At 46.9% G+C, this 115,343-nt stretch carries 79 protein-coding genes and 2 pseudogenes (2 of these 81 cut by a window edge); 43 read left to right on the forward strand and 38 right to left on the reverse strand.

Annotated elements, in window-relative coordinates; genetic code table 11:
- Positions 1–245, forward strand: partial view of a B12-binding domain-containing radical SAM protein gene (locus H6F56_RS07155; RefSeq protein ID WP_190666265.1) — the end only. The gene continues 1,339 nt to the left of window position 1, outside the view; 245 of the gene's 1,584 nt are visible here — the last part of the coding sequence; the start codon falls outside the window, past its left edge; its stop codon occupies positions 243–245.
- A gap of 320 nt (positions 246–565) precedes the next feature.
- Here the strand turns inward: H6F56_RS07155 and H6F56_RS07160 are convergent, their stop codons facing one another.
- From H6F56_RS07160 to H6F56_RS07170, 3 genes are all read right to left on the reverse strand, one after another.
- On the reverse strand, positions 566–1,102 hold the full coding sequence (locus H6F56_RS07160; protein ID WP_190666267.1) for a hypothetical protein: 537 nt from the start codon (positions 1,100–1,102) through the stop codon (positions 566–568).
- Between the two features lie 105 nt (positions 1,103–1,207).
- Positions 1,208–1,546: a DUF4870 domain-containing protein gene (locus H6F56_RS07165; protein WP_190666268.1), complete on the reverse strand. Its 339-nt coding sequence runs from the start codon at positions 1,544–1,546 to the stop codon at positions 1,208–1,210.
- 216 nt (positions 1,547–1,762) lie between these two features.
- Positions 1,763–2,098, reverse strand: coding sequence for a DUF4870 domain-containing protein (locus H6F56_RS07170; protein ID WP_190666270.1), 336 nt, complete (start codon positions 2,096–2,098; stop codon positions 1,763–1,765).
- Between the two features lie 232 nt (positions 2,099–2,330).
- Between H6F56_RS07170 and prfC the strand changes: the two genes are divergently transcribed.
- Positions 2,331–3,959: a peptide chain release factor 3 gene (gene prfC, locus H6F56_RS07175; RefSeq protein ID WP_190666272.1), complete on the forward strand. Its 1,629-nt coding sequence runs from the start codon at positions 2,331–2,333 to the stop codon at positions 3,957–3,959.
- Positions 3,960–4,028: 69 nt separating this feature from the next.
- Here prfC and H6F56_RS07180 read toward each other — a convergent pair whose 3' ends face one another.
- Positions 4,029–6,023, reverse strand: coding sequence for a sensor histidine kinase (locus H6F56_RS07180; protein ID WP_190666274.1), 1,995 nt, complete (start codon positions 6,021–6,023; stop codon positions 4,029–4,031).
- 374 nt (positions 6,024–6,397) lie between these two features.
- Positions 6,398–7,216 (reverse strand): alpha/beta fold hydrolase, encoded by an 819-nt coding sequence (locus tag H6F56_RS07185; protein WP_190666277.1) that lies wholly within the window; start codon positions 7,214–7,216, stop codon positions 6,398–6,400.
- Positions 7,217–7,683: 467 nt separating this feature from the next.
- On the opposite strand from H6F56_RS07185, the gene H6F56_RS07190 reads away from it, so the two are divergent.
- Positions 7,684–10,209 (forward strand): zinc metalloprotease HtpX, encoded by a 2,526-nt coding sequence (locus H6F56_RS07190; protein ID WP_190666278.1) that lies wholly within the window; start codon positions 7,684–7,686, stop codon positions 10,207–10,209.
- Between the two features lie 1,028 nt (positions 10,210–11,237).
- Entirely contained in the window at positions 11,238–11,771 is a 534-nt protein-coding gene (locus H6F56_RS07195) for an RNA recognition motif domain-containing protein (RefSeq protein WP_190666280.1), read from the forward strand.
- Between the two features lie 223 nt (positions 11,772–11,994).
- On the opposite strand, the gene H6F56_RS07200 is transcribed toward H6F56_RS07195, so the two are convergent.
- The 4 genes from H6F56_RS07200 to pds form a co-directional block, all read right to left on the reverse strand.
- Positions 11,995–12,408 carry a hypothetical protein gene (locus H6F56_RS07200; protein ID WP_190666282.1) on the reverse strand — a complete coding sequence of 138 codons (414 nt, stop codon included), beginning with the start codon at positions 12,406–12,408 and terminating at the stop codon, positions 11,995–11,997.
- A gap of 161 nt (positions 12,409–12,569) precedes the next feature.
- A complete protein-coding gene (locus H6F56_RS07205) occupies positions 12,570–13,655 on the reverse strand; it encodes an EAL domain-containing protein (protein ID WP_199312625.1) in 1,086 nt (361 codons plus the stop codon).
- Between the two features lie 559 nt (positions 13,656–14,214).
- The gene (gene crtB / locus H6F56_RS07210; protein ID WP_190666286.1) at positions 14,215–15,144 is read right to left on the reverse strand and encodes a 15-cis-phytoene synthase CrtB; all 930 of its coding nucleotides are present in this window, start codon (positions 15,142–15,144) and stop codon (positions 14,215–14,217) included.
- Positions 15,145–15,221: 77 nt separating this feature from the next.
- Positions 15,222–16,676, reverse strand: a complete 1,455-nt coding sequence (gene pds, locus H6F56_RS07215; protein WP_190666288.1) for a 15-cis-phytoene desaturase — start codon at positions 16,674–16,676, stop codon at positions 15,222–15,224.
- 520 nt (positions 16,677–17,196) lie between these two features.
- Here pds and H6F56_RS07220 point away from each other — a divergent pair.
- Positions 17,197–17,565, forward strand: coding sequence for a response regulator (locus H6F56_RS07220; protein WP_190666290.1), 369 nt, complete (start codon positions 17,197–17,199; stop codon positions 17,563–17,565).
- Positions 17,566–17,973: 408 nt separating this feature from the next.
- On the opposite strand, the gene H6F56_RS07225 is transcribed toward H6F56_RS07220, so the two are convergent.
- Complete coding sequence (locus tag H6F56_RS07225; protein WP_190666292.1) at positions 17,974–18,273, reverse strand: putative quinol monooxygenase; 300 nt, start codon at positions 18,271–18,273, stop codon at positions 17,974–17,976.
- Between the two features lie 314 nt (positions 18,274–18,587).
- Between H6F56_RS07225 and dnaK the strand changes: the two genes are divergently transcribed.
- The 12 genes from dnaK to H6F56_RS07290 all read left to right on the forward strand — a co-directional run bounded on the left by dnaK (position 18,588) and on the right by H6F56_RS07290 (position 39,271).
- A complete protein-coding gene (gene dnaK / locus H6F56_RS07230; RefSeq protein WP_190666293.1) occupies positions 18,588–20,573 on the forward strand; it encodes a molecular chaperone DnaK in 1,986 nt (661 codons plus the stop codon).
- A gap of 107 nt (positions 20,574–20,680) precedes the next feature.
- Positions 20,681–21,688: a DnaJ C-terminal domain-containing protein gene (locus H6F56_RS07235; RefSeq protein ID WP_190666295.1), complete on the forward strand. Its 1,008-nt coding sequence runs from the start codon at positions 20,681–20,683 to the stop codon at positions 21,686–21,688.
- A gap of 793 nt (positions 21,689–22,481) precedes the next feature.
- Positions 22,482–26,708 (forward strand): ammonium transporter, encoded by a 4,227-nt coding sequence (gene amt, locus H6F56_RS26200; RefSeq protein WP_242031901.1) that lies wholly within the window; start codon positions 22,482–22,484, stop codon positions 26,706–26,708.
- Between the two features lie 253 nt (positions 26,709–26,961).
- Entirely contained in the window at positions 26,962–30,198 is a 3,237-nt protein-coding gene (locus H6F56_RS07250) for a PAS domain S-box protein (protein WP_190666297.1), read from the forward strand.
- 98 nt (positions 30,199–30,296) lie between these two features.
- Positions 30,297–30,674: a response regulator gene (locus tag H6F56_RS07255; RefSeq protein WP_190666299.1), complete on the forward strand. Its 378-nt coding sequence runs from the start codon at positions 30,297–30,299 to the stop codon at positions 30,672–30,674.
- Between the two features lie 797 nt (positions 30,675–31,471).
- Complete coding sequence (locus H6F56_RS07260) at positions 31,472–31,630, forward strand: hypothetical protein (RefSeq protein ID WP_190666301.1); 159 nt, start codon at positions 31,472–31,474, stop codon at positions 31,628–31,630.
- Positions 31,627–32,685: an adenylate/guanylate cyclase domain-containing protein gene (locus H6F56_RS07265; protein WP_190666304.1), complete on the forward strand. Its 1,059-nt coding sequence runs from the start codon at positions 31,627–31,629 to the stop codon at positions 32,683–32,685. The genes H6F56_RS07260 and H6F56_RS07265 overlap by 4 nt, the downstream gene beginning before the upstream one ends.
- A gap of 178 nt (positions 32,686–32,863) precedes the next feature.
- Positions 32,864–35,587, forward strand: a complete 2,724-nt coding sequence (locus H6F56_RS07270) for a PAS domain S-box protein (RefSeq protein WP_190666306.1) — start codon at positions 32,864–32,866, stop codon at positions 35,585–35,587.
- A 437-nt stretch (positions 35,588–36,024) separates the two neighbouring features.
- On the forward strand, positions 36,025–36,846 hold the full coding sequence (gene surE, locus H6F56_RS07275; RefSeq protein ID WP_190666308.1) for a 5'/3'-nucleotidase SurE: 822 nt from the start codon (positions 36,025–36,027) through the stop codon (positions 36,844–36,846).
- A gap of 408 nt (positions 36,847–37,254) precedes the next feature.
- Positions 37,255–37,647, forward strand: a complete 393-nt coding sequence (locus H6F56_RS07280; protein ID WP_190666310.1) for a hypothetical protein — start codon at positions 37,255–37,257, stop codon at positions 37,645–37,647.
- A gap of 207 nt (positions 37,648–37,854) precedes the next feature.
- A complete protein-coding gene (gene dtd, locus H6F56_RS07285; RefSeq protein WP_190666312.1) occupies positions 37,855–38,313 on the forward strand; it encodes a D-aminoacyl-tRNA deacylase in 459 nt (152 codons plus the stop codon).
- Positions 38,314–38,479: 166 nt separating this feature from the next.
- A complete protein-coding gene (locus H6F56_RS07290) occupies positions 38,480–39,271 on the forward strand; it encodes an HAD family hydrolase (protein ID WP_190666314.1) in 792 nt (263 codons plus the stop codon).
- A gap of 70 nt (positions 39,272–39,341) precedes the next feature.
- On the opposite strand, the gene mreD is transcribed toward H6F56_RS07290, so the two are convergent.
- The 3 genes from mreD to H6F56_RS07305 all read right to left on the reverse strand — a co-directional run bounded on the left by mreD (position 39,342) and on the right by H6F56_RS07305 (position 41,831).
- Positions 39,342–39,905 carry a rod shape-determining protein MreD gene (gene mreD, locus H6F56_RS07295; protein ID WP_190666316.1) on the reverse strand — a complete coding sequence of 188 codons (564 nt, stop codon included), beginning with the start codon at positions 39,903–39,905 and terminating at the stop codon, positions 39,342–39,344.
- Entirely contained in the window at positions 39,895–40,725 is an 831-nt protein-coding gene (gene mreC, locus H6F56_RS07300; protein ID WP_190666318.1) for a rod shape-determining protein MreC, read from the reverse strand. Before mreC ends, mreD begins: the two co-directional genes overlap by 11 nt.
- A 98-nt stretch (positions 40,726–40,823) precedes the next feature.
- Positions 40,824–41,831, reverse strand: coding sequence for a rod shape-determining protein (locus H6F56_RS07305; RefSeq protein ID WP_190666320.1), 1,008 nt, complete (start codon positions 41,829–41,831; stop codon positions 40,824–40,826).
- 440 nt (positions 41,832–42,271) lie between these two features.
- On the opposite strand from H6F56_RS07305, the gene H6F56_RS07310 reads away from it, so the two are divergent.
- Positions 42,272–42,652, forward strand: a complete 381-nt coding sequence (locus H6F56_RS07310) for a single-stranded DNA-binding protein (protein WP_190666321.1) — start codon at positions 42,272–42,274, stop codon at positions 42,650–42,652.
- A gap of 54 nt (positions 42,653–42,706) precedes the next feature.
- On the opposite strand, the gene H6F56_RS07315 is transcribed toward H6F56_RS07310, so the two are convergent.
- Entirely contained in the window at positions 42,707–43,447 is a 741-nt protein-coding gene (locus H6F56_RS07315; RefSeq protein WP_190666322.1) for an SIMPL domain-containing protein, read from the reverse strand.
- A 251-nt stretch (positions 43,448–43,698) separates the two neighbouring features.
- On the opposite strand from H6F56_RS07315, the gene H6F56_RS07320 reads away from it, so the two are divergent.
- Positions 43,699–44,106, forward strand: coding sequence for an EVE domain-containing protein (locus H6F56_RS07320; protein WP_190666323.1), 408 nt, complete (start codon positions 43,699–43,701; stop codon positions 44,104–44,106).
- Positions 44,107–44,403: 297 nt separating this feature from the next.
- A complete protein-coding gene (locus H6F56_RS07325) occupies positions 44,404–45,015 on the forward strand; it encodes an SRPBCC family protein (RefSeq protein WP_242031902.1) in 612 nt (203 codons plus the stop codon).
- Positions 45,016–45,024: 9 nt separating this feature from the next.
- Here the strand turns inward: H6F56_RS07325 and H6F56_RS07330 are convergent, their stop codons facing one another.
- The gene (locus H6F56_RS07330) at positions 45,025–46,083 is read right to left on the reverse strand and encodes an aromatic ring-hydroxylating oxygenase subunit alpha (RefSeq protein WP_190666325.1); all 1,059 of its coding nucleotides are present in this window, start codon (positions 46,081–46,083) and stop codon (positions 45,025–45,027) included.
- A 132-nt stretch (positions 46,084–46,215) separates the two neighbouring features.
- A complete protein-coding gene (locus H6F56_RS07335) occupies positions 46,216–48,165 on the reverse strand; it encodes an FAD-dependent oxidoreductase (RefSeq protein ID WP_190666326.1) in 1,950 nt (649 codons plus the stop codon).
- A gap of 23 nt (positions 48,166–48,188) precedes the next feature.
- On the opposite strand from H6F56_RS07335, the gene H6F56_RS07340 reads away from it, so the two are divergent.
- Positions 48,189–48,962 carry an ABC transporter permease gene (locus tag H6F56_RS07340; protein WP_190666328.1) on the forward strand — a complete coding sequence of 258 codons (774 nt, stop codon included), beginning with the start codon at positions 48,189–48,191 and terminating at the stop codon, positions 48,960–48,962.
- A gap of 57 nt (positions 48,963–49,019) precedes the next feature.
- Positions 49,020–49,913, forward strand: a complete 894-nt coding sequence (locus H6F56_RS07345; RefSeq protein ID WP_190666330.1) for an ABC transporter ATP-binding protein — start codon at positions 49,020–49,022, stop codon at positions 49,911–49,913.
- Between the two features lie 119 nt (positions 49,914–50,032).
- Here H6F56_RS07345 and H6F56_RS07350 read toward each other — a convergent pair whose 3' ends face one another.
- The 4 genes from H6F56_RS07350 to H6F56_RS07365 form a co-directional block, all read right to left on the reverse strand.
- Positions 50,033–55,990, reverse strand: a complete 5,958-nt coding sequence (locus H6F56_RS07350; protein ID WP_190666332.1) for an AAA family ATPase — start codon at positions 55,988–55,990, stop codon at positions 50,033–50,035.
- A gap of 323 nt (positions 55,991–56,313) precedes the next feature.
- Positions 56,314–57,393, reverse strand: coding sequence for a class II fructose-bisphosphate aldolase (gene fba / locus H6F56_RS07355; RefSeq protein ID WP_190666334.1), 1,080 nt, complete (start codon positions 57,391–57,393; stop codon positions 56,314–56,316).
- Positions 57,394–57,850: 457 nt separating this feature from the next.
- Positions 57,851–58,375, reverse strand: a complete 525-nt coding sequence (locus tag H6F56_RS07360) for a heme-binding protein (RefSeq protein ID WP_190666335.1) — start codon at positions 58,373–58,375, stop codon at positions 57,851–57,853.
- Positions 58,376–58,534: 159 nt separating this feature from the next.
- Entirely contained in the window at positions 58,535–59,788 is a 1,254-nt protein-coding gene (locus H6F56_RS07365; RefSeq protein ID WP_190666337.1) for a glycosyltransferase family 61 protein, read from the reverse strand.
- Between the two features lie 603 nt (positions 59,789–60,391).
- On the opposite strand from H6F56_RS07365, the gene H6F56_RS07370 reads away from it, so the two are divergent.
- Positions 60,392–62,092 carry an alpha/beta hydrolase gene (locus H6F56_RS07370; RefSeq protein ID WP_190666339.1) on the forward strand — a complete coding sequence of 567 codons (1,701 nt, stop codon included), beginning with the start codon at positions 60,392–60,394 and terminating at the stop codon, positions 62,090–62,092.
- A gap of 201 nt (positions 62,093–62,293) precedes the next feature.
- Here the strand turns inward: H6F56_RS07370 and H6F56_RS07375 are convergent, their stop codons facing one another.
- Complete coding sequence (locus H6F56_RS07375; protein WP_190666340.1) at positions 62,294–62,821, reverse strand: orange carotenoid protein N-terminal domain-containing protein; 528 nt, start codon at positions 62,819–62,821, stop codon at positions 62,294–62,296.
- A gap of 439 nt (positions 62,822–63,260) precedes the next feature.
- The gene (locus tag H6F56_RS07380; protein ID WP_190666341.1) at positions 63,261–70,730 is read right to left on the reverse strand and encodes a PAS domain S-box protein; all 7,470 of its coding nucleotides are present in this window, start codon (positions 70,728–70,730) and stop codon (positions 63,261–63,263) included.
- Positions 70,731–71,003: 273 nt separating this feature from the next.
- On the opposite strand from H6F56_RS07380, the gene H6F56_RS07385 reads away from it, so the two are divergent.
- Positions 71,004–71,843: an SPFH domain-containing protein gene (locus tag H6F56_RS07385; protein WP_190666342.1), complete on the forward strand. Its 840-nt coding sequence runs from the start codon at positions 71,004–71,006 to the stop codon at positions 71,841–71,843.
- Here H6F56_RS07385 and H6F56_RS26205 read toward each other — a convergent pair.
- The 3 genes and pseudogenes from H6F56_RS26205 to rppA all read right to left on the reverse strand — a co-directional run.
- A pseudogene (locus H6F56_RS26205) lies at positions 71,840–72,095 on the reverse strand (transposase); the annotation flags it as partial. The gene H6F56_RS07385 and the pseudogene H6F56_RS26205 overlap by 4 nt on opposite strands.
- 89 nt (positions 72,096–72,184) lie before the next feature.
- A complete protein-coding gene (locus H6F56_RS07395; RefSeq protein ID WP_190666344.1) occupies positions 72,185–73,465 on the reverse strand; it encodes a sensor histidine kinase in 1,281 nt (426 codons plus the stop codon).
- 9 nt (positions 73,466–73,474) lie between these two features.
- Positions 73,475–74,161, reverse strand: a complete 687-nt coding sequence (rppA, locus tag H6F56_RS07400) for a two-component system response regulator RppA (protein ID WP_190666345.1) — start codon at positions 74,159–74,161, stop codon at positions 73,475–73,477.
- A gap of 132 nt (positions 74,162–74,293) precedes the next feature.
- On the opposite strand from rppA, the gene H6F56_RS07405 reads away from it, so the two are divergent.
- The 3 genes and pseudogenes from H6F56_RS07405 to H6F56_RS07415 all read left to right on the forward strand — a co-directional run bounded on the left by H6F56_RS07405 (position 74,294) and on the right by H6F56_RS07415 (position 78,288).
- Entirely contained in the window at positions 74,294–74,695 is a 402-nt protein-coding gene (locus H6F56_RS07405; RefSeq protein WP_190666348.1) for a hypothetical protein, read from the forward strand.
- A 260-nt stretch (positions 74,696–74,955) separates the two neighbouring features.
- A pseudogene (locus tag H6F56_RS07410) lies at positions 74,956–77,670 on the forward strand (cation-translocating P-type ATPase).
- Positions 77,671–77,745: 75 nt separating this feature from the next.
- Positions 77,746–78,288: a general stress protein gene (locus H6F56_RS07415; RefSeq protein WP_190666350.1), complete on the forward strand. Its 543-nt coding sequence runs from the start codon at positions 77,746–77,748 to the stop codon at positions 78,286–78,288.
- A 361-nt stretch (positions 78,289–78,649) separates the two neighbouring features.
- Here the strand turns inward: H6F56_RS07415 and folP are convergent, their stop codons facing one another.
- A complete protein-coding gene (gene folP / locus H6F56_RS07420; RefSeq protein ID WP_190666352.1) occupies positions 78,650–79,510 on the reverse strand; it encodes a dihydropteroate synthase in 861 nt (286 codons plus the stop codon).
- A 17-nt stretch (positions 79,511–79,527) separates the two neighbouring features.
- Positions 79,528–80,253, reverse strand: a complete 726-nt coding sequence (gene tpiA / locus H6F56_RS07425) for a triose-phosphate isomerase (protein ID WP_190666354.1) — start codon at positions 80,251–80,253, stop codon at positions 79,528–79,530.
- Between the two features lie 246 nt (positions 80,254–80,499).
- Here tpiA and H6F56_RS07430 point away from each other — a divergent pair, with 246 nt between their 5' ends.
- Positions 80,500–81,063, forward strand: a complete 564-nt coding sequence (locus H6F56_RS07430) for a hypothetical protein (protein ID WP_190666356.1) — start codon at positions 80,500–80,502, stop codon at positions 81,061–81,063.
- Positions 81,064–81,122: 59 nt separating this feature from the next.
- On the opposite strand, the gene H6F56_RS07435 is transcribed toward H6F56_RS07430, so the two are convergent.
- On the reverse strand, positions 81,123–83,279 hold the full coding sequence (locus H6F56_RS07435; RefSeq protein WP_190666358.1) for a polyribonucleotide nucleotidyltransferase: 2,157 nt from the start codon (positions 83,277–83,279) through the stop codon (positions 81,123–81,125).
- 96 nt (positions 83,280–83,375) lie between these two features.
- Positions 83,376–83,513 carry a hypothetical protein gene (locus tag H6F56_RS07440; RefSeq protein ID WP_190666360.1) on the reverse strand — a complete coding sequence of 46 codons (138 nt, stop codon included), beginning with the start codon at positions 83,511–83,513 and terminating at the stop codon, positions 83,376–83,378.
- Between the two features lie 430 nt (positions 83,514–83,943).
- Between H6F56_RS07440 and H6F56_RS07445 the strand changes: the two genes are divergently transcribed.
- Positions 83,944–87,297 carry a DEAD/DEAH box helicase gene (locus H6F56_RS07445; RefSeq protein ID WP_190666362.1) on the forward strand — a complete coding sequence of 1,118 codons (3,354 nt, stop codon included), beginning with the start codon at positions 83,944–83,946 and terminating at the stop codon, positions 87,295–87,297.
- Positions 87,298–87,574: 277 nt separating this feature from the next.
- A complete protein-coding gene (locus tag H6F56_RS07450; protein ID WP_190666364.1) occupies positions 87,575–88,417 on the forward strand; it encodes an SWIM zinc finger family protein in 843 nt (280 codons plus the stop codon).
- A 127-nt stretch (positions 88,418–88,544) separates the two neighbouring features.
- Here the strand turns inward: H6F56_RS07450 and H6F56_RS07455 are convergent, their stop codons facing one another.
- Together H6F56_RS07455 and H6F56_RS07460 are read right to left on the reverse strand one after the other, a co-directional pair.
- A complete protein-coding gene (locus H6F56_RS07455; protein ID WP_190666366.1) occupies positions 88,545–90,446 on the reverse strand; it encodes an AAA-like domain-containing protein in 1,902 nt (633 codons plus the stop codon).
- Between the two features lie 28 nt (positions 90,447–90,474).
- The gene (locus H6F56_RS07460) at positions 90,475–91,782 is read right to left on the reverse strand and encodes an AAA-like domain-containing protein (protein ID WP_190666368.1); all 1,308 of its coding nucleotides are present in this window, start codon (positions 91,780–91,782) and stop codon (positions 90,475–90,477) included.
- A 341-nt stretch (positions 91,783–92,123) separates the two neighbouring features.
- Between H6F56_RS07460 and H6F56_RS07465 the strand changes: the two genes are divergently transcribed.
- The 3 genes from H6F56_RS07465 (at position 92,124) to H6F56_RS26210 (ending at position 95,407) form a co-directional block, all read left to right on the forward strand.
- Positions 92,124–92,549: a hypothetical protein gene (locus H6F56_RS07465; RefSeq protein ID WP_190666370.1), complete on the forward strand. Its 426-nt coding sequence runs from the start codon at positions 92,124–92,126 to the stop codon at positions 92,547–92,549.
- Positions 92,530–92,979: a hypothetical protein gene (locus tag H6F56_RS07470; RefSeq protein WP_190666619.1), complete on the forward strand. Its 450-nt coding sequence runs from the start codon at positions 92,530–92,532 to the stop codon at positions 92,977–92,979. Before H6F56_RS07465 ends, H6F56_RS07470 begins: the two co-directional genes overlap by 20 nt.
- Before the next feature lie 217 nt (positions 92,980–93,196).
- Positions 93,197–95,407 (forward strand): D-alanyl-D-alanine carboxypeptidase family protein, encoded by a 2,211-nt coding sequence (locus tag H6F56_RS26210; RefSeq protein ID WP_242031903.1) that lies wholly within the window; start codon positions 93,197–93,199, stop codon positions 95,405–95,407.
- Positions 95,408–95,435: 28 nt separating this feature from the next.
- Here the strand turns inward: H6F56_RS26210 and H6F56_RS07480 are convergent, their stop codons facing one another.
- Positions 95,436–95,906 (reverse strand): VOC family protein, encoded by a 471-nt coding sequence (locus tag H6F56_RS07480; RefSeq protein WP_190666372.1) that lies wholly within the window; start codon positions 95,904–95,906, stop codon positions 95,436–95,438.
- A gap of 81 nt (positions 95,907–95,987) precedes the next feature.
- Between H6F56_RS07480 and H6F56_RS07485 the strand changes: the two genes are divergently transcribed.
- Entirely contained in the window at positions 95,988–96,470 is a 483-nt protein-coding gene (locus H6F56_RS07485; protein WP_190666374.1) for a DUF4385 domain-containing protein, read from the forward strand.
- 95 nt (positions 96,471–96,565) lie between these two features.
- On the opposite strand, the gene H6F56_RS25760 is transcribed toward H6F56_RS07485, so the two are convergent.
- Positions 96,566–98,365, reverse strand: coding sequence for a WG repeat-containing protein (locus H6F56_RS25760; protein WP_199312627.1), 1,800 nt, complete (start codon positions 98,363–98,365; stop codon positions 96,566–96,568).
- A 466-nt stretch (positions 98,366–98,831) separates the two neighbouring features.
- Between H6F56_RS25760 and H6F56_RS07515 the strand changes: the two genes are divergently transcribed.
- On the forward strand, positions 98,832–101,105 hold the full coding sequence (locus H6F56_RS07515) for a Tex family protein (RefSeq protein ID WP_190666376.1): 2,274 nt from the start codon (positions 98,832–98,834) through the stop codon (positions 101,103–101,105).
- Positions 101,106–101,150: 45 nt separating this feature from the next.
- Here the strand turns inward: H6F56_RS07515 and H6F56_RS07520 are convergent, their stop codons facing one another.
- Positions 101,151–101,921 (reverse strand): class I SAM-dependent methyltransferase, encoded by a 771-nt coding sequence (locus H6F56_RS07520; RefSeq protein ID WP_190666378.1) that lies wholly within the window; start codon positions 101,919–101,921, stop codon positions 101,151–101,153.
- A gap of 257 nt (positions 101,922–102,178) precedes the next feature.
- Between H6F56_RS07520 and H6F56_RS07525 the strand changes: the two genes are divergently transcribed.
- Positions 102,179–102,844, forward strand: coding sequence for a YqiA/YcfP family alpha/beta fold hydrolase (locus tag H6F56_RS07525; RefSeq protein ID WP_190666380.1), 666 nt, complete (start codon positions 102,179–102,181; stop codon positions 102,842–102,844).
- A gap of 152 nt (positions 102,845–102,996) precedes the next feature.
- On the opposite strand, the gene H6F56_RS07530 is transcribed toward H6F56_RS07525, so the two are convergent.
- Positions 102,997–103,206, reverse strand: coding sequence for a hypothetical protein (locus H6F56_RS07530; RefSeq protein WP_190666382.1), 210 nt, complete (start codon positions 103,204–103,206; stop codon positions 102,997–102,999).
- Between the two features lie 91 nt (positions 103,207–103,297).
- Here H6F56_RS07530 and H6F56_RS07535 point away from each other — a divergent pair, with 91 nt between their 5' ends.
- Entirely contained in the window at positions 103,298–104,329 is a 1,032-nt protein-coding gene (locus H6F56_RS07535; RefSeq protein WP_190666384.1) for an N-acetylglucosamine kinase, read from the forward strand.
- 689 nt (positions 104,330–105,018) lie between these two features.
- On the forward strand, positions 105,019–106,644 hold the full coding sequence (locus H6F56_RS07540) for a putative bifunctional diguanylate cyclase/phosphodiesterase (protein WP_242031904.1): 1,626 nt from the start codon (positions 105,019–105,021) through the stop codon (positions 106,642–106,644).
- A gap of 102 nt (positions 106,645–106,746) precedes the next feature.
- Here the strand turns inward: H6F56_RS07540 and H6F56_RS07545 are convergent, their stop codons facing one another.
- A complete protein-coding gene (locus H6F56_RS07545) occupies positions 106,747–107,061 on the reverse strand; it encodes a WGxxGxxG family protein (RefSeq protein ID WP_190666388.1) in 315 nt (104 codons plus the stop codon).
- Between the two features lie 206 nt (positions 107,062–107,267).
- Between H6F56_RS07545 and hisB the strand changes: the two genes are divergently transcribed.
- Positions 107,268–107,912: an imidazoleglycerol-phosphate dehydratase HisB gene (gene hisB / locus H6F56_RS07550; RefSeq protein ID WP_190666390.1), complete on the forward strand. Its 645-nt coding sequence runs from the start codon at positions 107,268–107,270 to the stop codon at positions 107,910–107,912.
- A 28-nt stretch (positions 107,913–107,940) separates the two neighbouring features.
- Positions 107,941–109,071, forward strand: a complete 1,131-nt coding sequence (locus H6F56_RS07555) for a histidinol-phosphate transaminase (protein WP_190666624.1) — start codon at positions 107,941–107,943, stop codon at positions 109,069–109,071.
- An 88-nt stretch (positions 109,072–109,159) separates the two neighbouring features.
- On the opposite strand, the gene H6F56_RS07560 is transcribed toward H6F56_RS07555, so the two are convergent.
- Both H6F56_RS07560 and H6F56_RS07565 read right to left on the reverse strand, forming a co-directional pair.
- Positions 109,160–109,618 (reverse strand): hypothetical protein, encoded by a 459-nt coding sequence (locus H6F56_RS07560; protein WP_190666392.1) that lies wholly within the window; start codon positions 109,616–109,618, stop codon positions 109,160–109,162.
- Between the two features lie 387 nt (positions 109,619–110,005).
- Positions 110,006–110,629 (reverse strand): GNAT family N-acetyltransferase, encoded by a 624-nt coding sequence (locus H6F56_RS07565; RefSeq protein WP_190666394.1) that lies wholly within the window; start codon positions 110,627–110,629, stop codon positions 110,006–110,008.
- 853 nt (positions 110,630–111,482) lie between these two features.
- Between H6F56_RS07565 and H6F56_RS07570 the strand changes: the two genes are divergently transcribed.
- From H6F56_RS07570 to H6F56_RS07580, 3 genes are all read left to right on the forward strand, one after another.
- Positions 111,483–113,957: a GAF domain-containing protein gene (locus tag H6F56_RS07570; RefSeq protein ID WP_190666396.1), complete on the forward strand. Its 2,475-nt coding sequence runs from the start codon at positions 111,483–111,485 to the stop codon at positions 113,955–113,957.
- Between the two features lie 789 nt (positions 113,958–114,746).
- Positions 114,747–115,028: a hypothetical protein gene (locus tag H6F56_RS07575; RefSeq protein WP_190666399.1), complete on the forward strand. Its 282-nt coding sequence runs from the start codon at positions 114,747–114,749 to the stop codon at positions 115,026–115,028.
- Positions 115,029–115,155: 127 nt separating this feature from the next.
- On the forward strand, positions 115,156–115,343 hold the 5' portion of the coding sequence (locus H6F56_RS07580; protein WP_190666626.1) for a response regulator. The gene runs 3,427 nt beyond the window's last position; the window shows 188 of its 3,615 coding nt (coding positions 1–188); the start codon lies at positions 115,156–115,158; its stop codon lies beyond the right edge, outside the window.

The following is a 115,343-nucleotide window of genomic DNA, read 5'->3' on the forward strand; positions in this document are numbered from 1 at the left end:
GCTGGCGGCAGGGTTTTGTTCGCCATACTCGCTGGCAGTTTTGGCGTAATTTGTTTGGTATCATCCGGCACAATCCTCGTGTCTGGGATGGCTACTTAGCGATTTGCGCCCACAGCGAACACTTTATAGAATATCGCGAAATTGTGCGTGAACAAATTGAAGCTCAACTGGCTGAATATTTGGCTTCTGAAGCTGGTGCTAAAACGAAGATTCATCAAGAGGCGAGAGAATCAGCAGCAGCTTAATTGATGCAACGATTTTTTAACTCACATCCTGCAACCCGCCCCAAAATTAATTTCGGGGCGGGTTCTTTTAAGTCGAATAAATCTAAATCCAATATTTTTCCGGTCGGATTTATCCGGTTTTAGCTATTAGCCGGAGGTTTAAACCTCCGGCTAATTTTATCTATGAATTGGCTGTTTAAACCCAGACAGGCTATCAGGCAAGCGTGGCGATATCAAGAAATGTCAAAAATCAAAACGTAAGCAGGATAAATATAATCTACCCTTTACATTTCTCTAGGTTGAAAACACAATTTTTGATCAGAAATTAACGTGTTTTTATCCTATTGGAAATCAATCCGTTGTGCCTTACTTACAGGCGTAAAGCGCTGAACAAAGCTTTGAAATTTAGGAATTTTATCTCCATTTAGATTCAAAACCGGCAGATATCTTTCTTCCGTAGCTGAATCATCCCCATAACCGTAGCGAATCACAGTTCGTTCAGGACGTCCTGTTCCATAAGCAATGTGGATATCACGCACCAAGTTACAACTCATGACAAATCGCCCCATATTGATGTCACCATCACCGGCAAAGTAATGCCACTCAACACTGTTCCAATTTCCACTAGAACAATAGACATTTGCCACTTCAAGCATTTTAGAGATGTGGACATCATAACGACTCAGCTTGCCGCCATAAGCTGAGCGAGTTGTGTCTCCATCCGGTACAATAAAAACGCCTCTTGCTTGTCCGCCTTGCTGAGCACCCACGAAGCGAATGGAACTGATAGGAACTTCGGTGTTGGCAACTGCCGGTTGCGTGATTGCGCCGACACCTAATAAAGCACAAGCAGCGATGGATAAAAATTGTGTACGCATAAAAGTAGGCTGTCACGTGTAATGGTGATCTAGCCATCACTACACGCCGGCAGCCGGTGATTCCTAAAACTGCTTTTTTATATCTAAGCTCAACTGTTTAGGCACTTATGAGATCAAGCGATAAATAAATGGGTAGCGATAAGGCCGGTCGGGATTGCCCAGAACTTCGATAATAGCCATAATCGGGAGGACAAAACTGGCAATACCTAACAGAATTAACAGTGGAATCCCAATCAGGACAATACTCAGCAGCCCAAAGATAGCTGCATAAATATAAAGGTTAATGTGAAAATTTAAGGATTCCTTAGCATTATCTTTTACTACCGGATCGTCCGATACAAACAAAATCGCAATCGGTACGCCAATAGAGACTAGTGCAGCGCTAAAAAAGATCGCTCCATGACATAGCGCAGAGAAGAGCTTCCGCTTGTCTAAGTCATTCATACCAGCACGCTCCCATTGATTGCACGATATGTTTAATCATACCGACCTAAAACCGGCATCACTTTAATTACTCGCTTTTATTTAAGATTAGAGCGTTCGTCTATCCTTTAAAAGCGGATGGATAATTGGCAATGCTCTGCCCTTTCTAATTACCAATTATCCATGACCCGAAATATTCCGCAAGCGCAATCACGAGCATTTGCTACACCGGCAGCCTTAGAGAATGCGGAAAATAAACGGGTAGCGATAAGGCTGGTCAGAATTTCCAAATACTTGTAAGAGTGCTAGAACCGTTAGCCCCCAGTGAATAAGGTATCCGATAGGCGCTAAAATCAAGCCCAGTAACCCAAAAGTCAGGAAAGTCAACGCTGCAATAATGGCTCCATAGAACCAGACGTTAATATGGAAGTTGATCGATTCTTTGGCATTTTCTCGCACAACCGAGTCATCCGATACAAACCAAACTGCAATGGGTATCCCAACAGACACAATCGTAGTGCTGAAAAATATCGCCCCATGAGACAGTGCTGATAAAAGCTTTCGTTTGTCCATTTAACCGACCCTCTCACCCATTTCGGGCTTTGCTATTGTTGCCAGCGGCTGATCCGCTTCATCTGTAATGTATTGTAACTTTGACAGCCAACATTTATGCTGGGTGGGATCTGGGGGGAGTTTCCGCACACGACGGCCAAGCAGTTCGTGCTAAGGGTAAAACTTGAATCCTTAGCTAGCTTTGCTACACTCAAACTTAAAGCTCCGTAACCTCGTCCCGCCAAATTTCAGCATGACCACAGAACTGCAAACCGAACTTCTAGCAGCGGTTGATCAGCGCCGCAACTTTGCCATTATTTCCCACCCCGATGCCGGTAAAACCACGCTTACAGAAAAGCTGCTGCTGTACGGGGGTGCAATTCACGAAGCCGGTGCTGTAAAGGCACGCAGAGCGCAGCGTCATGCGACTTCAGACTGGATGGCAATGGAGCAACAGCGGGGCATTTCCATCACTTCCACAGTATTGCAGTTTGAATATCGAGGCCGGCAGATTAACCTGCTAGACACCCCCGGACACCAAGACTTCAGCGAAGACACCTATCGCACCCTCGCCGCCGCAGACAACGCCGTGATGTTGGAAGACGCCGCCAAAGGGCTAGAACCACAAACACGCAAACTGTTTGAAGTGTGCCGGATGCGTTCCATTCCCATCTTCACCTTTTTTAACAAACTTGACCGGCCCGGACGTGAACCGTTAGAACTGCTAGACGAAATTGAGAAAGAACTGGGTCTAGCAACCTATGCAGTAAACTGGCCGATTGGGATGGGCGACCGCTTCAAAGGCGTCTACGACCGGCGCACCCAGCAAATTCACCTGTTTGAGCGCAGCGCCCACGGCAGCCGTGAAGCGCTCGATACAGCCATCGCTCTAGGCGATCCTCGCCTCGAAGAATTGTTAGAAAAAGACCTTTATTATCAATTCAAAGATGAGTTAGAGCTGCTGGATGGAGTGGGTTCAGAATTAGATTTAGAACAGGTTCATGCCGGCAAAATGACCCCAGTTTTCTTCGGCAGCGCCATGACCAATTTTGGCGTGCAGTTATTCCTCGACTCGTTCTTAGACTACGCTCTCAAACCCGGTTCACACAAAACTTCTGTCGGTGACCTTCCCCCGACTCATCCAGAATTTTCTGGCTTTGTGTTTAAATTGCAAGCGAATATGGACCCGAAACACCGAGATCGGGTCGCATTTGTGCGCGTCTGCACCGGCAAGTTTGAAAAAGACATGACGGTGAATCATGCCAGAACCGGCAAAAACGTGCGCCTCTCCCGCCCGCAAAAACTTTTCGCCCAAGATCGCGAATCCATTGAAGAAGCCTATCCGGGAGATGTGATCGGGTTAAATAATCCAGGCGTTTTTGCAATTGGCGACACAATTTATACCGGCCAAAAACTTGAATATGAAGGCATTCCCTGCTTTTCTCCGGAACTCTTTGCTTACCTGAAAAATCCCAACCCTTCTAAATTCAAGCAATTCCGCAAAGGCGTTGCCGAGTTGCGCGAAGAAGGTGCGGTGCAAATTATGTATTCCGCAGATGAAGCAAAGCGCGATCCAATTCTCGCCGCCGTAGGCCAGTTGCAATTTGAAGTCGTGCAGTTTCGGATGCAAAACGAATACGGGGTAGAAACCTTGCTGGAAATGCTGCCCTTCTCCGTGGCCCGTTGGGCGACCGGCGGCTGGGAAGCATTACAAAAAGTCGGGCGGCTGTTTAACACAGTCACCGTCAAAGATAGCTGGGGAAGGCCGGTTTTACTGTTTAAAAATGAGTGGAATTTGCATCAAGTAGAAGCAGATCACCCAGGGTTAAAACTGAAAGCCACAGCGCCGGTGGTTGCCGGCCAGGAACCGGAATCTTTGTAACAACAAAGCCAGTAGAAGCGTGAATTAGGGGCGGCTTTTCTTCAAAGATGTTCTCAACCCGCCCCTAATCTAAAGTGTGAAATAGAAGGTGGCACCTTTCTCCACCTCAGCTTCCGCCCAAATTCGGCCCCCGTGCCGGTGAATGATGCGCTGCACCGTTGCCAACCCAACGCCGGTGCCTTCAAACTCACTGGCGCGGTGGAGACGCTGGAAGGTTCCAAAAAGCTTATCCGCATAACTCATATCAAAACCGGCCCCATCATCACGCACAAAGTAAATCGAACCGGAAGATGGAATGCCGGTTTGACCAGCCGGTTGCGGCAATACTCCAAATTCAATTCGAGCGTTCTGGTGTTTAGAGGTATATTTCCAAGCATTACCTAGCAGATTTTCTAACACAATCTGCAGCAGCCGGCCATCAACCTTAGCCACCACACCAGCCGTGATCACCCATTCTACCTGACGTGCCGGTTGTGTCTTCTTCAAATTATTAGCGACTGCCTGGGCTAAGCCACTGACATCAATCATTTCACGCCTCATTTCCGTACGTGCCACCCGCGCCAACTGTAGCAAATCATCAATAAGTTGCCGCATTCGCGCCGTTGCAATCCGAATACTCTGAAGATCGTCCACACCCTCCTCATCAAGCTTTTGAGCATAGTCTCTCAGCAAAAGCAGGCTAAAGGCGTCAATCGAAGCCAACGGTGCTCGCAAGTCGTGAGCGACTGAGTGAGAAAATGCTTCTAGCTCTTGGTTAACAATTTCTAGTTGCTGGGTGCGCTCCACCAGCGCTAAGCGGCTGAAATAACGATCAGTCACATTATCCAGCAACCAGAGGCGACCAGGCACATCGCGCACGCGAGTCGGAGTGCTGGAAAGACTCAACACCGTTCGCCCTTCAGGGACAGGTGCAGCGTTGGCGTCATTATTTTCTGCCGGCCAAGTAGAATCTTGGGGCGGGCTTTCATTTGCACAAACCCATAACCAATCCCGAATCTCCGCCTGAGGTTGGGAGAAAAACTTAACTGCCTGCTGCGCGATCGCCTCGTGATTTTCAGCAGTGGTGCGTAATTTTGCCATCGCCTGAGAGATTACCACCGGCTCTACAGATCCCGGCATCAAATTCAGTTGCTTAGCCGCAGCCTGATTCAGCCAACTTTGCTCCCCACTTTCATCCACAAACACCACACCTTGAGGAATCGTCTCTAGAATCGCACTGTAGCGTGCCTGTAGCTTTTCAAAGTGAAACGTTGTGTCTTGGAAGCGCAGGAGGGTACGCACACCCGCTAATAGCGACTCCATCAGTTTTCTTAAGCGCCAAGAAATCTCAGTGCGGCGATACCACAGCAACAATATTGCCCCGCGCCGGTTGCCGGCATCTTGCAACGGCAGCACAGCCAGAGACTGAGTGCCTTGGCCAACCAAAACAGGCGCAGCGCCGGCACTACTGGGATAATCAGAATAGTAAAGGCAGCGATTCTGAGCGAGCGCCTCAGCAAAAAGTTTAGGGGTCGTGAGTTTATCCGGCAATGCTGTCAGGGGAAGACATACGAGCGCCTCCGCTGTGACTTCGTCGAGTTGATGCAGGGCAATTGCCGCATCGGCACGGGCTAATTCGCGCAGGGAAGAAAGTGCTTGAGTCAGGAGAACTTCGGGAGTTGCAGTCGCGTCTGCCTCCAGTAGGGATGCGAGCAGGTTGCGGGAAGCAAACTGCCACTCAATACCGAGTAAAAATCTGCGTGTCAAGACACCCAGAACGGTCGCACTCCCCACTGCTATGCTGTAACGTGTCAGCAATACGTTGTCATCGCCTAGCAGGGCGCTACTGTGGCTATACAGTGTCAGCAACCCACTCTGCCCCAGCATCAGCGCCACCAGCATTGGTGACAGTGGCAGCATCAAGGCAGCCGCAAACAGGATCGGTGCGACGATCAACACCGGCATCACTCCAGCTAGGACGCTAAAACCCACCAGAGCCAGGATTAGCCCCACGATAGCGCCCCTAAAAGTCGGTAGCCGGTCAGGATGATTATGCGGCAAATTTAACCACCGATAATTTTGCATTACTCAACATAATATTTTCTAAAAATAAAGACCGCTATCCTTCTGTTCTATCAAATCTTTTCCTAATTTCCTGAGACCCTTTTATTTGTTTTTTTATTTTTGGGAGCCACGATCCTTTCTTTATCAAAAATTTTTATCGTTCAAAAGCAAAGATCGTTTATCCTAATAAAATTAACAAAGCTCTTTGTGTCTCTTTCTCAAAAATTAAAACTTTTATTGAAATTTTAGATTTTATAAAGTTTTATTGATTTTTGTATGCAGACGGCCGCTACTAATCCTGATTTCCTCAATCAAAAACAGTTTTCAGAGCAGCTAAACAAATGCGTTTCAGCTTGAAGCAGCTTTCGTCCCATTTGTTTAGAATGCCCAATTCCTTATAATTTGACACATCTATCAAGATGCACTTTGATCGCATTAATCACCATGTCGGGCGCACTTAGGTGAGGTAGGTGTCCACGGGCAGCGATCTGCAGTAGCTTACTGTTAGGGATATGCGCTGCCATATAGGAGCCAACCTCAGACGGCACAGCAATATCTCCGCTTGATTGCAGGATCAGTGTCGGCACTTTCAAGCGCGGTAACTCAATCCGGTGATCTGACTGGAAAATCACCCGTGCTACAGCTTGAGCGATATCCGGGCGGATGCCACTGAGGGTATTGGCAAACTCTAGGGCAAGTTCAGGTTTTTCAGGATTCCCCATTGCCAGAGGTGCAAAACCACTGGCCCAAGCGTAGTAATTGGACGACATGGCTGCATAAAGGGTGTCAAGATCGGACTGCTCAAACCCCCCGATGTAGTTAACATCGTTGAGATAACGTGGCGACGCACTGATAAATATTAGTTGACGAAATACCTCTGGCTGGACTAATGCGGCTAGTAAACTGACCATACCACTAGCCGAGTGACCCACTAGGATGCAGTCTTTAATTTTTAATTCGGAACACAGTTCCAGCAAGTCTTCGGCATAACTGTAAAGACTGCTATAGCGGCGGGGACTGTAGGCAGAAAAATCTGACTTGCCGGCTCCGACATGATCGAAAAGGACAAGGCGATAGTCGGAAGCAAATGCTGCTACCTGATGCCGCCAAGCCGTTTGGTCGGAGCCGAACCCGTGAGCAAAGATAATCGTTTGAGAACCATTGCCCAGTATTTGTACATGATTACGCTTAAGAAGGCTTGTCGTTCCAACCATAAAAGTTTTCAGCTTAGGTGTATTTTTCTATTTCTATGCTAGTGTTTGTCGTTAAAAATTTTGGACGGCCAGTTGAGCTTTGCTAATCTCACCCTGTTTGTTTACATCATAAAAATCCACCTTTTTTTATAAGGAGATATTCTTGACGATTCCCTGAGTTTTGATTAACAGCATTTGCTCTAACTATTAGAACAAATCGGGCATAACTTTGTTGAGAGTGATAGCACGATGAATGATTCGATAATTTAATTTTTCCTCTCTCTTATCGGTAGCCCCTCTCCCCCTCATGTGTTCGTTCGGTGCGAAGGCAGTAAGTACCGGCCTGCTTATCCATATCGACTACTCATTACTATTTTCGCGGGAATTGGGTTCGCTTTCACGCCCAGTTTCGCAAAGATTCTATGAAGCTATCAGGTTGGGTGAAACGCTTGTGGGTTATGGTTGGGAAGTAAGCCAAAGGAGGAGTTATGACCTCGATTCCCGAACCCCCTCCCTCTAGTGCCGGCGCTTCTGGGGTAACTCCTTCCCTAGAGACTGGTTTAGCCGCACTAAAGCAGGGAGATTATTCAGCGGCGATTGCTCACCTAGAAGGCATCTGTGAGATTGAACTCCATGAACCTTCACTCTTGCGTGCTCAGATGGGGTTAGTTGTCGCCTACGAGCGCATCGGCAAAGCCGAAAAGGCCATTGCCCTCTGTCAAACCCTCAGCAAAAGCGAGAAAAGCCAGGTTAAGCAATGGGCGACTCGCACACTCACCGATTTGCAAGCGCGTTTCTCCCAAAAAAAATCCGTTCCCACTCAACTGCTACAGCCGTCTAACCCGACTGTTTTTCAAAGTTCACCGGCACCAAACTCCTCAGAAGCCGCCGTCAATCCCACCGGCTTTGTCCCCCTCGATAATCTGCCGCCAGCCTCAGAAGCAGCTGCCAGTCCCACCGGCTTTGTCCCCATCGATAACCTGCCGGTAAAACCTAGGCAGAGTGTACCTAAAGCGGTTCCGCCCCCACCACCGCCCCCGTCTCGGCGTTCTACCAAACCGCCGGCTCTCCCAAATCAGGAGGCTCAGCCATCTGTCGGTGAGGGGAGCAAGGGAGAGAAGGAGCAAGGGGGAGTGGGGGAAAGTGAACCTTTGTCAACCCCTCAGCCCCAAATTCAGAACTATCAACCGAGTTGGCGTAATGCCGGTCGCGCCCAAAATTGGAAGCCCCTGCGAGCTCCCAAGCAATGGCGTTTGTGGTTACTTCAGGGGGCAACTGTCTTCCTGATGCTGGTGGTTATTCGCGCTGTTGTTCACTTCGCGATGTCTAGCATCAACGACATCTTAGTGAAACTGCCCTTTATGTCACCTGTTCAAGCTTTTTACTATGACCAAACTCAGTCTATTTTGATGATTTTGCTGGCGCTGCTAATATTGTCGCCCTGGTTACTCGATGGACTGCTAGAGCTGTTTTATGGTCAAAAGCCGTTGTCGGTGAAGACGCTAGAAAGCCACAGTCCAGAAGCGGCGAAGATGCTGAAACGCGTTTGCTGGAAGAAAAAATGGCCTTTGCCTACTTTGAAAGTGTTGCCGATTAATGCGCCGGTGGCGCTTAGTTATGGCAACCTGCCCCGTACTGCCCGGATTGTGGTGAGTCAGGGTTTGCTAGATCAATTGGCAGATGACGAAATTGCCGCAATTTATGCCGGCGAACTGGGGCACATTGCCAACTGGGATTTGGCTTTGATGTCTGTGGCGGTTCTAGTTGTCCAGATTCCTTATCTGATCTACTGGCAAGCTGCTGACTGGGAAGAACGCGGGCAACGTCTAATCCAATCCCCCTTTCTCTCGTCAGTTTTCGGCGGGACAATGGCGGTGATTTCTTCCCTCGCTTATGGGATTTTCTGGGTATTCCGCTGGCCGGCTTTTTGGCTGTCGCGGCAGCGGCTTTACTATAGTGATCGGGTGGCGACACAAACAACCGGCAATCCCAATGGCTTGACTCGCGCTTTACTAAAAATAGCGATTGGGATTGCCAATGATGTCGGGAAACAGCGCTCAACCAGCTATTTCCTCGAAGGCTTTGATCTACTGATTCCGGTGGGATGCCGGCAGGCGATCACGCTGGGCAGTTGTTATCCGTTAACACCCATTGAACCCTTGCTGGAATGGGATCGCAGTAACCCTTACCGGCAGTGGCTGACCATTAACAATGCCCATCCTCCTCTGGGTGATCGGTTGAATATTTTGGCTCTGTGTGCCCGCTTTTGGAAGTTAGAAACCGAGTTGGATTTGCTGCTGCCTGAGCCGGCAGCGAAGAAAAGCAAGAAAAAGCCGGTTTCTCCTGCGATTCAAAACTCACCACTAAAAACTCAGGACTTGTTGCGACAAGGTGCCCCCTATTTTGGGGTGCTGATAGGTTTAATCTTTGGCGCTGTGTTCTGGCTGATCGGGTGGGTAGGTGTCCAGATGCGTATTCCAGAAATCAGTTGGGTGTTGCGTGATCATCAATGGCTGCTTACCGGCTTTGTGCTGACTGGATTTTGCTTGGGGACGGTTATGCGGATCAATTCCTTTTTCCCAGATATCAAACCGGCTAATTTGTCAAATGAATCAAGCTTGCCGGCTTTGCTGGCAAATCCTGCTGCCTTGCCGGTGGATAGCCAGCCGATTCGTTTAGAAGGTAAGCTTTTGGGACGTAAAGGAATTGGCAACTGGCTGGGACAGGATTTAATTTTGCAAACGTCAGCCGGCTTCGTGAAATTGCACTACCTTTCAAAATTTGGCCCAATCGGCAATCTTTGGCCTCATTCCCCTCGTCCTAGCGATTTTGTTAATAAGCAGGTGATTGCAACCGGGTGGTTTCGCCGGGGTGCGACTCCGTGGCTCGATCTTGAAACGCTTTCGACGACTGCCGGTCAAACCAGCCACAGTGGCCACCCCATTTGGTCTACGATTCTAGCCGGTGTGGCAGCCCTCTGGGGAGCCTATCTGATTTCTCGCGGTGGACTTTAAAAGGTTAGGTAGCAGACAACAATGAAGTAGAACTTCCCAATTCCCAATTCCCAATTCCCCATGCCCCATTCCCAATTCCCTGATATGTAAAGAAATGTTGCAAACTTTTTTCCATTAATGTTACAGTTATTTACAGAAAGCACATGGTTCCAGACGTGTCCAAGCCTTCAATCTCTGTTATTGCAGTCGCTCAGCCGTCTTGGTATCAGGTTTTCCTTCTCCCAACACAGCAATTTCAGCCAGCCGCAGCCATCGGCTGGTTTTTTGCGTAAGCTGTCAGGCATTTAACTTTTACTGCTTGCCAGCATGGGAAATGTAGGTAACGATATCTGTGGAAATTCGTTTTTCTTTCTCTGCTTCTAGCCATTTATTGCTGCTATCGGGCAACTTGAAAAATGCAAGTTAGATGCACACCTAACTGAGTGCCTTTTAAGTAATGGCATTGTTATAGATAAAAAAGACGGATTTCCGCCCTTGTAGCTAGCTCCATACCCAAGGCTGTGATACCTTTATTAAGGGTTTAAAATCTTATATCCTCAAAGCAAGGGGATTTGTGGGTCGCTCACTGAATTGCGAGTTACCAAGACAGCATTTTGGGCAAAGCGTGTCTAGGCTATGCTATCGGCTCCTAAGCGCGTCAGTTCCTGCATACCCGACGGGACAAATCGGGACGTTAGCATCCCTATTGCTTGAAATCCCAGGCTACCACCAGTGGTATTTACGGCGGTTTTTCTCAAGATTGTGTAACAACAGTATTCTTAAAACACCATTGAGCCTCCATTCCCTAGTGATGACCAAAAGCTTACGCAGCGACCGTATAGCTAAATTTCAAGCGCGTCGGGTGCAATGTAGTGGCAGAAGCCTATTGAATAATTTTGCAATTAGAGGTGAACTGCCTTGTTGAGGTTTGCCAGAGAGGCACACAGCTTGGCTAGTTTTGCTGCTTGGTGTCAACCCTTGTCTCTTGATGACCGTTATCAAGTTAAGATTTGTAAATTTGTTGGAACCCAACTTTGGAGGACTTGTCCATGTCAATTCGTCTTTATGTAGGGAATCTGCCCAAAGAAATAGATCGTAAAGAGCTGCAAGATATTTTTGCGGAAGCCGGCGATTCTGTTTCTACGAAAGTGATCACTGATCGCAAAACCGGCAAATGTCGGGGATTTGGTTTTGTCACCGTCAAAACTGATGAAGAAGCTGATCAAATCATCGAGAAGTACAACGGTTTTGTGTTTAAAGAAAACCCAATCAAAATAGAGAAGGCATTGCCTCGCTCTAAGGGTAAAGGAGATGAGGAATCAGCCCCACAGCCGGCTGCTCCTGTTACCAAAGCCGCTGGCGCTCCTAGTGTCGGTGGTGGTGGTGGCGGCGGCGGCGGTGGCGAACGCCGTGGTGGCGAGCGTCGTGGCGGCGGGAATAAGTCTCGTCGCGGTTCTACCAGTACTGGCGGCGGTGGCACCTCGACTTCTACACAGCAAGAAGCCTCCCAGCCAGATCCACGCTGGGCACAAGAGTTGGAAAAGCTCAAGCAAATGCTAGCGGCTCAAGCAAGCAACCCGTAAATGTAGCTTTTGCGCTTAAGACAGTTAAAAACGGGCGACTTGAACACTTGTGCCGGTGAATTAGCCGGAGGAATTTTTAAAATCCACGTGTAGCAAGCGCCCGCTGATTGTCTTTGAAATTGTTAAGTTTGAGTGGGGAATCGTCAAAAAGGTTGAAGGTTAAAAAAAAGCTTTAACCTTTTATCGGTCTATCTTTTAGTGTTAGTTAAATAACAGAACAAATTCAGGCAACCCAATTAGAAGTTTCTTCTAATAATGGCACTTGCAGCCAATCTTGGAGGTGGGTACGCAGATGTTGAGAAAATTCTTGTCGGCGGTTAAATAATTCAGTCCGCACTGCTTTACGAGATTCGTCAAGTGTCCAGCCATAATCACTGCTCAGGCGCAGTTTTCCTTGCCAGTCAGCGACAGAAACCATGACCTGGGGGGAAGGGCTGTTATCGTAGTCTTGGACGCGAAACACATAGTTAAAAGTATTCTGGCTAGCAGCGGCTACGGTGGAGGGTTGTCCGCATTCGAGTTCCAAGCGCGATCGCACCTGCTCGGCTAAACCGGGTTTTGTTAAATCTTCTAGTGTGCGAACTGCCAAGGTGAGGGCAAAATAAAACTCTTCTACTGGAACAAATTCTAGCTGCATGGATAGTAGTTATGGAATTGCCGGTGTGAGATGCGAAATTAAAGCAAGCTGAGGTTTGCTTTCGCCAAAACATAACCCATCATACAGATTTTTTCCCACTTGCCACACCGCTCGCGAAAATACGTTAATTCCCAAATTAGTCAAATCAGCCGGCATCCGCACTAAGAAGCTTTAGACATCGAAAAATCTCTAAAGGTTGAAGATTGCTGTTGCAACGTCAATTCGGGACGCCCCAATCCAAATCCCTGTCCGTAGTCCATCCCTAAATCGCGGCAGCACTCGATATCCTTACGGTGTTCCAGTCCCTCCGCGACAACCAGAATTCCCTCTTCGTGGGCAGAATGCAATAGACTTTTGATTAAAGTTTGCTTCAGAGGATGTTTGCTGCAACCATCTATCAAGCGCCGGTCGAGTTTAACAAAATCCGGGCGAACCTCCATCACATAATGATCGATGGAAACACAACCACATAAATCATCAACCGCAATTCCAAAACCCCATTTTCTCAGCCGGTTGATCAGCTGGGGCAAATTTGGGCAGTGGGAGAGGATTTCAACTTCAGTTAATTCAAACACAATTTGGTGCGGTTGTAATCCCAGCGCCAAGACTTTTTCTAGATTCTGTTCTAGAGACTTAAAATTATCGATAATCGCATTCGGTAAAACATTAATGAAAAAAGTTTGATTCGTGTTTAATGCGGCAATTGAATCCAAACAAATTTCTCTGGCTAATTCATCAAACTCGCGCGTTAGTTTTGTTGAAAGGGCGGCATCAATTAATTGTTGCCCGCTCAGATACTGACCCTGTTCGCTGAGGGCGCGAGCCAGACATTCATGAGCGATGATCTGACCCGAAGCTAAATCAAAAATAGGTTGATACTTGAATAATAAACACTGCTTTAAGAGTAAATGGAAAAACCAGGCATTTCTCACACAGTTCGTAATTACGCTCAGGGGCTGAGCCTGAAGAAATTCTAACAGTAGACTGTTATCCTCCAGGGGTAAGCGTGTCAACAAAAAACGCGATGCGGCTTGACTGGCGTCTGTTAGGGTTCGGGTGAGCTGCCTAAAAACGGCAGCTAGCTGAGGTTCTGTGACTTCTTGATAAACGAGTTGAGGAATGGCCGGAATTTGCTGAAATCCCAGTTCGCCAAGCTCGTTAATTGTATCTAAATCTAAGGGTTGTATTATGAATTTCAGTTGGTTCGTTAATGAATCGATAGGAGGCATTAGGGATAGATTGCTCATTGTTACGACATATTAAGCTCATTTACCTAATAATATACGACAGGATGGACGCTTAATACTGTGCTAAAAATCACACCGCTTAATTTCCCTGGCATCCCCTTTAAGAAATATATATAAATTATCTAAAGATAGATAAAAAACGCTTGTCTTGAAGCTTTAGTTAAATTTTTGCTTGCTGGATATGTAAATAAGTTATCAGGAGATTAAAAAACTCTTCTCAGCCATTCTCTGGTGAAACCGTCTTTAGGCAGAGATGGAAATAAGCGAGCGGGACATTAAAAAAGATTTCACAATTGAGGTTTTTTGTAAATCCACCCCAAGAAAGACATGAAAAATACCTCTAGGCAGATATTTAAAAAGATTCCATGAGTAAGCTTTTGGCGCATCTACCCAAAGGAATATATTTAGAAATCTGATTATGAAATTTCTAACCGGCTCCCATTAGTGTAGCTGGGTTGACTTGGATGCGGCCTTCATCTTGCTGGATTGGCACAAGTAAACAGCGGCGCTCACACAAGCCAGCGCCACCCATCATACCTTAGCCGGTTGCCAGTAACTTTTAGAGCACTTGCGCCCTCAGCCAAGCCACAGGTAAATACAACAGCTTGCGAGAGCGACCAACATAAGCTCGCTGCCGAAACACATCGTAGTGGTTGCTCTCAATCACATCCAGAATTTGCCGGTAGAGCATCAGCGCCGACCAAACCGGCCAGCGTGCATCTAAACTCAACTGGCTAACGCCTTTTTCAGCCATCGTAAAAAACTTGCGCGCTCGCCCGATTTGGAAGCGCATCAACTCGCGCCATCGTTCATCCACTACACCATTAAATAAATCCTCTTCGGTGTAGTTAAACAGCGCCAACTCTTGCAAAGGCAGGTAAATGCGACCTCGGTTCGCATCTTCCCCAACATCTCGGAGGATGTTTGTGAGCTGGTTAGCAATTCCCAGTGCCACCGCCTGTTCAATCGGAAGTTCCGCTGGTACATTTCGATTCCAAGGAGCCTTGCGGGGCGATGGTTCCACCCCCATGATCGGCATCGACATCAAACCAACTGTACCGGCGACTCGGTAACAGTAGAGGTAAAGCTCCTCAAACGTCTCGTACCGGCTACAGCACAAATCCATCCGCTGGCCGGCAATCATATCCCGAAATGGCTGAATGCTTAGGGAGAAGCGTTGCAGCGTATCCGCTAGCGCCACATCGGGATCTTCTTGAGGATGACCCCCAAAGATGGATTCCAGTTGGTGTTCCCACTGGTCGAGGGTTTCAGGCGTAGTTAATCGAGCGCGAGGCCCATCAACCAATTCATCTGTGCGACGGCACCAAGCGTAGATAGCCCAGATTGCCCGCCGTTTCTCCTCTGACATCAACAGCGTGCCCAAATAAAAAGTTTTGGCATAAGTGGCTGTGATCTGACGACAGAGTTCGTAAGCGGCCTCTGGGGAAGCCAGCGTGTTCATGCAGGAGTAATGAGGCAGTTGCAGCATTCGTTGCAAGCTTAGAAATGGTCAGTGGTTAGTGGTCAGTTGTTGGCTGTCAGGGATCAGCTGTCAGCGGCTAGTGATCAGCGCTCAGTTGTTTTTGCGACTGACAGCTGACCGCTGACAATTCCATTAACAACCGATGGCTGCTGGCTAACGGCTACCTGCTGAGTGCTATTGATCGCCTGCGCTGTCAGCTTACCAGAAAGCACAGCCCCTTCCATACTCGCTAAGTAACGTTGCATGGTGTAATCGCCGGTTAAAAAGAAATTGGCAATGGGGGTAGTCTGGGAAGGCCGGCACTCTTGGCGTCCGGGGGTCGCTTTGTAAACCGAGCGAGGCGTCTTGACAATGTGATATTTAAGCAGATTTGCGGGCTGCTCACCACAGAAATGATCAGGAAACAGCTTCTCGAGTTCTGTCATGGTTGCCGCAACAATTTCCTCGTCGGATTTGGAAATCCAATCTTTAGCCGGCGCTAAAACAAGTTCCAGCATCGAGCGATTGGGATTTGCATATTCCCGGCAAGTATTGCTCATGTCGGCATAGACACTAAGCAGGGGCGAGCGCGAAAACAGTAGGTGATCGATGTCCGTCAGCTTGCGGTCAAACCATAAATGTACATTGATCACCGGCACTCCTTCCAATCCATCCAGCTTTTTAAAGTAATCTAGCTGACGCCAAGGTGCCGGCAGCATCACTTTCAACGGGTCAACCGGCATCGCCGACACATAAGCGTCCGCTACAATTTCCTCATCCGCCGCCCCGTCTGAGCCTCGTAGCAGAAACCCGCGAACCGTCCCATCCTCATTAAGCAAAAACTCCTTAATTGAGGCATTCAGCCGCACTTCGCCACCGCGTTCGGTAATGTAATCTACCATTGGCTGACAAAGCCGCTCCGTAGGCGCACCATCAAGGAAGGCCATTTTAGAGCCGGTTTTCTCTTGCAGAAAGCGATTTAACGCTGTCAGCACCACCGTCGCAGAAATTTCATCTGGATCGATGAAGTTCAGCGCCTTCGACATGGCAATGAAAACTTCCTTTTCCACACGTGGGGGGACGTTTTGTTGCTTCAGCCACTCAGAGAAAGACAGTTTATCCATCTCTTCGACATACTTCTGGCCTTGAATCATCGCCGGAATTAGGCCCAGGCCAAAGCGAATTTTCTCTGGCCAAGTGAGCATATCGTTGTTACGCAGAATCGCGATAACTCCGTTAATCGGTGCCGGCAGATCCGGAAAATCGAAGCGCGAGTAAGTCCCCGGACTGTTCGGCTGATTGAAAATCATCGTGTGTTCTTTCCACTGCAGCCGATCTTCGATTCCCAACTCTTTAAAGAGCTGCAACATATTGGGATATGCACCGAAAAAGATGTGCAACCCCGTTTCGTACCAGTCCCCGTCTTCGTCCTTCCAAGCCGCTACTTTGCCGCCCAATACGTCTCGCCGTTCCAAGACGATCGGTGTGTGACCGGCATCCGTCAGATATTTGGCGCAAGAAAGTCCTGCTAAGCCTGCTCCCGCGATCGCAACTCGCATTTGATGCTTCTGCCTTTCGAGATTCTAAAGATTTTCTTAAGGGTGTGATTACCCGCCTCTCATTATACCGTTGCAATCCGTTACATTTTGCAAGCTTTGTCCAACCTGATCAATTTATATTGACGATTTTTAGCTGGAGTGCCGGCCCTCTGCCTGTTGGAGTATCCAGAAAAGTTTATTTTCCCATCCATAAACGCGTTGAGAGCAAGCCGGCTACTCTGGGGTAAAACAATTGTGGCTTATAGCTTGCACTCTCTCGTTATTCAGCTAGGATGGAGTCTCCCAAGTTTCCCGGCGATTCTACCGGATCTCAAAAATTCTCAGACGTCCCTAGAAAATTGCCGATGGCTGGAGGCTGAGAATTTGGATCAGTCGCTGTTTGGAAAAATTTATAGCCTAAAATCGTTGGCCCTGTAAATTTTTACGTGATCAATGGGCACGATATCCAATAGAGGGTCGCTCGGCACTGTAGGAAATCTACACTTTCTTATTAACGTTTTAAACTAGCAGGCAGGGATCTATGAATACGGTTCTGATCGTGGATGACAGTTTAACCTTACGTCAAATTGTTTCAGATATTTTAAGAAAGAGCGGACTCAATGTTGTTGAAGCATCTGATGGCATTGAAGCAAAAGAACAAATTCAAGCCAGCTATCCAGATTTAGTGATTACGGACGTTGTCATGCCTCGAATGAATGGCTACGAGCTGTGCCGATGGCTCAAAAATGACCCAAAAGCCCACAATATCCCTGTTGTTATGTGTACGAGCAAGAGTGAGGAATTTGATCGCTACTGGGGAATGAAACAAGGGGCTGATGCTTATATTGCCAAACCTTTTCGCCCAACCGAACTGATTGCAACGGTTAAACAACTGCTGAAAGGACTGTAACTGCCGGCATTCGCAAGCTATAAAAAATTAAAAAAGGAGAGTCTTCTCTGTTTTATTTTTAATTTTGCTTTTTTACTTTTAACCTTTAATCTCCCACATTCGGCTGGCCCCCTAGGTATCTTTTAGAATTCTCTAATTTTATTGGGCCGGTCTTAGTTTCTACTTGGCTGAAATGCCCCTCTACGCTGCCTGTTGTGTGAGTGGTGCTAATCACACTCATTCACATGGAAATTTGCAAAAGCCCTGTTCTTTTTTTCGATAAAACTGAGCGATTGTAGTGAATGCTACAAACAATTCATTTCAATGGCTCCCTTAGTTTTGATCAAGGAGGAGAGAGGCATTGCTCCTGCCGGCCCAGGAATCTTGAATATAAGTTTAATTCATAAAAATTGAAAATTGTCAATACTGTTAAGCCAGCAATTGATAAAAGCGGATATCTGGCGACATCGCAGCTAAGCCATTAAGTTGAGAGACTGCCTGCTGAATATGTTGTGAATTCAAATGTGCCTTGAGTAATTCCTGAGTTTCCCACTCTTCCACAAAGACAAAATCAGTCGGCTCGGCTGAATTTTGCATCAGGTCGTAGAAAATACAGCCGGCTTCTTGGCGAGTTGGTTCAATGATACTCAAAAGAATAGACTTCACTGGCTCCACCTGATCGGGAAGCGCGACAACACGAGCCACCACTCGAACGGTTTGCTTGGCCACAGGTTGAGTCCTCCAAAATTCAGTTGGGCAACAGAGCAGATCCTACTGTATCAATCTCTGTTCCCTTCTGCGCCATGCCCCTACCTTTAGGTTGGCGAAGCCTTGCCCTATTGCCAATCCCCCATTCCCATAGCAACACTCAGCTCATCCGCTACAAGACAGGTTTCACCAGCAAGATACAATAAAGTCAGCAAGTTTGTCATCGGTTATCAGTCATGGATTATCAGTCATAAGCAAGCGTATAAAAGACAAAGGATAATTGACAAAGGACAACTGACAACTGAGAATCTTCAGAGCTAGGAGAAAAAGAACGCATGGGAAAGGTAGTCGGCATTGACCTGGGGACAACCAACTCAGTAGTAGCCGTTATGGAAGGCGGTAAGCCGATAGTAATTGCCAATTCAGAAGGCATGCGGACAACTCCCTCTGTAGTAAGCTTCAGCAAAGAAGGTGAGCTACTCGTCGGACAACTGGCCCGCCGGCAAGCCGTACTCAACCCTCAGAATACGTTTTACGGGGCGAAGCGCTATATAGGCCGTCAATATGCCGAACTCAACGCCACGTCAAAACGAGTGCCTTACACCATTCGTAAGGACGAAACCGGCAACATCAAAATTAAGTGTCCTCGCCTGAAAAAAGAATTTGCCGCAGAAGAAATCTCATCGATGGTACTGCGGAAACTGGCAGATGAAGCGAGTCGCTATTTAGGACAGCCAGTAACCGGCGCGGTGATTACCGTCCCCGCCTATTTTAATGACTCTCAGCGACAGGCAACCCGCGATGCCGGTCGAATTGCCGGCCTTGAAGTCAAGCGAATTCTCAACGAACCAACGGCTGCCTCCTTAGCCTATGGATTAGATCGCAAGCAACAACAGACCATCCTAGTGTTCGACTTGGGCGGCGGCACGTTTGATGTTTCCATCTTGGAAGTGGGCGATGGCGTATTTGAAGTCAAAGCCACCAGTGGAGACACCCAGTTAGGCGGAAACGATTTTGATAAAAAGATCGTAGACTGGCTGGCAGAACAGTTTTTAGAAGTTGAGGGCGTAGATTTGCGGCGCGACCGGCAGGCCTTGCAGCGCCTCACAGAAGCCGCCGAAAAAGCCAAAATCGAGCTTTCCGGCGTCACCGTCACCGACATTAACTTACCTTTCATCACCGCCACCGAAGACGGTCCCAAACATCTAGAAACTCGGCTAACGCGTGCTCAGTTTGAAGGGTTGTGTGGCGATCTAATCCAACGGCTTCGCATTCCTGTCAAGCAAGCTTTAATGGATGCCAGCCTCTCCCCCTCTCGGATTGATGAAGTCGTCTTGGTGGGCGGATCGACCCGCATCCCTCTAGTCAAACAGCTGGTACGCAGCCTGATTGACAAAGAACCGAATGAAAACGTCAACCCCGATGAAGTCGTCGCGGTAGGGGCCGCTATACAAGCCGGCATCCTGGCAGGAGAAGTCAGAGATGTGCTGCTGCTGGATGTGACGCCCCTTTCCTTGGGGTTAGAAACCATTGGGGGCGTGATGAAAAAACTCATCCCGCGCAACACTACGATTCCCGTGCGCCGATCAGACATTTTTTCCACCGCTGAAAATAATCAAACCCTCGTTGAAGTTCACATCCTTCAGGGAGAGCGGGAGATGGCGTCAGATAATAAATCGTTAGGCCGGTTTAAACTCACCGGCATCCCGCCGGCACCACGCGGCGTCCCCCAGATTCAGGTCGCCTTTGATATCGATTCCAACGGCATCTTACAGGTGACAGCCCTTGACAAAACCACGGGACGAGAGCAAAGTATCACCATCCAGGGTGCATCTACCCTGAGTGAATCGGAAGTCACCCGTATGATCCAGGATGCCGAGCAATTTTCCCAAGACGATCGCTTGCGGCGAGAGCGGGTGGAAAAGCGCAACCGGGCAGAAGCGCTAGCTTATCAAGCCGAAAGACAGCTGCGAGAGGTGGCTTTGGATTATGGAATGCAGTTTGCCCAACGCAGCCGCAGTCGCATCGAATCTTTGGTTCGAGACTTGCGCGATAACCTAAGCCGCAATGACGAGCGAGGCGTGGATCTGACGAGTTCGGAACTCCAAGACGCTCTTTACGATATAAGTCGGGAAGTTTATCAGTTCTCCCGCGAAGAGGACGGGGATGACTTCTTTGACTCAATTCGGCGCACCTTCTCCGGAGACAGCCGGCCCTCTGAGCGCGTAGGAGCCAGTCGCGTCACCAGAGGCGAGTCCCGTTATCCTCGGACAAATGTCAGCGAAGATGAGTGGGATGATGAGGATGATGATTGGTTTTAATGGGTCATCAATTCGCGATGGGCACTCAGCCGTTCACCTGAGTGCCGGCAACTAAACCCTGAGTAGCTGGCAACTGAACCTTGACACCTGACACCTAACACCTGAAAATGCAGAACTTTCGGAACTACTACCAGATTCTGGGAGTTCCCAGAGATACCTCCAGCGACGAGATTAAAAAAGTTTATCGCCGGCTGGCTCGGCAGTATCACCCAGATTTGAATCCGGGGAACAAAGAAGCAGAAGAAAAATTTAAGGAGATTAGCGAAGCTTACGACATTCTTTCCGATCCGAGCAAGCGGGCGCAATATGACCAGTTCAGCCGGTTTTGGAAGCAGAAAGATTTTCAGAGTGGCAAAGCTCCGCGAACACCGGCAGCTAAAACCTGGAACGGTCGTACTAGCAACGGTCGCACTTCCACTGAAGACGTGGATTTCAGCCAGTTCGCTGACTTTAACACCTTTGTTGACCAGCTGCTAAACCGGCGCAATGACAATGCAGTTTCCACTCCACCCCCCGGCCCGCGTGTGCGGGTTGATTCGGCGGATTCGTTTCGACCGGGAACGACAAAAACCGCTTATACAGTCGGTGGTTCTCGGGCTACGCGCCGGGATGTGGAAGCGCGTCTAAGCTTGCCTCTGGAAAAAGCTTATGTGGGAGGAAATGAACGGATACGCCTGGAAGACGGACGCTCTTTAGAAGTCAATATGCCCGGTGGTATGGTGACCGGCCAGCGTATCCGTCTCAAAAACCAAGGTTTGGCCGGCGGAGATTTGTTTTTGAAAATTACCGTCACGCCCCATGCTTTTTTTAAGTTAGAAGGGTCTGATATTCGCTGCCAACTTCCGCTAACACCCAGTGAAGCAGTGCTGGGAGGGCCAATTGAAGTGCCGACCCTTGATGGTTTGGTGAAAATGAGAGTGCCGGCAGGGGTTCGATCCGGTCAGCGCCTGCGTCTTGCCGGTAAAGGCTACCCCACCGGCACTGGCACGCGAGGCGATCAGCTTGTGGAAATTCAAATTATGGTTCCCACAGAAATCAGTGCTCAAGAACGGGAACTCTATGAAAAGTTGCGTCTAATAGAAACATTTAATCCCCGGCTAGATTTACAGGAATAGCTGACCGGGCTGTAAAACGTAACGTGAGAGGGATCAAGGGTGGGACATCACAACTCATACCATTTTGGTAAATGCCGGCAATCGTTCAAATTCTAAAGGATTGGGCACTCCGGACATTTAAAATATCAAACCCAAAATGGTATCCCTAGCTCCCCATTCCCCAGCCTGAGTCGCTTTAATCAGGGAAAATGCTCTAAGAATTGTCATGTGCTTTGATCGTTGAAGCAATCGCAAACAATAACATTCGTTGTAGGTTGTGGGGTTTCTTAAGTCAACCTCCGAATACTAAGAATTATTACGCGCGTTGATCGTTTAAGCAATCGCCAACAATAAATGAGCCGGGATGAGGCTGCTTTTCCGGATAACTCCCTCTAATACTTGCTTAACTTAACAAAATCCGTTTTTGCCAAACGCAATTTGGTAGCGTTTGATACGTCATCATTTCCATTTTCCACAACCATCTCTTACTTCAGGGAGTTTTTCGTTCAATTAGCTATTTTCAGAGAGTAAATTCCCGGTACAGTACTGGCACAAGCCAGGTCATTTTGTTGACATCCGACCACAGAATCAGATTTGTCCGCTTTGACTTTTCAATTCCCCAGCCTAAATTAGCTGCTTCTTTTAAATAAAAAAATATAAATCTTATTAGGAATTTATAAAATCTATATAAATTTGTAAAATTTACTCAAAAAATGATAAATAGCTCCTAAAAAGAAAAGAGCAAAGAAAATTGAAATTATTCAACTATTTTTTCATTTTACAAATTTCATCGTAGTAGAGGGGAAAGTCGGGGATGGACAGCTCAATGGTCGATCTTCTATGGCTTATAGTTAGTAGCAGCCTGATTTTTTTAATGCAGGCTGGATTTTTATGCCTGGAATGTGGGCTGACGCGCAGCAAAAATAATATTAATGTTGCAATTAAAAATTTAACCAATTTCGGCGTTTCTGCTATCCTGTTTTGGGCGTTCGGATATGCCCTGATGTTTGGCCACTCCTGGGGCGGTTGGATAGGCACAATCGGCATTATCCCAAATATCGGGATGAATGAAAGTTCAGCCGGGATGAGGGAGACAGCCTTTTTTGTCTTTCAATTAATGTTCTGCTCAACCGCAGTGACGCTAATTTTTGGGGCAGTCGCAGAACGAATGCGCTTTAATAGCTATATCTTAATGGCGGCGATCGTTTCAGGTTTTATCTATCCCGTATTTGGCCACTGGATCTGGAATGGTGCCGATGTGGGCAAATCTGCAGGGTGGCTAGCCAATTTAGGCTTCGTCGATTTTGCCGGCTCAACCGTCGTTCACAGCCTTGGCGGCTGGATTTCCCTCGCCACCGTTCTAATTATTGGCCCCCGTATGGGCCGGTTTCCCAAAAATCAACCGCCCAGAAAAATTGCCGGTGCCAACGTTCCCCTCGCAATGCTGGGAACCCTGCTGTTGTGGTTTGGTTGGTTTGGCTTCAACGGCGGCAGCACCTTCGCCTTTAATGAACGCGTCCCCATCATCATCCTTAACACCGTGCTTGCCGGCGCAGCCGGTCAGATTACAGCCCTTTTTGCCGGTTATTTCAAATACCGGCGTGCCGATGTTAACTCAGTTATAAACGGTTCGTTAGCCGGCTTAGTCGCCATCACCGCCAGCTGCAACGTCATTAGCACCGGCTCAGCCGTGATTATCGGCGCAGTCGGTGCCATCGTCATGCTAGCAACCGAATCCTTACTCGAACGCCTCAAAATTGATGATGCAGTGGGCGTAATTCCCGTTCATTTAGGAGGCGGCATTTGGGGAACCCTAGCCGTTGCCTTATTTGGCCAAACCCAGCTTTTGGGCACAGGACTCAACCGTTTTGGGCAAATTCAAATTCAACTTCTCGGCATTCTTGCCTGTTTTCTCTGGGCATTTGGCCTGAGTTTTATGCTGCTGCGGCTGATTAATCGCTTTTTACCACTGCGCGTCACCCGCACCCAAGAACGCATTGGACTTAATATTTCCGAACATGGCGCTAAAACCGATTTGTTAGAACTTTATATGGTTATGGACCGGCAATCAAAAACAGGCGATTTAAGTTTGAGAGTGCCGGTGGAACCCTTCACAGAAGTTGGCCAGATAGCCAGCCGGTATAACCGCGTTATAGAAGCTCTAGAAGGCGAGATTGCCCGCACAGAAGCCATTGTTAAAAGCTCAATGGACGGGATTATTACCTTTTCTCAACAAGGGCAAATCCTCAGCTTAAACCCCGCTGCTGAGAATATATTTGGCTATAAAGAAAGCGAAATTAGAGAGCAATCTATCGTTCAACTGTTAGGAACACAGCCAGAAGCAGCAGAAATCGAAAATAGCAAAACTTTTCCCTTTTTAATTTTCAACGTTCCCTTCTCAACTTTAGGACGGCGGGCAGATGGTTCAACTTTTTACATGGAAGTTATCATGACCGAATCAATCGAGAAGCAGAAAAAATCCTCTGAAAAAAGTCGAGAACAAATTACTCAAACCTTCTACACCGGCACATTTCGAGATATCACCGAGCGCAAGCAAGCAGAAGATGAAATCCGTCTTTTGCAAACCATGATGCAAGCAATTAATGAAGCTCCAGATTTTCACTCAGCCTTAGGTGTGACGCTGACAAAAGTCTGTGAAGCAACAGGTTGGAATTATGGAGAAGCTTGGGTTCCTGCATCTGGGAGGACAGTGCTAGAATGCAGTCCGGCATGGTACAGCAATACCGAAAGATTACAAGAATTCAGATCCCTGACTGAAGGGCTAACATTTCCTCCCGGCATTTGGTTGCCTGGGCGAATTTGGCTGTCACAGCAGCCGGAATGGATTCCCGATGTTTCTACCCAAGAAGAAACCATATTTTTACGCGCTCCTTTGGCGCAAATAGTTGGGCTTAAATGCGCTCTCGGCGTTCCCATTATTGCGGATAGCCAAGTTGTGGCGATTCTGATTTTCTTTATGTTTGCTTCTCGCGAACAGAATAGACGATTGGTTGAGTTGGTTTTAGCCGTAGCAACACAGTTAGGAACAGTCATTCAACGCAAACAAGCCGTGGAGGCACTCAAACAAGCTGAAGCGAAATATCGCAGCATTTTTGAAAATGCGGTTGATGGAATTTTTCAAACAACGCCAGAGGGGCGATATTTAAGCGCAAATCCGGCACTCGCACGGCTTTATGGTTATTCCTCGCCGGCAGAATTGATGGCTCAACTCACAGACATTGATCGGCAGCTCTATGTACAGCCCAACCGCCGTGCAGAATTCATAGCACAAATGGCAGAAAATGAGGCTGTTTTTGGGTTTAAATCTGAGGTTTATCGCACAGACGGCAGCATCATTTGGGTTTCTGAAAACGCCCGTGTAGTGCGCGATGAGACCGGCAATATCCTCTACTATGAAGGCATGGTTGAAGATATCACCGAGCGCAAACTGGCAGCAGAAGAGTTACGCAAGGCAAAGGAAGCCGCAGAAGAGGCTAACCGCGCCAAAAGTACGTTTCTGGCGAACATGAGTCATGAGCTGCGAACTCCGCTAAATGCGATTATTGGCTATAGTGAAATGCTGCAAGAAGAAGCCGAAGATTTTGGCTATGCAGATATCGTCCCAGATTTAGAGAAAATTCGGGCAGCCGGCAAACATCAACTTAATTTAATTAATGACATTCTCGATATTTCCAAAATTGAAGCCGGTCGGATGGAGCTTTATTTGGAACCCTTTGACATAGGGGGATTAATTACTGAAGTTGCCGCCACAATTCAGCCAGTTGTCGAGAAAAATAACAATAACTTAAACGTACAATGCGACCGTAAAATTGGCATCATGCACGCCGATATGACTAAAGTACGACAGATCCTTTTTAACCTCCTAAGCAACGCCGCTAAATTCACGGAAAACGGTACAATTTCCATTTCAGTAACCAGAGAATTGGCAACACCGAATTCCCAATCTTTGATCGTTATTAGCGTCCGAGACACCGGCATCGGCATGACTCCAGAACAGGTTGAAAAAGTGTTTCAACCCTTTACTCAAGCCGACGCCTCCACCACGCGCAAATACGGCGGCACCGGCTTGGGATTGGCAATTACGCGCCACTTTTGCCAGATGATGGGGGGCGAGATTAATGTAGAAAGCGAAGTGGGAGTTGGTTCGACTTTCACCGTGCACCTGCCGGCACAGATGACAGATGCCGGTGCCCAAAAAGTCATAGTGGAGAGGGAGGGAGAGGGGGAGAAAGGGAAACGGGGAGAATCGCTTTCTGTCAACAGTGAACTCCCAACACGCCCTTTGGTGCTGGTGATTGACGACGATCCAGCCGTGTGCGATTTGATTGAACGCCGGCTGTTAAAAGAAGGCTTTCACATTGAGACAGCCGCCACCGGCGAGATCGGGTTGCAGCTGGCAAAAGAACTGCACCCAGCCGCGATCATACTGGATGTGCTGATGCAGGGAATGAATGGCTGGGCAGTGCTGGCAACCCTCACCGCTGATCCGGATCTGGCAGATGTGCCGGTGATTGTTGCCACGATTATGGATCATAAAAATCTTGGCTTTGCCTTGGGTGCTTCGGATTTTTTGACCAAACCGATCGACCGCAATCGCCTTCTCAGTTTATTACGCAAATACCGGCAAGATCGTGCCGGTCAAATTCTCATTGTTGAAGATGATGCCGTCACCCGTGAAATGCTGCGACGGATGTTACAAAGAGAGGGTTGGAATGTCACGGAAGCAGAAAATGGACGCGCAGCTTTAGATCGTGTTGCTGAAAATTGTCCAGACTTAATTTTGTTGGATTTAATGATGCCCCAGATGGATGGGTTTGAGGTGATTACTGAATTACGCAATAATCCCCAGACACGAACCCTTCCCATTGTGGTTGTTACGGCAATGGATTTAACGCCGGCAGATTATCAGTTTCTCAATGGTTGTGTAGAGCAAATTCTCCAAAAAGGATCACACACCAGTGAGGAACTGCTGCATCAAGTTCGTGATCTGCTCATGGCAAGCTTGCCCGATCAAACGTGAAGATTAAAACACAAGAAAAGGAAAAGAAACTTAAATTTGTTACCTTTTCTGTTTTTGAATTAATTTTTTCCTACAGCTAAGCCGATAATTCTTTAACATGAGGCGTTGCACTTGTTAACAACCGGGTAATGCCGGTGTAGCAAAGCTTGTTGTTCACAGCACGGCGAAGGCGCTTAAGATTATTGCAAACAGCCGGCGCTGATACTTATGGAAAGTGAAAGCGTTTTGGGCTATTGGTAGGGAAAGTAGAGCCATGAAATTCCAGCTTCCGCATGACTTGGCAGGGGTGTCAAGAGCTTGTTTGATTCTAGCCGCCGTTTGGGCATTCTATCAGTTAGAACAACAGCGATTTTGTCAAGGAAATTATAAATTAAAACTTCAGTATCACAAAAGCTCTCGCGCTCGGCTGGAAAGTGCCTTAGACTCACCGCAATTTCTGACGCCCAGTTTGGCTGCTTGTATTTCCGCTTACGCGCTTCAGTGGGTAGTAAAAATGCCAAACTTCAACAGCTTGAGCTTAGTGCCGGCTCAGTGGTGGCAAATTGGGGGTGGGTTGCTGCTATTGTCCACCGGCATTCTTGTCTACATTCTTGTGCGCTATGTGAAACAACTGACAGCACAAGCGGTGTCGAACTCCGAAGAAAAGTTCTCCAAAGCCTTTCTTGCCAGTCCCGACGCCATCACAATCAGCACCCTTAAAGAAGGGCGTTTTATTGAAGTGAATAACAGTTTCCTGCGAATCACCGGCTACAACCGGCAAGAAATCATAGGTTACACCTCAGCAGAGCGTAACATCTGGGCCAATCCAGATCAACGTGCCCAAATGCTGCAACTTTTTCAAGAAACCGGCGCTGTTGCTAACCAGGAAATCGAAGTTCGCAAAAAAGCCGGTGAAATTGGAGTGGGACTGATTTCCGCAGAAATTATCAACTTGGGCGGACAAAAATGCCTGCTTACAATCACGCGCGACATCACCGAACGCAAGCAAGCAGAACAAGCGTTAAAAATGTCCGAGACAAATTACCGGGCGATTTTTGACAGCGCCACTGACGCAATTGTGGTTCATGATTGGGAAACCGGCAGGATACTCGATGTCAACCAGAAAATGTGCGAGCTTTTCGGCTATAGCGCTGAAGAAGCCCGCAGCCTCAATTTGGATGTTTTAAGTGCCGATCAACCCCCCTACACCAAAAAACGAGCGCGGCAGTGGGTGATTAAAGCAGCAGCCGGTCAACCCCAGCTATTTGAATGGCTGTGTCAAGACAAAGCCGGCCAGCCGATCTGGGTAGAAGTCAACCTCAAACGGGTTCCCCTGAAAGGAAAAGATCGGTTGCTGGCAATCGTGCGCGACATCTCGGAACGCAAATGGACAGAACAGGCATTGCGAAATATTGCTGAAGGCGTTTCGGCAGCAACGGGAGAGGCATTTTTCCGCTCTTTAGTTCAATATCTAGCCAAAACTCTGGAGGTAGAGTGGGCTTTTATCGGTCAGTTAGATAAACAAAGCACCATAGTCGAAACGATCGCCGTATGCGCTCACGGTGAGATTGCTGATAATTTCAAGTACAGTTTGCCCTATACCCCCTGCGAAAACGTCGTGGGAAAACACCTGTGTTGCTATCCCCAAGGCGTTCAACAGGAATTTCCTTTAGATCAATTACTCGTTGAAATGGGAGTTGAGGGGTATATGGGAGCGCCTCTGTTTAATAGTGCCGGCTCTCCACTGGGCATCTTAGTCGTACTCAGTGCGAAACCCCTATCAAACACCCAACTCGCTGCCTCTATGCTGCGAATTTTTGCCATGCGTGCTGCCTCCGAATTGGAACGCAAGCAAGCCGAGGAACACCTGCAACGGGCCAAAGAAGTTGCGGAAGCTGCCAACACTGCCAAGAGCAAGTTTCTCGCCAACATCAGCCACGAGTTGCGAACACCGCTTAATGCGATCATCGGCTACAGCGAGATGCTTCAAGAAGACGTTGAGGATGCGGGAAATGTAGAGTTCGTTCCGGACTTACAGAAGATTCACGCTGCCGGCAAACACTTGCTTGCCTTAATTAACGACATCCTTGATATCTCGAAAATCGAGGCCGGCAAGATGGAACTTTGCCTAGAAACGTTTAATATCGAAGCTTTAATTGATGAGGTTGTCAGCACTGCCGGCCCGCTGATCGAGAAAAATAGTAACACGGTAGAAATTTTGGGGTTAGACACTCAAGGCGAGGGATCACCTCAAGCAGCCACCATGCACGCCGATCTCACAAAAGTGCGGCAAATACTTTTAAACTTGCTAAGCAATGCCGCCAAATTCACCGAAGGTGGCCGAATTACGCTGACAGTGACTCGTGAAGAGAAACATGGATCGGGGGAATTGGAAGTTGTGAACCCTGAATCTTTGATCGTTTTTAGTGTCCGAGACACCGGCATCGGCATGAGTTCAGAACAGGTGGAAAAAGTGTTTCAACCCTTTACGCAAGCCGACGCCTCCACCACACGTAAATATGGCGGCACCGGCTTGGGATTGGCAATTACGCGCCACTTTTGCCAGATGATGGGGGGCGAGATTAATGTAGAAAGCGAAGTGGGAGTTGGTTCGACTTTCACCGTGCGCTTGCCGGCACAAGTAATCGATCTCGCTGCTGTGTCTGTCCCTGTTGAGCGTTTGAGAGGAGGAGACGGGGAAACGGGGAAACCGATAGAAACGCTTTCTGTCAACAGTGAACCCTCATCACTCCCCTTGGTACTGGTGATTGATGATGATCCAGCCGTGCGTGATTTACTGGAGCGTCATTTAGTTAAACAGGGGTTTGGCATTGCCAGTGCCGGCAGCGGCAAGGACGGGTTACAGTTAGCCAAAGCCCTGCGTCCTGCCGCCATCACCCTCGATGTTATGATGCCCGATATGGATGGGTGGGCGGTGTTGGCAGCGCTCAAATCCGATCCCGAAGTTGCAGATATTCCGGTGATTGTGCTGACAATTGCGGACAACCAAAAGATTGGCTTCGCTTTAGGGGCGTCAGATTATTTAACCAAGCCGGTTGAATATAAGCGTCTAGTTGACTTGTTAAAGCGATATGGACGTTTGCACAGTAGTGCCGGCAGTGCCGGTCAAATTTTGATGATCACTGGCGACACGATGCAAAGGCAGATGCTGCGGAACCTACTAGAAAAAGAAGGATGGAGTGTCACTGAAGCCGAAAGTGGAAGTGACGCAGTCGGCTTGCTTGCTCAGAGCCAGCCAAACTTAATCTTATTAGACCTGATGCTGCCGAAGATGGACGGATTTCAGTTCATCACAGAAGTCCGCCGCACTCTAGCCGGACGATCCGTGCCGGTTGTGGTGCTAACGGCGATGGAACTCACGCCGGTAGAACGGCAGTACCTCACCGAAAACGTCGAGCTAATTCTTCAAAAAGGAGCTTGCAGCTACGAAGATTTGTTGGGCGAAGTTCGCGATTTATTAACCACCAGCATTGATCGCAGAGGGCAGTAGTCATTAACCAGAAGAATTGAAAATTAAGACTTAAGAATTGCGAAAGCTATTGTTCATACTTCTGGCTGCTCTTGCAACTGCTAATAGGTAAACGAAAGATGACTAAAATTTTGCTGGTCGAAGATAACGAGATGAATCGCGATATGCTTTCGCGGCGTCTGATTCGTAAAGGGTACGAAGTTGTAATCGCGACAGATGGTGCTCAAGGTGTGGAAATGGCCAAATCTGAAGCTCCCGACTTGATTTTGATGGATATGGGGTTGCCGGTGTTGGACGGTTGGCAGGCAACCCAGCAAATTAAAGCAGTCCCGACAACCCGGGCGATTCCAGTAATTGCCTTAACAGCTCACGCAATAGCCGGTGATCGGGAAAAGTGTTTGGAAGCCGGCTGCGACGATTATGACACCAAACCCGTGGAATTTGTCCGGCTTTTAGGCAAAATAGAGACACTTCTGGACAAAGCAGCCAAAGCATGACACAACAGAAAGAAGTAAAAAGCGAGAACCTAGGACGTTCTTGATTTGCCGGCCTTTGGAACCGCACTTATGCCTCTAGGCAAGCGAGACGTACAAAAAACAAGTGGGGTATCTCAACGGCTGCTCTCTTTTTTTCTATCTCATGGAGTGCGATTACCAAAACAATGGAGGACAGTAAACTCACGATTTTTGCCAATGCTAAAGGTTTTACATTCACGCCAGCGAGTGACACAATAAGTTAGACCGATTCGCGCTCGTACTTGCATGGAAAACGGAGAGCTGCCGATGTAGAAATTTTTCATATTTTAACTTGTTATAACGGCTCATTTTCTTCACTTTTATTTAAAAATATGAAAATATTAAACGAAATCAAGTTAAATCGAAATAATAGTAGTTAACTCAAATCTTTTTAGAATTTATAGTTTTATGTTTTAAACAATTATGAAAGTTTTATTGAGTAACTATCTTTGTATTGGAGATTTTAATTATTAAAAGAGATAATAATGGAGAAATTGATAAAACAGGAAAAAATAAAACGCCCTGGCAAATACTGGATCTTTTAATTTTCAAATTTTTTTTGTCTTGACAGCGCTGAGTCGATTAAATGGTTTAAAGGAAATGCTTGCTGTACCAAGCGATTCTCCCACACGCTCTCTAAAATCGAAGCTTGATCAACCTCATGACAGGAAAACCCTTTGTAATCTCACAAACCCTTAAGTAAGCTGCCGGCAACACTCACTGCTCTCCCAGCTAAGGAGGCCAAACCGCAAAACGCAAACATCACGGACAGAACACTTATGCCGCGCATCCAGCTAGTTCAAGATATAAATAGAAATCCGATTTTTCTGCAAGCGCGGGGACAACCTGATCCTGGATGCCCAGCGATCAGTGCCACCCAAGGCATTCCCGCGTCGCTAAAGATTCAGGCGCTCAAAAACAAAGAGGCCATGCCATGACCCTCGACCAAGCTGCCGTGCTGGTAGTTGATGATATTGAAGCGAACCGCGATTTGCTCGGACGCCGGTTAAAACGGCATGGTTATACCGTAACCGTTGCCGAAGATGGCTCTCAAGCGCTAGAGCTGATGCAAGCACAGCCGTTCGACTTGGTACTCCTCGACATCATGATGCCAAAAATGAACGGCTATCAGGTGCTTGAGCAGCTCAAAGCAGACTCCTCCCTGCGGCATATTCCAGTGATTATGATCTCGGCAGTGGACGACCTAGATAGTGTCGTCAAGTGCATTGAGTTGGGGGCAGAAGACTACTTAACCAAGCCTTTCAACCCCGTATTGCTCAAAGCCCGCATTAGCGCCTGTCTGGAAAAGAAACGCTTGCGCGATCAAGAACAAGCTTTTTTAAAACAATTGCAAGCTGAACAGGAAAAATCTGAACGCCTGCTGCTCAACATCTTGCCCAAACCCATTGCCGAAAAGCTGAAACAGGGTTGGAATACGATTGCCGACAGCTTTGCCGAGGTGACTGTTTTATTTGCCGACATTGTTGACTTTACAAAGCTTTCAGCTCAAGTATCTCCGACAGACCTGGTTAACTTACTCAACGATATTTTTTCAACATTTGACCGACTGGCTGAACAACACGGCTTAGAGAAAATCAAAACAATTGGGGACGCTTATATGGTAGTCGGTGGGCTGCCGGTGCCCAGCGCTAATCACGCCCTCGCGATTGCTGAAATGGCGCTGGATATGCAGGACGCTATCGCTCAATTTAACACCCAGCGCGAACAACCCTTTAGTATCCGCATCGGAATCAACACCGGACCCGTCGTTGCCGGCGTAATTGGTACTCACAAATTCACTTACGATTTATGGGGTGACACCGTTAACATTGCCAGCCGCATGGAATCACAGGGAATTATCGGCAAAATTCAGGTGACATCTGCCACTTATGAGCGACTCCGTGAGCGTTATAAATTTGAGGATCGCGGTTTAATTGATGTCAAGGGTAAAGGAGAGATGAGGACGTATTTGCTCCTCGACAGACAATCGTAGAAGCTAGAGACTAGGAACTGGAGACTAGAGACTAGAGACTAAAGACAGGGTGCAGCCAACTGGGGATTTGGGGAAAGTTTTAATGATTAACCCTCAGCTACGCTTATTACGCTGCTATGAGCCACAAAAGGCATAGCCAAATAGTGATACTGACAACCTTCTTTGAAACAGCACTCGAATGATTCATCATCTACTGAAGCGTCAATTGAAAAAACTTGGCATCCGAGAGGCGTCCCCACCTCAGGATGCCGAAGTATGGCAGCAATTTTTAATGTCGGTGAGTCGCACTTACACCCAAACTGACCAACAGCGCTGTATGCTGGCCCACTCGCTAGCCAGTACCTGCGGCCAGATGCACGAGCTTTACATAAATTTACGGCAATCCCATGATGCAAGAATAGCGGCAGAACGGAACCAGCTGAGGGCAGTGATCAGTTCCTTGGGGGCCGGTTTGTGCCTGCTTGATCCCGCTGGCTGCTTGCAGTCAATTAATCCAGAAGGCGAACGTCTTCTAGGGTGGCTAGAATCTGAATTAATCGGCAAACACTTTTTAGAATTGGTAGAAACGCCATCACTTTTGTCTGTACAAGACGCGCCTGAGTGCGCCCCAGGAATATTACCTTCAGGGTCAATCTGTGGTGGTAGCCGAGAAGGATGTTTTCAGCGTCGGGACGGCACAATGTTGCCGGTGTCTTATGTATTGAATCCAATCGTTGAGAATGGTGTGCCGGTGGGGGCAGTTCTCGTATTTTTTGACATTACAGAGCGCAAACGAGCGGAAATCTCACTGACCCGAAGCGAAGCTAACAATCGTGCTCTCGTTAATGCGATTCCAGATTTAATGTTTCGCCTCAACAAAGAGGGCACGTTTCTAGACTTTAAAGCTGCGAAAGGAACTAATTTTTCCCTATTGATAGAACGAGAATTTTTAGGGAAAAATGTGTGGGGAGTTTTGCCACCGGCAGTCGCCCAAGCGTGTGTCCACTATGGGGAGCAAGCTTTGGCAACGGGTGAGGTACAAATCTTTGAATATCAGTTACTACTAAATGGTTACCGCTGCGATTATGAGGCTCGAATTGTGGTGAGTGGAGAAGCGGAAGTTCTGGCGATTGTGCGTGATATGAGTGAGCGCAAACTAGCAGAGGAAGCACTTCTGCAAAGTGAGGAAAAGTATCGCTCTGTGGTTGATAACATCAAGGAGGTGATTTTTCAAACTGATGCATTGGGTTTTTTCACCTTTCTCAACCCAGCGTGGACAGAAATCACCGGCTACACACGCCAAGAAAGTATTGGCACTCATTTCTTTAATTACGTTCACCCACACGATCATCAACAACGGCAAGAATATTTCCAGGAGCCGATTGAATTTCAAGACGACTGCTGCCGCGAGCAAATGCGCTATTTAACAAAAGACGGCGGGGTTCGTTGGATTGAGGTGAATACCCAATTTATTCGAGATCAGGAAAACCGGCTGACTGGGACCTTCGGAACGCTCAATGACATTACAGATCGCAAGCAGGCAGAAGAGTCTTTGCAGTATCGCATTGAGTTTGAACAATTGCTCACCACGCTATCAACGAATTTTATTAATTTAGCCCCAGATGAAATGGACACCGGCATCAATCACGCTCTCGAAGTGATTGGCACCTTTGCCGGTGTGGATCGTAGTTATATTTTTCAATTCAAAGATGACAAAATTCACCTTGATAATACCCACGAGTGGTGCGCTGCCGGCATTCAATCGCAAATATCTGCTTTGCAAGAAGTGCCGATAGCAGCGTTGCCGTGGTTGATGACAAAACTCCGCCAATTTGAGAACATTTATATTCCCCGAGTGAACGATTTGCCGGCTGAAGCGACTGCTGAAAAAGAACATTTGCTTGAGCAAAGTATTCAATCACTGATCGCGGTGCCAATGGTTTGTGGTCGATCTTTAATGGGATTTGTCGGATTTGATTCGGTGGTGTCGGAAAAAACTTGGCCGCAAGAAAGCATTGCGCTGCTTAAAATGGTTGCGGAAATGCTCGCCAATGCCCTACAGCGCCAGTGTACTGAAGCACAATTACAACAGGCTAAAGAAGTCGCCGTCCGCGAAGCGGCGCGAAGTGCAGCCGCAAATCAAGCGAAAAGCGTATTTCTGGCTAATATTAGTCATGAACTCCGCACGCCGCTAAATGCGATTATCGGCTATAGCGAGATGCTGCAAGAAGAAGCCGAGGATTTAGGCTATGGGGAGATTAACCCGGATTTGGAAAAAATTCGAGGTGCCGGCAACCATTTACTCGCTTTAATTAACGATATTCTTGATATTTCTAAGATTGAAGCCGGTCGAATGAATCTTTATGTGGAAACCATCGATCTTCCCACCTTGGTTGAAAATGTGGTGAACACAATTCAGCCGCTTGTCGAGAAAAATAATAACACCCTAGAAATTTTGTGTGATGCCGGCTTAATGATGCACGCCGATCTCACCAAGGTGCGCCAGATCCTTTTAAACCTGCTCAGCAATGCTGCTAAATTTACCGAAAACGGCACAATTACTTTAACGGTTAGCAGCAACCAAAAGCCAGAGCGTGAGGGGGATTCTACCATTGCTTCCCTCACTCCTTCAACTGCTCTTCCACTGAGCAGCCAGCACAAGGCATTTGTGACTTTCACTGTCGCTGATACCGGCATCGGCATCCCCCCAGAGCAGTTACAGACTATCTTTGAGGCGTTCACACAAGCAGATCCATCCACCACACGCAAGTATGGCGGCACCGGCTTGGGGTTGGCTATCAGCCAGCGCTTCTGTCACATGATGGGTGGCGAAATTACTGTTACCAGTGAGGTGGATGTTGGCTCAACTTTTACAGTTTACCTGCCGGCTGAGGTGAGCGACCGGAAAACTGTCCCCCAGTGAGCGAAGCAATGGGTTAAAAATCGGAAAGTTTCATAAAATTTCTAACCACCTTGGCATAAAATGCTATTTCAAATTGGCTAAAAAAATAAATTGATGATGATTGCCGGCGCGAAATAAGACGTGCAGCCTGAGAAAAGGACGAAGGTCACTGTCACGTCTGTAACAAGCTTTAGAGCTGACAACTCTATCATATCCTTCCCAAAAATGCCGGCAAAAGAGATGGAACTGAAAATTTATCAAAAAGCAAAAGAATTGTGAAGATATCTCAAAAAATTGGACTATAACATTGTCCTTAAAACGCCCAACAAATTTAAGTTTCCTAATGCCGGCTCATTAGAACCCGTATTCACAACTGGAAAATTTTTGGCAATAAGCGTGTTTGCCATTTCAAACTTGTAAAGAAGTACAAACGCAATCATCTTACCTTACAAAACTTAATGAAACTCCTCATCAGTAATGACGACGGCATCTTTGCTCCTGGCATCCGCACTCTTGCCGACACGCTTGCAGCCGCCGGCCATGAAGTGACCGTAGTCTGCCCAGATCGAGAGCGCTCAGCGACCGGCCACGGCCTTACCTTGCATCAACCGATCCGTGCTGAAGTTGTAGAGTCGGTTTTTCACCCCACGATCAAAGCTTGGTCATGTTCTGGAACACCTGCCGACTGCGTCAAGTTAGCTTTATGGGCATTACTCGAAAGCCCTCCAGATTTGGTGCTCTCTGGCATCAACCAGGGCCAAAACTTGGGAAGTGATATTCTGTACTCCGGCACCGTTTCAGCAGCAATGGAAGGGCTTTTAGAAGGCATTCCGAGCATCGCTTTCAGTCTGGTGAGCTACACCACCCACAGCTTTGAACCGGCAGCGAATTTCGCAGTTGCCTTAGTAGCTCAGCTTGCCGAACAGCCCCTGCCCTCACTGATGCTGCTCAATGTCAACATCCCACCTGTCGGGCAAGAAGAAATTGCCGGTGTTGCCCTCACCCGTTTAGGAGTGCGTCGGTACATTGATATTTTCCAGAAGCGGGTTGATCCGCGCGGAAAAACTTATTACTGGCTAGCCGGTGAGGTTGTTGAAGAAATTGAAGCAAGCGCCAATCCCGATCTTCCCGAACAGTTACCGACCGACGTGCGGAAAATTCGCGACAACTACATCACAATTACCCCACTGCATTACAATCTCACAGACTTTACAGGACTTCAAACCTTGCAATCATGGAAATTTCCCTGGACAATTTCCCAAACAAAAGCCCTAGAGTGAATAGCCACTGTACGAAGAGTGAAACAACCAGAGTAGACTAGAAATTAGGTAGGGCAACCTTCACGGGTCAACAGCCCGCTTCTGCCCTCGCTTATGTTGGTTTAGCCAACCGCAGACATCGACAGGGCTTGCCGACAGGCAAACGAACCCCAAACGAACGCATCGGTTTAATTCTGCCGCGTTCTGCTCAGTCTCCAGAAAGAATTCCCAAATGTCCCCTTAACGCTGACATTTGGGCGCTTCTTCACAGCGCATAGGTGAGTGGAGATGATTGTCATCTCAAAGCCGGCTGGCTTATAGAAACTCACCCCCGTTTCAACTCCGTGCTTGGCCGATCACTGAGATCCACTGCCGGCTTTCAGCAAGCGCCAAAAATCAAATCATGTTTTGGGAAAGCGGGAAATACGAATGAACGCTCACACCTTTGATAGTCACTCTGTCACTTGCCCGATTTGCAATCGCACTGGCACCATTCAGTCTGGGTTAATGTTCGGGGGTTTGTATACCTGTCCTTACTGTCAGGAACGTTTGGTGATTAGTTGGAGCGGCCATTACGTGCGAGACCCCTTCACGTTACAACAGCTTGCGGTTGGGCGGATGCTGCGCCGGCAGAGCCGGCCTCTGGCACGGGTTCTGCGCGATGTCGGACTCGCAAAACGTCCGTCTCTCGTGGGTGTTTTGGCCACTGCGGTTGTGGTTGGGATTACTGTGGCCGCCCTAGAAGGCTGGATTCCTGATCGCAATCTCTTTCAGGGACTGATAAACCACGTAACAGAGGTTGTCGAGTCTAAGACTCAGTAAGGAGAAGACAGGATTTTTGCTTTTGGCTTTTACTTTTTAGGATTGAGTTTTTATATCTAGACTGCGAAGTTCAGCGGCGCTCGACTGGCAAGAAAACAAGGAAATTTTTCACCATTCTAAATTCTATAAACCAGAAACCAGACAAAATCGAGTGACCAGGCTGCCGGCATTTCTATGATGTTGAACTAAGAGTTTCTCACGGTTAATATGCGAGTCGTTGTCCAGCGCGTTAAATCATCTCAAGTGACGGTTGCCGATTGTGTGATTGGTCAAATTGGCCAGGGACTGAACTTGCTCGTTGGGATTGCTGGCACGGATACTGAAGCAGAACTTGAGTGGATGGTTCGCAAGTGCTTGGATCTGCGGCTGTTTCCGGATGCCGGGGATGAGGGTGTCGGTCGTTGGGAGAAATCAGTTTTAGACATTGGGGGTGAACTGCTTGTCGTCAGCCAGTTCACCCTCTACGGTGACTGCCGCAAAGGCCGCCGACCCTCCTTTGATCGTTCAGCACCCCCTGACAAAGCCCGGAACCTTTACGAACAGTTTGTCGCCAAGTTGCGGCAGAGTGGGTTGCGCGTAGAAACCGGCGAGTTTGGTGCCATGATGCAAGTCTTCATCGAAAATGATGGCCCTGTTACCTTGTTGCTAGAACGGGAAGCCGGTTGAACAGAGTGGGAGAGGGGAGGAAACACTTTTTCGTGCTTTGGGGTCACACGATTAAACATTTAAATAATTTTTTCTAATATTAAAAATTCACAATAAGGTATTTAAACTTATCGGAATTTTGATAATGTAAACAAGTATATCGAAAAAAACCTATGGGTAATGTTTTATGCAAGGAAGCACATCTGCTAACTCAAATGACCCGCTATCTAGAGGCGGCTCGGACGCCTTTCCATTTGCTTCGGGAATGACAGTCTTCTGTGACTTTGACGGCCCGATTATTGATGTTTCTGAGCGATACTACAGCACCTATCAGCTAGGATTAGCTGAGACTGAGGCTTCATACAAAGATCAAGGCATCTGTTTACACCTCCAGAGACTGACGCAAGAGCAGTTCTGGCAAATGAAGCAAGCTCGCCTCCCTGATATTGAAATTGCCATGCGTTCGGGTTTGCAGGGACAGGAAGTGGATGTATTTGTGCAGCGGGTGAGCCAGATCGTGAATCAGCCGAATTTATTGCACAAAGATCGCTTACAACCTGGGGTTCAGTGGGCGTTAGCTTTGCTGCATTCGCGAGGAATGCGGCTGGTGTTAGTGACGTTACGCCGGCAAACTCAAGCCACCCAAATTTTAGAGAATTACGGCTTAGCGAACCTATTTACTTGTATTCAGGGAACTGAAGACGACCACTCGGCTTATCACAATTACTCAGACGTGAAAAAACAGCTGTTAGCTGAAGTCATGGCTCAGCAAAATGTGTTGCCGGCTTCAGCCTGGATGATCGGCGATACAGAAGCAGATATTTTGGCTGGACAAGCTTTAGAAATACCGACAATTGCCTTGACTTGCGGGCTGCGGAGCCGTTTTTACTTGCAGCAATTCCAGCCAACCCGGATTACTTCAGATTTGCTCTCTGCGGTGCATTACCTGTTAGGTTGCACCCAAGCCATTGCAGTTTAGACAACTTGAGATCGGCTTAATCTTGTTACCACAAGCCGGGGCTAATTTCAAACCAGATTCAGCAAAGCAATTAAGGCGTTTCAATTGACCTAATGCGCTCCCACCAACGATTCAGCGGAAAATAAACAACAGGTGCCCATAAGCTGCTGAGAATGGCAGAGGAAAGCGCTACAAGCTGGTGGGAGTTCCAAATTTCAGCCAGAGTACGTTCGCTATAAAAACTGTACTGAATAGCCGTGACTGTTTCAGCCAGAATAGCCATGCCAAACACAATTAAGGCGACAGAAATAAAATCTTCCTGAACGTACCGTTGTTTTTGTAAACGAGCGGTCAAAATTCCGACCACAGCAAGGCTAAGAGCATGGGTGGGATGGGAGGCTGTCATGCCGTCTTGAAGCAGCCCCAAAGCGAACCCAGCGGCGGCTCCTAGAAAGGCTGTACGTTTAACACTCCAGGCAACTACCCAAATTAACAACCAGTTAGGGCCAATACCGAGCAGAGCCATTCCTGGGATACGGGTAGGCAGGATCAGTAAGCATAAAAGTACAGAGCCAACGGTTACCAACGCATTGAGCAGCCGGCGAGTTTGGGGATGCCAATGAGACACCCTGCTGCGACGAGAGCTAGTTCTCATTGCTGGTTTGAGGATCATCTTCGGGCTGCTGTTGAGGAGTATCTGTTTCGGGCTGCTGTTGAGGAGTATCTGTGGGAGCCGGTGGTTTGGTTGGGGTAACAATCACCCACTCTAAGGCATTCATGGGCGCAGAAAGCTCGATAATGGCTTCAGGAGCGGGGCTTTTGCTCAGATTCACTGACTCGACGCGTCCCACAGGAATGCCGGCGGGAAACAGCTCGCTCACGGGTGAAGTGGCAACAATATCCCCTTTGCGAACTTCTGGCACTTTATCAAAAAATTCCATTACTGCTCGGTTAGCGCCATGTCCCCGCATAAAACCCATGTGGCGGGTGCGGCTGAGCGTGACGCCCACGCGACTGCTAGGATCGCTGATCAGCAGAACGCGGCTAGTATGGGGGGTGACGCTAACGATCCGGCCTACTAAACCACCCGGGCCGGTGACAATATGGCCTTCTTGGATATTATCGTTACTGCCGCGACCCAAGGTTACTTGCTGCCACCAGTGATCGGGACTACGCCCCACAATAGGTGCGACAATGCCTTTGTCTTTATTGGCAGAAACATAACCGATTAACTCTTGTAACTTTTGATTTTGCTTTTCCAGTTCGACTAACCGTTCGTCCCGCGCTAGCATCCGGGCTTTATCGAGTTGCTCTTCTTTTGTGGGACTTGATTGAAAAGGACGGGTTACCCCTTGGAAGACTTCAAAGATGATTGAGGCTTGGGTATAGCGCACTGCCCAAGCCGCACTGATGGCTAGAACCACCAGTGCAACTTGCAATCCATGCCGATCCCACCAGCGACGCAATGTGTACATTTAGCTTAGTTGTCAGTTGTCAGTTGTCAGGTGTCAGTTGTTAATAGTTGATCGTTCAGTGTTAATTGCGGTGAACCCTCAACGATGACAAATGACTTCTACATATTACGAGAACGACCGCTAAACACGCGTTCGAGCTGTTTGAAATTCTCTAGAACACGTCCAGTTCCTAGAACCACACAGCTTAAAGGGTCAGCTGCAACGTGCGTTACAATGCCGGTTTCATGACTGATCAAGGTATCCAGGCCCTTCAATAAAGCACCGCCTCCTGCTAGCATGATCCCACGATCAATGATGTCGGCTGCAAGTTCTGGGGGGGTTCGCTCTAGGGTACGCTTGACTGCTTCTACAATAACTGCTAAAGGTTCTGCCATGCTCTCGCGGATCTCTGGCCCTTTAATCGTGACTGTTCGAGGCAAACCAGAGAGCAGGTGCAAGCCGCGCACGTCCATTGTTGCATCATCACCTTCGTGAGTTGGGTAGGCTGAACCAATCTGAATTTTGATTTCTTCAGCGGTTCGCTCCCCAATGACTAGGTTATGAACTTTTTTCATATAGTGTACGATCGAGTCGCTCAGCTCGTCTCCGGCAACGCGCACCGATTCACTTAGAACTGTGCCCTGCAAACTCAAAACGGCAACTTCTGTAGTACCACCACCAATATCAATAATCATGTTGCCGGTTGGTTCGGCGACGGGTAAACCGGCCCCAATTGCGGCGGCCACCGGCTCGTCTATTAAGTAAACATCTCTAGCGCCGGCCTGAGAGGCGGCTTCCATAACAGCTCTTCTTTCGACCCCTGTAACTCCGCTGGGGATGCCGATCACAATCCGGGGAGAGACGAGGGTTCTGCCTTCATGCACCCGTCGGATGAAGTGTTTGAGCATCAGTTCTGCGGTATCAAAGTCAGCGATTACACCATCACGCAGGGGACGCAGGGCAACCACGTTTCCTGGGGTACGACCCAGCATCTTTTTTGCGTCTTCTCCGACTGCCAGTGGCACTTTTAGGTTTTGGTCAATGGCAACTACAGAGGGTTCTTGGAGAACAATACCTTTACCGGATACATAAACTAGGGTATTGGCGGTACCAAGGTCGATACCCATATCCCTAGATAAGGAAAAGCGATTATTGAAACGACTAAACAGACCCACAAGTTTCTACGCCCCCAAAATGAAATGCTTCTGTGTGCGACTATAGTGTAGTCGTGCTGGATTTTATTACGTTTTTTATCCTGAGTCTAGTCAAGTGGACAAATTCTTCGACTCAAAAGACCCAGAAGCCATAAGGTATAATCCTGCGTGTGATGTAGGTCATCCGGGTAAAGTTCAAAGTCGCTTTTAGGTGGCTGCTGTTATCTTAGCTGTCTGGTGCTGAAATTGTGACGGTATTTTAAAGTCAACTTGGGCGGTGGGTTTCTGGGAGAAACTCACCAGGGTAATGCCGGCAAGCTGTTAGATTTACCTTGGTGCAGCTTCAGTGCAAAACTACCTGTGCCTCTCCTCAGCTACGATCAGTGCATTAGCATTTCATTACTTAGACAATTATGAGCCTCAATGTTGTAACCTTGGTTGGCCGGGTAGGCGGCGACCCTGATGTTAAGTATTTCGAGTCCGGTAGCGTTAAGTGTAGATTGACACTAGCGGTGAGACGTGCGAGTTCTAAGACTGATGAACCTGATTGGTTCACCCTTGAGCTGTGGGGCAAAACGGCAGAGGTGGCTGCCAACTACGTCCGCAAGGGCAGTTTGATTGGGGTCACTGGTTCTTTGAAGTTCGATTCTTGGAGTGATAGAAATAGCGGGGCAAATCGATCCTCACCCGTGATTAAGGTTGAGCGAATGGATCTGCTGGGTTCCAAAAACGATAATAGCGCCGGTATGGCGAACTCTGGCGCGGGGGGTGGCTATGGCGATGGGGAGTTCTAACGAGTTAGCTTTTAAGTAAAGTGCCGGTGTTTTCTTTAACAACCGGCGGCTGCTTTAGTAGCGAATTTGCAAGGTAACGGATGCCTCGACTTGCTGTTCACCTCCAATCACCGGCGTTGAGGCGGCTTTATCAGCCCGTTCTGCCTGAACAGCATAATTGATGATCGGGAGTTGAGGAGGGACTGCATCATTGATTTTGATGCCGATCACTTCTCGCTTGGTGAAGTTCAGTGCGCTCAAAACGGCGTCTGCTTGCTGGTTGGCTTCCTCAACGGCTTCTCGCAGGGCTTGTTTTTGAGCCACTGCGATGGCACTGTCGGCGGCGACAAAACTGATTCCGTCAATGCGTGTGGCACCGGCTTTGACGGCTTCATCCAGCAGGGAACCGGCTGAGGGGGTATCTAGGCGAAAGCTGACGGTATTGGTGCCGGCATATCCGGTGAGTCGCTGCACATTGCCTTCGTAGCTGTAAACGGGGTTGAGACTGATGCCGGTGGTTTCCAATTTCTCGACGTTGCGCGATTTTAACAGCTCTACCACAGCAGACGACCGCCGCGCCACTTCTTCCTGTACCTCGGCTGCGGTTTTCCCTTGAACTTCCACACCCAACTGCACTTTAGTCAGGGTTGTGGGAATCGATTCTACGCCTCTTCCGGTGACGGTGAGGGTTCTTGGTGTCTGCTCTTGAGCCATTGCCGGTGCGGCTAACGTTAAACTGATTAAACTCATCGCTAATGGTAAAACTCGCAATAGGTTTCCAGCATTGATCCTAAAACCAGGGACGAAACGTTGCATAAACTTAATTCTCCTCACTAAAAACGATCCTAAGTTGTTCTGGCCGGCTCAAATCTATATTTCTACTTTGCCAATGCTCGATCCAGAAAGTTTCACTGGTTACATTTTTGGAAACCTTATCAGTTTTAGGGATTAGATTTCAGATTGGGGTTTGTCGGCAAGCGCTGTAATCTCATAAACTTTCACAAGCAGGGAAATTCATTAAAAAATTCTTGCCACTAAATTAGATAAAATCTTAAGGAGCGTGGCTGGTGGCGTACTGGCTGTTAAAAAGTGAGCCTAACGATTACTCCTACACCGATTTAGAGCGGGATGGGAAGGGCATTTGGGATGGGGTGAAAAATGCTCTCGCTCTTAAGTATATGCGGACAATGAGCGACGGCGATTTGGCGCTGTTTTATCACACCGGCAAGGAACGGCAGGTTGTGGGAATTGCTGAAGTTAGCAGCCTGCCTTATCCCGATCCGGCATTAAATGATCCTCAGCGGGTGGTGGTGGAGGTACGCCCTATTCGGCGGATGCCAAAACCTGTGACGCTTGCACAAATAAAGACAGATAGTTATTTTGAAGGATTTGATTTACTGCGGATTTCGCGGCTTTCGGTAATGCCGGTTAAGGATGAGTATTGGCAGCGAATTTTATATCTTGCCGGCGAATAAAGATTTTCTAAATGAGCGGTGAAATTTCTATGCGGTTGGGGACAGATTGCGAGTAGAAATCGGCACCAGGTAAGCAATGTGATCGCTGCACGTATTCTTACGACTACTTTGCTGTTCAGTAACACCTAGAACCGCTGCCGATTGATGCTAAACCCGAACAGAAATTTCAGCTTCTATTGGGTTTAAAAAAATCAAAATATTTATCATTTTTTATTAACTTAATAGTAAAGTATAGCTTACAATGTACTGAGAAACGCTATAGCTTTACAACTATTTAAGATGAAAAAACGCTGGAAAATGAGTTTGCCTGTTCTTGCTTTCATCGCTACTTTATCCATCGCGCCGGCTCAAGCAGACCTTTTTGATGGGCCGGTTGATCGGTTGCCGGTGGCAGAAAGAGTGGCGTTGCGTGAGGGTAAAATCGTTGTCACCGGCAGTGAGGGTCAATATGTGGGTAAAGTGTTGGTGACGGCATCACCTGGTGTGGTTTGGTCGGTTCTGACAGACTATGATAATTTTTATAAATTTTTGCCGAATGTTATTTCAAGTCAAGTCTTAGAAACGAATGGCAATCGTAAGGTTGTCGAACAGATTAGCAATCGCAAAATTTTGCTTGTCAAAGTGAAATCACGTGTTCGCACAGAAAATACAGAAACTAACAAACAGCGCATTGATTTTCGCTTAGTTGAGGGCGATTTACAGCAGTTGCAAGGTTATTGGACAATTGAGTCTGTTTCTGTGCGTCCTGGGGCAGAACCGACTCAAGTTTTGATCTCGCAAGAGGTAGAAGCTCAACCAAAAAGTGGAACGCCAAAGGATATTTTCTATGACATTTTTAAAAGGGCAATGGGGGATAATTTAAAGGCGATTCAGAAAGAGGTGAATCAGCGAACAACCGAAAGCCGGTGATGTTGGCATTTATTCTACTCTCTGTGCTTGATTTTGCATTAGTCGTTGAACACTCACTAAAGCCGGATTTAATTCATAACTCCGTCTTTCTGGATTACTAAGATGTGCCTGCTGTTCTTCTTCAATCATTTGTACATCTTGACGTACTAATCCATCCAGTAATTTTTGGGCTGAACCGAAAAGACTATCTTTCACAAGCCGGCGAAACGCGACTGGTAGTTTGTGCAATCGCCAAAACGCGTTTAAAGATGTGAAGTGAATTAAATACGCACGAGTTGCTGTTTCACTTATTGGACAAAGTAAGCAGTATATTTTAAAGTCTTGTCCTAATGTTGAGACCCAATGGGGATAAATGTAGCTGACATCCAAGGGTTCAGGATGAAGCCGGCGCAAGGCGGGAATAAATAGCTGAGAAATTGACCAAATTCTGTCAATTTTGTAATAGCTTTGGGCTTGATAATGGGCGATTACACTGTTTTCATTTTCTTCAATATTTTCGAGAACTGCTGCTGTCCAAGCTTGCCAATCTTGATGTAAATGTCCGTGATACATATCCATCAGATTTTCTATCAAGAAGGAGTAATGAGCGTTGCAATTTATAATAGAAACGGTAGCGATGTAGTTGAGGTGTTCCCACTCTGGAATATCTAAGGGAGAAACTTTTTCTGCAATGCTTTCCTCTCCAGGAAAAAGCCAAATAAAACCGTTTTGTTCTTTGAGAGGATAGCGGCGAATTTTGCAAGTTGGTAATTTTTGATTTTGTGCTAAATAGGGGACTGTGGCACATTCACCATTTGACTTAAATTGCCATCCATGATAAGCACATTCTAGGTGATTGTTAATAATGCGACCGTGACTAAGTTTAACGTGCCGGTGAGGGCAGCGATCTTCTAGGGCGTGAATGGTGCCGGTGTTATCTCGAAACAGAACAATCGGTTGATTCCAAAGAGTGATACCTATAGGCTGGGTTTTAATTTCTCGGCTGAGGGCGACAATATACCAGTGATTTGGGTTAATTTCTAGCTGGCGTATCTTCTGTTGTTGGATGGTTGGGGAAGGAATGGACATAAGCGCTGCAATCAATTGATTTTGAATTTTTTAACCGCAGATAAACGCAGATAAACGCAGATGAAATCTAGATGGATCTGCTATAGGCTGCGGTTTTATTTTTGGGTAACTAATTTTTCACCGGCATTGCTTTTAAATCTGCAACACCCCCTCTGGATTGACAGATAAAAGGGTTCTTCGCTGTAAACTTTCTTGGTGCAGAATAGCATTTGCTGCTAGTAAGCCACTACTAACGGCGCGTTCCATTAACCCGCAGGGAAATGGCATTTTTACCCAATCACCGGCAAAGATGAGATTAGAAACTTCTGTACTGGTTTCTGGGCGTTGGGCATAACTTCCCGGTGGATAGCCGGAGAAGTTCTTTTGATTGACTAATTCTTGATGCAATAGATTGGCTTCTTTAAGTGCTGGCACGATTTCATACAATTCTTGCTCAAATGTAGCGAGTAAGGTTTGCTGATTAGGAAATTCTTTTTCTTTGTAGCAGTAAGCGTGTAACTCTACGACACTACCGCCGGTTTTTTCATGCCATTCGATAAATTGTTCCTGAATTTTGTGGTAAAGCGTGATGCTATCGGTTAGCTGATAACCGGATAAAGATGTAAACCAGCTATGTTCCCATTCAAAATCACGATCAAACCAGAAACGGGCGACTGCAAAGGGATCAGCAATGGCTAATTTTTCAACCTGATTGCGTACCGGCTCATTGACTTCACCTGTCATTCGAGTGAATAAATGTTGTACTCCAGGGACATCGGTGGCTAAAATATAGTAATCTGCTTGAATGGTTTTTTCGTTATTAACGGGAAGTTGGGGATTTTTCGTTGCGACTAACTGCACCCGATCTTCTTCACGTTCTACGACTTTAAATCGTGGCAAGTCTCGCTCTGCCGGCCCTTTAATTACTTTGCCATTGCTATCAAAAACGGCACCATGACAGGGGCAGTGAAATTTCCCATCTGTTTGAGGTTGAACGGTACAACCTTGGTGTGTGCAAGTGAGAGAAATAGCTTCTTTACTTTTAACTTTGGCAGCAAAAACTCGGTCACCGGCACCGTAATATTCCATTTGTCCATCGGCTAGCAACGGATTGCGATTTGCCCAAAAAGGAACAGAATTTCCAGCGGTGCCGGTGTAATAGCTAATGGAATCGATTTGCCCTTCCTTCCAGCGAATGTCGCTCACTGTTGCGCCGGTGACAATTTCGCCTTCTTGCTGTTTAATTGCGCTAGCAATCGGCTGCACCAGCGAAGTGCCCATATCCTGCTTGGTTCCGTTGAAAGCCAACCCTTCTGGATTGCCAAAAAAGTAGAAGTGGAAAAACTGCATTAATTCCCCAACACTCATTTGATCCGGTGCATTCAAACTGGATTTGGCAAAGGGGAGAAAATACAAGTCATATAAGCCTTGAGGAAAATCTTTCTCAACCCAGTCAGCCACGGATAAATTGTCGAGACGCTGGAAGGTTTTTTGGGGATTAAAACCGGCAATTGCTCGAAAAACTTGCCAGTGTGCCGGCTTGGTAAGATTAATTCCCCAGCGCAGCCGGTTGGGGGAAGCAGCTGCTAAATCAACGATATTCCAAGGGAAAGCAGAACGGCTGGGACGAAACACTTCTGGCTGGTATTTGTTATCTCGGAAAACCACCGAGTACATCTTCAAATCAACAAAATTTTCAGTAATGCTGAGTTCTTCCACAAGGCTTTTTAAGTTGTAATATTGGGGAAAAAAGCCGTGGAAGCCATGTTCCATCATAAATGTTTCACCGGCAGCCTCAATGGGCCAACTGGCGATTTTGCCCCCAAGTTGCGGCGATCGCTCTAGCAGCGTCACCTTAAACCCTCTCTGGCTGAGTTCATAGGCGCAAGCCAGCCCAGCCAGTCCAGCGCCAACCACAACAACACTTTTAGGACGATTGACCCAGCGCGGCAAATCTAGGGTATCTTGCTGAAATACTGCCGGTTGGGGTTTTGAGAAGCGGGAGTAGCCCACCAAGCCAGCAGCGGCACCGACACCAAACATCTTAAATAGGGTGCGTCGGGAGATTGGGTGCGATAGCGCGTACCTTGATAATTGACTCATGAACGACTTAGCTAACTCCTCACATGAAATACTGGCGTGAAACTCTTGCCGTTGCACAACGCATTCTGATAGAACTGTTGCGCCGGCGACGCAGTCTGATTTTTTGGGCGATTTTTCCGGTTTCTGTGCTGCTACTTAACGGTTTTATTCTGGCAGAACGAGCCAAGCTGTCAATGGCTCAAGCTTTTGAAAGTGCCGCGCCGTCAACGCTGGTGGGCGCTGCGCTGTTTTTCAGTTGCCTGGGAGGCACGGTGTCAACTGTGGTGGCAGAACGTGAACAGCACACGCTCAAGCGCTTGTTTATCTCTCCCCTCAGCGGCACTTCGTACTTTTTAGGCATTTTTGTTGCTCATAGCTGCATTGCTATGGGTCAAACGCTTTTGGTGTACACGATTGCGGCATTTTGGCAAGCTCAATTTCAGGGTTCACTTCTCCTGGGAGCAATCATTATTTTACTCAGTATAATTTCCTATGTGGGAGTTGGGTTTATTCTGGGCACGCAATTTGCGCGTCGAACTGAGGATGTGAATGCTTTGGTTGCGACGTTTGGAGTGCCTTTATTAATTTTGGGAGGTGCGTTTTTACCGTCATCTTTGTTTCCAGATAAATTACTTGAAATCGCTAAGTTCAATCCGATCTATCACATGAATGAGGCACTGTTGGGTGTAGCTGCCGGCGGTGATGGGTTAGAAGAAATTGCTGGACATTTTTGGTTTTTATGTGTGTTTGCTGTTTTGATGATCGGGGGGGGATGGTTATCTTACCGGCGAATGTTGAGTGTTGAGAGAAGGTTGTGATTAATTGGGCATGGGGCATTGGGCATTGGGCATGGTAATTGAGGTAAGGATAAAATAGTGCTGAAAATTGAGAATTTATGTAAGTCTTACGGGAAACGAGAAGTTCTTCAGGATTTGACGCTGCATATTTTCCCGGGAGAAATTTATGGGCTTTTAGGGCCAAATGGTGCCGGGAAGACGACAACGATTAATATTCTTTGTAATTTGCTGCAAGCGGATAGCGGTTTGATTTTAATTAATAATCTGCCGGCTTCTGAAGAAACGAAATTACTGATCGGCGTGGCGCCTCAAGAAAACTTGCTTTATAAAAGCTTAACTTGTGAAGAAAATCTAAACTTTTTTGCTAAAATTTATGGCATAAAAGCTGAGAGCCGGCGTCAACAAGTAAAAGCTTGTTTAGAAGCTGTAGGTTTAGCAGATCGGGCGAAAAGTCCGGTAGAAACGCTGAGTGGGGGAATGAAGCGTCGGCTCAATATTGCAGTTGCGTTGACGCATAATCCTAAATTAGTGATTCTCGATGAACCAACAACAGGTTTAGATATTGAAGCGCGTTACGAAATTTGGGATTTAATTCGGCGTTTAAAAAATCAGGGAATTACCGTACTACTGACCACTCATTTATTAGATGAAGCTGAACGACTTTGTCAACGCATTGGGATTCTTAAAGGTGGGAGAATTTTAGCTGAGGGCAGTTTAGAGGAATTGCGGCAGCGAATTCCAGCCCAAGAAGTTGTAACAGTGCAAACGCCTGATGAAGACGCTGCAATCGCGCGTGCAAAGGAGTGGGGCTTTACCTGCCGGCGCTATGGCAATGATCTTGCTTTTTGGTTACCCGAACAATTAGAACTTAAAGAAATTCTCGCTCGGTTTGAGGGAATTACTCTAGACTCAATTGCGCGAATGCCAGTGCGCTTAGAGCATATTTATGTTGAGGTAACGCAACAAAACTAAAAATTATTAAAACCATTGCACAATCCTCAAATCAACAACTTACCTTATCTCCCAACGCTTAAGCCATCTATGTTTGTCTTGGGTTAAAAAACCTTGTCCAAAAATCTATTAGTTAAACCCTAACCTATTTGCTGCCGGCACCGTTCCAAATATATTTTAATCACCTTATCTTGCGGATTAATCCGCAAGCACTCTTGAAAAGATTGTGCCGCCTCACTAAAATTTTGCAAATAGTAAAGTAACAAAGCTTGCTCAAATAGTGTTTTTGTCGCCAACTTCCCTTCTTTAATTTCAACCGGCTCGGCATCAAAAATTTCAAAAACTGACACCATTTCTGATTTACCCTTAACTTTTACTCGATCAATCAGACGGAAGGAATAATCAGCAGGATTTTCCAAACCCATAAAAGTATGATGAGTGATTAATAGCGACACTCCATAATTTTTGGTTAGTCCTTCAATCCGAGAAGCTAAATTCACCGCATCCCCGATCACCGTGCCATCCATCCTGTTTTGTCCTCCAACGGTTCCCAGCATCAAAGAGCCGGTGTTGATGCCAATGCCAATCTGAATGGGTAGATAGTCAACCGATACCCGATGTTGATTGTATTCAATCAGCCGGCGCAGCATGGAAATCGCCGCTTTCACAGCATCATCTGCTCCGCCACTAAACAGAGCCATAATTGCATCGCCAATATATTTATCAATAAATCCATTATTTTCGATAATTGCCGGCTCCATGCGGCTTAGATAGGAATTGATAAACTTAAAATTATTTTCCGGAGTCATACTTTCGGAAAGCGTGGTGAAATCACGAATATCAGAAAATAAAACCGACATCTCCTTCTGCACCGCCTCGCCTAATTTAGCATCAACAATACTTTCATATCCCAGAAAAGATAGAAATTCATTTGGCACAAAACGTCCAGTTGCATCGGTTAATTCTAATTCAATGTCTAGCGCTTGTTTCAAATCATCATTTAGTTGAGCAAGTTCCTCAGTAAATCTTGCTCGCTCTGCTTCTGCTTTTTTACGTTCTGTAATGTCTTGAAAGGCGACAATAGCATAGGAAATATTGCCCTTTTCATCATAAATAGGCGTTCCCCAAGTTTCTAAGGGAATAATTTTATCGCCTTGATGAATTTCCATATCAGCATTTGTAACACTTTCGCCTTTCAAGGCACGTACAACAGCCAATCTCTCAGCGGGATATTGCTGATCGGTGCCGGCAACACAAATTTTATAAACTTCAGGGATTTGCTCGCTGGTAGTTTCCGGGATGACTCCTTTACCCAGTAGCTGCTGAGCCGTGTGATTGGTATAGTAAACTTTACCGCCACTATCAAGTATTCCAACCCCCACCGGCAGCGCTTCTAAAAATTGAGTTAGCCGACTCTCACTTTCCTTAACAGCTAAATAAAGTTGAGCATTTTCAATAGAGATTGCTGCTTGGGAAGATAAAATTTTTAACACTTCCAATCTGTCAGGCGTAAAGGCACCCGTTGTTAAATTATTTTCTAAGTAAAGAATACCAGTTAACTTATTCTGATTGAGAATCGGAAGGCATAAAACTGATTTCGGTTGATGTTCAATGATATAAGAATCGGCTGCAAAATTTGTCTCATCAGTCGCATTATCAAGCAGCAGCGTTTCTTGAGTATGCGAGACATAATTGATTAGTGTTATCGGAATGTCTTGGCAAGATGCAAGGGGAATTGATTGCAACACTGTTAAAGTGTGTTTTGCATCTGTGCTGTCTGTTGCCGGCTTCTCCTGAGCTGTTAAACTCACCTCTAAAGATTTGCGGCTCATTCCCTGCGCTTCGATCACAAGTTGACCTGATTTTTGCAGAATAAAAGCACATTTTTCTGCGCCGGCATTCTCCAGAGCAACTTGCATTAAGCTTGAAAGCAAGTTATCGAGTTGAATTTCCTTGGCGATAGCTTGGGAAGCTTTAATAACGGTTGCCAAATCCAAAGCTTCTGAAACATCTGTGCCGCTAGAGCTAACAGTTCCCACCGTCATCTGAGAGACTGTCTCGCCTGTCTTTAAAGTTGTTTTGCGATTAAGAATAAAGCCAAGTAATAGAGGATAGCGTTTTTCTAAATCTTCAATTTTTGCCTTCGCTCCCCAACGAGCGTAGCAGTAATAAGCATCAGTTAGATAAACTTGCGCCAACTTTTCTTTACCTTGTGACAAATAAAATTTGGCTGCGAGTTCGTTAGCCAAGGCTTCTTCATTGATATATTGATGCTCCTTTGCAAGAGCAATGGCACGATCATAATAGTCCATTGCTTCCACCTTTCGCCCAAGAAATCGGCACCGCTCTGCTTCTACTAAATAATATTTATGCAAATAATTCATTGGGGCGTGATGCGCCCATTTTTTCATCTTTTTTTGGTTGGCGTTCACCTTTTGCCAAAGACGCTTTTTTTCAGATTTTGGGGCGTCATTTAATACGCTAATTCGAGCTAAAGAATCGTATAGGTGAAAAACTGTATAAGGCATCGTGGAGGTAACGCCTCCGATGTATTTTTCCGCAAGAATGGCATTATCAAATGCTTGCCGGTATTCATAAAATAAATAACATAAAATAAGTTTATTGATATATAGCACGCACATAGCAGTGCTATCATTTGCTTGCTGATGAAGCGGCAACCTCGTTTCCTCGTTATAACTTTTACCCATTAAACGCCAAGGAATTTCCGAGGAATTTGTTAAGTTTAAGACCACCTGCTCGTAAATTTGATTATAGTTAAGAGCAGTTGCTTGTTTGAGTTGATAAATTGCTTCATTATAGGACGCGATTTCTTTTTCAAAAACTGCTAAATCTCTGCCGCTAAAATAAGCACGGGAGCAATAAACATAAGCCGAATAAGCAGCATACTGTAAATCGCCGGTTTCAAGCCCACTTTGATAAGCTTCAAGCAAAGGAGGCAATGTTTCAGCTACTGCCTTCTTCCAATGAGTGACAAAACTATTAACAATTTGGTAAATTCTAGCTTTTAAATCTTTTGCATTAAAGCGTGCCAATACATTTAAAGCAAGCTCACCAAATTTAAAACCGGCTTCAATATCCCCCACAACGCCGCAAAGAACAAGTCCATAACCAACATAACCATAGGCAGAAGAGGGAGAATTCCCATATTTTAACGATAAATTGATCTGCTTAAAAACAATTAGCGGCAACAATGTAGGGACAGCAAAATAGGCAGAAGTCGATGCCGTTGAAAGAATCCTCATTGCTGAAAGCTTAATTGGATCGGTCATTTCCGGCAAGTTGATTAAGTCCTCAATTCGCTTTCCGAACAAAGCTCGCTTTGTCTTCATTAAACCCAAAATTACATCGAGCTTCCTTGGATTTTCAGGCAAGTCCACGCCTAAAAACTTCAACACTTGCAATCCAATCTTTACTGTTTCTATCAGTTGATTTCGTGCCACACAAGCAAGCATTTTTACTTCATAAACTTTAACCCGATCTAGTACCGTTTTAGCTTGTTGCAGCACAATCTGAACTAACTGCTCCATCCTCTCAAAGTCCGTGTTGAGGTAGGCCGCTTCTGTCGATTCCACATACAGCGCCAATGTCAAATCATACTGACTTTCCCAGCTATCTACTGCTAGTAATTCGATTGCCGCAGTTAAATACCTAACAGCAGCGTTATAAGCAGTAGAAGCCTTCGCTTTACGACCGGCAATTAAATTCAGCTTAGCTAATTCATCTCGGTTTCTTTGCTCCCTAATTAATTCTGCGCCAATATTTAATTGGTTAACAATATCAAATATTTTCTCTTCCCGTTCCTTCACAGGTGTCCCGTTCAACAGTAGTTGCCCAATTTTTAGGTGAGTCGCCTGCTTTTCCGTTTCAGGAATCAGAAAATAAGCCGCTTGCTGGACTCGATCATGCAGAAATTTATAAGGAACTGCACCAGGGGATTCTGTATTTGAGGAAACTGATGATTTTTTTAAATTTTCAGAATTTAAACTTGATAAGCTATCAGTTTCTTGGAAAAACTTATAAACTTCGCTGATCGGCAAAACCAAACCTTCTTGCAGCGCTTTCCACAACTCAGTTGCTGTTTCTACAGGCGATTTTTCTCGCACAATTGCTAGAGTTGTTAAGTCAAAAGAGTTGCCAATACAAGCAGCTAATTTCAACACAGCTTGGGCAACCTCTGGTAGTTTCTTTAATTGAAGTGCCATAAACTCAACCACGTCATCGCTCACAGTCAGCGCCTTGACTTTGGCTATATCGCACTCCCAGTAACCGAAGTTAAAATCAAAAGAAATTAGCCTATCTTGATATAAAGATTTAAGAAATTGATTTGTAAAGAAAGGATTACCTTTGGTTTTATTTAAAATTAGTTCGGTTAAAGGAAGTGCCCGTTCTGGAGGGGAGCTTAGGGTATCGGCAATCAAGCAGTTTATATGATTTTCATCAAGAGGTGCTAGGTTAATTTGATTAACTGTCGCGCCGGCAGAGCGCATCTCTTCTAAAGTCAGCATTAAGGGATGTGCTGCACTGACTTCATTATCCCGATAAGCTCCTATGACTAACAGATGTTGTGAAACCGGCGTCCCGCTTGCCATTGCTTCAGTCATCAACAATTGCATTAACTTCAAAGAAGCAGAATCAGCCCACTGCAAGTCATCTAAAAAAATGACAAGCGGGTGTTCTTTGATGGTAAATATCCGAATGAATTTTCCAAACAGCAAATTAAATCGGTTTTGGGCGGCTGCCGGCGCGAGTTCTGGCAAAGCCGGCTGCTGTCCGAGAATCCTCTCCAGTTGTGGAATCACATCAATTATGACCTGAGCATTCTCTCCCAAAGCTGACAAAATTTTTGCTTTCCATTCTTGCACAGAGCCAGCACTTTCTGTTAGTAATTGTCCCATCAGGTTTTGAAAGGCTTGCACTAAAGCAGAGAAAGGAATATTACGCTTAAATTGGTCAAATTTACCTGAGATAAAATAACCCCGTTGCCGAACAATGGGTTTATGAACTTCATTCACGACCGCTGTTTTACCAATTCCCGAAAAGCCAGCAACTAACATCATTTCGGTAGTGCCTTTGCCCACCCGCTCAAAGGCGGTTAACAAAGCCTTGACTTCAGCTTCTCTGCCATAAAGTTTTTCAGAGATCAAGAAGCGGTCAGAAATATCTCGCTCTCCTAAAGTAAACAGGCTAATGCTGCCGGCAGTTTCCCATTGCTGCAAACAAATTTCTAAGTCGTAGCGCAAACCAAAAGCACTTTGATAGCGTTCTTCAGCCGTTTTTGCCATTAACTTCATAATGATGTTATTCACCATTTGAGGAATGGCTGGATTTAGCTCAATGGCCGGTGCCGGCTGACGAGCGATGTGGCAGTGAACTAACTCCATCGGATCGCTAGATTGGAAGGGAAGCTGCCCACTCAGGAGTTCATAAAATGTCACCCCTAGGGAATAAAAATCTGTACGGTAGTCGATGCCACGATTCATTCTCCCAGTTTGTTCAGGAGACATATAAGCAAGTGTTCCTTCCAAGACATTAGGGTTTTGGATTTCTTGCGTTTCTCTGGGTAAGAGGGAGGAAATGCTGAAATCAATGAGCTTTACTTGCTTAGTTTGCGGATTAATTAGAATATTTTGAGGTTTAATATCTTTATGGGTAATTCGGTTGTGATAAAGTCCTTCTAGCGTTCGCACAATTGTTAGCGCAATGTTGAGAAACTCATCCAACGGTACGGACGACACGCAATCTTGAGTGTGATCTGGAAAACTATTCTTTAAAGAATTTGACCTTAAATGAGTGACATATTCTTTGAGGGAAATGCCACCGAAATCTTCCATCACTAGAGCAAAACTATTACGGTAACTTTCCAGGCTAATCGGTTGAATAATCCCTGGCAAGTTAAGATTTTTAGCAATTGTGTACTGATTGCGAAACTGCACGAGTTCAGTAAACGTGGGATAATCTGTCTTAAGCAGTTTGATCGCCACGGGTATTCGGTCTGAATCACGCAGCGCTCGATAAACTAGAGTTCTGGAACCGTCGTAGATTTTTTCAGTGACGCGATAGCCTGGGAGTGTAACCATAGCCTCTACCGTGTGCTGAGCCACTTGCTGTCTTCTTAAAACAAAACTGTTGTCATAATATCCAACAAGATAACCGGCTTTCCAGAGATTCTCCAACACCCTCTACCTTCTTGAGCGTCTGCAGTGCCTTTGAAAGCTAGCTAACTTGCTCTATGGCAGTTGCAATAGGTCACCGGCACTCCCAGAAAAACAAAAACCGGGCAGCTACATAGCCACCCGGAGAGCAATTTTAGATTTTAGATTGTTCTTATTCATTAGCCCTTTGTCTTTTACGGAGACAAATGACTGATGATTTTTTCACAATCAGCTCTTTCAAAATTTAATTAGGCAGTCACAGCCTTCTTAGGAGCAGAACTCAATTCGCCCTTGGCATACTTAGCAGCAAAGTCTTCGAGAGACACTTGCTTAACCTTGGTACCATGACCGGCAGCGCCAAAAGCCTGATAGCGGTCGGCACAAACCTTCTGCATATACTTGATAGAAGGCTTCAGGAAGTGGCGGGGGTCAAATTCTTCCGGCTTGGAAGCGAGTGCTTCACGCACGGCAGCGGTGATAGCCAGACGGTTGTCGGTGTCGATATTCACCTTACGCACACCGCTCTTGATACCCTTTTGGATTTCTTCAACCGGCACGCCGTAGGTTTCCCGGATTTTACCGCCGTACTGGTTAATTAAAGCCAGCAAATCTTCAGGCACAGAGGAGGAACCGTGCATTACCAAGTGGGTGTTGGGCAAGCGGCGGTGAATTTCTTCGATGCGGCTGATCGCCAAAATTTCCCCAGTCGGCTTCCGGGTGAACTTGTAAGCGCCGTGGCTGGTGCCAATTGCAACTGCCAGAGCATCCACGCCGGTTTGCTCGACGAATTCAACCGCTTGATCGGGATCGGTTAGCAGTTGATCGTGAGACAAAACGCCTTCAGCGCCATGTCCATCTTCTGCTTCACCCATGCCGGTTTCCAGAGAACCCAAGCAACCCAGTTCGCCTTCAACGCTGACACCGATGGAGTGAGCAACTTTCACCACTTCGCGGCTGACATTGACGTTGTACTCAAAGCTGGCTGGAGTCTTGGCATCCGCCTCCAGAGATCCATCCATCATTACGCTGGTGAAATTATTTTTCATCGCAGAGTAGCAGGTGGAGGGAGAATTGCCATGATCCTGGTGCATGACAATGGGAATGTGGGGATAGGTTTCAACCGCAGCCAAAATCAGGTGGCGCAGGAAGTTTTCGCCGGCATAACTGCGAGCGCCGCGAGATGCTTGCAAAATCACGGGGCTATTTGTCTCATCTGCCGCCCGCATGATCGCTTGGATCTGCTCCATGTTATTGACGTTATAAGCAGGGAGGCCGTAACCGTTTTCAGCCGCGTGATCCAGCAGCAGCCGCATAGGTACAAGCGCCATAGATGATCCTCCTAATTCTTTGTTGTCAGCGAGTTGGTGTTATAGCAGTCTAATTCTTACGATAATCTTAAGATACTTTGCAACGTCTGGCGAATTATATCTAAAAATTACATTCCAGACCTCTGCCTTCTAGCCGAACACAGGCTAAAGGATGGGGCTAGGGATCAGAAATGGGCCTAGGGGATAGGGGCTAGGGAGAAGAGATCACAAGAGAAATAGAGAAAATAATATTTTTTCAATCTTTATCGGCAATTTTAGCAGCAAAGAACACTAGCTGCTCCGCCCTCATGTTTTCATCCAAGCAGGCAATGTGACTTATTTTCTCGATTGCCGCACTTTGGAGCAAACAAGACTTCGGTAGATTCGGGCAAAATCAGGGCCGTGGGCGGATTTGACGATGTCACGGTGACATTACAAGAAGTTATAAAAATTCTCAACCTGGGCAGAGACTTGTTATTTATTGCACAGAAATCGGAATTTGTACTTCGCTGCGTTTCATCGATTCTGGCGTCATGGGTGAATTGTACAGCAACCGCCGGGGAGAACCGGCTACTTGATACTGCGGGTTTTCAGCCAGCCAATCGTGCAGCCGGCGCAGATTGGTTTGATAACTTTCCCACGTATAAGCCCCTTGAATGCCGGCGCTCACCACTGTCATAGCTGGATAATCTGTCACCTTCACACCCGCATCAATCTGCTGAGGATTAATGTCGGGATTGGGATATAAAAAAGAAACTTCTACCGAGTTTGGCGAATCAATTTGTGCCGGCGAACTTTCTAAATAACGCGCTTCCACCGGCGTTGTCATTGCAATTTGGTTGCTGCTAATGTGTTGAAACAGCGGATTAAAAGCCACTCCCGTTGCTTGCTGTGCTTCGCCTGTGTGGGTGTAAGTCACAGCACGATACTCAGGATATTGCTTAACTTCAATTTCACCAATTTCAGTAGGCTGGGGAAATCCAACGGGTAAAGCAGCAGACATAATTAACTCGTTTTATGACAACTCGCACAATTGCAACAGAGCATCCTAATTTTGTTAGGAATCTCATAATTTTATCACAAACTTGTTTCTTTTCCTTACCGGCATCCGTTTTAATTTGTCAGGCAAGCGGGATGCCGGCCTTATCTTACTTATTCTAGATTAGTAGAATTTTTCATGTAAAGCTCCCTCTTTAAACGTACAATCTCCCAGGGCATAAGACAAAATTTTCTCAAATTTGTGCGGATCTACTTGAGTGTTCCAATCGCGATCAACATTCTCTCCAAAAAGATGCCAATGCTCGTGTTTTAGAATACTCGAAATTTTGCGAGGGGCGTGTTCCCAGCGCTGCCTGTTAAATATTTCGATAACAGTCGCACCGGGATTGCAAAAAATTTGATTAAATATCCCCGCACCATGAGCGCCGGCAACCACGTTGGCTTCAGAAAATATGCGAATTTGATCGGCTAATTTGTAATCTTCACAGTTAATTACTTCAAAACCATATTCCCGAAGAATCGGGAGTAATTCATTTTCATTACTAATGCTGCGGGAAGCTTTGGCACGAGAGATATAAATCCGACGGGTTGGGGATGGATGGTGAGCAGTGCCGGTTGCTGCCGTTACCAAGCGTTCTCGCATTTTATACAAATGTACTGCTTTCGGAACCCCCATTTTATCGGCTGCGTGACAGAAAAGTAAGTTTTCAAAACAAAGGCATTCCTCTCTTACTTCAAAAATTCTATCTTGAGAAACTCCCAATAATTCCAGGCTTTCCAGCCGATAAGCTTCGGGAGCAGCATTAACAATCACCTTAAAATCTGTTTGTAAAGGATCTAAAAGTGCTAGTCTGGGCAGGTAATCCATCAGCCAGTGGGCGTAATTTGCGGCAGAATATTTGCCGACTAAAGAGACATATTTTCCGGGAATCGGTTGAGGAGGAAAACTTGCCGAAGCAGAGGAGAGAGAATTCAACAAAACTGTTAACCGATCAACAGGTTCTGCTGTTGATTGGGAAACCATTTCGAGTTCAGGGGTCATCACAAATCCGCTTGAACCCAAAATAATTGCATTCGGCATTTCACAGGTAAATGTTTCGCGAATTGGGTAACGCACCATTCCGTAAAGATGAGAGTAGTACAATTCGCCTCGTTTTACAGAGTGGCAGATCCGTGATTCATGAAATTGAGTTAGCCGGAGCCGGCCATGCTTAACTAAATCAAAACTATCTTCGACAATTGTTTTTGAGGCTTCACATTCTTGAATGGTTGCAGGATTAAAGTTTTCTACCGGCCAACCACGCTGTGATGCCAAATCGAGAAGATTAACAACCGTAATGGAAGATAATTCTTGCCGGCTCAATAAGCTTTTTATGAAAACGCTCAGTTGTTCAACTTTCGGATAAATGAAGTACATAAATAGATCCGAGTTGTACAGCTTGTTTGAAACAAACTTACGGAGAGGCTTAAGAGTCCTTCGGAGATTGAAACCGGCAGCCTGCTCTGGGGTGGTTGAGTGCGTAGATTGCAGCATAATAAAATTAAGTGTCGCTTTAGTAAAGTCTGCGATAGCAAGCAATGGCTTGCTCGGTGTTGGTTAAGCAAACCTTTTGTAGAGGCATATTCCCTAATGTATCGTTAAGGGCGGCAGTGGCTTACCTTCGGTACAAATCGGCGGTTAAGTAAGCGCTTGTAAGGAAGGGTAAACCATCTTTTCTTGAGAAAGTAATGGCTCATTATAACGCCTTTTAGCGAGCTAAGCAGTAGCGGCTGAGATCTTTAGACTTTTTCAATTTTGCAGAGTCCTAAAGGTGGCAGATTCCCTAAGAGAGCCGGCATCGGTTCAGGCAGCAGAAGCCGCATTCATTCTTTTACGATGCCCCAAGCATTTTTTGATGATTAAGGAATAGAAAAACGCTGATTTTTTTATTGTGCCACTTGCGCCGGCAGGAACAAATATTAAGGAATGGATTCGTTAAAATCACTGTGAGAGCGCAAGCGTAGTGGAACGTTTAATCAAATGAGCAAGCTCAACCGGCCTAATAGTAAGGTATCTGAAACCCAACGTCGTTTCAAGCAGCCAGTGGTAAAATTTCCGGCGTGGGCAATAACGCCTATACTGCTAGGGAGTATTGTTCTAGCCGGCATCTGCACAGCCGTCATGCCGGCATCCGCAGCCGAACGCGTCATGCTGCGGCTTGGCCCTTTTCAGCAGTCAGTAGAAATTGCAGATTTAGAACGTTTCGCCGAGACGGGCGAAGTCTCTACCAACCTTCAACCCATAGCTTATTTGCTAACCCCGGATGTGCGGCGAGTGCTATCTGATCGTCTGGAACTCAGCCCCGATCAGGCAAGCGACCTAGTAGATGAGCTATTAAAATCACCTGGGGGAGATCGAATTGTTCAGGCAGTTCGGTTAATATTGCCTGGGATCGGCATTGAGCAAGTTGAAGCAGCCTTGATGCTGGCAGCCAGACAGGCAAACAACGTCAGCATCAGCAGCCTGTTTCGGGCGCTACCGGGCGAAACCATTACTGTGGATCTCAGTGCCCTAGTATCAGCACTTTCCAAACTTAATCTTCCCTATTTAGGCACAAAAGCTCTAGATTCTTACCTACAGCAGGAGTCGAGTGTCGAACACGAGCCGGTGCTGCCCAACTTTAACCCAGCCGCCGCCGGCGATAAACCTGTGCGGCAGCAAACCCTGACTTTTTCTGATCGGCAACGGGGGCGTTCCCTCCCCGTCGAAGTTTACTGGAGCACTCAGTCGGCAGACAGCCAGCAACCCCTCGTCGTCATCTCTCACGGGCTGGGTTCAGATCGCCAAGCTTTGGCCTATTTAGCCAGTCATCTCGCCTCTCACGGCATGACAGTCGCCGCCGTCGAACATCCCGGCAGCAATGTCGCTTGGCAAGCCGGTGCGCCGATTACCCTCGATCCTAGCCAACTCCTCGCACCCTCTGAATTTATTGATCGGCCTTTGGATGTTAGCTTTGTCCTTGATGAATTTGCCAAATTGAACCGGCAGTCTGGGTTGTTGCAGGGCAAACTTAACACCGATCAAGTGAGTATGATCGGTCATTCTTTGGGAGGCTACACAGCCTTAGCCCTTGCCGGCGGCGAATTACAGCTAGATGAATTACGAGACTTTTGCAAAAATAAGCTGCCGGTGGGCTACTCTGCCGCAGACTGGTTGCAATGTTCAGCAGCTAACTTAATCGGCAACCGTCGGCAGTTGCAAGATGAACGGGTTGTGCAAGTCATTGCCCTCAACCCGATTGTGGGACGCTTATTCGGGCAAACCGGCCTGAGCAAAGTTACCACGCCCACGTTAATTTTGGCGGCAACAGAAGACGTACTTGCGCCGGCACTTAACCACCAGCTACAGCCGTTTACTCAACTTGCCGGTGATAAATATCTGATAACAGCCATTGGCGGCACCCATTTAAGTGTGACTGAATCGGCTAACCTAACCCGTGCCGGTGGCCAAAATTCCATCGTCAAAGAACGTAGAGGGGCGGATATCGAACCCCTGCGCCAACTGCTGCAAGGCGTCAGTCTGGCATTTATCAAACAGCAGACACCAGAAGCGCAAACTTATGCCCCCTTCCTCTCACCTACCTACGCCCGATCCCTATCTACCCAGGCGCTGCCTCTGCGTTTGAGTACAGAATTGCCGGCTAATTTGAGTCGGTGGCTGCAAGTTGGCACTCAAGAATGAAGCGTCAGGGAGAGGGGCTAAAGATAAGAAAGGGTGAAAAAGAACAATCGCAACAGTCATTTTATTGCGGAAACACAAAGAACTTAGAATTCACAATTTATAAAAGTTCTCAAGTGTGAATTCTAAGTTCTTTGTTCTTTTCAAACTTCACTTTTTTCCAAAACTTTACGTTTAAGCAGCCCCTAGCCCCTAGTCCTTCTCTTAGAGACTTGGAGTGACGCCGGTCTCAAGGCCGGTAGCGCGTGTAATGCTTGTGTAGCCCATATTTCCTGCGATTTCGCGAAGCACTGTAATTTGCTCCTCAAAGTTGAGCCGTTCGATTATGCCCAACACATCATTGATTGCTGGAGTCGCTTGGTAATTACCCGGCATATCTACAACCGTATCTCCCATCGCTTGCGACCAAGCAAACCAGACTACCAACTGATTATTTGGCGTTAGAGAACCGTAAGCGTGAGAATATTCTGTGTCGTCCCGGTTCACAATTGCACGCATAATATTCAATTGTTCTTCATCAGACAGCTCAATAAAGTCTCCTAGCAGCATCGGTGCCAACTCTGGTTGCGCCACATCTGGAGCGGCTGGGGTTATAGAACCTCCCATCTTTTTGTAGATATAATACAGCAGAGCTAGCTTTTCATCAGTTCCCAAAGCTTCAAACCTTTGAGCAACATTTTGAGTATCTTTTGAAAGCGCTTCAGGCGGTTTAGAAGGATTATTTGAAGCCATAAACAATCTCCACAAATATTTTTTTGTTCAATTTCTTCGCTCTTATACATTTACTTGATATTTATTCTAACCTTCATCTACCCAAGGGGAGATTTAAACAATTTCTATCTCTTAATCGCATCGCTCTTTTGGCTAGGATGAGGGAATTTGGAGAGTTGGGAGAACCCACAAAAAAGAAAAAATCTTGTTTGACTTTTTACCTTATTTACCCACACAAAAGCATTCGAGTCTAATTATTTTGACCTAAATTATTATCCGCTTATATGCTATCAAATCGATATACTAATGTAATTTTCAAGCGATGAAAGCTTCAGCCGGCCTGCGAATCTTGAAAAAGTAAAATGCCGGTAAAGACCACGATTGGGGGCTTCACCTTGCATAATTTGTTCTCGGACAAGCCAAAGCAATTAGAAAACAAACATCACCCCCACAAACGTGCCTAAGCCTGCCCAGTGCGACCGGCAAGATTCGCCACCACCGCAGCCAACTCAGCCGGACTCACAGGTTTCGGCATATGGATTTGAAATCCTGCCAACAAAGTCCGCCGCCGGTCTTCCTCCCTCGCATACGCCGTCAGTGCCGCTGCCGGCAGAAACTCCCCGCGTTCCGCATCAAGCGCCCTCACCTGGCGGATCAAAGCATAACCATCCTCTTGAGGCATTCCAATATCGCTCACCAAAACATTAGGGTTGAACTGTTTAATCTGTGCCATTGCCTCCCGAACCGATCCAGCCGTTTTCACAAGGGCACCGCACTCTTCCAGCGCTGTCAAGAGAAAATCCCGTGCATCCGCCTCATCATCCACCACCAGCACCCGCAAGCCCTCAAGGCTGGGGGCGAGGTCAAAAGCAACCCCACTATCAACGGTTGGGTGTACCCGTTCCGGATCGCCGGTGATACTGCAAGCAGCCCTCAGCGGCAGCTTCACCGTAAACGTCGAGCCTAAACCCTCGCCCGGACTGGAGGCGTGAACACTGCCGCCGTGCAGTTCTGCTAAGTGGCGCACAATTGCCAACCCCAGCCCTAACCCGCTAGACTCCCTAGTTGTTGAGCCATCTGCTTGGCGAAAGCGGTCGAAGACGAAGGGCAAAAACTCAGCTTTGATGCCAATTCCTGTATCGCTGACCCTAATTTCAACGTGGGAGTTAATGCGTTCGAGGGTAATCGTCACGCGGCCTCTGGGAGTAAACTTAATCGCATTAGATAGCAAGTTCCAAACGATCTGCTGCAAGCGGTCGGAGTCGCCAGAAACCAACCCGGCCTTTGGATCGAGGACAGACTGAATCCGAATCGCTTTCGCGTCCGCTGCTGGATGCACGGAATCAATGGCTGCCTCAATAATCGGCATTAATTCAATTGGGCGGACATTCAGGCGCAGCTTGCCGGTGATAATGCGTGAAACATCGAGAAGGTCTTTAATCAGCTGAAACTGCGCTCGGGCATTGCGCTCAATGGTTTGCAAAGCCCTTCGGGTCTTTTCCTCGTCGAACTTGCGGCTTAGTAAAAACTGCGTCCAGCCAAGAATTGAATTGAGCGGCGTGCGGAGTTCGTGGGACAGTGTTGTTAGAAACTCATCTTTGAGCCGATTTGCCTCCTGAGCTTCGCGATAAAGACGAGCGTTGTGAATGGCAAAAGCCGCACGGTGGGCCAGCTCCTCTGCCAGAGTTAAGTCAGATGCCTCATAGCGCCGGCGATCCGAACCTTCCAATACAAAGGTAATTGCCCCCAGCGTCCGCCCACGGGCAATCAGCGGCACCACCATCGCCGAACATAAGCCCAACTCCCGCAGAATTCGCAGATGTTCGGCATCGTGAGCAGACGTGACTAGCAACTGATCAGGAATCTCTGAATACAGTTCCGAGCATCCTGTGCGGATAACATTGGGCATTCCCCAGTGTGCTTTGGCATCGATGGGATAGCGTTGCTGTAGTTGGCGGGCCAGTTCCACCTTTGCCGGCTCGACATGAGCCACTGCCAGCGATTGAATTGAGCCATCGCTTTCGACCATATCAATCGCACACCAGTCGGCAATGCGAGGCACTGCTAGACGGGCCACACTATCCAGCGTGGTTTGATATTCCAGGGAGTGAGCCAGTACCGCGCTGGCATCGGCCAGAAAGCGCTCTTGCTCCTCTGCCCGTTTTTGGTCTTCCGTATCCGTAGCAGTTCCCAACCACGCCAGAATGCGGTCTTCTTGATATTTGATCGGAACGGTGCGTCCTTGGTGCCAGCGGTAAACGCCATCAGCCCGTCTCAAGCGAAACTCAATCGAGAAGCCGATGCCGGTTTTAAGGGAAGTCGCCCACTGCATGAGGAATGAGCGTAAGTCGTCGGGATGGACGATCTGCCGCGCTCCGTACTGTTTCGTCTCCTCCAAAGTTAGCCCTGTGTAATCGAACCAACTTTGGTTGCAGTATTCAATTGCTGCATCGGGAGTAGACAAACACACCAGTTGGGGCAGCGCCTCAGCGAGTGAGCGGTAACGTTCCTCGCTGAGGCGGAGCGCTTCTTCTGTTTGCTTGCGTTCTGTGATATCTAAAAATGCCGCGACGCACCCTCTCGTGTTGCCCGCTTCGTCAAATAAGGGAGCGGCATACTCCAGCAGTTTCACGATTGTGCCATCTTCATGGACAACGTCGAGTTCTGCGTCCAAAATCTCTACCCCATTCGCGGCAGCCTGCTGCATGGGGAGTTCCTCTGGGGATAGTTCCTTTGCGTTTTGATAGACTTTGAAACTTGAAGGTTTTTCCTCAGCGGGAGCGCTTAGTGAAGCATTGATCTGCGGGGAAATCTTCAACTGTTTTGCAAAAGCAGGGTTAACTCGGATTGTTTTACACTCCGCATCTTCGGCAATACCAATTCCAATCGGAATCACTTCTAATAAAGTTTGCAGCTCTTTGACGCGCCGCTCTAGCGCTTGATTGAGTTTGAGGATTTTTTCTTGAGCCAGGTGGCGTTCGGTGATGTCGGTATTGACTCCGATCCATTTATAGGGATTGCCTCGCTCATCCCACAAAATGGTTGCCCGATCCACCCAGTACAGCAACGTTCCATCCTGGCGCTGTACCCGGTACTCTTGCAAAAAGGGTTCGCCGGTTTTAAGGTGCTGTTCCACCGCAGCCATGACGCGCCGGCGATCATCGGGATGAATCACATTTTCCCAGCCTTGCAACGTTCTAGGAAATTCCCCTGGGGCGTATCCTAAATACTCATCAATATTGCCAAACCACTCGACGCGCCGGCTATTGATTTCCCATTCATAAATTAAGTCGCTGGCACACTCTGCGGCAATGCGAAATCGCTCTTTTGCTTGCGCCACAGCGGCTAGTGCACTGGAGCGCTCAGTGACATCTAGAACTAAAGACAGCACGGAAACTAATTTACCAGACTCATCTAACTGAGCCGAGTTATACCACTCACAAACAACAACTGAACCATTTTTTGTATAGTTACGATTGTATGAAATATTCCGTACTTCTATGCCGTTAACTAACCGGCTCAGTATAGTGGTGACTGCTTCTACATCCTCATCAAAGATGAGTGACCACTCAGTTGGTTGCTTGAAGATTACTTCATCTGGCTGCCAGCCAAATAGCCTTTCAGCGCTTGTTGACCACCGTCTTACGCGAAATTCTCGATCCCATTCAATCACTGCCAGCGGGGTATTTTCGACATGAAAATTAAGTTTTTGAAGTGCGAAGCGCAGGGCTTCTTCCATGCGCTTGCGTTCTGTTAAATCAACAATGAAGCAAACACAATTTTCTTGAGATTCTTCTAGCAAAGCGGTACCCACTAAAACGGGGACGCGAGTGCCATCTTTGCGAATATATTCTTTTTCCCAAGGCGTGCCATTTCCTGATACTTTGACTTCGCCAATTTTTTGTTCGTCGAGCCGGCGATATTCTGGCGGGGTCATAACATCCCAGCGTAAAGCGCCTGAGTGCAGATCCTCTTTTGTGTAGCCGAGCATCTGTAAAAATGCGTCGTTAGCGTCGGTAATGTGGCCGCTAAAGTCGGCGAAAAAGATTCCCATGAGGTTGGATTCAGCCAAACGACGAAACCGCGCTTCGCTTTGTCTCAAGGCTTCTTCAGCCTGCCGGCGTTCAGTGATGTCGATGCCGGTGCCGATGATATATTCAACTTCACCGGCACCGTCGTGCAGAATCGTGTTAGACCAAGCGATCAGCCGGCGGCGCTTGTCTTTGGTTAACCAGTCGTTGTCATATTGGTTGTGAAGCTCATTGGCTTGTAAGTTCTGGAATACGCGTTTAACCGGCTCGACTTGTTCTGGAGGGATGAACTTGTCCCAAACATAAGCGCCTTTAACTTCGTTAAATGTATATCCTGTTGCCTGCTCACAAGCTCGGTTAAAGCTAACAATTCGTCCCTGCCGATCAAGAACCACCACTAAACTGCCAATGGTATCGAGTACGGCAGCCGTAAAATCGCGTTCTTTGCGGAGTGCTTCTTCAGCTCTTTTGCGCTCGCTGATATCGGCAATTAAAGCCATTGCGTTGCTAACATTGCCTTCTGCATCCGGCAGCGGTGCTCCCCAAACAGCAATATCTATTTTCTCTCCTGATTTTTTTTGCCGGCACACTTCCACCCCAGGAACTAGCTGTCCTTGCAAATTCTGCTTATGCAAGGCGCGGAATTCTTCCTGTTTCTCTGGTGGGACAAAAGGAACGAGGTGATTTAACACCTCTTGTTCTGTCCAACCAAATATTTTCTCAGCGGCTGGACTCCACATCTTAATGTTGGCGTGATCATCCAAAGCAATAACTGCAATCGGCGAAGCTTGAATCAATGTCTGAAGCATCTGATTCGTTTCTCGCAGCGCTGTTTCTGCTTGTTTTAATTCAGTTATGTCACGGGTAATGTTCAACAAAGATTGGGTTGAACCATCCTTGGCAAATTCAGGAACAATCCGAGATTGATAGTATTTGATTCCGCTGGGTGTGGCGAAACTATTCTCTATTACGCACTGTTGTCCTGTTGCCAGCGCTTGACGAAATGTTTGTTCCCATTTAGCGAGGAGTTCCGCTGGTAAGCCTAACTCCCAGAGAGTTTTTCCGATGAAGAATGCCGGTGGCATTCCCGTCACTTGTTCAACCGCTTGATTCATGTAAAGGTATCGCAGATTTTTATCTAAGCGTGCGATAACATCCGGCGCATTTTCAGCGAGTGCTTTAAATTCTTGTTCTCGCTGGTGCAGTTCTTCCTCCGTCCGCTTGCGTTTTGTAATATCGCGGAAATAAATGGAAAGCCCTTCCGGGGAAGGATACGTGCGATTTTCAAACCATGTATTTAAGAAGCAAAACTCTTCAAAGGTTGCGGGGGCTTGCTGTGCGAATGAGCGGTGACATTCATGATAAAAAATTTCGCCAACTGCTTGAGGAAATACTTCCCATATATTCTTGCCAAGCAATTCTTCTCGTGTTTTGCCAACCATTCGTGCGGCTGCCTGGTTGACATAGGTATAGCGCCACTCCCGATCTAAGGAGATAAAGCCATCGGTGATGCTCTCTAGAATATTGATGGTTTGTTGCTGTGCTGCTTCGGCTGTTATGCGTAGCTGCTGCTCACGGCGAGTCGCCTCTTGCCGCAGTTTTGCCATTTGCAGGTGAGTGCGGACGCGAGCGAGCAATTCACGGGCGGAGAAGGGCTTGATCAGGTAGTCATCCGCACCGGCTTCGAGTCCTTCAATGCTGGATTCTTCCCCAGAACGGGCAGAGAGCAGAATCACCGGCACTTGTTGTGTATCTGTGCCGGCACGCAGTTCTCGCAATAGTCCGATTCCATCTAAATGGGGCATCATCACGTCGCTGAGAATTAAGTCAAAACTCCCCTCGCGTGCGGCGGCTAGGGCGGCTGCTCCATCTGCTACCGCCTCGACTTCATAATATTGCTCTAACAAGCCCTTGACATAATCCCGCATATCTGCACTGTCATCAGCCAAAAGGATGCGCTTCCCGGAGGGGGGGAAGGGGGATGGGTTCGGGTTCTGCGGCGTTTCTACGGGTGCCGGCAGCCATCGTTGGGCTTCTTCGATATATGCGGTAGCACCGAGGGCGGTTGAGGCGAGGGTACGGGTGCCGCCGATGCGATCTGCCGGCAGGTGGCGGATGCCGGTGGGAATGGAAACGGTGAACGTGGTGCCCACTCCGACTTGGCTACTAACTTCGACGGTGCCGCCATGTAGTTGCACGAGTTCTTGCACTAAGGCTAAACCGATGCCGGTGCCTTCATGGGTGCGACTGCTCGCACCTCGCACGCGGTGGAAGCGCTGGAAAAGATGGGGCAGTTCTTCCGGTGGGATGCCGGTGCCGGTGTCGCGCACCTGGAGAATCGAGAATGAGGGTTGGGAGCTTTCTTGATTGTTGATTTTTAATGGCTCACTCTCTATTTTTAGAGAGACTTCGATTTCGCCTTCAAACGTAAATTTAAACGCATTCGAGAGTAAATTGAAAACGATTTTCTCCCACATTTCCCGATCTACAAACACGGGTTCGCCGAGTGGGGGACAATTGACGATGAAGCGCAAACTCGCTCGTTCGATGGCTGAGCGAAACACACTGGCAAGTTCTGCGGTGAATGTTGCCAAGTCAGTTGGCTGATAAACAGCTTGCACGCGCCCTGCTTCGAGGCGGGAAAAATCTAGCAGGGTATTCACAAGCTTGAGCAAGCGTAAGCTGTTGCGGTGGACTGTTTCCAGCTGTTCGCGATACCTGGGCGAGAGTGAGTCTTCCGGATCGGCCAAAATATCCTCAACCGGCCCCAGTAAAAGCGTCAGGGGGGTGCGAAACTCGTGACTGACGTTGCTAAAAAAGGCTGTCTTCGCCCGATCAATCTCGGCGAGTGCCTCAGATCGCTTGCGTTCTTCTTCGTAAGCGCGGGCGTTGGCGATGGCTGTAGCGATGTGGCCGGCTGCCAACTCAAAGAAATTTCGATAGTCTTCATCAAGTGCCCTACGTGGGCTAACACCGGCCACTAAAAGGCCGGCGGGTTGATTTTGGCCGGGTTGCGCCACCGGCACTACAACGGCTGAGTTGTCAATTGCCGGGGAGTGGTTGTGAGTTGAGCCGGCCAAGCTTTGCCCATCATGACAAGCCGGTTCTGCTGCGTTTGTCTGTGTTTGGGCTAATAATGGCCAGCTTTTGGGAAATTCTTGCTCAGTAGATAAGTTTATCGTTTGGGGAGGCGGGGGTGCCGTGGGAGTTAACCCGGTTGTTCCCGCGAGATGGGCGGTGCGTCCCTCAGCGTCGAGCAAATAAAGTAAAGCAAAGGGAATGTCTGTGGGGTTGCCGGCCAGTGTTTTTAGGGCGATAGAGCAGGCATCCCCAGCAGTTTTTGCTTCGGCAGCACCGGCAGCTAATTCGCGCAAGGTGCGCTGCCGGCGTTCCCTCAGCACGCGACTGGTGGTTTCGTTGACGGCTGTAAAGACTCCGCATACCTTACCGCTGTCGTCTCGAATCGCGCTATAGGAAAATGTGAAGTAGGTTTCTTCAACGTAGCCGCTGCGCTCCATTTCGAGCAACAGATCGTCAGACCAAGTTGCCTCTCCTGTAGCGAATACACCCTCAAGCATTGGGCCAATGATTGGCCAAATTTCTGGCCAAACCTCACGTCCAGGTTTACCTACAGATTTCGGGTGTCTTAGAGTGCCAAGAATTGGGATGTAGGCATCGTTATACAAAACAATCAGATCCGCACCCAACCAGAGAATCATCGGGAAGCGAGACGCCAGACAGATACTCAGGGCTGTGCGCCAGCTTTGGGGCCAGTTTTCCACCGGCCCAAGGGCTGTGCTTGACCAGTCGAGCGCTCGCATCAGGGCACCCATCTGTCCGCCGCCGGCGAACACATCTTCTGGTACAGTCGCCTTTATGGGATCTATCCAATTCTCCATCTGGGCGTCTCCTTTTGCGTCAACTCGCACGCAACTCTTCAAGCACTAAGGTATAAGAATTAGTTTACTGCCGGTATCCCTCATGTGTGGTAACTTGCCGGTCACCACGCATGAGGTGATTAACGTGATGTCCTTGTTACAAAAACCGTAAGTTTTATACTTTTAAGATGTGTTTTCTTACGGCGAGGTACAGTCTTTTCCTGCCTACCTGCACTAGACTAGAGCTGCAACCCCATGCAATTCTTTGCCTAGCTTAATACGAGAGCATCGATTATGGACTACCTTTTTGCAGTCGTCACCCCCCTTGCGGTGGCAATTATTGGTGGATGTACTGTGCGCTCTGTGAAAATTATCAGTGAAGAAAATGAAGCCCTGGTTGAGCGACTGGGCAAATTCCATCGCAAACTGGAATCCGGTCTCAACTTTATTAATCCTATCCTCGATACGGTTGTTTTAGAAGACACGCTCAGCGAACGAGTGTTGGAGCTGAAGCCAAGCCAAGCAATTACCAAAGATAATGTTTCGCTGATTATAGATGCAGTGCTTTACTGGCGGGTGATAGAACTAGAACTGGCTTATTACAAAGTTCAAGATATTGAAGAAGCGCTGAGAAAGTTGGTTCTTACCACGCTCCGATCTGAGATTGGGGAGATGGATTTACAGAAGACTTTCTACTCCAGAAAAGATATTAATAAAGCGATGTTGCGAGAGTTGGATGATGTCACTGACCGTTGGGGTGTTAAAGTGACCCGCGTTGAGGTGCAGGAAATTACGCCAACACCGAAAGTCATTGAAGCGATGGAGTTAAAACGAGCGGCGGAATTTAAAAAACAAGCAGATATTTTGGAGGCTGAGGGCACTGTGCGAGCAATGGAACTGCTTTCAACTGCCATCAAATCCCAGTCTAATAGTAAAGATATTTTGCAGTTTCTTGTGGCTCAAAGATATGTAGAAGCGAATCAAAAATTGAGTGAAAGCCCGAATGCAAAAATTGTTTTTATGGGTTCAGAACCTTTGGGTTCCTCAATGGGTGAGTTGTTAAATAACTCGACGATTAGTCCTCCTGAAAGCAATGGCTCTAATTCAAGTTCTAAAAACCTGAGTTCGGGTTAAGCAGAAGGAAGGAAAAACGCATTGATATTGAGAGAGAGCTTCTTTGGCTGATGGCAATAGGCAATTAATCCACAGACTAAATTCACCAAGAAATTGACCGGATTGCGATGCCTAGAATGCTCAATGTCACAGATGTTTTTCAATTGGAAGGGTAATTGTCTCGATTATGGAGCGTTTGCGGATAAGCAGTTTATCTATCAGTGGCATCAGCTTATTGTTCATATTGCGCTTCACCGAAGAGCAAAAAAGTTCTTCTAGACTAAGCATGGGACGAGCAAGTCTTGCTGTTGTCTGATAACTTTTAGCTGACTCGCTTGTCCCTTCCTTATCCCGAACTCAGGCTACTGGTAGTGTTTGAGAGGCAATTCAACTTGGAACTTTGAGCCTTTACTCACTTCACTTGTAACATGGATGTGCCCGCTATGAGCTTGGACAATTTGCTGGGTGATCGCCAACCCTAACCCAAAGCCGCCACTGTCTTGAGAACGCTGAGTGTCTACCCGGTAGAAGCGATCAAAGATATAGGGGAGGTCGGTTTCTGGAATTCCAATACCTGTGTCGATTACTTGAATCATTGCCCAACCGAGGTGAGGCACCAGGCGAACCAGGATTGCGCCACCAGCAGGGGTATATTTACAGGCATTGTTGAGCAAATTTTTGATTGCTTGTTGTAGCAAATCAGGATCAGCCCACAGTTCGATCAGTTGCTCAGGCTGCTCGTAGGTCAGGTTGATAGTTTGCTGTTCTGCTAAGGTTGCAAACTGAGTTACCAAACTTTTGAGCAAATCGTTAAGGTTGATTAATTTGAGTGACTCTGGTGTAAGCTGCCCTTGATGACGAGCAAGCAATAACAGATTATTGACGAGCATACCCATTGATTTCGCACTATCCACAATGTTTTCTAAAGGAGGGTGATAGTGAGAATCATTGGGGGCGATGAGTAATCCGAGTTGAGCATTGGTCAGAATCGCGGAAATGGGCGAGCGCAACTCATGAGAAGCATCTGCTGTGAACCGTTGAAGCTGTTGATAGGCTTGCCGAATCGGTTGCATGGCAAAGCCGCTGAGAATCCAGCCGGTAAGCGCAATTAGCCCTAATGTGATCGGTACTGTTAGAGTCATTGCCATCTGAAGCTGCTGAAGTTCTTGTTGAGTCTCCATCAGAGGAGTGGCAACCTGAAAATACCCCAAAGTTCCAGTTCTGCCCTCTACAGGTAATGTCACCTGACGGAGCCAAATTTTTTCCTGCCAAAGTGGATCTGTCGATTGAACCGTGAGATAACCGAGGGGTGTATTTAACTGGTCTGGAGAAGACGCTCCAAAAAAGCGAACGAGTCGTCCTTGCGCGTTGTACCAGCGCACATAAATCAGATCCTCTGTAAGTGGATGTGAACCACTACCCAACAAAGGAACATGGCTCAGATCGATCTGGCTCTGGCCTTGACGAACTTCATAATGCACACTGGCAGCCATTACTCTGGTCTTATCGTAGAGCAAGCGATCAAGTGCTTCCAGTTTTTCCTTGATCTCGATCTGATAAATCACTCCAGCAAATAGCACTAGAATGCTTCCCATCGAAAGGGTGAACCAACGAGCCAGGTTGCGACGACTTCGGTTAAACACGTCTTGCTTTCAAGATTTATGCTTTTCAGGGGGCGTCAGGCGATAGCCCATGCCATAGATGCTCTCCACCCAATCAGCCGCTCCTACAGTCTGCAAGCGTTGACGCAGTTTGCGAACTAGGACAGTCATTGCATTGCTTTCGGGTTCGGTTCCCCATTCCCACACTGCCTGCTCAATCTGGTTGCGGGTTAACACTTGCCGGGGATGGCGCATGAAGTACTCCAACAGTTGGAACTCACGACTGGATAGAGAAACAGTTGCACCTTGCCGCTCGACAGTCAGGGTATCGAGGTGGAGGTGGAAATCCTCAAGACTCAGTGTATCTCCCTGCCAGAGGGGTGATCGCCGTCTTAATGCCCGGACTCGTGCCATGAACTCCACCAGGTCGATCGGTTTCACCAGGTAGTCATCTGCACCGGCATCTAATCCAGTTACTTTTTCAGGCGTGGTGTCTCTTGCCGTGATCATCAAGACTGGAGCCGTTTTTCCCGCTGCTCGATATTGCCGGCAGAGGGTTACACCACTGACACGCGGTAACATCCAGTCTAGAACCAGCAGATCATATTCTTTTTCTGATAGAAGCCACTGAGCGGTCTCTCCATCTTTTACCCCATCGACGCTGTGCCCTGCCTGGGACAGTGCCATTTGCAGCGGCATTAGTTGTTTTGGGTCATCTTCCACCAGCAAAACTCTCATTCCTTTGCTGCTCCCCCTTGCGGCTTGCCAGATTGAAAATAGGCATTTAGTGTAATGTAAACATCTCCTTTGAGCCAGATTTTCAGGCAGACCAGGCTGTACTAGAGTGCAGATAACGAAACATACAAGCTGATGAGAAACAGTAGTGGGTGGCGTACGACAAAACAATGGCTGCGAGCATCAGGGGCAGAGTTCTGGTTGCCACTGCCGTTTGTGGCGATTGCCTTTTGGTTTGGCACCAATATTCTGATGGCTCAAGAGCTGCGGCAACCCCAACCAACCGAAACGAAACTTCAGGCAGACACTCAGCTTAAAGCGACTGTATCCATCAACATCCTGCTGATCAATGCAATCATCAATCGGCAGCAGGGAGTTACGCAGGTTGAGGTAAAAACAACGGAACCTATCTTGAAGCGGTTGGAACTGGAATTGCCGATGACCGACACCAATCAAATCGAGGCGGCGATCGCGCAAGAACTTCAGTTATCTCGTCAAGATGTGCGGCAACTCGTTCGTTATGAAATTGTTGAATGAGCTTGCTGTGTCAATAGACAAAATGCGCCAATCGCCATTGCAATCACATAAACCCTGTGAAATAGAGCTTGCAAATCCATAAGCTACCTCCGTTTCTTCTTAGTCCTAAATCACAAATGTGATCCAAAAATGAGCAGTAGAAATTTGGCGCTCACTTTTAACTCACTTTCTTGAAGGACGCTAGAGAAGTAGTGAAGCAGGCAACGCTGGCTTACGGTAGCCTTGCCGCTCCAGATTGTATGGGGCCAGGAGGAAATGGGATGGTAGTACTAGATAGCGTCAAATCAACGGAACATCAATGGCATCACCTTTCTCAGGAGCAGGTTGTCCGTTCGCTCAAAACTGATCCTGAAAGGGGATTGTCTTTTACAGAAGCAGCAGAACGACATGATCGCTTTGGTCCTAATCAGTTAACCGCTCAGAAAAAACAGAGTGCCTGGTTGCGATTTCTTCAGCAATTCAATCAACCGCTGCTCTATATTTTGCTGGTTGCGGGACTGGTGACGGCGTTTCTGCAAGAGTGGATCGATTCGGGCGTGATTTTTGGGGTGGCGCTGCTTAATGCCATCATTGGCTTTGTCCAAGAGGCAAAGGCAGAGGATGCGATTGCTGCTTTATCGGAAGCTGTCACGACTGATGCAACCATTCGCCGCAACGGTCAAAAGCAAGTGGTTTCATCCCGCGAACTAGTTCCCGGCGATCTCGTCCTACTCTCTTCTGGCGATAAAGTACCTGCCGATCTGCGGCTGCTTGAAATTCGTGACTTACAGGTAGACGAATCAGCCCTCACAGGAGAATCGGTTCCAGTCGAAAAAACCCTTCAGCCCCTAGAAGCAGATACTCCGCTAGCAGAGCGCACCAATATGGCGTACACCGGCAGCCTCATCACCTTTGGGCAGGGGCTTGGAGTTGTTGTAGGCATTGGTGAGATGACCGAAACCGGACACCTCTCCCAACTGATGCAATAGAGTACAGCCATAGAAACTCCCCTGACTCGTAAAATTGACAAATTCAGCAAAACCTTGCTGTACGTTGTATTGGGCTTGGCGACCTTCACCTTTGTCGTTGGCGTGGCTCAAGGGTTTTCCTTAATTGAGGTGTTCAAAGCAGCGGTTGCACTGGCAGTCAGTGCGATTCCTGAAGGGTTACCTGCCATCCTCACAGTGACATTGGCCATCGGGGTATCTCAAATGGCAAAACATCATGCCATCATCCGCAAATTACCGGCGATCGAGACACTAGGCAGCACTACTGTAATTTGTTCCGACAAAACCGGAACCCTGACCCAGAATCAAATGACGGTTCAGGAAATTGACGCAGGTGGAAGGCGGTATCGGGTGAGCGGTGGAGGGTATGCACCCGATGGAGAAATCTCCCTGAATGGACATGCAATTGATCTGGCAAAGACACCAGCTTTATATGAATGCCTCCAAGCCGGACTGTTGTGCAATGACTCTCATCTAGAAGTGCAGGACGGAAACTGGATGGTGATCGGTAGCCCCACAGAAGGAGCACTGGTTGCTGCCGCCCACAAAGCTGGACTCAGTACAGATAAGCTGGAGCAGGCGCTTCCTCGACTCGACATCCTACCGTTTGAATCTCAATTTCAATACATGGCAACACTACATCGTAGCCGCCCAGAACCGTTGATTTATGTCAAAGGTTCGGCTGAAGCCATCCTCAAGCGATGTCGTCAAATGCTGGATGAAGATGGAAAGGCGATTGCCCTCAACCCAACGCAAATTGAGCAAACTGTAGAGAACATGGCAAAAAAAGGGCTGCGGGTTCTGGCACTTGCCAGGAAAGCTGTCCCTGGCTCTCAAAGCTTGATCGAGCATTCTGATCTGGAGCAAGGTTTAGTATTTCTGGGGCTGGAAGGCATGATCGATCCGCCCCGTCCCGAAGCGATTCAAGCCATTGAATCCTGTAAATCTGCGGGGATTCAGGTCAAGATGATCACAGGCGACCATGCCAAAACAGCAGCCGCGATCGCTCAACAGATGGGTCTAAATTCAACTCAGAATGCACCTGTTGTCACAGGTCAAGAACTTGCGCGACTGGATGAGCAAGGATTAGCCAACGCCGTTGCACAAAGCAATGTATTTGCACGAGTTGCACCCGAACAAAAACTGCGGATTGTGGAAGCGCTCCAAGCCAAAGGTGAAATTGTGGCAATGACCGGAGATGGAGTCAACGATGCGCCTGCCCTGAAGCAAGCTGACATCGGGGTAGCAATGGGCATCACGGGCACTGAAGTCACGAAAGAAGCGGCAGATATGATTCTAACAGACGACAACTTTGCCTCGATCGAGGAAGCTATCGAGGAAGGACGCACCGTTTATAAGAATCTATTGCGGGCAATCGCCTTCATCCTGCCGGTGAACGGTGGCGAATCCATGACCATCTTGATTGCCGTAATGCTGGCAACGCCACTGCCTATTTTACCAATACAAATTCTCTGGCTAAATATGGTCAGTTCCGTGGCCTTGAGTCTACCGTTGGCATTTGAGCCACCTTCGCCAGATACAATGCAACAGCCGCCTCGTCCTGTGAATGAACCTCTGTTGTCGCGCAGGCTGATCACACGAATTTTAACTGTCTCACTGTTTAACTGGATTGTGATCTTTGGCACCTTTGAATGGATTATACAAACGACTGGAAACGAAGCTCTAGCACGAACAATGGCAATCCAGGCATTGGTTGCAGCAGAAGCCTTTTACCTGTTAAGCATTAGCCGATTTGTTCCGGCGATCGCTGCGAAGCTACGTGGTAAAAATGAGCCATTCGGTTACGCAGTGGCGATCGGCATTGCAAGTGTTCTACTGTTTCAGTTCCTGTTTAGCCAGTGGAGCATCATGAACCAGCTATTCACAACTGAAGCATTGACTCTAACTCAAGGCTTTATCTGTGTCGGTATTGGGATACCTATGATTGCTTTAGCTGCGTTGCTGAAGCGGATTGCTCCGCTGACATAAATGTCTTCAATAAAGCCGCTCTTCTGAGCGTGCTTACTCCGCAAAGTTTGTAGCGTTAACTATTCATCTTTTCTCATGACTCTTCATAATCTTAAACAGGCGATCGGCATCTTCTCCAATCATCAAGACGCAGAACAAGCAATAGCTGAGCTAAAAAACAAGGGCTTTCCCATGCACAAGCTCTCAGTGATTACCAAGTTTTCTCGTGATGACGATAGTTTAGATAGGCATTTAAATAGACAAAGTGTGCGGCAGCCTTCAATAACAAGAGCAGAGGGTGCAAAAACAGGCGCAATTACAGGAAGCATGGGAGTCGGTTCACTCGCCCTAATTTTTGGACTCGGCAGCCTGATAATTCCTGGTATTGGTCAGGCATTAGCGGTAGAAAGCCTTTTAACAACTTTTTTTGGCAGTGGAATTGCCGCAACTGCTGGTGGTCTATATGGTGCAGTTCGAGGATGGCTGGTGCCAGAAGAACAGGCGAAAAACTACAACGACAGATTTAACCAAGGAGATTATTTGATCATCATGGAGGCAGTAGAAAACGAGATCCTGATTGCTGAACCTGTCCTTAAATATTGGGGGATTCAGAGGTGGCGTGTCTATGACATATCTTGAATCTAAAGTAACGTCAGTTCGGGATAAGGAGGGATGGAACAGATATAACTGTCTAGTCAATTTGGTCTGCGGCTTGATTGCCTATTGCCACCAGCCAAATAAACCATCCCTCATACCCGATGCCTCTTTGCCCGCCTCTGTTTAACCCGAACTCACGTTAAATAAATTTAAGATACTTTAATAGCAATTCTCAATGGCATGAAAAATGGAGAAAAGTCAGAAAGACCTAGGGGAAGCCCCCTAAACCCCTGCAAATGGGGTTATCTGTTGAGCGTCAATACCCCTAAGGGCAATTCTGAATGAGTTCTTAGGATTTGAAATTTTAGATTGAACACACGAGAGAATTGCTATAAGCGCTTTTTTATTTTCGATAAATAGCATCAGCAACGCGGCAGACATCTCGCATTTCTCGAACATCATGAACCCGAAGGATATCGGCAGCACCGGCAACTGCGGCACAACAGGCGGCAGCGGTTCCCCAGACACGCGCTTTGGGTTCTGGTTGGTCTAAAATATGACCGATAAAGCTTTTACGTGAAGGGCCAACTAAAAGGGGGCAGCCGAGCGATTGGAACACCGGCAGTTGTCTGAGAATTTCTAGATTTTGCGCGTAATTTTTGGCAAATCCAATGCCGGGATCAATGATAATTCGAGAGCGCTTAATTCCTGCGGCAATCGCAGCATCAATTCGCTGGGTAAGAAATTCAGAGATTTCCCCAATCAAATCTTGATAATTTGTTAGCTTTTGCATGGTTTGGGGATTGCCCCGGATGTGCATCAACATCACCGGCACCCCGAGTTGCGCCACAACCGGCAGCATTTGGGGGTCAAAGGTGCCACCGGAGATGTCGTTGATGATATCTGCGCCGGCTGCAACGGCTGCCTGTGCCACCTGTGATCGGGCGGTATCAACAGAAATGGGCACCTCGTTCAAAGCTGTTGAGCCGGCTGCTTTCCGCAGTTCTCGCACCACCGGCACCACGCGCTCAATTTCTTCCTCAACAGACACCTCAAGCGCACCGGGACGAGTTGATTGCCCCCCCACATCAATGATGTCTGCGCCGGCATCTGCCAGTTCTTGAGCCTGCGCCACGGCAGCAGCCAGGGTGTTGAACGATCCGCCATCGCTAAAGCTATCGGGCGTAACGTTCAAAACACCCATCAAATAAGTGCGACTTCCCCAATTAAAGGTGCGTCCCCGAATGGTTAAAGGTGCCGGCATTGCCTACGCCCTTTTTGCTATTTGTAATTCACAATTCGGGCAAAGCCTGCCGGTTCGAGACTCGCGCCTCCCACCAAAACGCCATCAATTTCTGGCTGCGCCATGATTTCATCAATATTGTCTGGCTTGACAGATCCGCCATATTGAATCGGTACATCGGCATTGCTGAGCTGCTGCCGAATTAACCCAATAACTCGGTTGGCTTCTTTGGCTTCGCAAGTGTCGCCAGTGCCAATTGCCCAGATCGGTTCGTAGGCGATGATCAGGTTATTCTGATCGACATCTACGAGGTCTTTTTCCAGCTGGCCAATAATATGGGTTTCTGTTTCCCACCCGTCCCGCTGTTGCTTGGTTTCACCGACGCACAAAATTGGGGTGAGTCCATGTTTCTGGGCGGCTTTCAGACGTCGGTTCACCGTTTCATCGGTTTCGCCAAAGAACTGCCGGCGTTCGCTGTGGCCAACGATCACGTAACGCACGCCAAGTTCTGTAAGCATTGGGCCAGAAATTTCACCTGTGTAAGCACCGGCGTCTTCCCAATGGACGTTCTGTGCTCCTAGCCGCAGGCGACTCCCGTGCATATTCTTCGAGAGATTTCCCAAGGTTGTGAAGGGAACGCAGAGGATAATTTCTCTTTCTTCTGGGGTTTCATCCAGGTGGTTCACAAATCCCTGCAAAAACTCCAGGGCTTCTGCCTGGGTTTTGTACATTTTCCAGTTGCCGGCAAGAACGATTTTCCTCACAGGTGATTCAGTTTAGTTAAGAACGGTATAAATAGCACCCTCCAGTCTAAGGCTTTTTGGGGGCGTATCAATTTTAGATTTGAGATTTTTGGTTTTAGCGCCACTGGTGGGCCGGCAGGACAGATTTTCTAGTTTGTGAGGGGAAAAAATCAGCCGGTGAGAAGTTGGGGAAAATGCTGGCGCTAGGCTCCGAGTGCGGTATTCTCAAAGTTAGGTTTTGTTTACAGCTCATCCCCGCCGCTTGTTATGACACCGCCGGATCTTCGGGAACTCGCACAGCAGGGCGATCTTAATGCAATAGAGGCCCTGCTCAACCGCCAACTGCAACCTCTAGGCATGACGGCTCAAACTTCCCTACAGGGTGAAGAATGTTTGATCGTTTTGCTGGAATCCGTTGAGTTTGTACCGGATCGCTATGCGGTTGTGCAATTGATTCGCAACGAGCTGACAGATTTAGAGTTTGATGAGATTAATCGGGTGAAAGTTCGCGGACGACAAGCCGGTCAGGAAGAGTTGGCTTGGAGTCACGAAGTTGGGCTGGAGGTTGGCACCTATTCGATGTTAATGGTTTCTCAAGCCCAAGATCAAAAGGTGCCGGTGCCGGCACCCGCGACGGAAGCTAACCAATCGCAACAAGTGCTTTTAGAACCCCAACGCTGGCAGAAAATTGCAATTGGCATACTCACCGCAGTGTTATTCGTGGCGCTGCTAGTTTTTGCCGGCCAGAAGTTAATTCCTGGGTTTTCAGACAACATTTTCAGATCAGAAAATAACCAGGGAAATCCTACCATGCCGGCAACCCAACCCTGAGCTTACAAACAGCTCAGGGCGTACGTTTTATTTACAAACGACCGAACAGGAGCGACGTTTTACGGATTCGCTGCCGCCGCCCGTGCTGCCGCCGCCTCATCTGGGTGAATCCCCAAGCGTGTGAGATTAATGCGACCCTTCTGGTCAATTTCTCGCACTTTGATAATCACCTCATCGCCGACAGAAAGCTCATCTTCCACCTTGCCAACGCGATAGTCAGCGATCTGGGAAATGTGGATCATCCCTTCTTTACCGGGCAGAAACTCCACAAATGCCCCGATGGGGATAATGCGAGTGACATGACCAACATAAACATCGCCGGCACTCAGCTTGCGCGTCATATTCTGGATAATGGTGCGTGCTCGCTGAGCTTTTTCGCCTTCTATCGCAGAAATTGTGACGGTGCCATCGTCCTCGATGTCAATCTTGGCACCCGTTTCCTCGGTAATACCCTTAATCGTCTTACCACCTGGCCCAATGATCATGCCGATCAAGTCTGGGTCAATCTTAATGGTCAGCAGGCGTGGTGCGAAGGGTGACAGTTCTTCACGAGGTTTGTCAATGGTGCTGAGCATTTTTTCTAGGATATGCATCCGCGCCGGCTTGGCTTGGTGGATGGCGTCGGCGATCACCTGCATCGGCAACCCAGATATTTTCATATCCATCTGTAATGCCGTAATGCCGGTATCGGTGCCGGCTACCTTGAAGTCCATGTCGCCCAAAAAGTCTTCGATGCCCTGAATATCTGTGAGGATGCGAACCTCGTCTCCTTCCTTGATCAGTCCCATTGCCGCGCCACTCACCGGCTTGATCAGGGGCACACCGGCATCCATCAACGCTAAGGTTGAGCCGCAGACTGAACCCATTGAGGTGGAACCATTAGAAGAGAGAATTTCCGACACCACCCGAATCACATAGGGAAATTCTTCCTTCGGCGGCAGAATCGGCGTAATTGCTCGTGCGGCTAGGGCACCGTGACCGATTTCACGACGTCCGGGTGCTCTCATCGGCTTGGTTTCACCCACAGAGAAGGGAGGGAAGTTGTAATGGTGCAGGTAACGCTTCTCGTCTTCTGGGTGCAAATCGTCTGCTAAATCTTGGGCATCACCAGGGGTTCCCAGCGTCACGACTGACATAACTTGGGTGAGTCCTCGGTTAAATAAGCCGGTGCCGTGAACGCGTCGCGGCAATAGCCCAACTTGACAGGAAACCGGACGAACTTGGTCGAGTTTGCGACCGTCAACCCGCACCCCATCTTCAATGATCTGCCGGCGCATCAGCTGCTTGGTGACATCTTTGAAAACAGTGCTGATGGCTTTGCTGTTTGCGGTGGCTGCCACTCGCAACGGGTCATCTTCCGACAGTTCTTCAATCGCCGTTACAACTTTGGTTGCTTTAATTTCATCCAAGGCTGCATCACGGGCATTTTTATCGAGGTCAAACTGAGACAAAATGGCTTTGATGTCTGCGCTGACGCGATCATGAATAAAGTTTTGCAGCGTCGGATCGACTGGCGGCTGTTCTTCGCGAACCAGCTCAATTCCGAGTGCTTCCATCAGCTCTCGTTGAGCTTTAATTAGGTCACAGGCGGCTTCGTAGCCAAAATCGATGGCTTCAATGATGTCCTGTTCTGGCAGTTGGTTCGCACCGGCTTCCACCATAATCACCCCATCTGGGGAGCCGGCGACCACTAAATCTAAGTCGCCGTTTTCAATCTCATGGTATGTTGGGTTGATAACGAAATCATCTCCAACTAACCCAACCCGCACTGCTGCCATTGGCCCATTAAACGGAATTTGAGCTAATAGCACGGCCACAGAAGCTCCCGTCACGGCGAGCACATCCGGCGGCACTAATGCGTCCATCGACAGCGTTGTTGCGACGATCTGAATGTCATCGCGCAGCCAACCTGGGAATAGGGGACGCAGAGGCCGGTCAATTAGACGGCTGGTGAGTGTCACTTTTTCGGGGGGACGCCCTTCCCGCCGCAAGAACCCACCAGGAATCCGACCGGCAGCGTAGAGTCTTTCTTCGTAGTCTACTAACAGGGGCAGAAAATCGATGCCCTCTCTTCCTGTTGAGCGGGTTGCCGTCACTAAAACGGCGGTGTCTCCTGACTGAATTAACACTGAACCACCGGCCTGAGGCGCAAGTAGGCCAACCTTCAGCCGAATATCCCGTCCATCAAAGGATATCGACTTGTCGAATTCTTTCATGCAACACTTTTTCCTTCTCTATTCCTTTCTGTGGCAATCGTAGCACTGAATATACGGGTGCTGCCGTAAGGTTAATAAGTGTATAAATCAGCCCGCTTATCTGGTTTTGGATAGGGAATCTTCCTTTGTCTGGGACTTGCACAACTGCATCTGTTCCCCCACTCGTGGAACCCGCGCTCTCTTTGGGGTGCCGGTTGGGTTGTACAATAAAGCCAGCGCTGTAGATGTTGCCACAGGCTTGTGTGATGTTTGGTTTCAGATATTCCCTTGGCTTCTCTTGGATTGTTGCCGGTATGTACAGTTCTTGTTAATAGCTTGTGATGACCTATCCCCCAGTCGGCATATTCTGTCTGAGATAGAGCTTTAGCTTAAATTTACCCATCAATCATCGCTCGACTCTACCGACCCTCTTAAAATTTGTTATTAAGGATGTCTCCCGGATAATTTTTGACCGTATAGGGTTCGATTTGATACCATTAATACTGAATTTTGATAAGATTACTGTAATATATTTTCTTAATAAAATTAATCAAGAATTATCATATTTTCAATTTTTAGAAAGTTGATCGGATGGGCAAATCTTTGAGGTGCTAATCGCAGAATCTCAAAGCAAGTGGCATTTTCAGTGTCAGTGTTAGACGAACTGTAAGGATTTCTAGATCGAATGGCAATTTTACATGGCAGTTGGTTAATTCAGCCTCAGGGGGGTTGTTTATTTATTTGGGGAGAAGTCTGGCGCAGAATGACGCTGTCTGAATCCCCAGAAGTTGCAGGGGTGTTACCTCATCCTTTGGCAATGACACCGGCTGAACTGACAGAATTTATAAAATCGTTAAAATTAACCGCGATTAAGGGATTGGGGGAAAAGGGGAAAAGCAGCCGGTGGGAGTCTTTGATTAAGGGATTGGGGGAAAAGGGGAAAAGCAGCCGGTGGGAGTCTTTAGTGTTTTCTGTTCCAACGCGGATCTCGGAAACGGGTGAAGTAACGCCTCAGCATTCCGCAGCAACGCCGGCAGAAAGTGAGGAAATGCCGGTTTATCTTTACCCTTGGCAAGTTGAAGGACTTTGTCTAGACGCTGTAGAGGCAATGCAATTTTTGCAAGCATTACCGCTGGGAAATGTGAGTGAGGAAGATTCTTTTTTAGGGGCAGATTTGCGATTTTGGTCACATTTGGCAAGATGGAGTTTAGATTTACGGGCAAGGTGTAAATTTTTACCGGCACTTCAACACAATACAGATAATTCTGCAGCCGGCACCTGGCAACCGCTACTAGACAGCGCCGCCGATCAAGGGCGTCTGGAACGCTTTTTGAAACAAATGCCGGCAGCTTGTCGGACATATCAGGGGAATGGGGAATGGGGCAATGGGCATGGGGCATGGGGCATGGGGAATGGGGGATTAGAAAGAGAAACGACAGCCAATTCCCAATCCCCAATGCCCAATTCCCAATTCCCAATAGCAGTGAATTTACCAACCACTCCTCAAGAATTGCTGTGGGGATTTTTGCAAAGTACCATTGATGCCCAAGTGCGACAGGTGGCGAAAAATCAAAGTGTGCCGGCATTCGTAACGCCGCTTCGGGAGTGGTTGCAAGCGTTGGGTTCGCAGTCGGCTGAGGTGAAAGCACCGGCAATGGCGACGGAACGTTTGGAGGCTACACTCAAGGCTTGGATGGTGCCGGTGCAGCATCATTTGGCGGGACAGCAGTTATTTCGCACGTGCTTTTCACTTCACCCACCGGCTGCCGGTGAGAAAGAGTGGATACTGGCGTATGGTTTGCAAGCTGCTGATGATCCAACTTTTGTAGTGGATGCTAAGACAGTTTGGAGTCATCCGGTTGAACGCTTTGTTTATCAAGGGCGCATGGTTGAACAGCCGCAAGAAACGCTGCTGAGGGGTTTGGGTGTGGCTTGCCGGCTTAATGCTGCGATTGAACCGAGTTTGGAGGAGGCGTCTCCCCAGTTTTGCCGGCTGACACCGCTACAGGCGTATGAGTTTCTTAAGAGTGGTGCTTGGCGGTTTGAAGATAGCGGTTTGGGAGTAATTTTACCGGCAAGTTTATCAAACCGAGAAGGATGGGCGAGCCGGCTTGGGTTAAGCATTCGAGCGGAAACGCCGAAAATTAAGAAAAATGAGCGCTTGGGATTGCAGAGTCTGCTGAGTTTCAAGTGGGAATTAACCATTGGCGGGCAAAATCTGTCTAAGGCAGAGTTTGAGCGCTTGGTGAAGTTGAATTCTCCCTTGGTGGAAATTAATGGCGAGTGGGTGGAGTTGCGCCCGCAGGATGTGAAGGCAGCGCAAAATTTCTTTACCAGTCGTAAAGATCAGATGGAACTGTCTTTGGAGGATGCGCTGCGGCTGGGGACGGGTGACTCGCAGATGATTGAAAAGCTGCCGGTGGTGAGTTTTGAAGCCGGTGGCAAGCTTGAGGAGTTATTTGCGAACCTGACAACCAATCGCGCACCAGAGGCGATCGCTACGCCAGAAAGTTTCCGAGGTGAATTGCGCCCTTATCAATCTTTAGGTGCCGGCTGGCTGGCATTTTTGGAACAGTGGGGCTTGGGTGCTTGTCTGGCGGATGATATGGGGTTAGGAAAAACCGTTCAGACGATTGCTTTTCTGCTTCACCTGCAAGAGCAAGATGCACTGGAATCGCCGGTTCTTTTGGTTTGCCCAACCTCAGTTTTAGGTAATTGGGAGCGCGAAGTCAAGAAATTTGGCCCGACGTTAAAAGTGATGGTGCATCACGGAGATAAACGCGCTAAAGGAAAGGCGTTTGCCAGTACAGTTAATGGCAATAATTTGGTGATTACAAGCTATCCCTTGGTGTATCGTGATGCCAAAGATTTGCAAAGTGTTTCTTGGCAAGGGTTGGTTTTAGATGAGGCGCAAAATATTAAGAATTCTGAGGCGAAACAGTCGCAAGCAGTGCGGCAATTAGAGACTCAATTTCGGATTGCGCTAACCGGCACTCCGGTGGAAAACCGGCTGCAAGAATTGTGGTCAATTTTAGATTTTCTGAATCCCGGATATTTGGGGCAGCGGAATTTCTTTCAGCGCCGGTTTGCGATTCCCATTGAGAAGTATGGGGATACCTCGTCGTTGCAAACGTTGCGCTCACTTGTACAACCGTTTATTCTGCGCCGGTTAAAAACTGATCGCACGATTATTCAAGATTTGCCTGAAAAGCAAGAAATGACGGTATTTTGTGGTCTTTCTGCGGAACAGGCTTCTCTCTATCAAAAGCTGGTTGATGAGTCTTTGGCTCAGATAGAATCAGCGGAAGGAATTCAGCGACACGGCATGATTTTAGCGCTGTTGGTGAAGCTTAAGCAAGTTTGCAATCACCCGGTTTTGTTTACTGGAAAACCTGAGAAGTCAAAGGGTAAAAGTTTAGGCGAGGGTGGGAAAACTGGTAAGTTGGCAACTAATGCCGGTTTGGCGGGAATTAGCACGCAGCAATCTGGAAAGCTTCTACGCTTGCAAGAAATGCTGGAGGAAGTTTTAGCGGAGGGTGATCGGGCTTTAATTTTTACGCAGTTTGCTGAGTGGGGAAAGTTGCTTAAGCCGCATTTGGAAAAACAGTTTGGGCGGGAAGTTTTGTTTTTGTACGGCAGCACCGGCAAGCAGCAACGGGAGGAAATGATCGACCGATTCCAGCATGATCCGCAAGGGCCGAGAATTATGATTTTATCGTTGAAGGCTGGAGGAACTGGGCTGAATTTAACGCGGGCAAATCATGTTTTTCACTATGATCGCTGGTGGAATCCGGCGGTGGAAAATCAGGCGACTGATCGGGTATTTCGGATTGGTCAAACGCGGAATGTTCAGGTGCATAAGTTTGTCTGCAATGGGACTTTGGAGGAAAAGATTCATGACATTATAGAAAGTAAAAAGGCGCTGGCTGATCAAGTTGTGGGCGAAGGTGAGCAGTGGTTGACTCAAATGGATACGGATCAGTTGCGTAATTTGTTGTTGCTTGATCGCACTGCGGTTATTGATGAGGAGGGGGATTGAAGAATTTGGGGTAGTTTTTGGTGAGGAAGGAGGGAAGAGTTTTTTAACCGCAGATAAACGCAGATAAACGCAGATGGATATTCTAATTTAGTGTAATTTGTGGGTGAGGAGGGATGGAAAAGTTTTTTAACCACAGATGCACACAGATGATAGCGTAGCGTGCCGGCAGGCATATACAGATAAATACAGATGAGTGCAGATGAGTGCAGATGAGTTTTTGGGCTTAATTTAATAGTTGAGCGGGATAAGAAAAATATTCTATAGGGAAGGAGAGGAAATGACTGGAAGCAATATTCAGGTTAGTCGAGAGTGGTGGGTGGAACGGTGGTTGGAGTTGCTAGATTCTTACCGTTTTAAGAAGCGCTTGGAAAGGGCGAGGGTTTATGCAAGGGAGGGTAATGTTCTCAGTATTGAATTCAAAGGGCCAAAGGTATTAGCTAGGGTTCAAGGGACTGATCCTGAACCTTATCAAGTTTCTTTGTCTATGGATGCTTTTACGGATGAAGAGTGGAGTTATGTGATTGAAACACTTTCTGAAAAAGCGCTATTTTCGGCTAAAATGCTGGCAGGAGAAATGCCACAAAATATTGAACAAGTTTTTATTAAAAATGGTTTAAATTTGTTTCCTTACCGGCTTGATGATATTCGCAGCCGGTGTAGTTGTCCGGATAAGGCAAATCCCTGCAAACATATTGGGGCAATTTATTATCTTCTGGGTGATCGCTTCAGTGAAGATCCGTTCGTTTTGTTTCAACTGCGGGGACGCAGCAAAGAGCAAATTATTGATGCGCTACGCTTGTTGCGAGGGAAGGGAGAGGGAGAGAATGGAGGAGAAGGGGAAAAGACTCCTTTTCCTGCCTCTAGCGCTATGCCTGAAATAAAGCAGTTTTGGCAATATAATGATCAACTGGAATCTTCTCTGGTTGTAATCGCGCCGGCACCCAGCAGTGAAACAATTTTAGATGTACTCGGTCCCATTCCTTTACCATCGGATGGTAGTGAAAATTCTCGCTCAAATAATGCGAATGCGACTGTGCCGGCTGTCATGCAGTATTTAAAAACGGTTTATGCTGAGGTTAGCCAGCAAGCCATTTTATCGGCAATGACAAATGATTCTTGAAGTAAAGGCGGGTTTATCTTGCGTATTGTGGCAAGAATAGAAGTTTCTAAATTAACCACAGATAAACACAGATGGTTTATATGAATTTATCTGATCAAGTACGCTAACCCGCCTCTTGAATTAAAGTCTAGCCGTTTTTGTGTCGAGAACCTTCGCGCAAGTTTTCACGATATTCTTCCCGATCTTTTGAGTCTTGGAGGTGTCGCTGCATTAGTTCTATGATATCGTCCATATCCTCCTCGATCTCAAAGACAACAACCCGACAATCTTCATCGTAGAGGTCTTTATCTCCCTGTAAATTAACCTCCAAATCATCAAATTCTTTGAGGTTAATATCTTTACCTAGACCTAAGCCAATAATGATAAATTTGACAATTCTTTCATCATCTATTTTGGCACAAGTCTGTTTGAGCAAGGTTTTAAATTCTGGAAGATCGTCAAATCCACCATCAATGTAGATGATAAAAAATGCGCCTTTTGATTTGCCTTCCTGAATATCCTGAAGCGTTATTTTTTCGCGTCCGTCGAACCAATTTTCTAAACACTTACGCAATGCCGGCGCGATATGGGTGTTGGCATCTGGGTTATTTTCCAAAAACAGAGAACGAACTTGTTCTGGGATGGAAACTTGACGGATCTGGCCTCGAAATCTGCGCCGGTTAAAGGTTGTGATAGCAACTTCTTCACAGACCTTTAAATCTGGGTTGTCTTTGGGACGTCTGGTTAAAATTTGCCCAACATGACCCATTACGAGTTCTTCCATTTGCTGCCAGCGGCTTTTGTTGCTGCCAACATCTTTTAAACTCATGGAAGCGCTTTGATCGATGAGAACAAATACGTCACGGTTGTAAATTCTTTCAATTGGTTCGGCCATCATATCCTCCTGCAAAAATGCTTGTTTCTCTCGAACCCAAGTCAGATTGAAGACTTGTTGGTAAATCGGATTTGTGACTTTCAGGAAACCCTCTTCTTTTGTCACTAACCCTGAGATAATTAATTCCCACTGTTCAGAAAATCCCTTGAAACGAATCGAGCTTGAGGTTAAAATTTTATGATAAAGGGCTAAAGCTTTAAGCTTGAGAAGTTTACCACTTGTTTGACCTCGAATAAAATAGTTTTCGATTTCTTGAAAGTGAACATTTCTATCTTGCTTACGCCAGTTTTTAATGATTTTAGTTTGGACAATTTTTCCTACATACTCTTCTAAATTTGAATGTTCTTGCAGCTTAGGACTGCTGATCACTAAATTGCAAACGACCTGAGTGAGAAAAGGTTGGCCTCCTGTCCAGTAAAGAATCAAATCTAGAAGTTTTGCCGCTTCATTTGGGTCTTTAGTGACTCGGTCGAGTCCCCGACGTAGGGGTTCACAGTCGCCGGTCAAATTGCTCAGTTCGATCTGAATTCCGACATTCAGTGGATAATTTTTAGTGACAAAGTCTGAGGGTTTAGCGACGCCAAGTAGAACAAAGGTGAGGCGAGTTAAAGGAGATTTATCTTTTTTATCTGATAAAGCTTTAATTTCTCCAATAAAAGAATCTTGTAAATTCCAGTTTATCAAAGTTTGAATTTCATCGATAAAAATAACCAGTTTTTTATCTTCTATTTTGCTTAAAATTTCTTCAATTAAAAATTCTTCAAATCTTACTGAAGGCTGAATATCTTGGTTTTTATACCAGACAAAATCTAACCTTTCCAATAAATTAAGATTGGGAATTGAAATACCTTTGCAAATTTCCCGGAGAATGTTAAACCAAAGAAATTTCTCAGACTCTACGCTGCCAAGCCGGTGTAAATTTAGCTGAACACAGATTGCGCCTTCTTCAGTTAGCTTCTGTGCGGTTTTTACCATTAAGCTAGATTTGCCCATTTGACGAGGCGCAAGCACATAACAGACTCGCTCATAAATATGAGTAGAACGAGCAAAATTATAAAGTTCTTCGTCTGCCTCTCGTCCTACATAAGTAGGCGCTTCTAGAGGGAGTGTACCCCCCTGTACTTGATAGAAGCTACCCTGGCCATTATCTTCCATAAGCCACTCAATTATCCTTCTAAAACTATTATAAATGTTCCTGAAAATATCGTTTGTATAACTCAAACCTAACCTCCCAGGAAAACCCATCTTGTCTAATTAAGCCGGCTTTCTCTAACTGAAACTTTGCAAACTCATCTTTACAGGTTTCTTGCTTTAAAATATTGCTAAAACACTGACGTAAATTTTGATTTCTTTGTAGCAATTCTAAATGATTTAGTAAATAAGAACCGAATGGCCCGTTTGCCTGAACAGCCTTGCGCTCCAATTCTTCTAAACTCAGGTTATTTTGACTAATTTGATAAAGGCCCAAATTAACTAAAGCTGGATGGCCACCAACTAACGCTTTTAAAGTTTTAACTTCGACATTTGTCCAAGTTTCTAAGCCATATTTATTGGCAAGTTCTAAAATTTGATTCGAGTTAAATTCTTCTAATTCAACCGCATCTCCCACATTCGGCATAACAGACCCGCGAATTTCTCGATCTAAATAAGTTTCTGTTGAATAAGCAACCACAATACTTGGCCAAACAATTTGCGCCTGACTAACGACCTTCATTTCAGTTTCATTCCAAGTCCTCAACAAGTTTAAAAAAGGTGTTTGAGTTTTCTCATAACCCAAAACTGCATCAATTCCGTCAATAATTAAAGTTTTGCTTTGTTTAATTTTTGAGAAAATACGATCTCGTAAATAATCTGTGCAATTTGTACCGGGAGCAACATCGGAACGCCAAGATTTTTTTAAATCCTCTAGCTCATAGTTACTCAGCGTGCCTTTGAATGATTGAGCAATGGCATAGGTGAAACGCTGTAAAAGTTTATCTAAATTTGTGAACGCTTCGGGTTCAAAACCAACGCCTCCCAAATCGACAAAACCGACTAAATGATTCGGTTGTTTCTCTAATAAGTGCCGCAGGTGCACCAGCAAAGAAGACTTACCCATTCCTTGGGAGGCTTTGATTCTAATAAACGGCATGGCGCTCTTTTTGCTGCGATCCGCTTGTAAGGCTTGCCGGCACGTTTTATCGGCTGCTCGTTCTATATAACGTCGATCTCCAATTGGCACGATTCCGATGAGGGGATAAATAACAGGTTTTTCTTGTTTTCCGACCCAAATAATTTCTTTTTTACTGTCCCGACCGGCACAATCAGGCGTGGTGATTTTAATAAACTTTTCTTCTTCGTATTTCTTCAGCCACCGATGAGCCGTGCTGCGTGCGCGTCCACACCATTGAGCAAAATCTCCGTCACTAATCAGCTTCTTCCAATCTTCGTTTGCCTTCAGCTCTGCCTCTAGTCGGCTCAACCCTTCCTCTTGACTCAGCTTTTTACTCATAAGCGCAGAAACCCACCCCCACACAACTTTAACTCACGCTTGTCACTTCCCTCTTCTATTTTAAAACACAGTGCAAGGAAAAAAATAAGATTAACGCTTCACTCACGCTCCATCTAGAGAAGCATTTTTCGATTAATGCTCCATTTATGCTCTAAAAATACCTAAATCTTGATTCTAAAAATATTTTTTTATCGAAACATAAAACAGTAATGACAGTTACTTTTTTATCCTTTATACCTTTATATATGGATTCGATTCACAGTCAAACCAATCAGGGAAGAAAATAATTATTGGTAAAAATTCGGGAATTGATGGTTTTCCCATTACCTAATTTTTTAAATATGACACAAAGTAAAACATCCTCGGATGGAGAGATACGGGAGAAGCTCTATCTAGTAGCCGGTGGTTCTGTGTTGGGTGCTGTCGCCTTGCTATTAAGCGGTGTCGCCTTATTTTCTAAAGTCCCGGCGAATTTACCCAGAGAACGCTCATTAGGGCCAACACAAACTTGCGCTGAAATTGTGCAACCAAAAGCGGCATTATCGCGAGAACAATTAGCAAAACTTTTGAGCGTGCCAGAGCGCACCCAGCGCCGCAAAGTACAAGAAATTGCCAAAGAACCTTACTGCCGGCTGCCTTCTTTAAACATTCGCGCCGGGTCTACCACAGCTCGCGATATTTACCCTTTAGCATTCGATCCGCAAACATCGCTCGTGATTATCTATGAAGGAGAAACCTATGTTGGGTATGGCTTCAAGCGTTCGTAGAGCCTTGCTAGCCGTCGCGTTGCTCGTCGCCACCGGCTGCACACAACAGCCGGCAGAACCCCCCAGAGAACTAACCCTTTACCAATCTTGGGAACTGCAACCTGGGGATGAACTTGCCGGCCATCAAATATTAGGCGGACTCGGCGATATTTCCCTCGCCTTAAATGGGGATGCAATCTATGCACCTTTTGACGGCAAAGTGCAGCCGCACAAACCAACCTGCGTAATTTTCTCCAGCGAAGAACTGCCGGTTTACCTATTTCGTTTGTGTGGACTTTCATCACCGAAATTTGGCCCCCGAAGTGCCGGTGAACCCATCGCAACCGGCAAGGATCTGCGGTTTGCTTTGCTCAACAAACAACCCGATGGTCGATGGGCAATGGTAGAACCTTCTAAGAAAATTATCGAGCAAATGTTGTTGCCACAGTAAGAGAGGGGCATTAGGAATTGGGCATGGGGAATTGGGCATGGGGCATGGGGGGAAGTTAGCCTTCCTTAATTCAACTGGGGTCAAAAAAATGGGGTTAAAAAAAAGTATTTTTCCAACTTCCATATCACACAAACCGTTAACCCATCTGCGTTTATCTGCGTTTATCTGTGGTTAAAAAAAGAAATTTCCTTGACGCCTCAGAAATCAGCACTCAAAAATGAAACGATACATCATTACAAATTTTCTCATTCGAGTCTTAGTGCTGGTATTGGGAGCCGGCCAAGCAGCATTAGGCTCGCCAATCGTGCTGGATTTTAGCATTCAAGAACCAGATATTCAAACTCCCCCACCGACACCCATTCAAGAAATAGAAAAGCCACAAAACATCCTGCAAAAATTATCCGCTGCTCAGCTATTTGCTACCCGTCAATCTGCCGGCAGTATCGCCATCGGAGCCGCTGAGGGCAACCTGACAGCAGCAGGAAAAACCACCACGCTTTATCTAGGACATATCGATCCAGGAAATCATGTCACAAATCGCGGATTTTGTAGCTGGAACCGCGCTTTAAACTTAACCGTTGCGGAAGCTGATCGCCGGTGTTTAGCAGCCCTACAGAGCCAATCAGCCGCCGTTGAGCGCAAGTTAAAAGATTTAGGAATTGACGTAAAAACTGACATTGAAGCACTGGTTAACGGCGCTGATATTTGGAACCAGTCAAAGTTTGCCGGCAGGCAGTTTGCGGCAAAGTACAAAAAAGCCCTGGAAAAAGGACTGCGCGGGGAACGTGCGGTGCTGGATGCGCGAGTGGAAGCGTTTCGCAATGAAGTCGGACAGCTCGACGCCACCGGACTTTTCGGCATTTGTCTCAGGGAACCTCACTACCGGCGGCAATTGGCGGGACTGACCGCCTACTCCGAGGCTTGGCGGTGGCAGTGCATCGCCCTCGATCAAGGGCGTAGAGTGGGGGAAGTGAGCTATGCCTTAAAGCTAAATCTGGGAAATATTCAAATTGCTTCTAGTAAAATTAAGACCGTGAATCAGCCAATTTCAAGCAAACTCGCTCGTCAAGATGAGCCGGTTTCCACACCACAAGTGCAACCAATATCAGAGTCGATGGTACTAAGTTTTCAACCGGCTTTGGATCAGGGTTCTGCACCAACTCCGATTCCAGATTCCGATAGTATAGACGTGTCGTTGCTGGTTTCAACTTCGGCAAATGTTGAAGATAAAAATCTGTCAGATAGCGTTCAAAATGTGGTGTTGCCGGCTTCTAGCCAACCTACAGCTTCTGAAGCATTAACGCTGAGTTTTGATCCTACAGCGTCTCCAGAAGTTCCCGTCGTCCCAGAGAAACCAAAGGTTGTAGAAATTGCCAGTGCTAAAGCCGTGAACTTGGGTGCCGGTGCGGATAAAACGACAGTTAAATTTGATACAGGAAGCTTATTAGCTCGTTCCCCAAAACACGGTGATCGCGTTGGTTCCTACTCAATTGCTTCTCATTTTGGAATTAGACCACAACCCTGCGCTGTTTGTAGTAAATATCACAATGGAGTTGATGTGGGAACGCCTATCGGAACACCGCTTTATGCGATGGCGCTGCCGGGAGCAACCGCCAAAGTTCAATGCTTTAATACACACTTAGGCGGATTGACTGCTATCATCAATTCTCAGAGTATTCCAGATAGAAGCTTTGCTGCTGTCCATCTATCCTCTTGTAAAGCCGGCACTCATAAAGCTGGAGAAATCTTTGCAAGAACTGGCAACAGTGGAGCCGCTACAACTGGGCCACATTTGCACTGGGGAGAGAGCGTGAATTATCAATATGTGCCACCGCAACGGGGATATATAGAGTGGGTAATTAGTAGCAGAATCCCACAGCAATTTGAACCAAAAGCCATCAGATCAACGGCACCCAAACCTGTTTTATACGGGCATTTGGCTTACGCTGAAGCTCCACAAAATGAGTTGGTTAATGTAGGAAATGGCGAGAAACTCCGTCAAAATGCTGCGGCTAAGTTTAAAGAAATGGTTGCCGCTGCCGGTAAAAAAAATATTAGACTTATTCCCCTGTCTGGGTTTCGATCTATCCAAGAGCAGCGCTCTGTATTTTACGACACCGCAGCAGCTAGAGGGCAGTCCCCAGAAGAACGAGCGAAAGTCAGTGCGCCTCCCGGTTATTCAGAACATCACACCGGCTATGCAATTGATATTGGAGATGCCTCACATCCTGAGTTAAATTTCAGCCCAGACTTAGAGAATACGCCGGCTTTTCGCTGGATGCTGGCAAATGCTGAAACTTATGGATTTGAACTTTCTTTTCCCCGGAATAACAGCCAGGGAGTCACCTATGAGCCTTGGCACTGGAGATATGTGGGTGATCGACAAAGTCAAGAAATATTTAAAGCCGCAAGGGTGGCGGTGAAGTAAAAAAAACCCTAATTTATGAATGAGGGATTTAAATTATTGCTTCTGGATCGCAGCGAATTTCAATTAGAAATCCATCCGGATCATAAAAGTAAATCCCTCTGCCGGTGGGTCTTGTAACGGGGCCATGATCGATTGAAACTTGGTTTTGTTTAAGCACTTCAACGGCTGTATCGAATAACTGCGAATCGATATCAAAAGCGAGGTGATTGGCGCGAGTAAAAGCACGATGGGGATCTTGATCGGGAGGGGATAAATCTGGCTCCCAAAATAAATCGATTACCGTGCCATCTGGGGTAACAAAATTGGTAACTTTTCCTGCTGCTACTAACTCTCGTAGGGTTGCCGGCACCTCATTGCCGGTGAGTTCGTGCAAACCAAGAATACTGCCATAGAAGTGGCGGGAAGCTTGCATATCCTGTACATTCAAAGCGATATGGTGTACACGCCGCAAATCGCCAGAGGTAAGGGCTGTTGTAGAGGACGCTTGGCTAGATACCATAGCAGAGCCGGCTCCTTTTTTGATTTATAATAAACCTGAGACGTTTACTTTAAAGTTTATCGTTAAAAATAAAATTTGCTCATGCCGTTTGACTATTCTTTAGATTTTAAAACCATTGATTTTCGCTTATCTCCAGAACTTTACCGCGTGGGCAAAGGTGAACAGGGGGTGCTGTTGGTAGAACCCTATAAATCTGAAATTCTTCCTCACTGGCGATTTAAAACTCCGGAGATTGCGCGGCAGTCTAGCGAAAAAATTTATGAAATGTTTCTGAATTATCTGGAACAAGATGATTTTGTCGGGGCGGATATGGCGCGGAAGTTTTTACAAATGGGTTACACTCGCGCCCGCCGGTATGCCAATCATAAAAGTGGCAAAAAATATCAGAAAAATCCTCAAAAGGAAAGTTCGCAGAAAGCCCAGAAGGAAGCAAGAAAAGATATTTTGCCCTATGAAGTTGATCCGATAAAAGCAGAGTCTGCGGCAATATTTAAAGAAAAATGGACGCTGGCTAAAACCAACGAGAAATACCTTCAGCTTTTAGCAAAGTGGCCTAAAGATTAGGCAAGAATAAGATATTACTAGATTTTTAATTTTCGTATTCGTTAAGAGAGGGCAATCCTTCTTCAGTGAATTGCACTCCCCTAAAGATTCATTGCTTACTTAAGGGGATGTTTAATATACCCCCATTTGCCGCCTTCAACATAGTTTTGCATATCGTTCCACTGTCCACCCACATTCACTCTGGCTAGCCCTTCAGAAAAAGCACCAGCCGCATCATATTGTGGCTGAATAATCATTTTCCCAGTCTTGTCAATATAGCCCCACTTGCGCTGAATTTCGACGGCAGCTAGCCCTTCAGAAAATTTGCCATCTTCCTTGAAAAATTGAACGTGGGCAGCATCACCGGGAAACGCACCAGTCCCAGAAAATTGGGCCGGGATGACCAGTTTTCCTGTTTCGTCAATATAACCGACACCCTCCCAAGGTTTTACAACCTGTGCTAGACCTTCAGAAAATGGCCCGATTAGCGAATATTGAGGCTCGCTTAAATAGTTACCTGCTTTGTCAATAATACCGATTTTTCCCTCAAAAGTAACCTTTGCTGTTTCTTGAGAAAAAGCGCCAGTAAAATCAAATTTTAACTCAATGACAACTTTGCCGGTTTTGTCGATATAACCGGCTTTATTGTTAAGCCGAATTGCTGCTAGCCCGTTTGAGAAGGCATCCCCAAAATCAAATTGAGGAGGAATAACAACTTTGCCAGTTGTGTCGATATAGCCGACTTGATAGTTAAAGGTATAGGCTGCTAATCCTTCAGAAAAAGATTTAAAATAACCCACTGGCGTTTCAAACACCATCTTGCCGGTGATATCGATAAAGCCGTTTTTGGTGCCGGTTCTCACCCGCGCTAATCCGTCTGAAAAGTCTTCGGCATCATCAAATTGTGGCTGGATAACTATTTTGCCGGTTTTGTCGATCCAGCCGATTTTACTATTAAGCCAAACCCGCGCTAATGGTTGAGATTTAGCAAAGCGAGCTGCCATTTCAAATCGAGTTTGACTGATAAACTTACCCGTTTTGTCAATATGGCCATGCTTATCGCCAACTCTGACGACAGCCAAACCTTCAAAGAAGGAATCACAGCCATCAAAGTTTGCTTGAATCACAAGTTTGCCAGTGGTGTCAATATAGCCGCATTTAGAGCCAATGGTAACAGATTGCAATTCCTCCGAGCGCTCACCAACACTGTCAAACTGTTGGGTTACAACTTTGCCGGTTGTATCAATAAAACTGTATTTTGGCCAAAATGAAATTTGGGCAATGCCATTAGCAAAATCGCCGGCTCTATCAAATTGAGGCGAGATTTCAAAAGCTCCGGCAATATACTGCGCCGGCACGGCATTAGCAATTTTTAAAGCTTGACAAATCAAGGCAACAACTTCAGCGCGTGTAGCATTTTGCAGAGGTTTGAGTTGTTTAACATTGGGATAGTTGACAACGAGCCGGTTTTGAAGGGCTGCGGCAATTGCACTTGTGGCATAACTAGGAATTTGTGCAGCATCGTCAAAATATTTTTTAAGCGTTTCATTGTAATTTGTAGGGGCGCTGTATTTTAGCCCATTTGCTAGGGAAACGAAGGCTTGAGTTCGTTCTAGCGGTTGTTCTGGTTTAAAAATTCCCTCCGGATATCCGGATAAAAATCCCATTTCATAAGCCGTAGAAATTGCTTCAAATGCCCAGTGAGTTTTAGGAACATCACTAAAATTCACTGCACTCCGAATTTTTGGGGCATTCGGAAAAGCTTTACGCACAAGGGCAGCAAGTTCCGCGCGGGTAATGGTAGCATTTGGACGAAAGCTTCCATTAGGATATCCACTAATAATCGATTTTTCAGCTAGTTGTACAATTGGCGCTTGCGCCCAATGGTTTTGAATGTCAGAAAAAGTAGCTGGCATAATTTAATGTTGTAAATTTGCTTTGGGATTGACTATCTCATCCCCACTCTAAAAGTTTATATTGAAAAAGCCGGCTACAACTGTCCGCCTGTTCAACTGTCACACTGTGAGTATTTGAGCCAACGCATTTCTCAAATTTTCATTTTTCTTAAGTATTGAAACAAGAATTTTTATAGAGCAATATTTTGAATTTTATCTTAAAAATATTAAAAAATAATAAATTTAACTAGAACTAAAAGTAGGCTGCCATCTTTGCCTAAATGCCTAATCTCTGGCAGAGATATTTCGATTAAATAATGTAAGTACGTTGTGAAGCGGTCTTCCTTGGAAAGAGCGGAGAAAGCAAAATCATCTTACTCATCAAAAAGAAAGCGGAATGCCGACGATATCTTCAAATTTGACACCTTATCTCATCACCTCGTGAATTTCAGCTTATCCTATAAAAGATAGACTGAATACATACCTTATGCTGAACATCCCTCAACTTCTCGCACAAGAGCTTTCCATTAGTCCTTCCCAAGTGAAAAACGCTCTGGAACTTTTGAGCGAAGGCGCAACCATTCCCTTCATTGCGCGTTACCGAAAAGAGCGCACCGAGGGACTAAACGAAATTCAATTACGCGATCTTTTTGACCGGCACGCTTATTTAACCGAAATTGAAGAACGCAAAACAGCAATTTTAAAAACGATTTCAGAGCAAGGAAAACTCACCGATGAACTGAAAGCAAAAATCGAAACGTGTTTGCAAAAAAACGAACTCGAAGACCTTTATCTTCCCTTTAAACCCAAGCGCCGCACGCGAGCCACAATTGCCCGGGAAAAAGGACTTGAACCGCTGGCAGCCTTTATCAAATCGCTCAATAATAAGAGTGCTTCTCCGGTATCGCTAGAGGAAGAAGCGGTTAAATACATTTCTGAAGAAAAGGGTGTAAAAACTGTAGAGGAGGCACTTAAAGGAGCTTCTGATATTTTAGCAGAAGAAGTTTCCGAAAAAGCAGAATTGCGGGCTTACTTGCGAGATTATTTAATGAATTCAGGATTTTTTGTCTCGCAAATTAAAGATGAGCATCCCGAAGGCAGTACCAAGTTTGAGATGTACCGAAATTACCAAATTAAGGTCAAAGATATTGCACCGCATAATTTGTTAGCTTTATTTCGGGGAGAAACAGAGGTAGTGCTGGATTTAGAACTCTCTTATGAGGAATCGGCAGTGATGTATTATCTGGAGTCTCAGGAAATAAAAACCAAGGTGCCGGCAGTTCGGGAATTTTATCAGGGAATGCTCAAAGATGCCTTTAACCGGCTGATGAAAACTTCTCTTATCAGTGAAGTGCGTGCTGCTAAAAAATTAGAAGCGGATATCGAGTCAATTAAAACGTTTGAAACCAATCTTCGGGAGTTGTTGCTGTCTGCGCCGGCAGGCATGAAACCTACTCTCGCAGTTGATCCTGGATTTCGCACCGGCTGCAAAGTTTCTGTCCTTAGTGAAACCGGGAAATTTTTAGAATATCAAACCATTTTCCCACACACGGGAGCCGGTCAACGCGCCAGTGCGGCGGCTATGGTTAAAAAGCTGATTGAGAACTATAAAATTGAGCTAATTGCTATCGGCAACGGCACAGCTTCTCGCGAAACCGATGAGTTTATTGGTGATATTTTAAAAACCTTAGATCGTCAACCGATTAAAGTCATGGTGAACGAGTCTGGCGCTTCAATTTATTCGGCTTCAGATGTGGCCATTTCTGAGTTTCCTGAACTCGATCTTACCGTACGCGGTGCCATTAGTATCGGACGTCGGTTGCAAGATCCCTTAGCTGAGCTTGTCAAAATCGATCCGAAGTCGATTGGGGTTGGACAATATCAACATGATGTTGATCAAAAGTTGCTGAAGAAAAAGCTGGATGAAACTGTAGAAAGCTGTGTAAACTACGTTGGAGTAGACCTGAATACAGCCTCCAAAGAGCTTCTAACCTTTGTATCGGGAATGACGCCGGCAGTCGCAAAAAACATTGTCAGTTATCGCAATGAAAACGGGGCGTTTAAAAATCGACGGCAACTTTTAAAAGTGCCTAAATTAGGGCCAAAAGCATTTGAACAAGCGGCTGGATTTCTGAGAATTCGCGGGGGTGAAAATCCGCTGGACAATACAGCAGTACACCCTGAAAGTTACAAATTAGTAGAGGCAATCGCGGCAGATTTAAGTGTGCCAGTTGATCGGATTCCTCAAGCCGCAGAAAAACTCAAGTCTCTAAATCTGAAGAAATACGTGACTGATAGTGTTGGGGAACCAACCCTCCGCGATATTATCAACGAATTAGAAAAGCCGGGAAGAGATCCGAGAGCTGAGTTTAAATATGCCACGTTTAAGGAAGGCGTGAATGAAGTAAGAGACTTGATGGTTGGGATGGAATTAGAAGGCGTTGTAACAAATGTAGCCAACTTTGGAGCGTTTGTTGATATTGGCGTTCATCAGGATGGGTTAGTGCATATTTCCCAATTAGCTGATCGATTTGTTGATGATCCCAAAACAGTTGTGAAAGTTGGACAGGTTGTGAAAGTGCGGGTAATGGAAGTGAATGAGAAATTGAACCGAATTAGCTTATCGATGAGATCGCCAGATGGCGCAACGACAACTAGCGTGCGCCCTGCTAAAAAGAACGAGAGTAAAAACGAGAGTAAAGTAGAGAATCGCAATCCAACGATTGATGATTTGAAGGCAAAGTTTGGTAAGAAAAAGTAGGGCGTTAAGTTTTTTCCTTCCCAGGTATCTCTGGGAAGGTTAATCTCATGCTTTTGGCTTTTCAAAAATTAAAATATGCTGCTGAGGTAAAACATCTTTATTTTCTTTCCAGACTAAACCCACCGGCACCATTTCTTTTCGTACTTGTTTTTCGGTCATTTTATGCAAGGCTTTGATAGCAATAAAAGGATTTTCACCCCGGTATTCCACCAGAACAACGCGTCCTCCAGGTTTGAGTGCTTTGACAATCGCTTCCATGACTTCTCTGGGATATTCAAACTCGTGATAAGCATCGACCATGATGGCTAAATCAACGCTTTCAGCCGGCAGGTTCGGATCGCTCACGGTTCCCAAAACCGGCTCAATGTTACTAATCTTTTTCTGTTTTTTCAATAATTCAATCATTTCTAGCATTTCCGGCTGAATATCTACCGCTAGCACTTTTCCTTCTGGCACTAAGCGAGCGATCCGAAAGCTGATGTAACCAGTGCCGGCACCAATATCTGCCACGACATCTTTCGCGCTAAGATTAAGAGACTTTACCAATTTATCCGGCTGCTCTTCATACTCCCGGCTTCGTCTCTCCAACCAGCTGGCTCCTTGATGTCCCATTACTTGGGCGATTTCTCGCCCCATATAAAACTTTCCAATGCCATCAGGACTATGGATCGTTCGCTGCTCATAAACAGTGTCGGCACTAACAGTGGTTTCTGAGTTTAAAATTCTAGAGCCGGCAAATATCAAGCCGGTTAAAATGAATAAAATAACCAGCGCTCCACCCCAACCCTTGATTTTTAATTTTTTAAAAAAGTTCATTGTCGCTCCTTAGTTAAAACTTAAATTGAGAAAAATTAAAGTCTGTTTATTACAAAGGCTTTCATGATTTCTAAATTCAGTTCTTAGCTTAGCAAATTTTAGCAATATTTTTAAATTAAATCTTGAATTTAAAAGGTAATTGTTAGAATAAGTCCTGCTCAAATAATAAATAAAAATCACTAAAGCTTTTGAATTTGAAGTTAAAGATAAATATAATAGAATTAAGTTAAAATATTGATTTTAGCTATAATAATAGGATGGATTCAACAGATTTGCCGACTTATATCTACTTGCACGGGTTTGCATCTAGCCCGCAATCTCAAAAAGCAACGTACATTGCCAAATGTTTTAGTTCGTTGCAAATTCATATGAAATTGCCCGACCTGAATCAAGGGGATTTTTCTCACCTTACTTTAACGCGACAAATCGCACAAGTTCAAACAGAATTTCCACCGGCACCCTCATCAATTACCTTAATAGGCTCTAGTTTTGGCGGTTTAACCTCAGCTTGGCTGGCACAACAGCACTCGCAAGTCAAACAAGTTGTCCTCCTCGCACCGGCGTTTGAATTCCTCACTCATTGGCAGTCAAAACTCGGACAAGAACAAATGCAGCGCTGGGAAAGAGAAAAATACCTGCCGGTGTATCACTACGGACAGAAGCGATCGCTCCCTTTGAGCTATGAATTTATTAGAGATGCCGGCCAGTATCACGATCACCAGTTGCAAAGACCCGTCCCCACACTAATTTTGCATGGGATTCACGATGAAGTGATTCCAGTACAAGCCAGCCGGGACTTTGCCGGCACTCGCCCTTGGGTGCAACTGGTAGAACTGGACAGTGATCACGGCTTGGGTAACGTCATGCCCCAGCTTTGGCAGGAAATTTGCCGATTTTGTCAAGTGTCTGTCGCTACTGAATAAGCGCGTTAACGTGATTTTAGTCATCACAACGGCAGGATGAAAAACAATCATAAAATGTGATATTTTACATCCTACGATACATATATTTAAGCCATTGTTTAAGTATGATAAATTCAATCGCTTTCCATGCTCACAATGTCAAAGCTTATTTCTCAGGTTGCTCTATCGTTAATTGCCGTTTCCGGTGTGGAGATTTCTGCACTAGCCCTCGCGTCGCCCGCAGCGGCACAAAACGCCTCGTCGCCCACCGGCTGGACGCTGAATTGCAGTGGTGGCATTTGCCGAAACCAGCGCATAGCCTCTAGCTTTGCCACAACACCCGCTCCAAAGTCTATCCCTGAAAATAATCCGGTGATAGCCATTTTACTTGTAGGGCTGGGAATGTTGCTCTATAACAAAAAGCCCAAATCCTCACAGGCTGAGTAACAGACAACCGGCATAGGAGTTGGCTTAATGAAAGGCTGTGTCTTAGGAATAGATGGCGGCGGCACCAAGACGGTTTGTATCTTGATGGATAAAACCGGGCAAGTGATCGGGCGTGGAGAAGCCGGCCCTTCTAATTACCAAACCGTAGGACTCGAAGCAGCCGGCAACTCAATTAGAGACGCGATCGCCCAAGCAGCCGCACCACTTGGGGAAGTCAGCCTTGAAGCAATCTGTGTGGGATTAGCCGGCGTTGGGCGTTCCCAGGATGTCCAAGCGGTGCGCGCTTTGGTGCAGCAGTTACTTTCAAGCAGTGAACTGCCGGTGAAGCCTTCATTACAGCTGCCTTCTCTAGAAATCAATCATCAAGAATTGAGCGCTGATAATCTTCTGCATTCTCAACTCTCAATTCTTCACTCATCTCATGTCATCGTTTGCAATGACTCTGCAATTGCCTTAGTCGGTGGAGTCGGTAAGCCGGTGGGAGTTGTGATCATTGCCGGCACCGGCGCGATTGCCTTTGGACAAAACCATCAGGGACAGACAAAAAGAGCCAGCGGTTGGGGCTATCTTCTGGGGGATGAAGGGAGCGGTTATCACATTGCCATCCGTGGGTTAAGATCCGTCGTGCGCTCTTATGACGGGCGTTTAGGTGAAACAATTTTAACTGAGCGAATCATACAACATCTCAATCTCAACAGCATTGAAGATTTAGTTGAAGTCATTTACCGGCGCGGATGGGGTGTCAAACAAATTGCCGCTTTAGCACCCATTATTGATGAAGCAGCAGCAGTCGGCGACTTGATAGCTAATAACATTATTAGTGAAGCAGTTGAAGAATTAGTATTAGCGGCACGAGTCGTAAGTCAAGCGTTATTTAAGCCAGATGAAGCCTTTGAAGTTGTCACAATGGGGGGAGTTTGGCGGGGTTTGGCAAATTTGCGAGGCCGGTTTGCCACCTCACTCGCAGAAATTATCCCTTCAGCAACCGTAATTTGGGCCAGACATGAGCCGGCTTACGGTGCCGCTTTACTCGCGTTGCAGACACTCTCGCCCGGTTAAATTGATAGGAATCATCGGTTAATCCATGCCATCATTCCTGTGAATTCAAGTTTTATAAAAGCAAGATGAAGCCGCCTCACAACACTTTGTCTGGGCTAAACTTCTGAGAAAGGCTGCAAAGGCAAGACGAAAATCAATAAAAATCAATAATTATTTAGATATAGGCATCCTGGATTGCAGGTAAATTCAACTTTTGAATTCCCCTAATGGAGATGATATAAAGAATAAAGGGGGAAAACAGAAATGAATTTGTTGAGATCGCTGCCGGTGAAAAGGCATTTTAACAGCGGTGCTTCATTTTTCCAACAGTAAATATATCGAGAAATAGCATATTTCAGTACAGATTCATCAATCCCAATTTTGGGTAAAAAATCCATTTCTCTCCTACTCTCTGAATCAAATGCCTTGCAAACACCATACTTTTAGAAAAATTTTACCAATTGTAAACGTTAAGTCTACCCTTGACGGCTCCTAAGAAGTGCAAACGATGAACCTTAATTGTGTCCTATACTACAAATAAACGCCCCTCAAGACCGAATATCTTAATTTACTAACAAAAGCTGGGTCATCCGTTACGCCTGTGTTCGCTTAATCCAAAATTATTTCTCATGCATATCAATCACCCTAATCTTTGGCTGTACTCATTCCTATCTCGCTTTCAACGTCCGCCCAGCTACAAGGCAAAAATCATGCTAGTTGCCTTTTTAGGCACTCATGTACCCCTTTTAACCCTTTTGCTTTATTTTCTGACGATAAACACATCGTCATTTCAGATGACGCTGCGTGTGCTAGGAATCGCTTTAGTAGCGACTTTAATCGGCACCGCCGCCACACTCTACGCAATACATAATCTTCTGGCACCTGTGATTCTCACCTTTTTGACCTTACGAGAATACTTAAACCAGAAAAAGCTACCCAACCTGCCAACTAAATTTACAGATGAAGCCGGCATATTGATGGCAGATACAGTCCGAACAATTAAACAATTAGACGAAGTTATTCAGCATCTCACGAATTACGATAACCTCACGGGTCTACCCAATCAAGCCTTATTCCAAGATCGTCTGCAACAGGCTTTAATCCGAGCACAGGACAATAACCGACTATTAGCCGTCATCTCGTTAAAACTAAAGAATCTTTCAGAGATTAGCAATGCCTTGGGGCGCGATGCCGGTGATTTGCTACTCAGGGAAGCTGCTCAGCGACTGAGCGCTAGTGTGCGCCCAACCGATCTCCTCAGTCGTGTTGCCAAAGATGAATTTGCGCTCGCTCAAACTGAGCTTACTGTATCAGAAGATATATTACCCTTATGTAAGGAAATTCTCTCTACTTTTTCAACAACTTTCTTCATTGAAAATAAGCCGTTACATCTAAGCGTCAGCCTAGGTATTTCCATCTATCCTTTTGATGGCTCTCAAGTCGATCAGCTTTGGGAAAATGCTAGTACAGCAATGTATCAAGCAAGACAACAAGCACAGAGCAACTATCAGTTTTTTGGGGCTGAAATGAAGGCTCAATTGCAGGAACGGTTAACTTTGGAAAATGAATTGCGTTATGCCCTGACACGCAATGAAATTCATTTACACTATCAGCCACGAGTCGATCTCGGCCATAATCAAATTGTCGGTGTAGAAGCGCTCGTGCGGTGGCAACACCCTGAGCTGGGATTCGTCTCGCCGGTTAAATTTATCCCCATTGCCGAAGCGAACGGTTTAATTGTCCCAATAGGGGAATGGGTGTTACGCACTGCCTGCACTCAAAACCGTATCTGGCAGCAAGCTGGACTGCCCCCGATCCGGATGGCTGTCAACTTATCAGCCCGTCAATTTGAGCAATCTGATTTAGTGGAGCGAATTAACCAAATTCTTGAAGAAACAGGTATGGATGTTTCTTATCTAGAATTAGAAGTAACTGAAAGCTTGTTTGTTGATAATGTTCAGAATACAATTAATATCTTACAGCAATTGCGTGACAGAGGAATTACCCTTGCACTCGATGATTTTGGGACAGGTTACTCATCCTTAAATTACTTGAGACATTTTCCCATTGACACCCTGAAAATTGATCGCTCTTTTGTCCGGGATGTTGTTGCCGATCCCCATAACGCAGCCGTTACAAACGCAATAATATCCTTAGCAAAAAGTCTGGAATTAAAGATCACTGCTGAAGGTGTAGAAACGCAAGATCAGTTTGAATACATTAAATCCCAAGGGTGTAATGAAATTCAAGGCTACTACTTTAGCCGGCCTATTCCTGCCGATGCCCTGGCTACACTTTTGCAGACAGGTGTAACCGGCCACGAATCGCTGTCCTAGCGAGCCGGCTGAAACTTGAATGAGAGCTTAAATTGCCATGAAAAAAAAATGAGCCGGCTACTTCGCCATAGCCGGCCCGCGTTAAACTGCATTTTGTTGTGATTAATATCTTGTTGTTGTTGAGGAAGTGGCAGCAGGATCGGGGTCGCGAAAACGAGTCGGTTCATCCTTGCGGAAGAGATTGGCTAAACCAATTAGACCCAATAAACCTAATGCACCCCAGTGATTGTTATCGCTTTCACTCTCTTCAAGGGGGGTTGTGTCAACGACAGTTCTATTCGGATCGTTATTCGTTCCATTAGTTCCGGCGGGAGCTGTGTTATTTTGGGCGGAAGCCGGCATCATACCAGGAAGAATCGCTAAGCTCAGGGCAAGAACGCCAGCACCGGCAACCTTTGACAAATCAGAACGCTTCATGTTTATTTTCTCTTTTTCCAATTGGTTTGTGTTACACATCAATCTATCAATATCCCCACTAAAGCGAATCCATCTGCAGCAGTAAGCTAACCCACCTCTGCACTCTCTCTGAAGTGATAAGCCCCAGATTCAAAGACTGTAGAAACTGTAATCGGCACCAAAAAAGAGATAATAAAACGGATGCCTTTTCTAAGTCAGCAGCAATCATGCAGACACGCGACCGCAACGCTCAACCGCTTCCCAATCTTGATGTGCCCTCACCGGCACGCAGCGCCACCGTCAGCCGCACCACCGGCGAAACCGATGTACACGTCACCGTCAACCTCGACGGCACTGGCACCTGCACCGCCAACACCGGCGTTCCCTTCCTAGACCATATGCTGCACCAAATAGCCTCACACGGGCTGCTAGACTTAGACGTGCGGGCAACCGGCGACATAGAAATAGACGACCATCACACTAACGAAGATGTCGGCATCACCCTCGGGCAAGCCTTAGGAAAAGCCCTCAGTGATCGCAAAGGCATCGTCCGCTTTGGCCATTTCATCGCCCCCCTTGATGAAGCCCTGGTTCAAGTCGCCCTAGACTTTTCCGGACGCCCTCACCTCAGCTACGGATTGCAAATTCCCACCCAGCGTGTTGGCACCTACGACACCCAACTTGTGCGCGAGTTCTTCGTCGCCCTCGTTAACCACAGCCAAATGACCCTCCACATCCGCCAGCTAGACGGCATTAACTCCCACCACATTATTGAAGCCACCTTTAAAGCCTTTGCTCGTTCCCTGCGAATGGCAACCGAAGTCGATCCTCGCCGTGCCGGCACCATCCCTAGTTCCAAAGGCGTCTTGTAATTTCTCCCTCCTAGCCCCTAGCCCCTTCATGCTGCCCTTCATCCGTTCAGATTTAAGCAAACTCCGCGCCTACACGCCCCACCCAGGCGGCAGTGCCGGTGAACCCGTTCAGTCCTCGATTGATCGGTTGGACACCAACGAATGCCCCTACGACTTGCCCGACGAACTCAAACAAAAGCTAGCATTCACCTTTGAGCGGCTGATCGAATCCAATCGCTATCCCGATGGCAGCTATGCTGCGATTAAAGAAGCGATTGCCGAATATGTCAGCGAATCTGTCGGGTTCATTGAAACCGCTAAAATTGCGTCAGCCAATATTTCCGTAGGCAATGGCTCGGATGAACTCATTCGCTCTTTGTTAATTGCCACCTGTGTAGGGGGAGAAGGCTCGATTTTAGTCGCTAACCCCACCTTCTCCATGTACGGGATTTTGGCGCAAACCCTAGGCATTCCAGTCGTATCTGTTGGGCGATCTGAAGCGAATTTTGAAATCGACTTGGCAGCAGCTCAAAAGGCGATTGAACAAACGCAAAATCCACCAATTCGCGCGGTGTTTGTCGTCCATCCCAATTCCCCCACCGCCAACGCCTTAACCCCAGCAGAAATCGACTGGCTCAAGAGTTTGCCGGCGAATATCTTGGTGGTTATTGACGAGGCGTATTTTGAATTCAGTCAGACAACCCTTGTGGGAGAATTACCCCAGCGACCAAACTGGGTAATTTTACGCACCTTCTCCAAAGCCTTCCGCTTAGCCACCCATCGAGTCGGTTATGCGGTTGCCCATCCGGAAGTGATCAGCGCCCTCGAAAAAGTCCGCTTGCCTTACAACTTGCCTAGTTTTACTCAAGTTGCAGTCGAAGTTGCCCTGACGAACCGGCAACAGCTCTTAGGCATAATTCCCCAAATTTTAGACGAGCGCAGCCGGTTAATTAAAGCCTTCAACCAAGTCCCACAACTGCAAGTTTGGCCCAGTAACGCTAACTTCATTTACCTGCGTCTCAAAGATGCCGGTGACATGGATGCAGCCCTCAGCCACCTGATCCAGCAACTCAAAACTCAAGGAACCCTAATCCGTCATACCGGCGGCGGCATTCGTATCACTGTTGGCACCCCTGAAGAGAATACGCGCACACTTCAGCGGTTGCAAGCGATTTTGTAGGGGAATAGGGCATGGGGTCATGGGGCATCAAGATGATTGCTCCCTCTGCCCCCTCTTTCACTCAGGATTCAGCACTCAGCAGTCCCATCTACGCTCTCACGACTGCCGGCTTTTTAACACTCTGGCGCACCATTCGCAGCGTTTGCGGTAAAACACCCACTAGGCCGGCTAAAGCCTCATCCTGTATTTGCGCGACCGTCTCTGGGTCAAAATAATATTCAAACTGCGTCAAAAGCATCTGCGCTCGCTGCAGTGGCCCTGATTTTTCCGTGAGCTGTTCCATCAGCCGAATCCAATGCCGCCGAGTCCAAAAAGCCTTTTGTCTCGCCTCATGAGTTTCTGGATAAACCAAACTCAAATTGCCCACCGGCACTGTGCGCTGACAGTCAATATCAAAAAAACCGCCAACCGCTGCTCCTGGCCCAGCAAATTCTGTGTGAAAGCGTTTATAAAGAATTAAGCCACTGCGCTGATGGCTGTCCACCACAAGTAACTGTCCGCTATTGAGCTGCGTCAGGATTTCGGAGCCTTGAGCGTACCGGATCAAGCTCTGAGAAGATTTTGTAGTTTCATTTTTCCTCCCCTGAACTTCATCAGATTTGGAGGCGGGCGGGTCAGTCCTGAAGTTATCCATTGCGTCAAAAGCCGGCTGATGGTGCGGTTAGTTAACGACCGATGGGATCGTTCTCTCTACTTCTTATGATGACGCAATTTAGTTATCAAAAAAGACAAGATTCTTTGAAGATCCGCGTCTCCAAGGGAAGGCGGATTCTTGGTTCATCTAGTCGGCTTGTCTAAAGTAGTTTCCTTCTTCCTAGCCATTTCAGATAAGAAGGCGAGAGATGGAGTGGTTAGGCAGAGTAAGGGGAAACTCAACACCGGCAGGAATTTGAGGGGTTGGGCGAAGTGAAACGGCAACCGACATCAGATTGATTTAATCGCTGGTTTCTAGGCGCTTGCGTAACAAAATTCGTCTAGGTTGACCGAGTAACCAAGAATTCAAGCCGGCATCAACTTGTTGTAGCCGATAACCGGCCTTGAAGTAAAGCCGTCGCGCCTGGTTGTTATTTTCTAAAACATGGAGGTAAAGGTCTGGAAATCCCCATTCTAAAGCCTTGCCTTCACAGGCAGTCAGCAATTGCCGCGCCACTCCTTGCCGGCGAGCAGATCTTTGCACTGCCAAGTTTGACAAGTAAGGATATTGAAAAGATTTGCACTGCCAAGAATAGGAAGAGCGCAGGGTCATCTCTACCGTGCCGACAATGTGAGGAGGGGCATCTGTTGATTCTCCCACAGCGGGATCGAGCGCCACTAAGCAGACGTAGTGACGTCCGGCTGTGCGAAGCCGGTGTCGTATATCCTCATAAATACCCATACGCAAAAACGGATAGACGCAGCCCATCAAACCGGCGCGAGAGTGAAAGCTATCCGTCAAAATTTCAGCTAAGCTTATCAGATCCGGGGACTGGGCGGCACGGATAATGAAACGCGTCTGATCGGCGGCGGTGCCGGAGCGTCCTGGCTGGCCATGCGTCGGGGAAGAAAAGCAAGGGTTCACAACTGGTGAGGGTACGAGCGCAAAATTTATCCTAATTGATTGAGCCGGCAAGAGCGGCGTTCCATCACCACAGAAATGTCAAATTTTATTAACGATAACGGGCTTGTGTGGTGAGGGTGAACTCGCTAATTTCCAGCTTTTTTCTCAGTTTTTGGGGTTCTACCACTATCTTACTCAAATTTTTCTAACCTCATTCGTCAAAAAACCCGCTTAAGACACTTGGAAGTTAAAAATAAAGAAAGTATAAAAGTATAACGCACTATACTGAACAGTAAGCTGTTATAAGCAGGGTTGGGGCAAAAAGCGTACACCGGCATGATCATCTGCCACTTGGAACCCTGTGGGAAAACCTTTGGTCAAAATTTCAGGTTGCCGGTCAAAATAGCTTTATGCAGATGGGGATCGAGACCTCAAGGGCATCTACCGCAAGCAGTATATCAGGTCAACTTATTTCGTTGCGATGCAACAAATGAGACAAATCACTATACAATCTAAACCCATCTTCCATTCAGCGGTGACACCAGCCTCAAGAAGTTATCGAACACGCCAAAAGCGTTTTCGCTGACTCCTTCGCACTCAGCTAAGCCTGATGGCTGTCACAATGCATCTATAAAAAAACAGTCCCCATTTCTCTTAAGACAGGAGCGAAGTGCAGCTTGGCATATCAAAATTGCCAGTTATGTTCTCCGTTCTCTTCATATTTCCGCAAATTGCTGAAGTATTTGTGAAGTCACCCTTTAAAAGTGAAAGTCTTAATAAAAACTGCAAAGTTAGAGGCTCACGTTTTGCCGTAGAATCGTCAAACTTTACGCTCTTAACATTCAAAAACCAAAATAGCAAAACCAAAATTGATATGGCGATTAACCCTTATCCGGCTGAATCCCCTAGAGGTAAAGTACCTATTGACCTTAAACGACGCCACTTAAGGCGAAGGATTTCACCTTCCCACACATGGGGAGAGCATGAAGAAAAATTAACAACCAGCCAACAATTGGCGAGTGAGCCACTTTTTGAAGCCCTATCAAAGAGTGGAGCAGACATTGCCATCACAGAACTATTTCACCGGCTCTCCTGTAACGATAGCGCAACCCCCCAAGCCGAGATCCAAGCTTGGACGAAAGGCTGGGTTGAATGTCTGCAATTTCTGGGCCATATCGACCCGGAAACAGGCAAACAATTGCAGCAAATTTCTCACGAACACCCACACACCCTAACTCGCACCCCCCAACAACCTGACAACCCGCTACTTTATCAAGCACAGCGCTTACACCAAATTACCAGCAACATCCATCAGTCCCTAGACGAAACCGAGGTGCGTCAGGCAATTGTGCAACAGTTGTGCAGCCTTTTAGGTGCAGACTGTGCCGGCTTAATTCTCTACAACCGGCAAGCCCAAACCCTCGCCGTCGTCGCCACCTATTACCGGGCAGAAGCCATCGGCGCACCCATTTCTCCAGGCGAAACCCCAGAGGGTCTCACCCTGCGGCTAGGATCGGGCTTAGATCGCGATACCTGCTGGAAACACCACTCACCTTGGATCGCTCAGGACGTAGACACCGCCGAAATTTCAGAAGTTGAGCGCCTGCTGTTGCAAGCCTCCGGACTCCACTCAACCTTAATGGTGCCCATCGTCTATGAGGGAAATTTACTGGGCAGCGTTTACATTAGCCAGTACACTTCTTGCCGACTGTGGAGTGCTGCAGAAATGCAACTGGCTGAATTGGTAGCCCAACAAGCTGCCCTTGCTCTCAACCACGCCCGCCTTTACAGTGAATCCCAGCGACAAGCCCAGCGCGAGCAAGCGCTGAATCGCATCGCCCATCGGATTCGTACCTGTTTAGATATCGACATCACGATTAACACTGCCCTAGCCGAGCTGCTACAGCTCACTCAAGCGGATTTAATGATTTTTGTCGTCCCGCACCCCCATAACCCCAGCAGCCTGCAAATCACCCACCAAGCTTGCCGAAACCAAGTATCCCAGCCGCAGCGTCAGCACTCTAGTGATACGTGGCTAGAAGTCGGTACAACCATTGAATTTAAGGGCGGGGGCCAGTATTGTAGCAACAGTTTATCTGGCCAAGTCGTGAACGTGGTTCCCAATACCCAAACAGCCCTGTTGGATGAGCGGGAACGCGCACTGTTCCAGCAGATGCAAATAGGAGCGTTGCTAGATACGGCTATTTGCTATCAGGACACCTTGCTGGGCCACATCTTGGCCATCAAACAGCAACCCTACGATTGGACGGAAGATGACACAGCGGCAGTGGAAGCGCTGGCGAATCAACTTGCCATTGCTATTACCCAAGCCCAACTGTACAAACGCACCCAGCAACAAGCCGAGGAAGCCAAAGCTTGGGGCCGGCAGCTTGCTAAAAACCTTGAGGAAAAAACCCAATTAATTGCCTCTTTACACGCCACCCAGGCACAACTGGTTCATCGAGAAAAAATGTCTTCCTTGGGGCAACTGGTTGCCGGTGTTGCTCACGAGATCAATAACCCAATTAATTTTATTTACGGTAATATCCCGTATATCAACAACTACACTGACGACCTTCTGGAGTTAGTTTGCCGCTATCAAAACGCATTTCCCAACCCACCGGCAGCCCTTGCTGAGTTTGAGTCCCAAATTGATATTGAATTTATTCAATCGGATCTGGGCAAAATTCTCAATTCCATGAGCAAAGGGGCTGAGCGAGTGCGAGAAATCGTCCTCACCTTACGCAACTTTGCCCGTCTAGACGAAGCGGAAAAGAAGGCCGTCGATGTCCATGAAGGGTTGGAAAGTACCTTAATCTTGCTAAACAACCGCCTGCATGGCATAGAAATTGTGCGACAGTACGGCGAGATTCCTCGTGTTGATTGTTATCCAGGCCAGCTCAATCAAGTGTTTATGAATCTTCTTTGTAACGCTATTGATGCGATCAAAGAAGCGCAAAAAGCCGGTTTGAAGTCTGCCAAAACAGAGGACTTAGAGCCGGCCAAACAGGTCTCTATCGGACAGCTAAGCATTCGTACAGAGTTGATCTCCAACGCCGAATCCTGTCTGGCTGATATCCTACCGGACTCAACCAATCTGCAAGAACATCGCCTCGCACAGAACAAGGTGCGAATCCGAATTCGAGACACCGGCACAGGCATTGCCCCCGAACACCAAGCCAAAATTTTTGATCCCTTTTTCACCACCAAGCCGGTGGGCACCGGCACGGGTTTGGGCTTATCCATCGCCTACAAAATCGTGGTACACAAACATCAGGGAAAACTCTGGTGTGAATCAACTGTTGGGGGCGGGACAGAATTCTTCATTGAATTACCGCTGCGGCAGTAAAGGCAAAGGTAAAATTTTCTCTTTTTCCTTTCATCTTCTAATACTGCGATCCAATCTGTGGATGTAAAAAACTGGAATCAAATTCCTATTTATCTCTTGTCATCTCTTCCAGATTGAAAAGATAATAAACGAATTTTTCCACAGAAAGTTCAACATACAGCCCTACTCGGTGAATCGTTAATCATCATCACCCCCAAAAGCTTGGTGTGCGTGCATCTTACAGCCTAGAAATATCCAACCGATTTAGGATTGCTATAGAAGTCAGAATAACCAGAAACGAATTGCCGGCATGACTCAAGTCATGAAGGATGCTCATCGATCCTTCTAGGCTGCAAAACCGAGTTAAAACTTAACAAGGTTTAACGCGCTCAATTAGCTAAACAGGGCGACGCTGCCGGTCATGCTTAGAATTGGGAAGAAGCCAGCCAAATTCAAGAAAAAAGGTTAACTTGGCAGTTTCATGGGAAATGGCTCTATGAAGGTTGAAGCGTTCCGAAGTCAGCTTTCAAGCTAAACCTAGCGTCTGTTATCTAGTATAGAAAAGCAAGTGTGTTGGATAGCGTTGAGTCCGTCTTATGTAACGGTGTATTAGGATCATACTGAAGGAGTGCATCAACCTTCGTCGGAGTGCAAGCGCCTACTCCTTTGCCCTGTACAATCACCTGCCCAGCGCTATTGTGCTGTTATATCCAGTCCGCATAGGCAACGCTGATTTCAGCTTTTCCAGAAAAGCGGAGGTCTTCGGAGCGCTCTTGCTCGTGGCTAAGCCATAATGTGCTAACTATCATAATGACCAAAGCTCACTCCCAAACCTTATGGCAAGATGTAGTTAATTCTCTCAAGACAACTGCTGCCGCGATCAAGCGATGGGTTTTGTTGTGTCTCAATTTAAGGGTCGTCATCTGCACCCCTGTGCCTCTCCTCAGCCACCGGCTGTTTCTTAGGAATGCCGGCTTTTTTGGCTTGGATACCAGGGAAATGCTTGCACTACAAGCGTTAGGGTTCATCCGTCTGGTCGCTCGGATGGCCCGAAAAGCTCCATTCCGATTGATTGGGTTTAAAAAGATTTGAGCTTTCTCAAATCCTAAATCCGCCCGTTAAAATGTCTTTGCCCCAAAAGGCGATTTCGACTGGGAAATTTATTTAGCCTGATGAGACGATGTTAGATCTAACTGCCTCAGCAGCAGGAGAGCGGTGCATGACATCCCAAGGAAACAGTAAAACTAAAATACTGGTTGTCGATGACGAACCAGATAACCTGGATCTGCTTTACCGCACCTTCCATGAGGAATACCAAGTGCTGAGGGCAGAAAGTGGGCCGGCGGCGCTGGATATTCTCGCCACAGCCGGTGATATTGCTGTGATCATTTCCGATCAGCGGATGCC

The sequence above is a fragment of the Microcoleus sp. FACHB-672 genome (genome assembly GCF_014695725.1).
Classification (GTDB): domain Bacteria; phylum Cyanobacteriota; class Cyanobacteriia; order Cyanobacteriales; family Oscillatoriaceae; genus FACHB-68.

Bases quoted from the DNA above. Each gene is read 5' to 3' on its own strand.
- H6F56_RS07350 (WP_190666332.1), bottom strand. From the start codon at position 55,990: ATGGTTACACTCCCAGGCTATCGCGTCACTGAAAAAATCTACGACGGT.
- H6F56_RS07160 (WP_190666267.1), bottom strand. From the start codon at position 1,102: ATGCGTACACAATTTTTATCCATCGCTGCTTGTGCTTTATTAGGTGTC.
- dtd (WP_190666312.1), top strand. From the start codon at position 37,855: ATGCGAGTCGTTGTCCAGCGCGTTAAATCATCTCAAGTGACGGTTGCC.
- H6F56_RS07255 (WP_190666299.1), top strand. From the start codon at position 30,297: ATGACTAAAATTTTGCTGGTCGAAGATAACGAGATGAATCGCGATATG.
- H6F56_RS07170 (WP_190666270.1), bottom strand. From the start codon at position 2,098: ATGGACAAACGAAAGCTTTTATCAGCACTGTCTCATGGGGCGATATTT.
- hisB (WP_190666390.1), top strand. From the start codon at position 107,268: ATGCAGACACGCGACCGCAACGCTCAACCGCTTCCCAATCTTGATGTG.
- H6F56_RS07460 (WP_190666368.1), bottom strand. From the start codon at position 91,782: ATGAGTAAAAAGCTGAGTCAAGAGGAAGGGTTGAGCCGACTAGAGGCA.
- H6F56_RS07370 (WP_190666339.1), top strand. From the start codon at position 60,392: ATGAGCAAGCTCAACCGGCCTAATAGTAAGGTATCTGAAACCCAACGT.
- H6F56_RS07430 (WP_190666356.1), top strand. From the start codon at position 80,500: ATGACACCGCCGGATCTTCGGGAACTCGCACAGCAGGGCGATCTTAAT.
- H6F56_RS07180 (WP_190666274.1), bottom strand. From the start codon at position 6,023: ATGCAAAATTATCGGTGGTTAAATTTGCCGCATAATCATCCTGACCGG.
- surE (WP_190666308.1), top strand. From the start codon at position 36,025: ATGAAACTCCTCATCAGTAATGACGACGGCATCTTTGCTCCTGGCATC.
- H6F56_RS07455 (WP_190666366.1), bottom strand. From the start codon at position 90,446: ATGGAAGATAATGGCCAGGGTAGCTTCTATCAAGTACAGGGGGGTACA.
- H6F56_RS07315 (WP_190666322.1), bottom strand. From the start codon at position 43,447: ATGCAACGTTTCGTCCCTGGTTTTAGGATCAATGCTGGAAACCTATTG.
- H6F56_RS07185 (WP_190666277.1), bottom strand. From the start codon at position 7,216: ATGGTTGGAACGACAAGCCTTCTTAAGCGTAATCATGTACAAATACTG.
- crtB (WP_190666286.1), bottom strand. From the start codon at position 15,144: ATGCTGCAACTGCCTCATTACTCCTGCATGAACACGCTGGCTTCCCCA.
- H6F56_RS07545 (WP_190666388.1), bottom strand. From the start codon at position 107,061: ATGAAGCGTTCTGATTTGTCAAAGGTTGCCGGTGCTGGCGTTCTTGCC.
- fba (WP_190666334.1), bottom strand. From the start codon at position 57,393: ATGGCGCTTGTACCTATGCGGCTGCTGCTGGATCACGCGGCTGAAAAC.
- H6F56_RS07540 (WP_242031904.1), top strand. From the start codon at position 105,019: ATGCTAGTTGCCTTTTTAGGCACTCATGTACCCCTTTTAACCCTTTTG.
- H6F56_RS07465 (WP_190666370.1), top strand. From the start codon at position 92,124: ATGACACAAAGTAAAACATCCTCGGATGGAGAGATACGGGAGAAGCTC.
- H6F56_RS07360 (WP_190666335.1), bottom strand. From the start codon at position 58,375: ATGTCTGCTGCTTTACCCGTTGGATTTCCCCAGCCTACTGAAATTGGT.
- H6F56_RS07260 (WP_190666301.1), top strand. From the start codon at position 31,472: ATGCCGCGCATCCAGCTAGTTCAAGATATAAATAGAAATCCGATTTTT.
- H6F56_RS07340 (WP_190666328.1), top strand. From the start codon at position 48,189: ATGAAATACTGGCGTGAAACTCTTGCCGTTGCACAACGCATTCTGATA.
- H6F56_RS07220 (WP_190666290.1), top strand. From the start codon at position 17,197: ATGAATACGGTTCTGATCGTGGATGACAGTTTAACCTTACGTCAAATT.
- H6F56_RS07445 (WP_190666362.1), top strand. From the start codon at position 83,944: ATGGCAATTTTACATGGCAGTTGGTTAATTCAGCCTCAGGGGGGTTGT.
- prfC (WP_190666272.1), top strand. From the start codon at position 2,331: ATGACCACAGAACTGCAAACCGAACTTCTAGCAGCGGTTGATCAGCGC.
- H6F56_RS07235 (WP_190666295.1), top strand. From the start codon at position 20,681: ATGCAGAACTTTCGGAACTACTACCAGATTCTGGGAGTTCCCAGAGAT.
- H6F56_RS07190 (WP_190666278.1), top strand. From the start codon at position 7,684: ATGACCTCGATTCCCGAACCCCCTCCCTCTAGTGCCGGCGCTTCTGGG.
- H6F56_RS07280 (WP_190666310.1), top strand. From the start codon at position 37,255: ATGAACGCTCACACCTTTGATAGTCACTCTGTCACTTGCCCGATTTGC.
- H6F56_RS07520 (WP_190666378.1), bottom strand. From the start codon at position 101,921: ATGAACTTTTTTAAAAAATTAAAAATCAAGGGTTGGGGTGGAGCGCTG.
- H6F56_RS07535 (WP_190666384.1), top strand. From the start codon at position 103,298: ATGAAAGGCTGTGTCTTAGGAATAGATGGCGGCGGCACCAAGACGGTT.
- H6F56_RS07470 (WP_190666619.1), top strand. From the start codon at position 92,530: ATGGCTTCAAGCGTTCGTAGAGCCTTGCTAGCCGTCGCGTTGCTCGTC.
- H6F56_RS07480 (WP_190666372.1), bottom strand. From the start codon at position 95,906: ATGGTATCTAGCCAAGCGTCCTCTACAACAGCCCTTACCTCTGGCGAT.
- H6F56_RS07380 (WP_190666341.1), bottom strand. From the start codon at position 70,730: ATGGAGAATTGGATAGATCCCATAAAGGCGACTGTACCAGAAGATGTG.
- H6F56_RS07195 (WP_190666280.1), top strand. From the start codon at position 11,238: ATGTCAATTCGTCTTTATGTAGGGAATCTGCCCAAAGAAATAGATCGT.
- H6F56_RS07555 (WP_190666624.1), top strand. From the start codon at position 107,941: ATGCTGCCCTTCATCCGTTCAGATTTAAGCAAACTCCGCGCCTACACG.
- H6F56_RS07385 (WP_190666342.1), top strand. From the start codon at position 71,004: ATGGACTACCTTTTTGCAGTCGTCACCCCCCTTGCGGTGGCAATTATT.
- H6F56_RS07450 (WP_190666364.1), top strand. From the start codon at position 87,575: ATGACTGGAAGCAATATTCAGGTTAGTCGAGAGTGGTGGGTGGAACGG.
- amt (WP_242031901.1), top strand. From the start codon at position 22,482: ATGGACAGCTCAATGGTCGATCTTCTATGGCTTATAGTTAGTAGCAGC.
- H6F56_RS07575 (WP_190666399.1), top strand. From the start codon at position 114,747: ATGACCAAAGCTCACTCCCAAACCTTATGGCAAGATGTAGTTAATTCT.
- H6F56_RS07265 (WP_190666304.1), top strand. From the start codon at position 31,627: ATGACCCTCGACCAAGCTGCCGTGCTGGTAGTTGATGATATTGAAGCG.
- H6F56_RS26210 (WP_242031903.1), top strand. From the start codon at position 93,197: ATGAAACGATACATCATTACAAATTTTCTCATTCGAGTCTTAGTGCTG.
- H6F56_RS07530 (WP_190666382.1), bottom strand. From the start codon at position 103,206: ATGGCTATCACCGGATTATTTTCAGGGATAGACTTTGGAGCGGGTGTT.
- pds (WP_190666288.1), bottom strand. From the start codon at position 16,676: ATGCGAGTTGCGATCGCGGGAGCAGGCTTAGCAGGACTTTCTTGCGCC.
- H6F56_RS07305 (WP_190666320.1), bottom strand. From the start codon at position 41,831: ATGGGTATCGACCTTGGTACCGCCAATACCCTAGTTTATGTATCCGGT.
- folP (WP_190666352.1), bottom strand. From the start codon at position 79,510: ATGCCGGCACCTTTAACCATTCGGGGACGCACCTTTAATTGGGGAAGT.
- H6F56_RS25760 (WP_199312627.1), bottom strand. From the start codon at position 98,365: ATGCCAGCTACTTTTTCTGACATTCAAAACCATTGGGCGCAAGCGCCA.
- H6F56_RS07570 (WP_190666396.1), top strand. From the start codon at position 111,483: ATGGCGATTAACCCTTATCCGGCTGAATCCCCTAGAGGTAAAGTACCT.
- H6F56_RS07270 (WP_190666306.1), top strand. From the start codon at position 32,864: ATGATTCATCATCTACTGAAGCGTCAATTGAAAAAACTTGGCATCCGA.
- H6F56_RS07290 (WP_190666314.1), top strand. From the start codon at position 38,480: ATGCAAGGAAGCACATCTGCTAACTCAAATGACCCGCTATCTAGAGGC.
- H6F56_RS07335 (WP_190666326.1), bottom strand. From the start codon at position 48,165: ATGAGTCAATTATCAAGGTACGCGCTATCGCACCCAATCTCCCGACGC.
- H6F56_RS07485 (WP_190666374.1), top strand. From the start codon at position 95,988: ATGCCGTTTGACTATTCTTTAGATTTTAAAACCATTGATTTTCGCTTA.
- H6F56_RS07200 (WP_190666282.1), bottom strand. From the start codon at position 12,408: ATGCAGCTAGAATTTGTTCCAGTAGAAGAGTTTTATTTTGCCCTCACC.
- H6F56_RS07205 (WP_199312625.1), bottom strand. From the start codon at position 13,655: ATGAGCAATCTATCCCTAATGCCTCCTATCGATTCATTAACGAACCAA.
- H6F56_RS07310 (WP_190666321.1), top strand. From the start codon at position 42,272: ATGAGCCTCAATGTTGTAACCTTGGTTGGCCGGGTAGGCGGCGACCCT.
- H6F56_RS07515 (WP_190666376.1), top strand. From the start codon at position 98,832: ATGCTGAACATCCCTCAACTTCTCGCACAAGAGCTTTCCATTAGTCCT.
- H6F56_RS07165 (WP_190666268.1), bottom strand. From the start codon at position 1,546: ATGAATGACTTAGACAAGCGGAAGCTCTTCTCTGCGCTATGTCATGGA.
- mreD (WP_190666316.1), bottom strand. From the start codon at position 39,905: ATGAGAACTAGCTCTCGTCGCAGCAGGGTGTCTCATTGGCATCCCCAA.
- H6F56_RS07525 (WP_190666380.1), top strand. From the start codon at position 102,179: ATGGATTCAACAGATTTGCCGACTTATATCTACTTGCACGGGTTTGCA.
- H6F56_RS07365 (WP_190666337.1), bottom strand. From the start codon at position 59,788: ATGTACTTCATTTATCCGAAAGTTGAACAACTGAGCGTTTTCATAAAA.
- H6F56_RS07435 (WP_190666358.1), bottom strand. From the start codon at position 83,279: ATGAAAGAATTCGACAAGTCGATATCCTTTGATGGACGGGATATTCGG.
- H6F56_RS07325 (WP_242031902.1), top strand. From the start codon at position 44,404: ATGAGTTTGCCTGTTCTTGCTTTCATCGCTACTTTATCCATCGCGCCG.
- H6F56_RS07375 (WP_190666340.1), bottom strand. From the start codon at position 62,821: ATGGCTTCAAATAATCCTTCTAAACCGCCTGAAGCGCTTTCAAAAGAT.
- rppA (WP_190666345.1), bottom strand. From the start codon at position 74,161: ATGAGAGTTTTGCTGGTGGAAGATGACCCAAAACAACTAATGCCGCTG.
- H6F56_RS07415 (WP_190666350.1), top strand. From the start codon at position 77,746: ATGACTCTTCATAATCTTAAACAGGCGATCGGCATCTTCTCCAATCAT.
- H6F56_RS07250 (WP_190666297.1), top strand. From the start codon at position 26,962: ATGAAATTCCAGCTTCCGCATGACTTGGCAGGGGTGTCAAGAGCTTGT.
- mreC (WP_190666318.1), bottom strand. From the start codon at position 40,725: ATGTACACATTGCGTCGCTGGTGGGATCGGCATGGATTGCAAGTTGCA.
- H6F56_RS07405 (WP_190666348.1), top strand. From the start codon at position 74,294: ATGAGAAACAGTAGTGGGTGGCGTACGACAAAACAATGGCTGCGAGCA.
- H6F56_RS07330 (WP_190666325.1), bottom strand. From the start codon at position 46,083: ATGTCCATTCCTTCCCCAACCATCCAACAACAGAAGATACGCCAGCTA.
- dnaK (WP_190666293.1), top strand. From the start codon at position 18,588: ATGGGAAAGGTAGTCGGCATTGACCTGGGGACAACCAACTCAGTAGTA.